107 protein-coding genes, 3 tRNA genes, 1 pseudogene and 1 riboswitch (1 of these 112 only partly in view) are annotated in these 114,024 nt (G+C 66.4%); of the genes and pseudogenes, 55 read left to right on the top strand and 56 right to left on the bottom strand.

Annotated features, from left to right (window positions below):
* The 5 genes in view from paaE to NYP18_RS10440 are tightly spaced (at most 31 nt apart) and all read left to right on the top strand, a layout consistent with a single transcriptional unit that may run on beyond the window.
* A protein-coding gene (gene paaE / locus NYP18_RS10460) for a 1,2-phenylacetyl-CoA epoxidase subunit PaaE (protein ID WP_259428177.1) crosses the window boundary here: on the top strand, positions 1–56 show its end. The gene continues 1,105 nt to the left of window position 1, outside the view; only the last 56 of its 1,161 coding nucleotides appear in the window; its start codon lies beyond the left edge, outside the window; its stop codon occupies positions 54–56.
* A gap of 14 nt (positions 57–70) precedes the next feature.
* Positions 71–841 carry an enoyl-CoA hydratase/isomerase family protein gene (locus NYP18_RS10455; protein WP_259428131.1) on the top strand — a complete coding sequence of 257 codons (771 nt, stop codon included), beginning with the start codon at positions 71–73 and terminating at the stop codon, positions 839–841.
* Positions 842–872: 31 nt separating this feature from the next.
* Positions 873–2,072 carry a thiolase family protein gene (locus NYP18_RS10450; protein ID WP_259428130.1) on the top strand — a complete coding sequence of 400 codons (1,200 nt, stop codon included), beginning with the start codon at positions 873–875 and terminating at the stop codon, positions 2,070–2,072.
* A gap of 1 nt (position 2,073) precedes the next feature.
* Positions 2,074–2,832 carry an enoyl-CoA hydratase/isomerase family protein gene (locus tag NYP18_RS10445; protein ID WP_259428129.1) on the top strand — a complete coding sequence of 253 codons (759 nt, stop codon included), beginning with the start codon at positions 2,074–2,076 and terminating at the stop codon, positions 2,830–2,832.
* Positions 2,833–2,845: 13 nt separating this feature from the next.
* A complete protein-coding gene (locus NYP18_RS10440; protein ID WP_259428128.1) occupies positions 2,846–3,682 on the top strand; it encodes a 3-hydroxyacyl-CoA dehydrogenase family protein in 837 nt (278 codons plus the stop codon).
* Here the strand turns inward: NYP18_RS10440 and NYP18_RS10435 are convergent.
* Complete coding sequence (locus tag NYP18_RS10435; RefSeq protein WP_259428176.1) at positions 3,673–4,029, bottom strand: PaaI family thioesterase; 357 nt, start codon at positions 4,027–4,029, stop codon at positions 3,673–3,675. The two genes, NYP18_RS10440 and NYP18_RS10435, sit on opposite strands and share 10 nt — an antisense overlap.
* 145 nt (positions 4,030–4,174) lie before the next feature.
* Between NYP18_RS10435 and paaZ the strand changes: the two genes are divergently transcribed.
* Together paaZ and NYP18_RS10425 are read left to right on the top strand one after the other, a co-directional pair.
* Positions 4,175–6,259, top strand: a complete 2,085-nt coding sequence (paaZ, locus tag NYP18_RS10430) for a phenylacetic acid degradation bifunctional protein PaaZ (protein WP_259428127.1) — start codon at positions 4,175–4,177, stop codon at positions 6,257–6,259.
* A gap of 240 nt (positions 6,260–6,499) precedes the next feature.
* Positions 6,500–6,919, top strand: coding sequence for a hypothetical protein (locus tag NYP18_RS10425; protein ID WP_259428126.1), 420 nt, complete (start codon positions 6,500–6,502; stop codon positions 6,917–6,919).
* Here the strand turns inward: NYP18_RS10425 and NYP18_RS10420 are convergent.
* Complete coding sequence (locus NYP18_RS10420; protein ID WP_259428125.1) at positions 6,879–7,859, bottom strand: winged helix DNA-binding domain-containing protein; 981 nt, start codon at positions 7,857–7,859, stop codon at positions 6,879–6,881. The genes NYP18_RS10425 and NYP18_RS10420 overlap by 41 nt on opposite strands.
* 101 nt (positions 7,860–7,960) lie before the next feature.
* Here NYP18_RS10420 and NYP18_RS10415 point away from each other — a divergent pair, with 101 nt between their 5' ends.
* Positions 7,961–8,476, top strand: a complete 516-nt coding sequence (locus tag NYP18_RS10415; protein WP_259428124.1) for a hypothetical protein — start codon at positions 7,961–7,963, stop codon at positions 8,474–8,476.
* 1 nt (position 8,477) lies between these two features.
* Here the strand turns inward: NYP18_RS10415 and NYP18_RS10410 are convergent, their stop codons facing one another.
* Both NYP18_RS10410 and NYP18_RS10405 read right to left on the bottom strand, forming a co-directional pair.
* Positions 8,478–8,822 carry a cupin domain-containing protein gene (locus tag NYP18_RS10410; protein ID WP_259428123.1) on the bottom strand — a complete coding sequence of 115 codons (345 nt, stop codon included), beginning with the start codon at positions 8,820–8,822 and terminating at the stop codon, positions 8,478–8,480.
* An 89-nt stretch (positions 8,823–8,911) separates the two neighbouring features.
* Positions 8,912–10,168 carry a TsoY family (seleno)protein gene (locus NYP18_RS10405; RefSeq protein ID WP_259428122.1) on the bottom strand — a complete coding sequence of 419 codons (1,257 nt, stop codon included), beginning with the start codon at positions 10,166–10,168 and terminating at the stop codon, positions 8,912–8,914.
* Between the two features lie 251 nt (positions 10,169–10,419).
* Between NYP18_RS10405 and NYP18_RS10400 the strand changes: the two genes are divergently transcribed.
* Positions 10,420–11,688, top strand: a complete 1,269-nt coding sequence (locus NYP18_RS10400; RefSeq protein ID WP_259428121.1) for an HNH endonuclease — start codon at positions 10,420–10,422, stop codon at positions 11,686–11,688.
* 19 nt (positions 11,689–11,707) lie between these two features.
* Here NYP18_RS10400 and NYP18_RS10395 read toward each other — a convergent pair whose 3' ends face one another.
* From NYP18_RS10395 to NYP18_RS10380, 4 genes are all read right to left on the bottom strand, one after another.
* The gene (locus NYP18_RS10395; protein WP_259428120.1) at positions 11,708–13,204 is read right to left on the bottom strand and encodes a gluconokinase; all 1,497 of its coding nucleotides are present in this window, start codon (positions 13,202–13,204) and stop codon (positions 11,708–11,710) included.
* Between the two features lie 2 nt (positions 13,205–13,206).
* Positions 13,207–14,124: an esterase/lipase family protein gene (locus NYP18_RS10390; RefSeq protein ID WP_259428119.1), complete on the bottom strand. Its 918-nt coding sequence runs from the start codon at positions 14,122–14,124 to the stop codon at positions 13,207–13,209.
* 83 nt (positions 14,125–14,207) lie between these two features.
* Positions 14,208–17,054 carry a leucine--tRNA ligase gene (gene leuS / locus NYP18_RS10385; protein ID WP_259428118.1) on the bottom strand — a complete coding sequence of 949 codons (2,847 nt, stop codon included), beginning with the start codon at positions 17,052–17,054 and terminating at the stop codon, positions 14,208–14,210.
* Between the two features lie 55 nt (positions 17,055–17,109).
* The gene (locus NYP18_RS10380; protein WP_259428117.1) at positions 17,110–17,739 is read right to left on the bottom strand and encodes a DUF998 domain-containing protein; all 630 of its coding nucleotides are present in this window, start codon (positions 17,737–17,739) and stop codon (positions 17,110–17,112) included.
* Positions 17,740–17,821: 82 nt separating this feature from the next.
* Here NYP18_RS10380 and NYP18_RS10375 point away from each other — a divergent pair, with 82 nt between their 5' ends.
* On the top strand, positions 17,822–18,469 hold the full coding sequence (locus NYP18_RS10375; RefSeq protein ID WP_259428115.1) for an MOSC domain-containing protein: 648 nt from the start codon (positions 17,822–17,824) through the stop codon (positions 18,467–18,469).
* Positions 18,466–18,873, top strand: coding sequence for a YbaN family protein (locus NYP18_RS10370; protein WP_259428113.1), 408 nt, complete (start codon positions 18,466–18,468; stop codon positions 18,871–18,873). The genes NYP18_RS10375 and NYP18_RS10370 overlap by 4 nt, the downstream gene beginning before the upstream one ends.
* Here the strand turns inward: NYP18_RS10370 and NYP18_RS10365 are convergent.
* The 3 genes from NYP18_RS10365 to NYP18_RS10355 are packed head-to-tail and all read right to left on the bottom strand — an operon-like array spanning position 18,863 to position 22,925.
* Positions 18,863–20,290, bottom strand: coding sequence for an aldehyde dehydrogenase family protein (locus NYP18_RS10365; protein ID WP_259428112.1), 1,428 nt, complete (start codon positions 20,288–20,290; stop codon positions 18,863–18,865). The genes NYP18_RS10370 and NYP18_RS10365 overlap by 11 nt on opposite strands.
* Positions 20,291–20,340: 50 nt before the next feature.
* Positions 20,341–21,942: an FAD-binding oxidoreductase gene (locus NYP18_RS10360; RefSeq protein ID WP_259428111.1), complete on the bottom strand. Its 1,602-nt coding sequence runs from the start codon at positions 21,940–21,942 to the stop codon at positions 20,341–20,343.
* A gap of 44 nt (positions 21,943–21,986) precedes the next feature.
* Complete coding sequence (locus NYP18_RS10355; RefSeq protein ID WP_259428110.1) at positions 21,987–22,925, bottom strand: oxygenase MpaB family protein; 939 nt, start codon at positions 22,923–22,925, stop codon at positions 21,987–21,989.
* A 130-nt stretch (positions 22,926–23,055) separates the two neighbouring features.
* Between NYP18_RS10355 and NYP18_RS10350 the strand changes: the two genes are divergently transcribed.
* On the top strand, positions 23,056–24,000 hold the full coding sequence (locus NYP18_RS10350; protein WP_259428109.1) for a LysR substrate-binding domain-containing protein: 945 nt from the start codon (positions 23,056–23,058) through the stop codon (positions 23,998–24,000).
* A gap of 42 nt (positions 24,001–24,042) precedes the next feature.
* Here NYP18_RS10350 and NYP18_RS10345 read toward each other — a convergent pair whose 3' ends face one another.
* The 8 genes from NYP18_RS10345 to NYP18_RS10310 all read right to left on the bottom strand — a co-directional run bounded on the left by NYP18_RS10345 (position 24,043) and on the right by NYP18_RS10310 (position 32,789).
* A complete protein-coding gene (locus NYP18_RS10345; RefSeq protein ID WP_259428108.1) occupies positions 24,043–24,600 on the bottom strand; it encodes an LURP-one-related/scramblase family protein in 558 nt (185 codons plus the stop codon).
* Between the two features lie 240 nt (positions 24,601–24,840).
* Entirely contained in the window at positions 24,841–26,313 is a 1,473-nt protein-coding gene (locus NYP18_RS10340) for an NAD-dependent succinate-semialdehyde dehydrogenase (RefSeq protein WP_259428107.1), read from the bottom strand.
* A gap of 7 nt (positions 26,314–26,320) precedes the next feature.
* Complete coding sequence (locus NYP18_RS10335; protein ID WP_259428106.1) at positions 26,321–27,115, bottom strand: HpcH/HpaI aldolase family protein; 795 nt, start codon at positions 27,113–27,115, stop codon at positions 26,321–26,323.
* A complete protein-coding gene (gene hpaH, locus NYP18_RS10330) occupies positions 27,100–27,885 on the bottom strand; it encodes a 2-oxo-hept-4-ene-1,7-dioate hydratase (RefSeq protein ID WP_259428105.1) in 786 nt (261 codons plus the stop codon). Before hpaH ends, NYP18_RS10335 begins: the two co-directional genes overlap by 16 nt.
* 38 nt (positions 27,886–27,923) lie before the next feature.
* A complete protein-coding gene (hpaD, locus tag NYP18_RS10325; protein WP_259428104.1) occupies positions 27,924–29,006 on the bottom strand; it encodes a 3,4-dihydroxyphenylacetate 2,3-dioxygenase in 1,083 nt (360 codons plus the stop codon).
* Between the two features lie 52 nt (positions 29,007–29,058).
* Entirely contained in the window at positions 29,059–30,591 is a 1,533-nt protein-coding gene (gene hpaE, locus NYP18_RS10320) for a 5-carboxymethyl-2-hydroxymuconate semialdehyde dehydrogenase (protein ID WP_259428103.1), read from the bottom strand.
* Between the two features lie 10 nt (positions 30,592–30,601).
* A complete protein-coding gene (locus tag NYP18_RS10315; RefSeq protein ID WP_259428102.1) occupies positions 30,602–31,285 on the bottom strand; it encodes a GntR family transcriptional regulator in 684 nt (227 codons plus the stop codon).
* A complete protein-coding gene (locus NYP18_RS10310; protein ID WP_259428101.1) occupies positions 31,278–32,789 on the bottom strand; it encodes a fumarylacetoacetate hydrolase family protein in 1,512 nt (503 codons plus the stop codon). The genes NYP18_RS10315 and NYP18_RS10310 overlap by 8 nt, the downstream gene beginning before the upstream one ends.
* 142 nt (positions 32,790–32,931) lie before the next feature.
* Between NYP18_RS10310 and NYP18_RS10305 the strand changes: the two genes are divergently transcribed.
* Positions 32,932–34,320, top strand: coding sequence for an MFS transporter (locus NYP18_RS10305; protein ID WP_259428100.1), 1,389 nt, complete (start codon positions 32,932–32,934; stop codon positions 34,318–34,320).
* Between the two features lie 147 nt (positions 34,321–34,467).
* A complete protein-coding gene (locus tag NYP18_RS10300; protein WP_259428099.1) occupies positions 34,468–36,360 on the top strand; it encodes an FAD-dependent monooxygenase in 1,893 nt (630 codons plus the stop codon).
* 64 nt (positions 36,361–36,424) lie between these two features.
* Here NYP18_RS10300 and NYP18_RS10295 read toward each other — a convergent pair whose 3' ends face one another.
* A complete protein-coding gene (locus NYP18_RS10295) occupies positions 36,425–36,739 on the bottom strand; it encodes a Rieske 2Fe-2S domain-containing protein (RefSeq protein ID WP_259428098.1) in 315 nt (104 codons plus the stop codon).
* 66 nt (positions 36,740–36,805) lie between these two features.
* Positions 36,806–36,924, top strand: a riboswitch (SAM riboswitch).
* Between the two features lie 16 nt (positions 36,925–36,940).
* On the opposite strand from NYP18_RS10295, the gene NYP18_RS10290 reads away from it, so the two are divergent.
* Positions 36,941–37,291, top strand: a complete 351-nt coding sequence (locus NYP18_RS10290; protein WP_259428097.1) for a hypothetical protein — start codon at positions 36,941–36,943, stop codon at positions 37,289–37,291.
* A 57-nt stretch (positions 37,292–37,348) separates the two neighbouring features.
* On the opposite strand, the gene NYP18_RS10285 is transcribed toward NYP18_RS10290, so the two are convergent.
* Positions 37,349–38,563, bottom strand: a complete 1,215-nt coding sequence (locus NYP18_RS10285) for a dicarboxylate/amino acid:cation symporter (RefSeq protein WP_259428096.1) — start codon at positions 38,561–38,563, stop codon at positions 37,349–37,351.
* Positions 38,564–38,600: 37 nt separating this feature from the next.
* Here NYP18_RS10285 and NYP18_RS10280 point away from each other — a divergent pair, with 37 nt between their 5' ends.
* The 11 genes from NYP18_RS10280 (at position 38,601) to NYP18_RS10230 (ending at position 50,569) form a co-directional block, all read left to right on the top strand.
* Positions 38,601–39,047 (top strand): SdpI family protein, encoded by a 447-nt coding sequence (locus tag NYP18_RS10280; RefSeq protein WP_259428095.1) that lies wholly within the window; start codon positions 38,601–38,603, stop codon positions 39,045–39,047.
* Between the two features lie 254 nt (positions 39,048–39,301).
* Positions 39,302–40,855 carry an anthranilate synthase component 1 gene (locus NYP18_RS10275; RefSeq protein ID WP_259428094.1) on the top strand — a complete coding sequence of 518 codons (1,554 nt, stop codon included), beginning with the start codon at positions 39,302–39,304 and terminating at the stop codon, positions 40,853–40,855.
* Positions 40,852–41,490, top strand: coding sequence for an anthranilate synthase component II (locus tag NYP18_RS10270; protein ID WP_259428093.1), 639 nt, complete (start codon positions 40,852–40,854; stop codon positions 41,488–41,490). The genes NYP18_RS10275 and NYP18_RS10270 overlap by 4 nt, the downstream gene beginning before the upstream one ends.
* A complete protein-coding gene (gene trpD / locus NYP18_RS10265; protein WP_259428092.1) occupies positions 41,490–42,518 on the top strand; it encodes an anthranilate phosphoribosyltransferase in 1,029 nt (342 codons plus the stop codon). Before NYP18_RS10270 ends, trpD begins: the two co-directional genes overlap by 1 nt.
* Positions 42,508–43,923: a bifunctional indole-3-glycerol-phosphate synthase TrpC/phosphoribosylanthranilate isomerase TrpF gene (trpCF, locus tag NYP18_RS10260; protein ID WP_439648082.1), complete on the top strand. Its 1,416-nt coding sequence runs from the start codon at positions 42,508–42,510 to the stop codon at positions 43,921–43,923. Before trpD ends, trpCF begins: the two co-directional genes overlap by 11 nt.
* Positions 43,924–43,934: 11 nt before the next feature.
* A complete protein-coding gene (gene trpB, locus NYP18_RS10255) occupies positions 43,935–45,194 on the top strand; it encodes a tryptophan synthase subunit beta (RefSeq protein WP_259428091.1) in 1,260 nt (419 codons plus the stop codon).
* 2 nt (positions 45,195–45,196) lie between these two features.
* Positions 45,197–46,039, top strand: a complete 843-nt coding sequence (gene trpA, locus NYP18_RS10250; protein WP_259428090.1) for a tryptophan synthase subunit alpha — start codon at positions 45,197–45,199, stop codon at positions 46,037–46,039.
* 119 nt (positions 46,040–46,158) lie between these two features.
* Positions 46,159–47,433, top strand: coding sequence for an HNH endonuclease signature motif containing protein (locus tag NYP18_RS10245; protein ID WP_259428089.1), 1,275 nt, complete (start codon positions 46,159–46,161; stop codon positions 47,431–47,433).
* A gap of 98 nt (positions 47,434–47,531) precedes the next feature.
* Complete coding sequence (locus tag NYP18_RS10240) at positions 47,532–48,425, top strand: ABC transporter ATP-binding protein (protein ID WP_259428088.1); 894 nt, start codon at positions 47,532–47,534, stop codon at positions 48,423–48,425.
* The gene (locus NYP18_RS10235) at positions 48,422–49,996 is read left to right on the top strand and encodes an efflux permease Rv1217c-related protein (RefSeq protein ID WP_259428087.1); all 1,575 of its coding nucleotides are present in this window, start codon (positions 48,422–48,424) and stop codon (positions 49,994–49,996) included. Before NYP18_RS10240 ends, NYP18_RS10235 begins: the two co-directional genes overlap by 4 nt.
* A 192-nt stretch (positions 49,997–50,188) precedes the next feature.
* Entirely contained in the window at positions 50,189–50,569 is a 381-nt protein-coding gene (locus NYP18_RS10230; protein ID WP_259428086.1) for a Rieske (2Fe-2S) protein, read from the top strand.
* Here NYP18_RS10230 and NYP18_RS10225 read toward each other — a convergent pair.
* Entirely contained in the window at positions 50,566–51,660 is a 1,095-nt protein-coding gene (locus NYP18_RS10225) for an NADH:flavin oxidoreductase/NADH oxidase (RefSeq protein ID WP_259428085.1), read from the bottom strand. The genes NYP18_RS10230 and NYP18_RS10225 overlap by 4 nt on opposite strands.
* Before the next feature lie 36 nt (positions 51,661–51,696).
* On the opposite strand from NYP18_RS10225, the gene NYP18_RS10220 reads away from it, so the two are divergent.
* The gene (locus NYP18_RS10220; RefSeq protein WP_259428083.1) at positions 51,697–52,653 is read left to right on the top strand and encodes a bile acid:sodium symporter family protein; all 957 of its coding nucleotides are present in this window, start codon (positions 51,697–51,699) and stop codon (positions 52,651–52,653) included.
* A gap of 27 nt (positions 52,654–52,680) precedes the next feature.
* Positions 52,681–53,001 (top strand): hypothetical protein, encoded by a 321-nt coding sequence (locus NYP18_RS10215; RefSeq protein ID WP_259428174.1) that lies wholly within the window; start codon positions 52,681–52,683, stop codon positions 52,999–53,001.
* Here the strand turns inward: NYP18_RS10215 and NYP18_RS10210 are convergent.
* From NYP18_RS10210 to NYP18_RS10185, 6 genes are all read right to left on the bottom strand, one after another.
* Positions 52,998–53,603, bottom strand: coding sequence for a YqgE/AlgH family protein (locus NYP18_RS10210; protein WP_259428173.1), 606 nt, complete (start codon positions 53,601–53,603; stop codon positions 52,998–53,000). The genes NYP18_RS10215 and NYP18_RS10210 overlap by 4 nt on opposite strands.
* An 85-nt stretch (positions 53,604–53,688) precedes the next feature.
* Entirely contained in the window at positions 53,689–54,054 is a 366-nt protein-coding gene (locus NYP18_RS10205; protein ID WP_259428082.1) for an META domain-containing protein, read from the bottom strand.
* Positions 54,055–54,065: 11 nt separating this feature from the next.
* Positions 54,066–54,506 carry an META domain-containing protein gene (locus NYP18_RS10200; protein ID WP_259428081.1) on the bottom strand — a complete coding sequence of 147 codons (441 nt, stop codon included), beginning with the start codon at positions 54,504–54,506 and terminating at the stop codon, positions 54,066–54,068.
* 62 nt (positions 54,507–54,568) lie between these two features.
* A complete protein-coding gene (locus NYP18_RS10195) occupies positions 54,569–54,916 on the bottom strand; it encodes a branched-chain amino acid transporter permease (protein WP_259428172.1) in 348 nt (115 codons plus the stop codon).
* A complete protein-coding gene (locus tag NYP18_RS10190; protein ID WP_259428080.1) occupies positions 54,909–55,625 on the bottom strand; it encodes an AzlC family ABC transporter permease in 717 nt (238 codons plus the stop codon). Before NYP18_RS10190 ends, NYP18_RS10195 begins: the two co-directional genes overlap by 8 nt.
* On the bottom strand, positions 55,618–57,075 hold the full coding sequence (locus NYP18_RS10185) for a CCA tRNA nucleotidyltransferase (protein ID WP_259428079.1): 1,458 nt from the start codon (positions 57,073–57,075) through the stop codon (positions 55,618–55,620). Before NYP18_RS10185 ends, NYP18_RS10190 begins: the two co-directional genes overlap by 8 nt.
* A gap of 263 nt (positions 57,076–57,338) precedes the next feature.
* Between NYP18_RS10185 and NYP18_RS10180 the strand changes: the two are divergent.
* The 8 genes and pseudogenes from NYP18_RS10180 to NYP18_RS10145 form a co-directional block, all read left to right on the top strand.
* Positions 57,339–57,917, top strand: a pseudogene (locus NYP18_RS10180) (NUDIX hydrolase); the annotation flags it as partial.
* Positions 57,914–60,385, top strand: coding sequence for a hypothetical protein (locus NYP18_RS15445; RefSeq protein WP_304503773.1), 2,472 nt, complete (start codon positions 57,914–57,916; stop codon positions 60,383–60,385). The pseudogene NYP18_RS10180 and the gene NYP18_RS15445, both read left to right, overlap by 4 nt.
* A gap of 23 nt (positions 60,386–60,408) precedes the next feature.
* Positions 60,409–63,594, top strand: coding sequence for a murein biosynthesis integral membrane protein MurJ (locus tag NYP18_RS10170; RefSeq protein WP_259428077.1), 3,186 nt, complete (start codon positions 60,409–60,411; stop codon positions 63,592–63,594).
* Positions 63,595–63,688: 94 nt separating this feature from the next.
* Positions 63,689–64,621: a GmrSD restriction endonuclease domain-containing protein gene (locus NYP18_RS10165; RefSeq protein WP_439648084.1), complete on the top strand. Its 933-nt coding sequence runs from the start codon at positions 63,689–63,691 to the stop codon at positions 64,619–64,621.
* A 142-nt stretch (positions 64,622–64,763) separates the two neighbouring features.
* On the top strand, positions 64,764–65,327 hold the full coding sequence (locus tag NYP18_RS10160) for an RNA polymerase sigma factor (protein WP_259428075.1): 564 nt from the start codon (positions 64,764–64,766) through the stop codon (positions 65,325–65,327).
* Positions 65,328–65,398: 71 nt separating this feature from the next.
* Entirely contained in the window at positions 65,399–66,346 is a 948-nt protein-coding gene (gene trxB / locus NYP18_RS10155; protein ID WP_259428074.1) for a thioredoxin-disulfide reductase, read from the top strand.
* Positions 66,347–66,377: 31 nt separating this feature from the next.
* Positions 66,378–66,701 carry a thioredoxin gene (gene trxA, locus NYP18_RS10150; protein ID WP_259428073.1) on the top strand — a complete coding sequence of 108 codons (324 nt, stop codon included), beginning with the start codon at positions 66,378–66,380 and terminating at the stop codon, positions 66,699–66,701.
* A gap of 94 nt (positions 66,702–66,795) precedes the next feature.
* Positions 66,796–67,959: an N-acetylmuramoyl-L-alanine amidase gene (locus NYP18_RS10145; RefSeq protein WP_259428072.1), complete on the top strand. Its 1,164-nt coding sequence runs from the start codon at positions 66,796–66,798 to the stop codon at positions 67,957–67,959.
* Positions 67,960–67,991: 32 nt separating this feature from the next.
* On the opposite strand, the gene NYP18_RS10140 is transcribed toward NYP18_RS10145, so the two are convergent.
* The 8 genes from NYP18_RS10140 to rpmH form a co-directional block, all read right to left on the bottom strand.
* Positions 67,992–68,654, bottom strand: coding sequence for a hypothetical protein (locus NYP18_RS10140; RefSeq protein WP_259428071.1), 663 nt, complete (start codon positions 68,652–68,654; stop codon positions 67,992–67,994).
* 12 nt (positions 68,655–68,666) lie between these two features.
* Positions 68,667–69,893 carry a ParB/RepB/Spo0J family partition protein gene (locus tag NYP18_RS10135; protein ID WP_439648083.1) on the bottom strand — a complete coding sequence of 409 codons (1,227 nt, stop codon included), beginning with the start codon at positions 69,891–69,893 and terminating at the stop codon, positions 68,667–68,669.
* A 5-nt stretch (positions 69,894–69,898) separates the two neighbouring features.
* Positions 69,899–70,783 carry a ParA family protein gene (locus NYP18_RS10130; RefSeq protein WP_126121324.1) on the bottom strand — a complete coding sequence of 295 codons (885 nt, stop codon included), beginning with the start codon at positions 70,781–70,783 and terminating at the stop codon, positions 69,899–69,901.
* Positions 70,784–70,840: 57 nt separating this feature from the next.
* Entirely contained in the window at positions 70,841–71,494 is a 654-nt protein-coding gene (gene rsmG, locus NYP18_RS10125) for a 16S rRNA (guanine(527)-N(7))-methyltransferase RsmG (protein ID WP_259428069.1), read from the bottom strand.
* Positions 71,495–71,574: 80 nt separating this feature from the next.
* The gene (gene yidC, locus NYP18_RS10120) at positions 71,575–72,540 is read right to left on the bottom strand and encodes a membrane protein insertase YidC (RefSeq protein WP_259428068.1); all 966 of its coding nucleotides are present in this window, start codon (positions 72,538–72,540) and stop codon (positions 71,575–71,577) included.
* Between the two features lie 6 nt (positions 72,541–72,546).
* Entirely contained in the window at positions 72,547–72,813 is a 267-nt protein-coding gene (yidD, locus tag NYP18_RS10115; RefSeq protein ID WP_126121321.1) for a membrane protein insertion efficiency factor YidD, read from the bottom strand.
* A complete protein-coding gene (rnpA, locus tag NYP18_RS10110; protein ID WP_259428067.1) occupies positions 72,806–73,174 on the bottom strand; it encodes a ribonuclease P protein component in 369 nt (122 codons plus the stop codon). The genes yidD and rnpA overlap by 8 nt, the downstream gene beginning before the upstream one ends.
* A 13-nt stretch (positions 73,175–73,187) precedes the next feature.
* Positions 73,188–73,331 (bottom strand): 50S ribosomal protein L34, encoded by a 144-nt coding sequence (gene rpmH, locus NYP18_RS10105; protein WP_126121319.1) that lies wholly within the window; start codon positions 73,329–73,331, stop codon positions 73,188–73,190.
* An 879-nt stretch (positions 73,332–74,210) separates the two neighbouring features.
* On the opposite strand from rpmH, the gene dnaA reads away from it, so the two are divergent.
* From dnaA to gyrB, 5 genes are all read left to right on the top strand, one after another.
* Positions 74,211–75,818: a chromosomal replication initiator protein DnaA gene (gene dnaA / locus NYP18_RS10100; RefSeq protein WP_259428066.1), complete on the top strand. Its 1,608-nt coding sequence runs from the start codon at positions 74,211–74,213 to the stop codon at positions 75,816–75,818.
* A 599-nt stretch (positions 75,819–76,417) separates the two neighbouring features.
* A complete protein-coding gene (gene dnaN, locus NYP18_RS10095; RefSeq protein ID WP_259428065.1) occupies positions 76,418–77,605 on the top strand; it encodes a DNA polymerase III subunit beta in 1,188 nt (395 codons plus the stop codon).
* Positions 77,606–77,632: 27 nt separating this feature from the next.
* Positions 77,633–78,814, top strand: a complete 1,182-nt coding sequence (gene recF, locus NYP18_RS10090) for a DNA replication/repair protein RecF (RefSeq protein ID WP_259428171.1) — start codon at positions 77,633–77,635, stop codon at positions 78,812–78,814.
* Positions 78,807–79,331, top strand: coding sequence for a DciA family protein (locus NYP18_RS10085; RefSeq protein ID WP_259428064.1), 525 nt, complete (start codon positions 78,807–78,809; stop codon positions 79,329–79,331). The genes recF and NYP18_RS10085 overlap by 8 nt, the downstream gene beginning before the upstream one ends.
* A gap of 159 nt (positions 79,332–79,490) precedes the next feature.
* Complete coding sequence (gyrB, locus tag NYP18_RS10080; RefSeq protein ID WP_259428063.1) at positions 79,491–81,551, top strand: DNA topoisomerase (ATP-hydrolyzing) subunit B; 2,061 nt, start codon at positions 79,491–79,493, stop codon at positions 81,549–81,551.
* Positions 81,552–81,557: 6 nt separating this feature from the next.
* Here gyrB and NYP18_RS10075 read toward each other — a convergent pair whose 3' ends face one another.
* The 7 genes from NYP18_RS10075 to NYP18_RS10045 all read right to left on the bottom strand — a co-directional run bounded on the left by NYP18_RS10075 (position 81,558) and on the right by NYP18_RS10045 (position 86,235).
* Positions 81,558–82,193, bottom strand: coding sequence for a metallophosphoesterase family protein (locus tag NYP18_RS10075; RefSeq protein WP_259428061.1), 636 nt, complete (start codon positions 82,191–82,193; stop codon positions 81,558–81,560).
* 6 nt (positions 82,194–82,199) lie between these two features.
* Positions 82,200–82,640 (bottom strand): DUF6918 family protein, encoded by a 441-nt coding sequence (locus NYP18_RS10070; RefSeq protein WP_259428060.1) that lies wholly within the window; start codon positions 82,638–82,640, stop codon positions 82,200–82,202.
* A gap of 278 nt (positions 82,641–82,918) precedes the next feature.
* A complete protein-coding gene (locus NYP18_RS10065; protein WP_259428059.1) occupies positions 82,919–83,701 on the bottom strand; it encodes an LPXTG cell wall anchor domain-containing protein in 783 nt (260 codons plus the stop codon).
* 309 nt (positions 83,702–84,010) lie between these two features.
* On the bottom strand, positions 84,011–84,277 hold the full coding sequence (locus tag NYP18_RS10060; protein ID WP_259428058.1) for a TetR family transcriptional regulator: 267 nt from the start codon (positions 84,275–84,277) through the stop codon (positions 84,011–84,013).
* Positions 84,274–84,486, bottom strand: coding sequence for a type II toxin -antitoxin system TacA 1-like antitoxin (locus NYP18_RS10055; protein ID WP_259428057.1), 213 nt, complete (start codon positions 84,484–84,486; stop codon positions 84,274–84,276). Before NYP18_RS10055 ends, NYP18_RS10060 begins: the two co-directional genes overlap by 4 nt.
* Before the next feature lie 101 nt (positions 84,487–84,587).
* Positions 84,588–84,953: a hypothetical protein gene (locus NYP18_RS10050; protein ID WP_259428056.1), complete on the bottom strand. Its 366-nt coding sequence runs from the start codon at positions 84,951–84,953 to the stop codon at positions 84,588–84,590.
* 829 nt (positions 84,954–85,782) lie between these two features.
* Positions 85,783–86,235, bottom strand: a complete 453-nt coding sequence (locus tag NYP18_RS10045; protein ID WP_259428055.1) for a hypothetical protein — start codon at positions 86,233–86,235, stop codon at positions 85,783–85,785.
* A gap of 356 nt (positions 86,236–86,591) precedes the next feature.
* Here NYP18_RS10045 and gyrA point away from each other — a divergent pair, with 356 nt between their 5' ends.
* The 6 genes from gyrA (at position 86,592) to NYP18_RS10015 (ending at position 91,722) form a co-directional block, all read left to right on the top strand.
* Positions 86,592–89,138, top strand: a complete 2,547-nt coding sequence (gene gyrA / locus NYP18_RS10040; protein WP_259428054.1) for a DNA gyrase subunit A — start codon at positions 86,592–86,594, stop codon at positions 89,136–89,138.
* A gap of 3 nt (positions 89,139–89,141) precedes the next feature.
* Positions 89,142–89,486 (top strand): DUF3566 domain-containing protein, encoded by a 345-nt coding sequence (locus NYP18_RS10035; RefSeq protein WP_259428053.1) that lies wholly within the window; start codon positions 89,142–89,144, stop codon positions 89,484–89,486.
* A gap of 100 nt (positions 89,487–89,586) precedes the next feature.
* Positions 89,587–89,663: transfer RNA gene (locus tag NYP18_RS10030), tRNA-Ile, on the top strand.
* 7 nt (positions 89,664–89,670) lie between these two features.
* A tRNA-Ala gene (locus NYP18_RS10025) sits at positions 89,671–89,743 on the top strand.
* A 473-nt stretch (positions 89,744–90,216) separates the two neighbouring features.
* Positions 90,217–90,723, top strand: coding sequence for a CAP domain-containing protein (locus tag NYP18_RS10020; protein ID WP_259428052.1), 507 nt, complete (start codon positions 90,217–90,219; stop codon positions 90,721–90,723).
* Positions 90,724–90,786: 63 nt separating this feature from the next.
* Complete coding sequence (locus NYP18_RS10015; RefSeq protein WP_259428051.1) at positions 90,787–91,722, top strand: cation diffusion facilitator family transporter; 936 nt, start codon at positions 90,787–90,789, stop codon at positions 91,720–91,722.
* On the opposite strand, the gene NYP18_RS10010 is transcribed toward NYP18_RS10015, so the two are convergent.
* Complete coding sequence (locus tag NYP18_RS10010; RefSeq protein WP_259428050.1) at positions 91,719–91,955, bottom strand: hypothetical protein; 237 nt, start codon at positions 91,953–91,955, stop codon at positions 91,719–91,721. The genes NYP18_RS10015 and NYP18_RS10010 overlap by 4 nt on opposite strands.
* A gap of 38 nt (positions 91,956–91,993) precedes the next feature.
* Entirely contained in the window at positions 91,994–92,695 is a 702-nt protein-coding gene (locus NYP18_RS10005) for a hypothetical protein (protein WP_259428049.1), read from the bottom strand.
* Positions 92,696–93,001: 306 nt separating this feature from the next.
* Between NYP18_RS10005 and NYP18_RS10000 the strand changes: the two genes are divergently transcribed.
* From NYP18_RS10000 to NYP18_RS09975, 6 genes are all read left to right on the top strand, one after another.
* The gene (locus NYP18_RS10000; protein WP_259428048.1) at positions 93,002–93,976 is read left to right on the top strand and encodes a methylenetetrahydrofolate reductase; all 975 of its coding nucleotides are present in this window, start codon (positions 93,002–93,004) and stop codon (positions 93,974–93,976) included.
* 56 nt (positions 93,977–94,032) lie between these two features.
* Positions 94,033–96,339, top strand: a complete 2,307-nt coding sequence (gene metE / locus NYP18_RS09995; protein WP_259428047.1) for a 5-methyltetrahydropteroyltriglutamate--homocysteine S-methyltransferase — start codon at positions 94,033–94,035, stop codon at positions 96,337–96,339.
* Between the two features lie 102 nt (positions 96,340–96,441).
* On the top strand, positions 96,442–97,164 hold the full coding sequence (locus tag NYP18_RS09990) for a DUF8548 family protein (protein WP_259428046.1): 723 nt from the start codon (positions 96,442–96,444) through the stop codon (positions 97,162–97,164).
* Positions 97,165–97,211: 47 nt separating this feature from the next.
* Positions 97,212–97,733 carry a peptidylprolyl isomerase gene (locus NYP18_RS09985; protein ID WP_259428045.1) on the top strand — a complete coding sequence of 174 codons (522 nt, stop codon included), beginning with the start codon at positions 97,212–97,214 and terminating at the stop codon, positions 97,731–97,733.
* A gap of 77 nt (positions 97,734–97,810) precedes the next feature.
* Positions 97,811–98,458 carry a rhomboid family intramembrane serine protease gene (locus NYP18_RS09980; RefSeq protein ID WP_259428044.1) on the top strand — a complete coding sequence of 216 codons (648 nt, stop codon included), beginning with the start codon at positions 97,811–97,813 and terminating at the stop codon, positions 98,456–98,458.
* A 675-nt stretch (positions 98,459–99,133) separates the two neighbouring features.
* Positions 99,134–99,973, top strand: coding sequence for a DUF2382 domain-containing protein (locus NYP18_RS09975; RefSeq protein WP_259428043.1), 840 nt, complete (start codon positions 99,134–99,136; stop codon positions 99,971–99,973).
* 159 nt (positions 99,974–100,132) lie between these two features.
* On the opposite strand, the gene crgA is transcribed toward NYP18_RS09975, so the two are convergent.
* The 8 genes from crgA to NYP18_RS09935 form a co-directional block, all read right to left on the bottom strand.
* Positions 100,133–100,399: a cell division protein CrgA gene (crgA, locus tag NYP18_RS09970; protein ID WP_259428042.1), complete on the bottom strand. Its 267-nt coding sequence runs from the start codon at positions 100,397–100,399 to the stop codon at positions 100,133–100,135.
* Positions 100,400–100,461: 62 nt separating this feature from the next.
* Positions 100,462–102,375, bottom strand: a complete 1,914-nt coding sequence (gene pknB, locus NYP18_RS09965; protein ID WP_259428041.1) for a Stk1 family PASTA domain-containing Ser/Thr kinase — start codon at positions 102,373–102,375, stop codon at positions 100,462–100,464.
* The gene (locus tag NYP18_RS09960; RefSeq protein WP_259428170.1) at positions 102,375–103,910 is read right to left on the bottom strand and encodes a serine/threonine-protein kinase; all 1,536 of its coding nucleotides are present in this window, start codon (positions 103,908–103,910) and stop codon (positions 102,375–102,377) included. Before NYP18_RS09960 ends, pknB begins: the two co-directional genes overlap by 1 nt.
* Positions 103,910–105,343 carry a penicillin-binding transpeptidase domain-containing protein gene (locus NYP18_RS09955; RefSeq protein WP_259428040.1) on the bottom strand — a complete coding sequence of 478 codons (1,434 nt, stop codon included), beginning with the start codon at positions 105,341–105,343 and terminating at the stop codon, positions 103,910–103,912. The genes NYP18_RS09960 and NYP18_RS09955 overlap by 1 nt, the downstream gene beginning before the upstream one ends.
* Positions 105,340–106,701 carry an FtsW/RodA/SpoVE family cell cycle protein gene (locus tag NYP18_RS09950; protein WP_259428039.1) on the bottom strand — a complete coding sequence of 454 codons (1,362 nt, stop codon included), beginning with the start codon at positions 106,699–106,701 and terminating at the stop codon, positions 105,340–105,342. The genes NYP18_RS09955 and NYP18_RS09950 overlap by 4 nt, the downstream gene beginning before the upstream one ends.
* Positions 106,702–108,111, bottom strand: coding sequence for a PP2C family protein-serine/threonine phosphatase (locus NYP18_RS09945; protein ID WP_259428038.1), 1,410 nt, complete (start codon positions 108,109–108,111; stop codon positions 106,702–106,704). It abuts the gene before it with no gap.
* A complete protein-coding gene (locus NYP18_RS09940) occupies positions 108,108–108,569 on the bottom strand; it encodes an FHA domain-containing protein FhaB/FipA (RefSeq protein ID WP_126121286.1) in 462 nt (153 codons plus the stop codon). The genes NYP18_RS09945 and NYP18_RS09940 overlap by 4 nt, the downstream gene beginning before the upstream one ends.
* Before the next feature lie 2 nt (positions 108,570–108,571).
* Positions 108,572–109,372 (bottom strand): FHA domain-containing protein, encoded by an 801-nt coding sequence (locus tag NYP18_RS09935; protein WP_259428037.1) that lies wholly within the window; start codon positions 109,370–109,372, stop codon positions 108,572–108,574.
* 304 nt (positions 109,373–109,676) lie between these two features.
* Between NYP18_RS09935 and NYP18_RS09930 the strand changes: the two genes are divergently transcribed.
* Positions 109,677–109,760 (top strand) — tRNA-Leu (locus NYP18_RS09930).
* 231 nt (positions 109,761–109,991) lie between these two features.
* The gene (locus tag NYP18_RS09925; RefSeq protein ID WP_168938200.1) at positions 109,992–110,924 is read left to right on the top strand and encodes a serine hydrolase domain-containing protein; all 933 of its coding nucleotides are present in this window, start codon (positions 109,992–109,994) and stop codon (positions 110,922–110,924) included.
* A gap of 45 nt (positions 110,925–110,969) precedes the next feature.
* On the opposite strand, the gene NYP18_RS09920 is transcribed toward NYP18_RS09925, so the two are convergent.
* From NYP18_RS09920 to NYP18_RS09910, 3 genes are read right to left on the bottom strand one after another with little or no spacing between them, the layout of a single operon-like run.
* Positions 110,970–111,785, bottom strand: a complete 816-nt coding sequence (locus NYP18_RS09920; protein WP_042622780.1) for an AAA family ATPase — start codon at positions 111,783–111,785, stop codon at positions 110,970–110,972.
* Positions 111,782–113,203 (bottom strand): TnsB C-terminal domain-containing protein, encoded by a 1,422-nt coding sequence (locus NYP18_RS09915; protein WP_042622786.1) that lies wholly within the window; start codon positions 113,201–113,203, stop codon positions 111,782–111,784. The genes NYP18_RS09920 and NYP18_RS09915 overlap by 4 nt, the downstream gene beginning before the upstream one ends.
* A gap of 35 nt (positions 113,204–113,238) precedes the next feature.
* On the bottom strand, positions 113,239–113,838 hold the full coding sequence (locus tag NYP18_RS09910; protein WP_042622781.1) for a recombinase family protein: 600 nt from the start codon (positions 113,836–113,838) through the stop codon (positions 113,239–113,241).
* Positions 113,839–114,024: the final 186 nt, after the last annotated feature.

The raw sequence follows: 114,024 nt of genomic DNA, 5'->3' as shown, positions 1-114,024 counted from the left end.
TCACCTGCCAGACCCGCGCCACCGGTGACTCCATCACCGTGGACTACGACGCCTGAGAGGAGCACCATCCATGATTGATCTCCACATCGAGGACAATGTCGCCGAGGTTGTGCTCAACAACCCGCGGGCCATGAACTCCCTCACCGAGGAAGACCTGCAGGAACTGGCCGACGCCTACACCGAGGCAGCGGAACGGGGCGTGCGCGCCCTCCTGCTGCGCGGCGAGGGCCGGGGTTTCTCCGCCGGTCGCAACATCAAAGGGCTCGACCCGGCCGAGGACGACGCCACCGACTACCTGGCCAACAAGGTCACCCCGGTGCTGCGTCAGATGAGCACCTTCCCCGCCCCCACCTTCGCCGCCGTCCACGGCGTGTGCCTGGGTGTGGGCCTGGGTCTGGCCATCGCCACCGACATCGCCTACGTGGCGGAGGACGCCACCTTCGGCTCCCCCTTCGCCAACCTCGGCGCCACCCTCGACTCCGGCGGGCACTCCCTGTTCGTCGAGCGGCTGGGCGCGCACCGGGCGATGGACCTCATCATCACCGGTGACATGATCAGCGGCGCCGAGGCGGTGCAGGCGGGACTGTTCTCCCGCGCCCTGCCCGCCGGGGAACTGCTGGACTTCAGCCGCGAGAAGGCCCGGCGCGCCGCCCTCGGGGCGACCCGTGCCTTCCTCACCAGCCGGACCCTGGTCCAGGACATCCGCGATAACCGCCGTGGTCTGTGGGAGTCCGTCACGGAGGAGAACATCGCCCAGGGCGAACTGTGCTCGAGCCGGGACTATGCGGAGGGTTTCGCCGCATTCAACGAAAAGCGTGTCCCTGTCTTCCAGGGCAGCTGACCCACACCCCCAACAGATTAAGGAGCAGCCAGTGACCACTGCGTACCTGGTATCGGGCCGGCGTACCCCGGTCGGCCGTTACGGCGGCGCCCTCTCATCCGTCCGACCCGATGACCTCGCCGCACTGACGATCAGGGCGGTCATCGAGGATGCCGGCATCGACCCGGCGGCCGTCGACGAGGTGATCCTCGGCAACGCCAACGGCGCGGGCGAGGAGAACCGCAACGTCGCCCGCCTGGCATGGCTGCTGGCGGGTTACGCGGACACCGTGCCGGGTATCACCGTCAACCGCCTGTGTGCCTCGGGTATGTCCGCGATCGCCCTGGCCACCGCCATGGTCGAGTCCGGCCAGGCCGATATCGTCGTGGCCGGCGGTGTGGAGTCCATGTCACGTGCCCCGTGGGTGATGGAGAAGCCGTCCTCGGCCTTCGCCCGTCCGGGTGAGGTCTTCGACACCTCCATCGGCTGGCGGTTCGTCAACCCGGTCTTCGCCGCGCAGGAGAAGACGACATTCTCCATGCCGGAGACCGCGGAGGAGGTCGCCCGGGTGTGTGGTGTCTCGCGTGCCGACGCCGACGCCTTCGCCGCCGAGTCCCAGCGCCGGGCCGCGGCCGCCATCGAGGCGGGCAACTTCGAACCGGAGATCGTCCCCGTGGAGATCACCGACCGGAAGGGCAACGTCACCGTTGTCGACACCGATGAGGGCCCGCGTGCGGGCACCACCACGGAGATCCTGGCGAAGCTGCGGCCGGTCGTGGCCGGCGGTGAAGTGGTCACGGCGGGCAACTCCTCCTCGCTCAATGACGGCGCCTCGGCGATCCTGGTGGTCTCGGAGGCGGCCGTCGAGAAGTACGGGTTGAAGGCCCGGGCGAAGGTCGTCGCCAACGCCAACGCCGGCCTGGCGCCCGAGGTCATGGGCCTGGGCCCGGTCCCGGCGACGCAGAAGGTGCTGCAGCGGGCGGGCTGGAACATCGGTGGCGTCGATGCCGTGGAGCTCAACGAGGCCTTCGCCACGCAGTCGCTGGCGTGTATCCGCCAGCTGGACCTGGACCCCACCAAGGTCAACGCGTGGGGCGGGGCGATTGCCCTGGGCCATCCGCTGGGTTCCTCCGGTTCCCGCATCACCATCACCCTGCTCAACCGGCTGGAGCAGGAGGGCGGCCAGCGTGGCATCGCCACCCTGTGCATCGGTGTGGGCCAGGGTTCCGCCATCGCGATCGAGAGGGTCTGAGATGTTCGCTGATTTCCAGGCACTGACCGTCACCGACGCCGGGGACCGCCTGCTGGTGGAACTGACCCGCCCGGAGGTGCGCAACGCGATCGACGACCAGATGGTCGAGGAGCTGCACGCCGTGTGCGCCCACCTCGAGCGTGAGCCGAAAATCCTCATCATCACCGGCTGTGAGGCCGGCGGGAAGGGTATCTTCGCCTCCGGCGCGGACATCGCGCAGCTGCGGGAACGCCGCCGCGAGGATGCCCTGCGCGGCATCAACAACACCATCTTCCACCGCATCGCCCAGCTGCCGATGCCGGTCATCGCCGCTGTGGACGGCTACGCCCTCGGCGGCGGTCTGGAGCTGGCCCTGGCCGCGGACTTCCGTATCGCCACCCCCGGTGCGAAGTTCGGGCAGCCGGAGGCCAACCTCGGCATCATCGCCGCGGCCGGTGGGCTGTGGCGCATCAAGGCGCTGGTCGGGGAGGCGATCGCCAAGGAGATCCTCCTGGCCGGCCGCATCCTCGACGGCGCCGAGGCCCACGACATACACCTGGCCACCGAGCTCGCGGAACCCGCTGAGCTGCTCGACGCCGCCCACGCCTATGCCGACCGCATCGCCGCGCTGGATCCACTGGCGGTGCGCATCAGCAAGCAGGTCATGGCGATGCCGGCGGCGGCCCACCCGGCCGTCGACAACATCGCGCAGGCCATCCTCTTCGAATCGGACGCCAAGTTCGACCGCATGCAGGCCTTCCTCGACCGCAAGAAGAACTAAGGAGCTTCCCACCATGAACATCCCCCAGAAAGTCGGTGTCCTCGGCGGTGGCCGCATGGGTGCCGGAATCGCCCACTCCTTCCTCGCCGCCGGAGCGGAGGTGACGGTCGTCGACGTCACCGATGAGGCCGTTGCTGCCGCCCGTGAGCGCATCGCCGCCGACGTGGAGGGGTCCATCCGCCGCGGCGCGGCAGGCACGGCCGAGGAATGGCTGGCGCGTCTGACCGTCACCACCGACGCCGCCGCCTTCGCCGGTCTGCCGCTGGTGGTGGAGGCTGTGCCGGAGTCGATGGAGCTGAAGGTCTCCTCCTTCCGGAAGATCGCGGAGCACGCCCCGGCGGCCGCCATCGCGACGAACACGTCCTCCCTGTCTGTCTCCGACCTGGCCGTCACCGTGGACAATGACGTCATCGGCCTGCACTTCTTCAACCCGGTGCCGGCCTCGAAACTGGTGGAGATCGTCGTCGCGGACTCCACCCCGGAAGCGCTCGTCCAGGAGGCCCGCGGCTGGGTGGAGGGGCTGGGCAAGACCCCGATCGTGGTCAAGGACGCCCCCGGTTTCGCCTCCTCCCGCCTGGGTGTGGTCATCGCCCTGGAGGCGATCCGCATGGTCGAGGAGGGGGTGGCCAGCCCGGAGGACATCGACAACGCCATGGTGCTGGGCTACAAATTCCCGGTCGGGCCGCTGGCGCTGACGGACATCGTCGGCCTGGATGTCCGCCTGGGCATCGCGGAGTACCTCGAGTCCACCCTCGGGGAGAATTTCACTCCCCCGCAGCTCATGCGCGACATGGTCGCGCGCGGTGAGCTGGGCCGCAAGTCCGGCAAGGGTTTCTACACCTACGCCTGACGCTTGTCCACGATCGCGTTGGTGATCCGCGCCGTGCACAGCCTGCGGCCCTGTTCATCCGTGAGGATCACCTCGTGGCTGGTCAGCGTCCGCCCGAGCCGGATGGCCGTGGCGGTGGCGGTGACCAGGCCCGATAGTCCGGATATGTGGTGGGTGGCGTTGATGTCCACGCCGACGGCCACCTTCCCCATCGTCGAGGCGTGGATGACCGCAGCCCAGGAACCCACCGCCTCGGCGATGGCCACCATGGCTCCCCCGTGCAGAAGTCCCAGCGACTGACGGTTGCCGTCGACCGGCATGGTCGCCACCACCCGTTCCGGGGACTGTTCGAGCACTTCAACCCCCATTTTTCGGTCCAGTTCTCCGAGTTCGATGGTCCAGGGCTCCACAGTTACTCCTTCAGGGGGTGGCGGAAAATGTGATTTTGATTATACTGGCCCCAAATACTGACCGTTCGTTCGGTCACTAATTATCTCAGGAAGGCTCGTTACGATGCCCACTCTCACCGACACCCTCGTCCCCAGCTACCTCTCCGGCACCTGGGTCACACCCCAGAACCCCTCCCGCGTCACCGAGGTCGCCGACGCCTCCACCGGAGAGATCGTCGCCACCGTCTCCACCGACGGCCTCGACCTGGCCGGCGCCATCGACCACGCCCGCACCACCGGCCAGCGCAACCTCCGCGACCTGACCATCCACGAGCGTTCCCTCAAGCTCAAGGAGCTCGCCCTCTACCTCGGTGAACACAAGGACGAGCTTTACGAGCTGGCCTACCGCACCGGTGCAAACCGCCGCGACAACGGCGTCGACATCGACGGCGGCATCTCCACCCTGTTCACCTTCTCCTCCAAGGGCCGCCGCGAACTGCCCAACGGTCACATCATCGTCGACGGCCCCACCGAGATCCTCTCCCGGGACAACAGCTTCCTGGGCACCCACATCTACACCACCCTGCCGGGCGTGGCGGTGCAGATCAACGCCTTTAACTTCCCCGTCTGGGGCATGCTGGAGAAGTTCGCCCCCTCCTTCATCGCGGGTATGCCCACTCTGGTGAAGCCGGCTACCCCCACCGGCTACGTCACCGCCGCCTGCGTGCGCCTCATGGTCGAGTCCGGCATCCTCCCGGAGGGCTCCATCCAGCTCATCTCCGGTTCCGCCCGGGACCTGCTCGACCACCTCGACCACCGTGACCACGTTGCTTTCACCGGTTCCGCAGCCACCGCCGCCACCCTACGTTCCCACGAGAACGTCCAGGTCAACGGCGTGCGGTTCACCGCGGAGGCCGATTCCCTCAACGCCGCGATCCTCGGCGAGGACGTCACCGTCGACTCCCCCGAGTTCGAGGCCTACATCAAGGCCCTGTTCGTGGAGATGACCTCCAAGGCCGGCCAGAAGTGCACCGCCATCCGCCGCGCCATCGTCCCCACCCCGCTCATCGACACCGTCGCCACCGCCCTGACCGAGCGCCTCAACGCGAAGGTTGTCCCCGGTGACCCGCGCGACCCGGATGCCACCATGGGCCCCCTGGTCTCCCAGGAACAGCGTGACGACGTCGCCGCGGCCGTCGAGAAACTCATCGCCGCCGGTGGTCAGCTGGTCACCGGCGGCCCGGATCAGCTGGAGGGCGCCTTCTTCGCCCCCACCATCCTCACCTTCGCGGACGCCGACACCGACGCCGTCCACGATGTCGAGGCTTTCGGCCCGGTCGTGTCCATCATCGGCTACACCGACACCACCGACGCCCTCCGCCTCGCCGAACGGGGCAGGGGCTCCCTGGTCGCCTCCGTGATCACCCACTCTCCCGAGCTCGCCGCCACCTACGCCCACAACATCGGCGCGTTCCACGGCCGCCTGCACTTCCTCGACCGGGACGACGCGAAGACCTCCACCGGCCACGGCTCCCCGCTCCCCCACCTCGTCCACGGCGGCCCGGGCCGCGCCGGCGGCGGCGAGGAGCTCGGCGGCATCCGCGGCGTCAAGCACTACATGCAGCGCACCGCCATCCAGGGCAGCCCGGAGCACCTCACCGCCATCACGGGCGAGTGGGTTCGCGGCGCGAAGGTCAACAAGGTCACCCGCGCGGACGTCGACGCCGGCACCGCCACCCACCCCTTCCGCAAGGACCTGGCCACCCTGCGCATCGGCGACCAGTTCGCTTCCGACCTGCGCCACGTCTCCCTCGAGGAGATCCTTGCCTTCGCGGAGGAAACCGGCGATACCTTCTACGCCCACGTCGACGAGGAGGCCGCCACCGCCAACCCCTTCTTCCCCCGCCGCGTCGCCCACGGCTATCTCCTGGTCTCCTGGGCCGCCGGTCTGTTCGTCGAGCCCGCCCCGGGCCCGGTCCTGGCCAACTACGGCCTGGAGAACCTGCGCTTCATCACTCCGGTCACCTACGACGACTCCGTGCGCATCGAACTGACCGCCAAGCGCATCACCCCGCGCGTCACCGACGACTACGGCGAGGTCTGCTGGGACGCCGCCCTGTTCAACCAGAACGACGAGCTCGTCGCCTCCTATGACGTGCTCACCCTCGTGGAGAAGGTGGACACCACCTACGCCAACTGGAACAAGTAACCCGTCCTGACGGTGCGCCGGGAAAAGCATCTGATGCTTTTCCCGGCGCGTTGTCTTTCTGCCGATTGCCAGCTTAACCACCCCCTTGATCCCACACTTTTCCGGACACGGACATAACCGTGACGGTTTCCGGGATCGCCGACAACTGTCCGGACCGCTGCCTTCCGCGCGATAATCCGACGATCACATAACGCATCAACTATGATTGGGAGCACAGTACCGGCACCCCAGGAGCGCCCTATGGTCTACATTCGAACCGCCGTCGTCATCAGCGCCGCAATGCTCCTGAGCGGCTGCGCCGCCAGCACAGACTCCGCCTCCCCGGCGAGCACCGACACCACGCTCCTCAGCGTCGCGCCCGCAGCCGACACCACCACGACAACCGTGCCCGCCGGCAGCTGTGAGGAGTCGGCCTTCCTCAATGTCTTCGATTCGCCCGTCGTGCTCTTCTGCGACGGCGCCTGGGCAGAGGCCGGCCAGCAGCAGACCGATGCAATCCTGCTCTTCCAGTTCCGGGACGGTGGGTGGCAGATACGCCAGGCCGACGGGACCAGCTGGCCCTCCAACTACCCCTGCCACAACGAGGCGGCCCTGCGCGCCGATGGTGCACCTGAGGCGCTCATCGGGCAGACCCTGCTCTGCGATTCACCGGCCCTGTAACCACACCCTCCGTCATCAGGAAGGGCCAGCTCAGCCCATTCTTCGTCAGTACCTGCGGGCGCAGTTCGTCAGCCAGGACGAGGGATTTATCGCCGTAGCCGAGCAGGATCTCGTCGAAGGCGGGCAGCTCGAAGCTCGCGGCCAGCGCCTCCTGCAGCTCCTGCCCAGTGACATCCGTCTGCCACTGCCCCATCCAGTACTCCTCACCACCAACGGTCAGCGGCACGACATCCCGGGCCAGCGCCACCGCCTTCTTCGCCTGCGCGACGGTCAGGCCCGCCCACCAGACGAGATCCTTCACGGAGGCCGGGCCGTGGGAGTGCAGGTAGCGGGTACCCAGTTCCGCCAGGGCCTCCTCCCCCGCCAGTTCACGCTGGACCACCGGGAGACTGTCCACGTGCACGAAAGTCTCCACGGCCCCGATCCTGGGGCCCTGCACCACATCGCCCTCACCGCCGAAGGCGCGCAACAGGTGCGGGCCCCGGTTGTCCCCCGGATCCACCCCGGCCGCCGCGAAAACCTCGTAGGCCTGCGGCCGCGGCAGCGGGTCCTGCGTTCCCCGGGCCAGGAGTTCGGCGTGAAAGGCCTCGCGGGCAACCGTCACGTCCTCCTCGCGCAGTCCCAGCCCGGGCCGTCTACCCGCCTGGGCACGCGCCACCCGGGGGTTGCACAGGCGCATGAGCCAGCGCGCGTCCTCCGCAGCCAGGAAGTGCAGCGTCCCCCGCTGCGGCCAGGCCCGCACAACCTTGAAGCGGTTGACGGCGCTGAGGACGGCGGCGTCGTCACCCGGGCCGCGCAGCGCCAGTGCCCGGATCCCGGCCGGGTATGTCTGCCCCTGCAGCGCGAGCATCCAGCGGGCGGCCTCGACCGCGCTTCTCGACGCCCCCACCAGCCCCTGGGCGATGATCCTTCGGGCACGCAGCTCCGGCAGTGTGGTCATGACCCCCAGTATGACTGATCGCCGCTAGCTTTCCCTGCCTCCGCCCGGCCTGGACGGGTAGATTCAGTGATGTACATCACCGCCAATCCAGGGAGTCCACCGTGATCCTCCACCACCCCCGGCCGCTGACCGTCCTGCTCACCCTCGGAGCCGCCCTGTTCCTCAGCGCCTGCACCGACGACGGCGATTCGGCCGCAGGTACGGTGACCGAGACGATGACGGTGACACCCGGGGCCACCATGCCGACAACCACAGCCACAACCACCGGAACCCCGGATCCGGGCACGCCCACCCTTGCCACCACCACGACCCAGGTGACCCCACCCACGACCCCGGACCGGCCGGGCAGCTGCGAGCCGGACTTCTTCCTGGATGAGTTCACCAGCCCCGTGGTGATGTTCTGCGACGGGGCCTGGGCCCGGGCAGGGCAGGCCCAGACCGATCACGTCCTGGTCTTCCACTACCGGGACGGGCGCTGGCTGAGCCATCCGCACGACGGGCGTGACGTGTTCACGCAGTACCCCTGCTACGACGAGGAAAACCTCCGGGCCACGGGGGCACCGGAGGAACTCATCAGCCAGGTGTCCCTCTGCGAACCGGAGGATGAGCAGGGGTAGGTCACTCCCCGTCGTGGGAACCCTGCCCCTCCACATTGGTTACGGTGGTCAGCAGGAAGACCGAGTCTTTGATCGCGGAGACCGAGTGGCGCTGGTGGGTCAGCGTCACCAGCTGCCCCTCGCCGATGGTCTCCTCCGCCTGCCCCTTGACGGTCACCTGCCCGCTGAAGAGGAAGATCGAGGCCGCCGGCGGTGAATTATGCTCCTGCAGCATCGTGCCCTCCCGCATGGCGATGACGGTCTGGCGCAGCGGCCCGTCATTGACCAGCATCTTCGCTGCGCGCCCGTGTTCCGAGGCGCAGGCCTCCTCGAGCAGCTGACGGGCCTTATCATCGACGATGGACATGGTGTCCTCCCTTGTTCGTTCGTGGCTGACCCCAGGCTACCCGGAACTTCAGTGACGCGCGTCACTTACACGGCGTCGATAAGCGGGGTTCAGGCCTCGATGAGAGCACCCTCGCGGGCGGCCGCGGCCTGTTCCCGTCCGAAGCGGCTGGCGGTGGACAGCTGGTTGCGGAAGAGGGTCAGCGCGAGCCACAGGGTGACGGTGGCGATGATGGCCGGAATGAGCAGCAGCCCGTAGTAGGTGGCGGAGAACTTCTCGACGAGCCCGTTCTGGATCAGGCCGACGTTGATGAAGAACATCGACAGGACGGCCAGGCCGACGCCCGGGCAGACCAGGGTGAAGGCGACGGGGGAGGTGACCTCACGGCCCAGGACGAATGTCCGGAAGAAGCCGTTGGCGCGCATGACGACGAAGCCGAGGCCCAGGAAGGCGACCTGGGTGAGGATGATGAAGGACAGGAACAGCATCAGCCCGACCGAGGAACCGGGGTGGTCCTGAGGGCCGGCGGGGCCGGCGTCGATGAGCGTCTGCATGCCGTGGCGGTCACGCAGGACGGTGATGGCCCAGAGGGTGAGGACGGGGACCGCGAGCCACAGGGTGGCGGAGTTCGGCAGCGCCAGGCCGTAGCGCATGATGCTCATGATGCCGGCGACGAGGAAGACGCCGAAGAGGATCAGCGAGATGATGCCGAAGAGGATGGAACCCCAGACACCGGTCAGGACGACCAGGGTGTCCGTGCCCATGGCTGCGGGGGCGGCGAAACCGACTGCGACCATGGAGAAGGCGAAGGCGGCGATGAGCTGGTTGAGGCCGCCGTTGGCCTCGAAACTGAAGCCGCCGGCGATGATGCGGCGCAGGTAGTTGGTCATGATGACCAGGGCGACGAGCCCGACGGTGCCGTAGGCGAGCAGCGCGAAGGGCATGAGGGACTGGATGATGCCCCACAGTCCCGGAATCAGCGCCAGGGAGGCGACGAAGGCACCGTTGATGGTCATGCCCAGGGTCAGCGGGATGGCCATGAGGGTGACCTCGGCGTTGGTGGACTTCAGTGCCCGGTAGGTCTCGGTCTGGCGGAAAAGACCGAATTCCCGGAAGTTCCACGCCAGCAGGGCGAGGTGCATGATCAGGGCCGCCATCATGCCGACATAGCCGATGACGATGACTGTCCGCATGAATCCGTCACCGTCGACGTAGGCCGCGGTGATGGACTCGAAGGTCGGCATGGGGGTCTCCGGGTGCGGGGTGATGTGCATGAAGGCCATGAAGAAGAAGACGGACATGCCGCCGAAGCCGAGGGCGGCGAGGAAATAGAGGGGCGAGTACTTCTCGCCGAGGTTGCGGATCATGCGACCACCTTTCAGAGGTTTTATATACCCCAGGGGGTATCTATGTCACACAGGCTAGCAAGTTGGCGCGAGGCGGCCACCGCAATATACCCCCGGGGGTAATTTGCTAGCGTCCGCGAAGGGGTGCCGGACGTGCGCAGCTGCGCACGCTATTTCGTCCTGACCTGCAGTTATTCTTCAGAAAATCTCATGTCGGGGGCGCATGTTATGTTGATCGTGATCGAACTCCAATTCGAGAACTCGGGGACACCATGCTGACAATCGTCAAGGACATGACCGACAAGAAACTCACCAGATCCATCACCGACACCCACCTCTCACTGACCCGACTCAAGGCCGAATTCATCGTCACCCTCGCGGAATTTCACGACCGCGGCCTGGCACGGCGACACGGTGCCACCTCCACCGCCGACTGGGCCGCCCGCACGCAGGACATCGCACGGCGCACTGCCGTGGAATACATCCAGGTGGGCACCCGCCTCCGACCGTTCACGCTGCTCGCGGCAGCTTTCCTCGATGGGCGGATCACCTACTCCAAACTCCGGCTCCTGTTGCGCTACATGACCACCGATAATGAGCCCGAACTCCTGGCACTGGCCCTGGCCCATCCCCTCACCGAGCTGGAGACCCTGCTCGCCGGACGCGACCGCGTCGACGGTGGGAAGAAGAAGGCGAAGAACCGCCTCTCCGTGGCCGTCGACCCGGAAACCGGGGGAGTCCGCTTCTGGGGCAGCCTCGATCCGGAGCGGGGAGCGGAATTCCTCGCGGCGCTGAAGATCGCCGAGCTCTCCCAGAAGGAGGAGAGCGGAGAGGAGGACGCTGACAGGCAGTCTGCCAACACCCGCTTCGGCCCACCCGTGGCAGCCGGCATGAGCAGCGCTTTCGCTGCCATGTGCCATATCGTCCGCAGCAGCCCGCAGAACCGGGTCACCGCCCCCGGGGCGCAGGTCAACGTGCTGATGACGCTGGATAACCGCGCATACATCCCCGGCCACTACGGCGGGCAGACTGGCGATGTGCTGCGCAACGCGCTCAACGGGGAGATGCGGGTGCATCTTCTCGACGCCCGCGGCCTCCACCTCAAACTCAGTCGCCGCGCCCGGGTGGTCACCGCCGCCCAGGAGAAGGCCCTGCTCGCCCGCTGGGGCTGGCGCTGCGCGAGCCCGGGTTGCGGACACAACCGCTGGATCCAGTTCCACCACATCCGGTCCTGGGCCGAGGGCGGGGAGACGAACCTCGATAACCTCATCCCGCTGTGCACAGCCCACCACATCATGCTGGGCAACGACGAGCTGGTCATCGTGCCCGATGCGGTGGACCCCGCACTGCTCCGCTTCCGTTTCGCCGGCGGGGAGAGCTACACCTCCGCGGACCGGCAGCCCCCGATGTTCGACGCCGCGCTGGGCCGCTGGGCCGACGCCTACGACCACGGGCCGGTGCCCGAGGGGGATGAGGATCTGCTGCAGGTCTGGGAGGCCCAGGACAGCTTTGCGGATGTTCCAGCAGGTCAGAGGGGGTGAAGAGTGCGCAGCTGCGCAGCTATTCCGCCACCAGCACGTCGTAGAGCCGCTCGAAATCACGCATGGCCTGCCGGTAGTGGGGGAGATGCTCCCCGACGGGCAGCCACGGTTCCCCGAAGGGAGGGCTCGCCCGCTCCACCTCAGGGGCGAGGGTGTCCAGGGCGATGAGTGCGGTGCCGCGCAGCGTCGCCCGTTTCATGGCGAACGGGACAACGGGGACCTCGAAGGCATCAGCAAGCAGCTGCAGCCAGGTGGGATGGTCGAGGGAGACCCGGCCTGAGGCGACGACACGCTCCGGCTGCGCTCCGGCGAGGTTGAGCTGGTCCCAGACCCGGCGGTAGGACAGCGCCAGCCCCTCGAAGACACCCCGCCACAATTCCTGCGGGCCGGTGGCGGTGGTGATGCCGTGGAAGGTGGCGCGGGCGTCACGCGCCCAGCCGGTGGCGCGCTCGCCGCTGAAGAAGGGGAGGACGGAGGGGACGTCGGCAAGCGGGGGACCGGCGAGCATGCCGGGCAAGCCCTCCCCGGGGGAGACGACCGTCTCCTCGAGCCAGGTGACGGCACGGCCGACATCATTGAGGGCGCCGCCGACGATCCAGCGCTCACGCGAGAGGCGGTAGCACCACAGTCCCGGCGGGATCTCCGCCGGGCAGGCGTCGAGGACGACCCGCATCGCACCCGATGTCGCGGCGGCGACCGCGACAGTCGTGCTGTCGACGGCACCCGGACCGATATTGGACGGCCAGCCGTCGGGGACCGCGTGGAACCAGTCGACCTCGCGCAGCTCCCGCCACAACGACCCTGGGGGCCGGGCAGGCTGGTCGGGGTCCATGATGGGGGAGAACAACGCCGGGGATATTCCACATGCCTGGAGAACCGGCAGGTCAAGCTCCCCGGTGCGCACGTCAATGATCCCCGACCATGCTGCGACGGAGGTCGCCAGACCACGGATGCCGCCCAGGCGGAGGTAGACGTACTCGCCGATCGTCATCACGGAGTCCGCCCGGGTGAAGAGCCCCGGTTCCTCCGTGCGCAGCCAGAGCAACCGGGCCGGGTGGTAGGAGGTGTGCAGGCGGACACCGGTGCGGGAGTGGTAGGCGGCTTCGTCGACAAGCTCGCCCAGTTCGTGGACCTGCCGGCGGGAACGGGAATCCGCATAGGTGTAGCAGGGGGTCAGCGCGTGACCATCCGCGTCGACGAGGATGAGGGAGGACGCGAAGGAGTCCATGGCTACGCCCGCTATCTGAGCGGCCAACCCCTTGTCCTGCGCGAACCACACGATCTCATCGATGATCTCCCGGCACTCCGCAACCACCTGGTCGGCGTCGATGGTGCTCGTGCCGTCACCGGCAGTGGTGAACTCATGCGCGATGCGCTGCCCGGAACCTGCAACCGGACGCCCGGTGGCGTCGTAGAGACCACCCCGCGAGGCGGTCGACCCCACATCGAGCGCCACGACGAACGGGCCGGCGGCCTCCTTCCACTTCACCGACATCGCCGGGAGCCCGGGGCTCATGATCAGGCCCGGCAGTTCTCAGGCGCCGCCGTGGTCTGGCCCGGCGCGCGGGTCAGACCCCAGTGGACCAGGTGGATGACCTCGGTGGTGCGCGGCAACCCCTGGTGGGCGAAACCACGGCCGCAGACCGCCTCGATATCGATGTTGGCCACATCCGCGCCCTCGACCGGTTCCAGCATCGAGGTCTCGTAGGGGGTGGCCACAAGATCCGAGGGCGTGTACAACGCGGTGTAGATGATCCCGGGGGTAGTGTCCGGCAGCGCGGTGATCCGCCCGGTGAAATCGGAATCAGCGAACTGATCCAGGGTGGAGGCACCCACAAGGTGCTCCGAGGAACCCCGGTGGGCGTTGACGGCCGGACTGACCGCCGGCACGACACCGTCGATGGTGGTGCCCCGGAAGGTGGCAGCGATGGAGACCGAACGTCCGACCTTCCCCGCTCCTCGGCCCTGGGTGTAGGCCTTGGTCAGCATCCCGCCCTGGGAATAACCCACCAGGTCCACCTTCTGCGCCCCGGTGGTGGTCCGCACCCCGTCGACGAAGTCGGCCAGCTCCTCCACCGACTGATCGATGGGCCCGAGCCCGCGGTGGCCGGGGGCCAGGTTGCGGATGGTGTCCGATTCGGTTCCGTAGTGGTGGGTCCACAGACAGAAACCCTGCCCACGCAGGAAGTGCGCCCCGTCGACGAAGTCATTCGAGTCCGTGCCGGTCCCGTGGAAGTACACGACCGGATTCGGATGGGCGGGGGAGGGGACACAGGTTGGGTCGTTGAAGACGGGGTCGATACCCGGATGCCCCGGCAGCGAGGACTGGGCAGGCAGCTCAGACGGGACCGGGGCGGCGGTCGCCGTCGCCGTCCCTGCAAGCGCGGCGGCGAGGACAGTGGCGAGGGTGCGGAGTGAGTTGCGGAGGATTGTCACAACTCAAATCTAAAACGCCGCGCCCGGTTATGTGCGGAAATGGGCATGAGTTCTGTGACCCAGCCCACTTATCGACGCCCCGCCTACTTCACCACCAGGTTCACCATGCGCCCCGGTACGACAATCTGCTTGATCAGGTTCTTGCCCTCCAGGTGGGCCGCGATGTTCGGCTCCTCCAGCACGCGGGCGACAACCGCGTCCTGGCTGGCGTCAACCGGCACCTTCACGCGGGCGCGGACCTTGCCGTTGATCTGGACGGGCAGTTCGATCTCGTCGTCCACCAGCCACTTCTCCTCGAAGGTGGGGAAGTTGACGAAGGCGACGGTGCCGGTGTGGCCGAGGCGCTTCCACAGCTCCTCCGCGATGTGCGGGGCGACGGGGGCGGTCATGATGACCAGGGGCTCGACGGCGGCCGCGGGGACGGCATCCGGGTAGGTCTTGGTCAGGTAGTTGACGTACTCGATGAGTTTGGCCACCACGGTGTTCACCCGCAGGTTGGCGTAGTCATCGCTCACACCCGCGATGGTGCGGTGCAGCTGCTTATTGTCCTCGTCGCTGAGCTCGAGGTCGCGGGCGAGCACGTCACCGGTCTCCTCGTCGACGACCAGTCGCCACAGACGCTGCAGGAAACGCTGCGCGCCGACAACGTCCTTCGTCGCCCAGGGGCGGGAGGTGTCGAGCGGCCCCATGGACATCTCGTAGACGCGCAGGGTGTCCGCGCCGTAGTTCTCGCAGATCTCATCCGGGGCGACAGCGTTCTTCAGGGACTTGCCCATCTTGCCGTACTCCTGGGTGACCTCCTCACCGTTGTGGAAGAACTTCCCGTCCCTCTCCTCGACCTCGGCGGCCTCGACGTAGACGCCGCGGGCATCGGTGTAGGCGTAGGCCTGGATGTAGCCCTGGTTGTACAGGCGGCGGTAGGGCTCCACGGAGGTGACATGGCCCAGATCGAAGAGGACCTTGTGCCAGAAACGGGAGTAGAGCAGATGCAGCACGGCGTGCTCGACGCCGCCGACGTAGAGGTCGACGCCGCCGCAGTCACCTTCGAACTGCGGTCCGGTCCAGTAGCGCTCATTCTCCAGGTCCACGAACTTCTCGGAGTTGTTCGGGTCGATGTAGCGCAGCTGGTACCAGGAGGAACCCGCCCACTGCGGCATGACGTTGGTGTCGCGGTAGTAGGTCTGCGGGCCGTCACCGAGGTCGAGTTCGACCTCGACCCACTCCTTCGCCTTGGCCAGCGGGGGCTGGGGCTCGGAATCGGCGTCCTCCGGGTCGAAGGAGACGGGTTTGTAGTCCTCGACCTCGGGCAGCTCGACGGGCAGCATCTCCTCGGGCAGGGCGTGGGCCTGGCCGTCGGCGTCGTAGACGACGGGGAAGGGCTCGCCCCAGTAGCGCTGGCGGGCAAACAGCCAGTCACGCAGCTTGTACTGGATCTTCTCCTCGCCCTTATCCTCGGCGACGAGCCAGGCGATGGTGCGCTCGATGGCCTCGGCCTTGTTCAGGCCGTTGATATCCAGGCCTTCAGTGTTGGCGGAGTTGACCAGGGTGCCGTCACCGGTCCAGGCGCCCTCGGTGACATCGCCGCCGGCGACGACCTCCACGATGGGCAGGCCGAAGGCCGTGGCGAACTCATGGTCGCGCTCATCGTGGGCGGGCACGGCCATGATGGCGCCGGTGCCGTAACCGGTGAGCACGTAGTCGGCGATGAACACCGGGATCTGCGCACCGTTGACCGGGTTGGTTGCGTGGGCGCCGAGGAAGACTCCGGTCTTCTCCTTGTTCTCCTGGCGCTCGATGTCCGATTTCGCGGCGATGGCGGCGCGGTAGGCGGTGACCGCCTCGGCCGGGGTGGCGGCATTGCCGGTCCAGCGCTCATCCACGCCGTCGTAGGAGCCGGTGCCGCCGGCCACGAGGGCGTCGACAAGCTCGTGCTCAGGGGCGAGCACCATGTACGTCGCACCGAAGAGGGTGTCCGGGCGGGTGGTGAACACGCGGAGGGTGTGGCCCTGCGCCGCAAAGTCGACCTCAGCGCCGCGGGAACGGCCGATCCAGTTGCGCTGCATGGACTTGACCTTCTCCGGCCAGTCGAGCAGCTCCAGGTCATCGATGAGACGATCGGAGTACGCGGTGATGCGCATCATCCACTGCGAGAGGTTCTTCCGGAAGACGGGGAAGTTGCCGCGCTCCGAACGGCCGTCCGCGGTGACCTCCTCGTTGGCCAGGACGGTGCCCAGACCGGGACACCAGTTGACCATGGAGTTCGAGCGGTAGACCAGGCGGAACTCATCCAGAGCCTGCTGCTTCCCCGCATCGCTCAGCTCCCGGTAATCCGCACCGTCCTTCGTGGTGCGGGTCCCGGCCTCCAGCTCGGTGATCAGCTCGGCGATGGGGCGGGCCTTCTGCTGGTCCTCGTCAAACCAGGAGTTGTAGATCTGCAGGAAGATCCACTGGGTCCAGCGGTAGTACTCCGGGTCGGTGGTCGCGACGGAACGGCGGCGGTCATGCCCCAGACCCAGGGCATCCAGCTGGCGACGCATGTTCTCGATGTTGGCCATCGTCGTGGTGCGCGGGTGGGTGCCGGTCTGGATGGCGTACTGCTCGGCGGGCAGGCCGAAGGCGTCATAACCCAGGGTGTGCAGGACGTTCTTGCCCAGCATGCGGCTGAAGCGGGCGTAGACGTCCGTGGCGATGTAGCCCAGCGGGTGCCCGACGTGCAGGCCCGCACCGGAGGGGTAGGGGAACATGTCCTGGACGAAGAGCTTGTCCTCCGGCAGGGGACCGTCGGTGGCCAGATCACCGACCGGGTTCGGGGCGTTGAAGGTGCCGTTGTCCACCCAGTACTGCTGCCAGCTGCGCTCGATGCCGTTGGCCAGCTGCGGGGTGTAACGGAACGCGGGGGTCGATGCGGTGCCGTCGTTCGGAGTGCTCATGGTCGACCAGTCTAATCGGTGCCGGAGGCAGTCACCGGGATGGGGCGATGCGACCTCAGACCACTGCCAGCGGTCTACGCTCCCGCAGGCGCCCGAAAGCGGACACGAAGACCGTCCAGACGAAGGCGGGCCAGAGACTCAGCCGCTCCAGGAGGCCGGCGTGGGTGTAGGTGTTCATGTCAAGCAGCATCCAGAGACTGGCCCCCAGCCCCACCGCACCGACCACCCGGCCGGCGCCGCCGATGACACCCCGGTATTTCAGGGAGCCGATGAAGACCGCCAGGGGCAGAGCCACCAGCTGCGGAATCGACACGAAGGCATGCAGCTCCGGGCTGACATCCTGGGGGACCAGTGCCATGGCGAGGGTGCTCCCGCCAGCCACCACCCAGGACAGACCCGCGAAACGGTCGAAACCGGCGGTGCGCACACGGACGGTGGCCAGCCCGATCATCGCCAGCCCGCCAACTGCCATGCTGGCGTTCACCCAGGCATGCGCCGGCGAACACAGTTCGACCGCACCGTAGTAGTTGTGCATCGTGGTGCAGGTGGTCACCCCGAGGTCGCTGATGGTGTTGCGGATCCAGTCGTAGGGGGGTGAGAAAAGTCTCGCGGCGATGATCTCGACGAGGATGCCCAGCACCAGAACGAGCGCGAAACCCGTGAGCGCGGCACGACGGATACTCACCTGCACCGCCACCTCCCCGAAGTAGTTTTCTTCCCGAACCTTCCTGTTCCCCTAAATCTACAAAACAATTAACCTGGTTATTATGGTTTTCCGGGTCCTCTCCACAAATATCGCCGTCCCCCGCCCCGATCCGGGTGGAGCCGAAAGGTTGAGCGGCATCGACAAGCAACCCCGGCCGTTCATCGACGTCGCCGCGCCCGGCCCCAGTTACGGCGACGGTTCGGGTGTTGCCGGGGACCTGATCGGGGACGCCAAACACCACGGGGGAGCGCAGAAGGCGGTCTACGCCTTCGAGCGTGCGGAACTGGACCACTGGGGCGCTGAGCTGGGCCGCACCTTCGACAACGGGGCCTTCGGGGAGAACCTCACCGTCACCGGTTGGGACCTGTCGCGCGTGCTGATCAACCAGCGGGTGCGCATCGGCACCGCCGAACTGGAGGTCTCCGTGGTCCGCCAACCCTGCCGCACCTTCGCGGGCTGGGTGGGCGAACCCGGCTGGGTGAAGAAGTTCAGCCGGCGGGGGTACTGCGGCGCCTATTTCCGGGTCACCGTCCCGGGACGGATCAGTGCGGGCGATGAGATCGTGCTTCTGGGCACCCCCGCCCACGACGTCGACATGCTCACCGCCTTCCGCGCCGCGCAGGGCGATAAGGAGGCGGCCCGGCGTGTGGTCGAGGCCGCGTGCATGCCCGAGATGTACCACCAGCGGATGCTCAGGTTGCTCGCATGATCCGGCTGCTGTTCATCACCGTCGGCGGGATCAGTCTCTTCCTCGGTGTCCTGGGCATCTTTCTCCCCGTACTGCCGACCACCCCCTTCCTGCTGCTCTCCGCCTTCCTCTTCGCCCGCAGTTCGGAGCGCCTGCACGCCCACCTGGTCAACCACCCGGTGCTGGGGGAGTACATCTCGAACTACTACAACAAGGAGATGACCCGCGCGCACAAGCTGCGCACCGTTGGCATGCTGTGGTTCAGCATCGCGCTGACCTGCGCATTCCTGTTCTGGTCCGGCCGCACGATCCCCGCCATCGTGCTGCCGGTCATCGCATCCATGGTCACGGTGCACATCCTCACGCTCCGGCCGAAGGGCGCGCCCGAACCGCAGCCGGAGCATGAGGAGGAGGTCACCCGCTGATGACCTGCGGGACGCCGAGGGCCTTGAGGCCCTCCACGCCGAACTCCAGGCCGTAACCGGAGCCCTTGATCCCGCCGAAGGGGATCCGCGGGTCCACCGCACCGTGCTTGTTGATCCACACCGTGCCCGCCTCCAGGCGCGCCGCGACTGCACGTGCCCGCGCCGTGTCTGCCGACCACACCGAGGCACCCAGGCCCACGTCCAGACTGTTGGCCTGGGCGATGGCCTCCTCGAGGTCGGTGTAGCGGATGATCGGCAGCGCCGGCCCAAACTGTTCCTGGATGACCAGCGGGTTGTCCGGGTCGATATCGGCGACCAGGGTGGTGGGGTAGAAGAACCCGGGCTGGTCCTGGTCGGGGTCACCGCCGGTGACGATGCGTGCGCCTGCCTCGCGGGCGGCGTCGACCAGACCCGCGACGATGTCGTACTGGGCCTTGTTCTGCAGCGGGCCGAGCACATTGTCCTCATCCAGGCCCACGCCCATGGGCATCGCCGCGGCGACCTCCGCCAGGGCGTCGACGACCCGGTCGTAGAGGCTGTCGGGGACGTAGAGGCGTTTGAGGGCCGCGCACGTCTGACCGGTGTTGATGAACGCACCCCAGAACACATCCTCAGCGATGGCGGCCGGATCGGCGTCGTCGAGGATGATGCCGGCGTCGTTGCCGCCCAGTTCCAGGGTCAGACGCTTGACGGTGCCGGCGGAGGCCTCAATGATCCTGCGTCCGGTGGCGGTGGAGCCGGTGAACATGATCTTGGCGACGTCCTTATGCGTGCTCAGGGCGGCCCCCACCTCGCCGTCGCCGGAGATGATGTTCAGCACCCCGTCGGGCAGGACGGTGTTGAGGACATGGACCAGAGCGAGGACGGACAGGGGGGTGTATTCGGAGGGTTTGACCACGACCGTGTTGCCCATGCGCAGGGCCGGGGCGATCTGCCAGATGGTGATCATCATCGGCCAGTTCCACGGCCCGATGGCACCGACGACACCCAGGGGCCGGTAGTTGAGGACGGCGTGGGTCTCACCGTCATCGACAAGGGTCTGCTCGTCCAGGTCGAAGGAGGCGGTGGCGCGCAGCCAGCCGGCACACGCGCCGACCTCGAAGCGGGCTCCTGCGCCGTTGAGGGGTTTGCCCTGTTCACGCGACAGCAGCTGGGCCAGCGGCTCGGCGACGGCCTCGATGGTGTCGGCCAGGCGCAGGAGAAGGTCGCGGCGCTCCTCGTCGGTGAGTGCGGCCCACTGTGCCTTCGCGGTGGTGGCGCGCTGGACGGCGGCGTCGAGGTCAGCGGTGGTGTGTTCGGGGGCGTGGGCGATGAGTTCGCCGGTGGCGGGGTCGTGGATGGGGCGGCCGGCGGGGTCCGCGACGGCGTCGAGAAGCTTCTCGACGGAGGTGATGGCCTCAATCGTTGCCTGGGTCATGTGTGCTCCTTGTTGTGACGGGTCTTACGTAAAGGTAGGCGATCTCGCGCTCAGGCGAAGTATGCGGGGTTGTTGGCGGGGCGGGAGAACTCGCCACCCCAGATGCCCTGGCGCCCCGGGGAGAGGATGCCGGCCGGGTCGAGCGCGTTCTTGATCTTCTCGTTGAGGCGGCGGGAGGCATTGTCGTTGAAGTCGAACTGGTCCCCGATCAGGTCCATGAACTCCAGGTGGCCGCGGTACTCTCCGTAGCCCATGGCCGCGGATTCGCGGATGAGGTCGGCGGTCATGACGTAGGTGCGCTCGAGGTCCTCCTGGTTGGCCGCGTCATAGAGGACGAGGGCGAACATCTGCATGCTGCGCGGGGTCAGCGCGAAGGCCTCACCGAAGTCCCGCCCGATGCGGTCGCAGTGGCGCACCAGCAGCTCATGCATCTGCTTCCCGTCCTCACCCGTCAGCGGCATGATCGGGCCATAGGAGACATGCCCGGTGTGCTCCCAGCCGTACCAGTTGAGGAAGTTGAGCAGGTCCATGTTGGGGATGCCGGCCATGGCCTGGTCCTGCGGCAGGACCTCCTCGGCCTTCACATCACCGCGGTACTCGCGGGAGACGAGGCGGGCCCCGTCGATGTGGGTGATGGCGTCCTGGATCTGCTGCTCCTGGATCTCCATGAGGGCGGGTGCCCCGTAGAGACCGATGCGGGCATTCCAGTTACCCAGGCCGGTGCGCTCGCGCATGAGGGCGCGGACCTCCTCGGTGACCGGTGCGTGGTCCGGCTGCCAGTCGGCCTTGACGGTCTGCGTCGGCACGACGGCCATGAGGCTCATGATGGTGACGCGGTTGCGGATGGTGCCGTCCATGAGCAGGGGGCGCAGGGCGTCGATGAGCTCGTAGCAGGCGTCATCGGTGTCGCAGTGGATCCACACGGCACGCCAGGCCTCCGGACGCGGCATGGCCCACAGGCCCATCCTGGTGACGATGCCGAAATTCGACTGCATGAACATCTCGTCCAGGCGCGGACCGAAGCCGCGCTGGTGGTTGTGGGAGATCCGGCTGTTGGACTGCGCCCCCATGCCGGTGCGAACAAGGTCGCCGTCAGCCAGCACCACCTCCATGCCGCAGACGAAATCGGCGTGCTCGCCGTAGGGGGTGTAACCCACGCCGTGCTCGAGGGTGTTGCCCATGACCGAACCCCAGCTGAGGTCCGGTACATCGGTCCACAGGTTGTAGCCGTTGTCGACGAGGTAGGCGTTGAGCTCGGCGAAGCTCACGTCCGGTTCGACGACGACATAGCCGAATTTCTCATTGACCTCCAGCACCCGGTTCATCCGGCGCAGGTTGAGCACCACGGAGCCGTCGACACGCCCGGCGCTGCCGCCGTAGCCGTTGTTGCGACCCTGGGAACCGGTCCACAGCGGCACGCGGTGGCGGGAGGCGATCTGCACGATCTGCTGGATCTCCTCCGTGGAGCCCGGCTGGATGACGTAACTGGCGGTGAAACGCGGCCGCTGGCGGTTGTCGTAGGGGTCGGTGAATTCCTGCAGGGCGGGCTTCTCGTCGTGGATGTTCTCCGCGCCGACGACGGCCTCGAATTCGGCGCGGGCCTGGGTTGCGCGGGTGCGGACGTCTTCGATGATCTGGGTGGTGACGGTCATGTGTCTGTTTCTCTTCCTGGAGGCGTGCGTGCGGGTGGGGGTGCTCAGAGCTTCGGGAGCGGGTTGTTCTTCTCGGAGGCGAAGATCTTCTTCCGCTCCGCCTCGAATTCGGCGCTGGCCAGGCGGTCCGAGTTGGAGACCCTGTTGTCCGGAGCGAAGTGGTCGATGGCGAAGAACATGAGACGGAAGGCCTTCTTCGTCAGGAACTCGATGGCCCGGTTCGGCCTGGGCAGGCTGTGGCGCTTGCGCACCGTCGGCGGGACGAAGGTGAGAATGAAGCTGCGGCCCGCCCCGTGCAGGGGCTTCGGCAGGAATTTCTCGTTGAACTGGTCCATGAGCAGGTTGGCGACCTTGTTGCCGGTGGGGGTGTAGGGGTGCTCGCGGCTCTCGAAGTCCTCGGCGAAGGCGATCATCGCGTCGTAGCTCCCGGGGAAGTCGGTGAAGTGGCCGTCGGGGCCGGTCATCTGGCGCGAGACCTTCTCCCAGAAGGTGTGCCAGGCGACCTGGACGTTCTCCGGCTGGCGCGGGGCACCGACGATGTCACGCATGCGGTCTGCACCGCAGCCGAGGTTGCACATGGTGAAGATCCACTCGTCGCGGTCGCGGAAGGACTCGGGGAATTTGTCGTAGAGGTGGGCGTGCAGCCGGTTGAGGCGGAGCAGGGAGGCCTGGACATCCGGATGGTCGGGGCCCTTGAAGAACCATTCCCAGAAGTAGTTCATGGTGTCCAGGTAGCGGGTCTGGGGGCGCTGCTGCGCCTTGCCGGTGCCGGCGATGGCGTCGGAGCCGCCGACCGGGACCGTGTTGCTCATGAAACCGGTGGCATAGGTCAGGTTCATGATGAAGTCGTTGAGCTTGTAATTCGCGATGAGGCTGATGATCGCGTCGTAGTCGCGCACGCCGTCAAGCTGGGCGATACGGTCGTCGACCCAGCGCTTCGGCTGCTTCATGGTGGCGGTGGTCGGGCCGGTGGTGATGGACATGGTGTTCGTCTCCCTGTCAGTGATCTGTTCCGCTTGTTGATCTACAAGATGACATGGGACACAATATGGAATCAAACACTTTTCTTCGCTCAACTTCATCGTTAAAATCCATTAAGACAGGTAGCGGCACATGCTCAGCAACTTCACCCTCCGGCAACTGGCCTATTTTGTCACCGCCGCCGAGGAGGGATCCACCTCAAAAGCAGCCGAGGTGCTTCACCTCAACCAGTCCTCGATGTCCTCGGCGCTGACCGAATTGGAGTCCATCATCGGGGTCGCACTGTTCCTGCGCCGCCGCGGGAAGGGGCTGACCCTCACACCGGTGGGGGAGGAGCTGCTGCCCGCAGCCCGCCGCACCCTGCGCAGCGCAAGCGAATTCGAGTGGCTGAGCAGAACCCTGCAGACTGAGGACCGCGGCACCCTCAACATCGGCTGCTTCGACACCATCGCCCCGGCCTACCTGCCCCGGATCATGGCGGCCTACCGGGAACGCTTCCCCGGCGTGCAGGTCAAGATCACCGAATCCAACCAGGACGGGCTGATCAACGCCCTGGAGGGCGGCCGCATCGAGATGGCCATCACCTACAGCGTGGGGCTGCCCCCGACCCTGGAGACCAGCCTCGTGGCCGATCCACTGCCCCACGCCCTGCTGCCCGCCGGCCACCGGTTGGCGAGGGAAAAGTCAGTAGCCCTCAGCCAGCTCAGCAGCGAACAGTTCGTCATGATCAACAACTCCCCGGCCCGGGAACTGATCATCGAGCTCTTCGAACGGCAGGGCCTGCAACCCCGGATCCTGCACCACTCCAGCAATTTCGACCACGTGCGCGCCATGGTCCACCAGGGCATCGGATACACGCTCATCTCGCAGATCCCCGGCACCACCCCACCCCACTGGGGTGACGGCGTGGTTCCCGTGCCCCTGAAGGGGGAACACCCCGGGCACGCCATCGTCATCGCGGTCCCGAAAGACAGCACCCTGACCCGGCGCGCCCGGCACTTCCGCACCGTGGCAGGGGAGTTCCGGGAGCTGACCGGTGGTCATGTGCCTGGGGTCCCTACGCGTCTGCGCGGATAGGGGATTCCCCGCATGCGGTACTTGACGGAAGACCCGGAAGAACTAATTGTTGTTCTCCTTCGCCCGGATCAGGTCGAGGGCGATCATCCCGCCGATGATCGCCTTGCGTACCTCTTCGGGCGCCTCCGGATCGAAGATCAGGGCGTAGGTGCTGCGTCCCAGCAGACCGCGGACGGCACCGGACCACTTGCGGGTGACCCGCGCAGGGACACGGTCCCCCATCATGAACTCGAATTCGAAGCCCAGGAAATTGCCGTGCAGTTCAATCACACCGCCGGAGGCCAGTTCGATGTCCATGCGTTTCTTGAGGAAGGTGAAGCGTTTGCGTACATGGGCGAAGGCGGTGCCGTCCGGATCATCCAGCTCGTAGGTGTCGCGGACGAAGTTCATGGGGTCACGCACCAGGAGTACCGCCTCACCGTCGCCATCGGAAACGGTGAAGGTGCGGTTGCCCTTGAGCAGTCTTGATCCCAGGGATCCTTCGGTCTGGACATGGGCGATCACGGTGCCCTCCGGGTCATAGACATCAAAATTGTTTGACACGAAACCCGTCATCTGTTGGACGATCAGCGTGTCGTGGTGCAGCAGTGTCATCCTCATGTCTCCTTCTCCCGGCCTGACAGTTCATTTTAGTTAGGTTCCGGGGCCTTTTCCGGGTGGAGAGAAAGATGGAAGACAGGATCGCGGTAGCCACCAGTCCGTTGAAGACCAGACTGTCCCGGCACCCGGAGGAGAGGGAGCAGTGAGCCTGCGGGGTGGAAGAGACCACCCGGCAGGACGATGCCGGCAGTGCGGGTTCATCGCACTCGAACCCGAGCTGGCCGGTTTTCCCGGCCGGGGCTACTTCTTGTAGGGGTCGCGGATGCCGATGTACTGGACGGTGGTGTACTCATCCAGACCCTCGGCACCACCCTCCCGGCCCAGACCCGACTGCTTGACGCCACCGAACGGCGCCGCGGCATTGGAGATGACACCCGAGTTGAAGCCCATGAGGCCGAACTCGAGGCCGTCCGACAGGCGCCACATCCGGTTCGGGTCGCCGGTGAAGACGTAGGAGGCCAGGCCGTATTCGGTGGAGTTGGCCAGCCTGATGGCCTCTTCTTCCGTGGAGAAGGTGATCACCGGGGCCACGGGACCGAAGATCTCCTCCTGCACCACACGCGCGTCAGCCGGCACGTCGATCAGGACGGTCGGCTCGTAGAAATAGCCCGGGCCCTCGACCTTCCTGCCGCCTGCCACGGCACGGGCGCCGGCGGCCACGGCGTCGTCGACAAGCGAGGCGACGGAATCCCGGGCCTTCTCCTCGACCAGCGGGCCGACGGTGACCGTCTCGTCGAGGCCGTTGCCCACCGTCAGGCCCGCGATGCGCTCGGCGAACTTCTGCGCGAACTCCTCGGCGACGGACTCGTGGACGATGAACCGGTTCGCGGCGGTGCAGGCCTCGCCGATGTTGCGCATCTTCGCGCCCATCGCGCCCTCGACGGCCTCATCCAGGTCGGCGTCGGCGAAGACCAGGAACGGGGCGTTGCCGCCGAGCTCCATGGAGGTGCGCAGGACGTTGTCGGCCGCGGCCTTCATCAGGGTTTTGCCCACCGGGGTGGAGCCGGTGAAGGAGACCTTGCGCAGGCGCGGATCCGCCATGATCGGTGTGGAGATGCCGGAGGCGCTGGAGGAGGACACCACGTTGAGCACGCCCGCCGGCAGGCCGGCATCGAGCATGGTCTGCGCGAAGTACTGGGAGGTCAAGGGCGTGAGTTTCGCCGGCTTGAGCACCATGGTGCAGCCGGCGGCCACGGCCGGGGCGATCTTGCGGGTGGCCATGGCCAGCGGGAAGTTCCACGGGGTGATCAGCAGGCACGGGCCGACCGGTTTGCGCACGGTGATCATCCGCAGGGTGCCCTCCGGGGTGGGGGCGTAGCGGCCGTAGTCGCGCACCGCCTCCTCGGAGAACCAGCGCAGGTACTCCGCGCCGTAGGTGACCTCGCCGCGGGCCTCGGCGATGGGCTTGCCCATCTCCAGGGTCATCAGCGTGGCGAATTCCTCGGCGCGCTCATGCACCAGGTCAAACGCCCGGCGCAGGATGTCGGAGCGTTCGCGTGCCGACGTCCGCGCCCACTGCTCCTGCACCGCGCAGGCGGCATCGAGTGCGGCCATGGCGTCCTCGGAGGTGGCGGAGGCCAGGGTGGCGATGGTCTCCCCGGTGGCGGGGTTCTCGACGGTGAAGGTCTCATCTGCGCTGGCGTCGCGCCAGCTGTCACCGATCAGCAGACCGGTGGGCACCTTCGCGAGCAGTTCCTCAATGTTGACGGTCATGTGGCGGTCACCCCTTCGTGTTGTAGGCGCCGAACTTCTCGGCGAGTGCGGCGGTGGAGGTGGCCAGCAGCTGGACATCCGCGCCGACGGCGACGAAATCCGCGCCGGCGTCGATGTACTGCTGGGCCTGTTCGTTGTTGAAGGCGTTGACGCCGACCGGCTTGCCGGCCGCGTTCGCCGCCCTGATGGTGTTGAGGACATGGTTGACCACGTCCTCGTGGTTCTGCTGCCCGAGCAGGCCCATGGAGGCGGCCAGGTCGGAGGGGCCGATGAAGACGGCGTCGACACCCTCGACCGCGAGGATGGCCTCGGCGTTGGTCGCGGACTCCGCCGACTCGACCTGGACGGTCAGGCTGACGTGTTCGGAGCCGTTCTGCAGGTACCCTTCGACGCGGTTCCAGCGGGCGGAACGTGCCAGGGCGCTGCCGACACCGCGCACACCGCGCGGCGGGTAGTGCATGGCGGCGGCGGCCTGCTCCGCGTCCTCGACGGTGTGGACCATGGGGACCATGATGTTCTGGGCGCCCAGGTCCAGGAACTGCTTGATCAGGGCGGTGTCGTTGACCGGCACACGCACGACTGGCACCGCCGGGTAAGCGCCCATGGCGCGCAGGATGTCCAGGGTGGACTCCAGGCCGATGGGGGAGTGCTCACCGTCGACCAGCACCCAGTCGCAGCCGGAGGAGGCGACGATCTCAGCGGCGGTGGCGGAACCCGAGCACACCCACAGACCCACCTGGGTGGCTTTGCGCTCGCGGATCAGCTGGTGGAAGGTCGGGGGAAGTTCTAGACGAATCGGCATGTGATGGCTCCGAGATCTCCGTAGTCAGCGTGGACAGTGTCGCCGGGGTGGACCCACATCGGCTTGGTGAAGGATCCGGCGAGGATGACGTCGCCGGCCGAGAGGTGGTCGTCGTGGGCATGCAGCTTATTGGCCAACCATGCCACACCCATCGCCGGGTGGTTGAGGACCGCGGCGGCGACGCCGGTGTCCTCGATGGTCTCGTTGCGGTAGAGCAGCGCGGAGATCCAGCGCAGGTCGACTGCGTCCGGGGCCACGGGGTTGCCGCCGTAGACCATGGCGCCCATCGCGGCGTTGTCGCTGATGGTGTCGACGATGGTGCGGCCGGCCATCTCGATGCGGGAGTCGAGGATCTCCAGCGCCGGGACGACGTACTCGGTGGCGCGCAGGACATCGAAGATCGTGACGTTCGGACCGGTGAGCTCATCCTTGAGCACGAAGGCCAGCTCGACCTCGATGCGCACGCTGGAGAAGCGGTCATGTTCGATGACGGAACCGTTCTCGAAGATCATGTCCTCGAAGATGGCACCGTAATCAGGCTCCGTGATGCCGGTGGCCTCCTGCATGACCTTGGAGGTCAGGCCGATCTTGCGTCCGACGAGCCGGCGGCCGGCGGCCACGCCCCGTCGCATCCACTCATTCTGGACCGCGTAGGAATCCTCCACGGTCATCTCCGGGTAACGCTGCGTGAGCAGCGGGATCATCGTCCGCGTCCGGTCCGCTTCCGCGAGCTCGTCGGCGATGGCGGTGATCTGCGCCTTGTCCAACATATTCCGCTTCTCCTTGGTGTGTGGTGGTCAGGTTCCGCTTAGAGGGAGTGGCCGAGCTTGTACTCGCCCTGCTTCCACTCCGGCATGGACTCTTCGCCCTCATCTGCACGGGTGTAGGAGAAGCCGTCGGCGCCGATGGTCTCCTCCAGTTCGGAGGCGTCGGTGCGCTCGACGAGCGGCACCACATTGCCGTCGAGGTCCAGGACGCGGGAGCCGTCGCGGTACCAGGAGGGGACGACCGGGGTGCCCCACCAGTCGCGGCGCTGGTTGTCGTGGACGTCCCAGCTGACGACCGGGTTGTCCGGGTCACCGGTGTAGTAGTCCTGGGTGTAGATCTCGACGCGGTGGCCGTCCGGGTCACGCAGGTAGAGGTAGTAGGCGTTGGAGACGCCGTGGCGGCCCGGGCCACGCTCGATGCGGTCGGACTCACGCAGGGCACCCAGCTTGTCGCAGATGGCGATGATGTTGTGCTTCTCGTGGGTGGCGAAGGCGATGTGGTGCATGCGCGGGCCGTCGCCACCGGTCATGGCGGTGTCGTGGACGGTCGCCTTGCGGCGCATCCAGGCGGCGTAGACGGTGCCCTCGGCGTCGCGGATGTCCTCCGTGGTGCGGAAACCCAGGTCGGTCATGTAGCCGACGGCGGTGGGCACGTCCGGGGTGATCTGGTTGAAGTGGTCGAGGCGGACCAGGGCGCCCGGGATGTGGATGTCGTAGGCCCAGGCCAGACGCTCGACGTGCTCGACCTCGTGGAAGAACTCGTAGGGGAAGCCCAGCGGGTCCTGGACGCGGACGGAGTCGCCGATGCCGTCGACGTAGCCGTCCCTGTTGCGGCGGACCTCGCAGCCGCGGGCCCTGTAGAACTCCTCGGCGCGGTCGAGGTCCTCGGGGGAGCGGACGCGGTAGCTGAAGGCGGCGACTGCGGCTTCGGGGCCCTTGGTCAGCACCAGGTTGTGGTGGATGAACTCCTCGAAGGTGCGCAGGTAGATGCGGTCCTCGGTCTCCTTGGTGACGACGAGGCCCAGGGTGTCGACGTAGAACCTGCGGGAGGCCGCGAGGTCGGTGACGACGATCTCCATGTAGGCGCAGCGCAGGATGTCGGGGGCGGTGATGTTCTCGGACATGGTGGGGTTCCTTTCGGGGTGTGGGGTGGTGCTTCTCGACGCCGCGGTGGGTTTATCCGTCGATCTTCTCGGCGTCCTCGGCCTTGCCGAAGACCGGGTTGTGGACCTCGCCGAGGTTGATGTGGACGGCCTGCTGGTCGGTGTAGAAGTCGATGGAGCGGTAGCCGCCCTCGTGGCCCAGACCCGAGGCCTTGACGCCGCCGAAGGGGGTACGCAGGTCCCGGACGTTGTTGGAGTTCAGCCAGACCATGCCGGCCTCGACGTTCTGCGCGAAGTTGTGGGCGCGCTTGAGGTCGGAGGTCCAGATGTAGGCGGCCAGGCCGTAGCGGGTGTTGTTCGCCAGCTCGAGTGCCTCCTCCTCGGTGTCGAAGGGGGTGATGGCGACGACGGGGCCGAAGATCTCCTCCTGGAAGATGCGGGCGGAGGGGTCGACGTCGACGAAGACGGTCGGCTGGATGAAGTTGCCCTCCGGGAAGCCCTCCGGGCGTTCGCCGCCGGCGACGAGGCGGCCCTCGGACTTGCCGATCTCGACGTAGGAGACGACCTTGTCGTAGTGCTCCGGGTGGACCAGGGCACCGACCTCGGTGGCCGGGTCGGACGGCAGGCCGACCTTGACGCGCTTGGCCTGGGCGGCGTAACGCTCGACAAACTCGTCGTAGACGCTGCGCTGGACCAGGATGCGGGCGCCGGCGGTGCACCGCTCGCCGTTGAGGGAGAAGACACCGAAGACGGTGGCGTTGATGGCGGCCTCGAGGTCGGCGTCCTCGAAGACGACGGCCGGGGACTTGCCGCCGAGTTCCATGGACAGGCCCTTGAGGTACGGGGCGGCGTTGCCGAAGATGATCTGCCCGGTGCGGGACTCACCGGTGAAGGAGATCAGCGGGACGTCCGGGTGCTTGACCAGCGGGTCGCCGGCGTAACCCTCCTCGCCGAAGCCGTTGACCAGGTTGAACACACCCTTGGGCAGGCCTGCCTCCTCGAAGATGCCGGCCCACAGCTGTGCGGACAGCGGGGTGAACTCGGCAGGCTTGAGGACGACGCTGTTGCCGGTGGCGATCGCCGGAGCGAGCTTCCAGGACTCAAGCATGAACGGGGTGTTCCACGGGGTGATCAGGCCGGCGACGCCGATGGGCTTGCGGTTGACGTAGTTGACCTGGCGGCCGGGCACCTTGTAGGTGTCATCGACCTGGGCGACGATGAGGTCCGCGAAGAAGCGGAAGTTCTCGGCGGCACGACGTGCCTGGCCCTTGGCCTGGGTGATCGGCAGGCCGGAGTCGAAGGACTCCCAGGCTGCGAGGGTGTCTTCCCGGGACTCGACGATGTCGGCGATCCTGTGCAGGACACGGGAGCGCTCGCGGGGGAGCATGTGGCGCCACGGGCCGTTGTCGAAGGCCTCCTTGGCGGCGGCGACGGCGGCGTCGATGTCGGCGGGTTTGCCGGAGGCGGCCCTGATGTAGTTCTCGTTGGTGACCGGGTCCAGGACATCGAACTCGTCACCGTCGACGGAGTCGACGAACTCGCCGTTGATGTAGTGGCGGATCTTCTCGGGCAGGTCGTTGGGCTTGGCGGCGTCGTTGTTCACCATGGGGTGGCTCCTAGTCGTGTGCGGTGGAAGGGGAGTCGGTGGATGCGATGATGTTGCGGTAGGTGGTGCTGGTGGCCAGGCGGTGGTCCCTGGCCTTCTGCTCCACGTAACCGGGGTCCGCCCCGGCCTCGATGAGCCCGACGAGCTGGAAGTGCTCGGCGACCGAGGAGGGGGCCCGCTGGGGGATGAACCGGAAGGTGGAGTCCCGGAAGTAGTCCAGGCGCTCCCACTCCGCGTAGAGCAGTTCCAGCAGTCGTTTGTTCGGGCACGCCCCGAACAGGGTCCGGTGGAATTTGCGGTTGAGTTCGGTGAAGGCCTTCGGGTCGAAATCCTGGAGGGTGGCCTCCATCTTCTCGTTGAGCTCCCGGGCCTTGGCTATCTGCGCCGGCCCGAGGTGGGGGATGGACAGTGCGGTGGCGCGGCCCTCGAGGAGGGCGACGGTCTCCATCGTCTCGAAGTAGGCGTCCTGGTTGAGGGTGGAGACCCGCGCTCCGACGTTGCGCTCGTAGGTGACCAGGCCCTCGGCCTCAAGCTGCCGGATGGCCTCGCGGACGGGGACGGGGCTGACCTCCAGCTCCGCGGCGAGCTGGCTGAGGACCAGCCGGTGGCCGGGTTCATACTCGCGGCTGCGGATGCGGTCGCGCAGCCAGACGTAGGCGTATTCGGCCTTGCTCAACCGGTCAGGCTCAGTCATGACTCCTCCCCTCCTCCGGTGCCGGGAACTCGACCGGGTTCTCGGCGAGATAGGCCTGGTAGGCCTCCTTGTTCGCACCGGTCGGCGGGAACAGGCCGTCGAGGGGTCCGCCCTCGGCGACGCGCTCGGCCACCCAGCCGTCCTCGTGTTCCTTGACCAGGGCGGCATCGGCAACCTCCTCGGCCAGGTCACGCGGGATGACGATGACGCCGTCATCGTCGCCGACGATGATGTCGCCCGGCACCACGGTGGCGTTGCCGCAGGCGATGGCCAGGTCGTGGTCCCACGGCACGTGACGACGGCCGAGAACCGCCGGGTGTGCACCCTGGGTGAAGACCGGCAGGCCGATCTCCTTGACCTCCTCATAGTCCCGGACGCCACCGTCGGTGACCACGCCGGCGGCGCCGCGGAACTTGGCGCGCAGGGCCAGGATGTCACCCATGGTGCCGGACTCGGACTGGCGGCGGGCCTCGATGACGAGGACCTCACCCGGCTGCACCGCGTCGAAGGCCCGCTTCTGGGCGTTGAAGCCACCGCCGTGGGTCTTGAACAGGTCCTCGCGCTCCGGCAGGAAGCGCAGGGTGCGGGCGACGCCGACCATCTTGGTGCCGCGGGTCTGCGGGTAGACGCCCTCGATGACGACCTGGTTCAGGCCGCGGTTGCGCAGCTGGGCGGACAGGCCGGCGGTGGGTGCGGCCTCCAACTTGGCGCGCAGCTGGGGGCTGATGGCTCCTGGATCCGCCGGCAGGCCGGCGGCCGCGCGGTCACCCCAGGCCTCCTCGCGCTGCTTGTCATCGATGCTGGGCAGCATGCCGACGGCCCCGTCGAAGTCGCCGGGGCCGGCGACCACGGGGGTGCGCAGCTTCCCGGAGGTGGGGGCGCCCGGCGCGGTGGGGGCGTCCACCTCAACCTCGATGACGTCACCCGGCTGCACGACGGTGGAGCCGGCCGGGGTACCGGTGAGGATGAGGTCACCGGTCTCCAGGGTCATGTGCTGGGAAAGGTCGGCGACGAACTGGGCGAGCGGGAAGATCAGCTGCTCGTCGCTGGTGCCGTCCTCCTGGACAAGCTCACCGTTGACCCAGGTGCGCAGGCGCAGGGCCTTCGGGTCGATGGCGCGGGCGTCGATCAGCTCGGGGCCGACCGGGGTGTAACCGTCGCGGCTCTTGGAGCGGGTGTTGGAGCCCTTGTCCTGGGCGCGGTAGTCGTAGATGCCCAGATCGTTGGAGGCGGTGACGTGGGAGACATGGTCCCACGCCCGCTCGAGCGGGACGTTGCGGGCGGGCTCACCGATGATGAGCGCGATCTCACCCTCGAAGGCCAGCAGCTCGGTCCCCTCGGGGCGCACGACCTCGGCCCCGGAGGGGGAAAGGGAACTGGTGGCCTTGATGAAGTAGGACGGCTGCTTCGGACGGCGCCCACGCTGTGCGGCTCGCGATTCAAAAGCCAGGTGGACGGCGATGACCTTGCCTGGCTGCACTGGCAACGCGGAAATAGGTGCCACGGGATCCCCTTTTTATCTGATTCGTTGTTAACGCTCTTGCAATTGTGACTAGATCGTATATCATTCCCCTCAAGCCTGCAAGTGCTTCAACTCACATAGCGAAGACACCTATGGCGACACACACAATCAACCGGGAGTCACCTTGTCCAGCACAACCGCACCCCAGAAGACCGCCGCAGCACGGCGGGAACAACGTCGGGTCGTCGCCGCGACCACCATCGGCACCGCCATCGAGTGGTACGACTACTTCCTCTACGCCGCCGCCGCAGGCCTGGTCTTCAACCAGCTCATGTTCAGCCCGCTCGGTACCGGCGGCGCGACCATCGTGGCCTTCCTCACCGTGGGCCTGTCCTTCCTCTTCCGCCCCCTCGGCGCATTCCTCGCCGGCCACTTCGGCGACCGCTACGGCCGCCGCGTGGTCCTCATGGTCACCCTCTTCGCGATGGGTGGCGCGACCGCCCTCATCGGCCTCCTGCCGACCTATGAGACGGTCGGCATCTTCGCCCCCATCCTGCTGATCCTGCTGCGCATCATCCAGGGCATCTCCGCTGGTGGCGAGTGGGGCGGCGCGGTTCTTCTCGCCGTCGAGCACGCACCGGACAACAAGCGTGGACTCTTCGGTTCCGGCCCCCAGGTCGGCGTCCCCGCCGGTCTGCTGCTCTCCTCCGGCATCCTCGCCCTCATGAACGTCGTCGCCCCGGGCGAGGCCTTCCTCGAGTGGGGTTGGCGCGTGCCGTTCCTGCTGTCGATCGTGCTGGTCCTCGTCGGCTACTTCATCCGCATGGGCGTGGACGAGTCCCCGGTGTTCGCGGAGATCGCACAGCGCAAGGGCACCACGGAGAACCCCGTCAAGACGCTGTTCGGCAAGTACACCCCGCTGGTCATCATCGCCGCCCTGCTCTTCGCCGGCCAGAACACCGTGGGCTACATGACCACCGGCGGCTACATCCAGAACTACGCCACCAACCCGGAGGGCCTGGCCATGGAGCGCGGACCGGTGCTGCTGGCCGTCACCTTCTCCGCCGCCACCTGGATGTTCTTCACCCTCCTCGCCGGCTGGGTCTCCGACCATATCGGCCGCCGCAACACCTACCTGATCGGCTACATCTCACTGGGCATCGGAGCTGCAGCCCTGTTCCCGCTGGTCAACACAGGTAGCCTCGCGATCCTGTATGTCGCCCTCATCCTGCTGACCGTCGGCCTCGGACTCACCTACGGCCAGCAGGCCGCCACCTACGCGGAGCTCTTCCCGGCCTCGATCCGCTTCTCCGGGGTCTCCATCACCTACGCGATCGGCTCCATCGTCGGCGGCGCCTTCGCCCCCTCCATCGCCGCGGCCCTGGTTGAGGCCACCGGCACCACCACCTCCGTCACCATCTACCTGCTGGCCATGGTCACCATCGGCCTGATCGCCGCCATCCTGCTGCGTGACCGCACCGGAATCCCGCTGGGGCCGGACCACGAGCAGATCCAGTCGACCGGGCATTTCACCTTCGGCAAGAACCGGGCCGAGAAGATCTCTGCCAAATAGAGCAATTTCATATATGATCCATCTCAACAGATGATCTGGATCATATTTCATTTACACATTGTTCCCCATCACATAAAAGCCGGGACAGCGTCCGTTCAGTGAGCAACGGTTGCCCCTCGTCCCTTCGCCCCACCCCAGGAGGTCACCATGCAGTTCCACCACTACGGATACGTCTCTGAAAACCCCCGCCAGCTCCCTGCCGCAGGCATCGGCCTCAACCGTCCCGAGGAGTTGCCGGACGAGATGGACGTGCTCATCGTCGGCTCCGGTCCGGCCGGCATGATCGCCGCCGCCCAGCTGTCCATGTTCCCCGACGTCCACACCCGCATCATCGAGCGCCGCCCCCGCCGCCTCGAGCTGGGGCAGGCGGACGGCATCCAGTCCCGTTCCGTGGAGACCTTCCAGGCCTTCGGCTTCGCCAACGAGATCATCGACGAGGCCTACCGCATCACCGAGATGTCCTTCTGGAACCAGGACCCGGAGCAACCCGAGAACATCATCCGCACCGACCGTCCCCTCGACGATGAGTTCGGGATCTCCGAGTTCCCCCACCTGATCGTCAACCAGGCCCGCGTGCTGGACTACTTCGCCGAGTTCGCCGAGCGTTCCCCGTCCCGCCTGGTACCGGACTACGGCTGGGAATTCATCGACCTGCAGGTCACCGGTGAAGGCGAGTACCCCGTCGCCGTGCAGCTGAAGCGCGTCGTCCCGGGCCAGCCGGAGGAGATCCGCACCGTCCGCGCCAAGTACGTCGTCGGCAGCGACGGCGGCCGTTCCCGCGTCCGCGACTCCATCGGCCGCCACCTCGAGGGCGACCAGCAGAACCAGGCCTGGGGCGTCATGGACGTACTCGCCGACAGTGACTTCCCGGACATCCGCACCAAGTGCGCCATCCACTCCAAGGCCGGCTCCATCCTCCACATCCCGCGTGAGGGCGGCTACCTCTTCCGCATGTACGTCGACCTCGGCATGGTCCCGGAGGGCGACCACGGCACTGTCCGCAAGACCCCGCTGGAGACGGTGATCAAGAAGGCGAATGACATCCTCCACCCGTACTACGTGGACGTCAAGGATGTCGCCTGGCACTCCATCTACGAGGTCGGCCACCGCCTCGTCGACGCCTTCGATGACGTCGACGGCGACGAGGGCCACCCGCGCGTCTTCCTCACCGGCGACGCCTGCCACACCCACTCCGCCAAGGCCGGCCAGGGCATGAACGTCTCCATGCAGGACGGCTTCAACATCGGCTGGAAGCTCGGCCACGTCGTCGACGGCCGGGCCCCCGTCGACCTGCTGAACACCTACCACGGTGAGCGTCAGCCGGCCGCCGAGAACCTGATCAACTTCGACAAGGAGTGGTCGACCCTCATGGCCACCCCGCTCGACCAGCTGGAGAACCCGGACGACATCGCCAGGTTCTACGTCGAGGCCGAGGAGTTCGCCGCCGGTTTCCTCACCGAGTACTCGGACAACCTCATCACCGGCACCACCAGGTACCAGGACCTGGCCACCGGTTTCCCCGTCGGCCGCCGCTTCAAGTCCTACCGCGCGATGCGCCGCTGCGACGCCCACGACCTCCACATCGGCCACGAGCATATCGCCGACGGCCGCTGGCGCATCTACGCCTTCGCCGACACCCCGGCCGCAGGACAGCCCTCGAAGCTGACCGACTGGGCTGAGTGGCTCAACTCCCCGGAGTCCCCGGTCCGCGCCTACACCCCGGCTGACGGAGACGAGAACGCCTGGTTCGACGTCAAGGTCATCTACCAGCAGCACCACCACGACTTCGAGGTCACCGACGCCCCCGAGGCCTTCCTGCCGAAGGTCGGTCCGCACAGGCTGAAGGACCTCGAGAACGTCTGGTCCGCGCTCCCGGAGGAGGACATCTTCGAGGCACGCGGTATCAGCCGCGACGGCGCCGTGGTCGTGGTCCGCCCCGACCAGTACGTGGCCACGGTCCTGCCGCTGACCGACACCCAGGCACTGGCCGACTTCTTCGCCCCGATCTTCGCGGGTGAAAAGGTGGAGACGAAGAACTAACCCACCCCCGCTGCACGCGCGCCCCGCTGATCCGTTTCCCGGAGCGGCGGGGTGCGTTCCTGTCTCAGGCGGACAACCAGACGCCCCCGTCGCGCACCTCCACGCGGTGGACGGTGGCCGGGACCCGCGCCGGATACTTCCTCGGCTCACCCGTCCGCAGGCACCACAGGCCGTGGTGGAGGGGGCACTCGATGACAGCGTCCTCGTGGATGACACCCCGCACGAGGGAGGCACCGACGTGGGGGCAGGCATCGTCGAGGGCGTGAAAGTCACCACCGAGATCACGGACGAGGGTGACGGGCGGATCGAAATCCACCAGCCGCAGGGTGGAGCCGGGGGAGAGGTCCTCCACGGCTGCGACGCGCACGAAATTCTCCATACCGGTCAGGGTAGCGCCCTCCCCCTTCAGACAGCTTGGTCTAGATCTGTGCTATCGTGTCCCCAGGATCCAGAAGCTCAGCGACAAGCCCCCCGACACGCTGACTGGCAACCGTGGAATCGCCCACCGGTGCCCTCGAGGGAAGATCCGCCCCACCGGAGGAACCGGTGCGGGAAACATGCGATCACGGGGAGAACTCCCATGCACCACCGCTGCACCAACTACCGGCCAGGCCACGCCGTCCACTGGATCCAGGCCGGACTGTCCTGGAAAAAACCCGGCGAGATCAAGCAGATCACCGTCCTCGGACAGGACGGGCACTGGCTCATCTTCGAGATGGACGAGCAGATCCACCGGGTGTGGAACCACGATCCCGAGCGGTTGCGGGAGTTCCACGACGCCGCCGTGAAACTGCAGGCCATCGAGAACACCGCCGACGTACCCGCGCTCTACACCTCGGTCAACCTGCTCCGGGTGCCGGGCCCCGGTGATGTCCAGCCCATCTATCCGAGCTGGGACGGCCCGAGCGGGTGCACGATCCGCGGGGAATAGGGCGAACAAAGAAAAGGACCGCGAGAAACTCGCGGTCCTGGAGGAGTATGGGGAGAGCTACTGTACGGGCTCAGGCTCGACGGTCTCGACCTCACGGACCTTGTTGATCTTGCCCTTGGCGAAGCGGTTGATGATCAGCGCGATCGCGCCGTCACCGGTGACGTTGGCGGCGGTGCCGAAGGAGTCGATGGCGATGTAGGCGGCGATCATCAGCGCCACCTGGGCGTCGGTGAAGCCCAGCATGGAGGAGAGCAGACCGACGGCGGCCATGATGGCCCCACCCGGCACACCGGGGGCCGCGATCATGGTCACGCCGAGCATGAGCAGGAAGCCGATGGCCATGCCCGGGGAGACCTCGATGCCGGCCATCTGGACGATGGCGAAGGCGAAGAGGACGATCTTCATCATCGAGCCGCCGAGATGGATGGTCGCGCACAGCGGGATGACGAAACCGGCGACGTTGGGGTCGACCCGGTTGCGCAGGGTGGACTTGTAGCTGACCGGGATCGTCGCGGCGGAGGAGGAGGTGCCCAGCGCGGTGGCGTAGGCGGGCAGCATGTTCTTGAAGGCCACGAAGGGGTTCACCTTCGCGACGGCACCCGCAACCCCGAAGAGCACGGCAAGGAAGATGAAGGTCATGACCACGGCGACCACGATCACCTTGCCGAAGGCCACCATCGTCGCGCCGAGGTTGCCGTCCATGCCCAGGGAGAGGAACATGCCGAAGATGAACACCGGCAGCAGCGGTATGACGAAGGCGGAGATCACCTTCATGACCACCCGCTCCAGATCCCGGCTGAGCGCGTACATGGTGTCGGACTTGACCACCGTCATGGCCACACCCAGGCAGAAGGCCAGCAGCAGGGCGGTCATGATCTCGAAGGGTGGCGGCATCTCGATGGAGAAGTAGCTGGTGAGGGCCGACTCCGACTCCTCGACGGTGTTCACTGTCTGCCCCGCCAGCAGGCTGGGGAAGAGACCGACCGCGACCGCGTAACCGAGCAGACCCGACAGGATCGTCGAGGCGTAGGCGATGGCGGTGGTGATGGCCAACCACTTCCCGGCCCCCCGGCCCAGGCCCGCGATCGCGGGAGTGATCAGGGCGAAGATGAGTACAGGGACGAAGAATCCGAGGAAACCGCCGAAGAGGCTGTTGAAGGTGATGAAAACCCGGGCCAACCATTCCGGGAAGAAGAGGCTGCAGATGATGCCCAGGATGATCGCGACGACCACCCAGAACAGCAGCGATGAGCTGAGGCGCTTGAGGTCCATACCAGAAAATCTACTGCACCGGATAGACTGAGCCGTTATGACGGTCATCGCTCTGGTTCTGATCATCCTCGCCCTGTGCCTGATCCTGTTCGGGGTGATCTCCTGGACGAAGAAGTTGCCGGGCAACTCCATCATCGGCATGCGGATCCCCGAGGTCCGTAAATCCGAGGAGACCTGGCGGACCGCGCACGCCGCCGCCGGCCCGGTCTGGACCTTCGGTGGCGTGGCCCTGCTCTTCGGTGGCCTCATCGGCCTCGTGTCGGGGGGCTGGATGTGGCTGTTCACCGTCTTCACCATCCTCGTCGCCCTGGTGGCCATGAGCCTGGGCGCCCACGTCGGTGCGCAGAAGGCCTCGCTTCTCGACGCCGGCGAGGACTCCGGGGACGGCTGCGGCGGGAACTGCAACTGCGGTGCCCCCGCTGAGACCCCCGAAGTGGACATCGACGCCCTGCGTCGTGCCGCCAGCCAGGCAGACCAGCAGTAGGTCTCTGCCCCCGGTGGAGTTGCGTCATGCCCGACAGGGCATTAACGTCTGTGACGTGAACAACTCGACTTCTCTCCGAAGCACCCAGTGGTGGTGGCGCGCTTAACCGGCGAGCCACACGTGTTGCACTCCATCCCAGGCCCGCCGTCTTCCCAGGAAGCGCTGCGGGCCCTGTATTTTTCTCGGGTACACCACCTGGCCGGCAGCGGGAAGCACGAATGACCCACCCGCCCCCAGGAAAGTAGAATACCCAGATGACCAGCAGTTCCCCACCAGTGGTGCTAACCCGTCAGGTGCGCTACCACGCAGACGCCTCCGGCCTGTTCGCCCACCTCGGCGGCACCACCGCCGATGATTCCGTTCTCCTGGAATCCGCGGACATCACCACGAAGTCGGGGATCTCCTCCGTCGCGGTGCTGACCTCCTCGGTGCGGCTGACCTGCACCGGCCAGTCGGTGACAGTGACACCGTTGACGGCCTCGGGTGAGGTGATCGTCGGGAAGCTCAACGAGCAGCTGGCCGAATACGGCCGCGACACCTTCACCTTCCCGCGCACCCACGCCGTCGACGAGCGGGAGCGCCTCACCGCCGTCAGCCCCGTCGAACCGCTGCGCGCCCTGACCCGGGACGCCGGCTACGCGGACCCGAGCCACACCCTGCCCATGCTGGCCGGGGGCATCGCCTTCGACTTCCTGGAGACCTTCGAGGAACTGCCGGCGGTGGGGGAGAGCACCAACACCTACCCGGACTACCAGTTCGTGCTCGCCGAGATCGTGCTCACCATCAACCACGGTGACCAGACCGCGCACCTGACCGGTGTCTCCCTGGCCGAGGACGATCTCGCGGACCGCCTCGATGAACTCGCCGCGCTCATCGACGCCGCCGAACACACCTACCAGCCCACGGTCCACCATTCGGACGTCCTCCAGGTCACCGCCGACATCCCCGACGCGGAATTCCGGGGGCAGGTCGAGGGACTCAAGCAGAACATCCACAACGGCGACATCTACCAGGTCGTACCCGCCCGGACCTTCACCGCGCCCTGCCCCGACGCCTTCGCCGCCTACCGGCAGCTGCGGGAGACCAACCCCAGCCCGTACATGTTCTACCAGCGCGGCACCGGTACCAACGGCCGCCCCTTCGAACTGTTCGGCGCCTCACCGGAATCGAACCTCAAATTCGACTCCGCCACCCGCGAGGTCCAGCTCTACCCCATCGCCGGCACCCGCCCCCGCGGCCTGAACCCGGACGGCTCCGTCAACGACGAGCTCGACATCCGCATGGAGCTCGAGCTGCGTACCGACGCCAAGGAGATCGCCGAGCACACCATGCTCGTCGACCTCGCCCGCAACGACCTCGCCCGCGTCGCCGTCCCGGCCACGCGCCGGGTCGCCGACCTGCTGCAGGTCGACCGCTACTCCCGCGTCATGCACCTGGTCTCCCGGGTGACGGCGACGCTGGACCCGGAGCTCGACGCCCTGGACGCCTACCGGGCCTGCATGAACATGGGCACCCTGTCGGGGGCGCCGAAGATCCGCGCGATGGAGCTGCTGCGGGGCGTCGAGAAACGGCGCCGCGGCTCCTACGGCGGTGCCATCGGCTACATCCGGGGTAACGGCGACATGGACAACTGCATCGTCATCCGTTCCGCCTTCGTGCAGGACGGCACCGCCTCCGTCCAGGCCGGCGCCGGCGTGGTCCGCGACTCCAACCCCCAGTCCGAGGCCGACGAGACCCTGCAGAAGGCCTATGCCGTACTCAACGCCATCGCGCTCGCCGCGGATTCCACCCTGGAGGTGATCCGATGACGCACATCGTCCTCATCGACAACCACGACAGCTTCGTCTACAACCTCGTCGACGCCTTCGCCGAGGCCGGGTACCGCTGCACCGTCTTCCGCAACACCGTCACGGTGGCGGAGGTGCTCGCGGCGGAGCCCGACCTGATCTGCCTCTCGCCCGGCCCGGGTTACCCGGCCACCGCCGGCAACCTGCTGCCACTCATCGAACAGGTGATCGGCAATATTCCGGTGCTCGGCATCTGCTTGGGTTTCCAGGCCCTGCTCGAGCACCACGGCGGAAAGGTCGAACCCTGCGGCCCCGTCCACGGTGTCTCCGTGCCGATGACCCTCACCGACGCCGGTGTGGAACACCCCGTCTTCGCCGGGCTGGCCGTCGACGCTGACCTGCCGGGCAAGGTCGGCCGCCTCGTGCCGGTCGCCCGCTACCACTCCCTCGGCTGCCGCGAGGCGGCGGGCATGCATCCGCTGGCCACCACGGAGACGGAGATCGGTGATGTCGTCATGGCCGCCGAGACTCCGGACGGCATGGCCATCGGCCTGCAGTTCCACCCCGAGAGCGTGCTCAGCCCCTCCGGACCGATCATCCTGACGCGTTGCGTCAGCCAGTTGCTCAGTATTTCCCAGAAGGAAGGTTCCCGCTGATGACCCACCCCGACAACCTGCAGGTGCTGATCAGGTACCTGGACAACCCGGCCCCCACCGTCGAGGACGCCGTCGAGGTCTTCACGCCGATGACCATCGGTGAATACGACGACGTCCACATCGCGGCGCTGCTGGCCACCATCCGCACCCGCGGTGAGACCTTCGCCGACATCGCCGGCGCCGCCAAGGCCTTCCTCAACGCCGGCCGCCCCTTCCCGGTCCCGGGAAAGGGGGTCCTGGATACCGCGGGCACCGGAGGTGACGGCGCCAACACCATCAACATCACCACCGGCGCCTCCCTCGTCGCGGCGGCCGGGGGACTGAAGGTGGTCAAACACGGCAACCGTTCCGTGTCCTCCAAGTCCGGTTCCGCCGATGTGCTGGAGGCCCTGAACATCCCCCTGGATCTGGATCCGGAACGTGCCCAACGCTGGTTCGAGGCCTCCAACTTCACCTTCCTCTTCGCCCCGGCCTACAACCCGGCCATCGCGCACGCCCAGCCGGTGCGCAAGGCGTTGAAGGTGCCCACCATCTTCAACGTCCTCGGCCCGCTGCTCTCCCCGGTGCGCCCGGAATTCCAGATCATGGGTGTGGCCAACCCCGCCCACGGCCAGATGCTCGCGGAGGTCTTCGGGGAGCTCGGCCGTTCCCGCGCACTTGTCGTCCACGGCGCCGGCACCGATGAGATCGCCGTCCACGGCACCACCACCGTGTGGGAGCTGCAGGCGGACGGGGAGATCATCACCTACGAGGTGACGCCGGAGGAACTGGGCGTCGAGAAGTGTGCGCTCGAGGACCTCGTCGGCGGTGATGGGGAGGAGAACGCCCGCCACATGCGCGCGATCTTCAACGGCACCGGCCCGACCGCGCACCGCGACGCCGTGGCCGTCAACGCCGGCGCGATGTTCTACCTCAACTCCCGCGTCGACTCCCTGCGGGAGGGCACCGAACTGGCGCTCAAGCTCATCGCGGACGGGACAGTGGGGGAGTGGCTCAACAAGCATGAAGGGACCGATTATGGCGCATAAACTTCCGACCGTTCTGGAGGGTATCGTCGAGGGCCGCCGCGGCCATCTCGAGGAGATCCGGGCGCGCATCGCCCACGTGGACCTGTCCACCCTGACGAAATCCACCCGCTCCCTCTACGACACCCTGCGTGCTGACGGCCGCGGGGGTAACCGCTTCATCATGGAGTGCAAGTCCTCCTCACCCTCCCTCGGCATGATCCGCGAGCACTACGAGCCGGGTGCCATCGCGCGCGTCTACTCGCGCTATGCCTCGGGCATCTCCGTGCTCTGTGAGCCCGACCGCTTCGGCGGCGACTACGACCACCTGGCCACCGTCGCCTCCTCCTCGCACCTGCCGGTGCTGTGCAAGGACTTCATCATCGACGAGGTCCAGGTCCACGCCGCCCGCTATTTCGGTGCCGACGCCATCCTGCTCATGCTCTCCGTGCTCTCCGACGATGAGTACACCGCGCTCGCCGACGTCGCCGCCCGCTACGACCTCGACATCCTCACCGAGGTCATCGACGAGGAGGAGACCGAGCGTGCCGTCCGTCTCGGCGCGAAGATCTTCGGCATCAACCACCGCAACCTCCACGACCTGTCCATCGACCTGGACCGCTCCGCCCGCCTGGCGGCACTGCTCCCGGAGGACGCGGTGGTGGTCTCCGAATCCGGAATCCGTGACAGTGAGACCGTGCGGCGGCTCGGCGGACACTCCAACGGTTTCCTCGTCGGCTCGCAGTTGACCTCCCAGCCGGACATCGATCTGGCCGCCCGCGAGCTCGTCTACGGCCCGAACAAGGTCTGCGGACTCACTTCACCGACGGCCGCCCAGGCCGCCGCGGCAGCCGGTGCCGTCTACGGCGGACTCATCTTCGACGAGACATCGAAGCGCAATGTTTCACGTGAAACCGCGGAGCAGATCATCGGCGCCGAGGGCAGTCTGAAGTACGTCGCCGTCTCACGCCGCACCTCCGGTTTCGCTGCGCTCTGCCTCGACGGTGTCGGCGCGGTCCAGCTCCATGCTCCGTACCAGGGGTCGGTAGCGGCCGAGCGCGCCCTCATCACCACCGCCCGTGCCGAGGTGCCCGAGGGCACCGAGGTCTGGCGCGCGGTCTCCATGACCGCGGAGACCGGGGGAGAGGTGGCCACGGCGATCGCGGGGGACGTCGATAAGCTCGTCCTCGATTCCGGCGGCGGCGGCACCGGCACCACCTTCGACTGGTCGACCATCCCCGCCGAGGTGAAGCAGCACAGCCTGCTCGCCGGCGGACTGAGCCCCGCCAACCTCACTGACGCACTCGCCGTCGGCTGCCTCGGACTCGACCTCAACTCCGGTGTGGAATACCCCGGCCAACCCGGCCGCAAGGACGCCGGTGCCCTCCGCCTGGCCTTCGCCACCATCCGCAGCTTCAGCTACCAATAGGATCAACACTCATGACCACCACCACAGATCGCGAGGGCGGCACCACCGTACTGCCGGCCTACTTCGGTGAATTCGGCGGACAATTCGTCCCCGAGTCCCTCATCCCGGCACTCGACCAACTCGAGCAGGCCTTCGTCGACGCGCAGAACGACCCCTCCTTCCGGGAGGAACTCGCCACCTACCTGCGCGACTACCTCGGCCGCCCCACCCCGCTGACCGAATGCTCCAATCTGCCTCTGCCGGGGGAGGGGAGGGGCCACGCCCGGATCTTCCTCAAGCGTGAGGATCTCGTCCACGGCGGCGCCCATAAAACCAACCAGGTCATCGGCCAGGCGCTGCTGGCCAAGCGCATGGGCAAGACCCGCATCATCGCCGAGACCGGCGCAGGCCAGCACGGCACCGCCACCGCCCTGGCCTGCTCCCTGCTCGGTCTGGAGTGCGTCGTCTACATGGGCGCCAAGGACGTCGAGCGCCAGCAGCCCAACGTCTTCCGCATGAAGCTCATGGGCGCCACGGTCATCCCCGTGGACACCGGCTCCGGCACCCTCAAGGACGCCGTCAACGAGGCCCTGCGCGACTGGACCGCCACCTTCCACGAGTCCCACTACCTGCTGGGCACCGCCGCCGGCCCCCACCCCTTCCCGACGATCGTCCGGGAATTCCACCGCGTCATCTCCCAGGAGGCCAAGGCGCAGATGATCGAGCGCACCGGCGGCCTGCCGGACCTCGTCGTCGCCTGCGTCGGCGGCGGCTCCAACGCCATCGGCATGTTCGCCGACTTCATCGACGAGGAAGGCGTCGAGCTCGTCGGCGCGGAGCCCGGCGGCCTGGGACTCGATTCCGGCAAACACGGCGCGACCATCAACAACGGCCAGATCGGCATCCTCCACGGCGCGCGCAGCTACCTCATGCGCAACTCCGACGGTCAGGTGGAGGAGTCCTACTCCATCTCCGCCGGTCTCGACTATCCGGGTGTGGGCCCGCAGCACGCATATCTCCATGCTTCCGGCCGCGCCACCTACGTCGGCATCACCGACGCGGAGGCCCTCGAGGCCTTCCAGCTGCTCTCCCTGCACGAGGGCATCATCCCCGCCCTCGAGTCCTCCCACGCCATGGCCTACGCCCTCAAGCGCGCGAAGCTGGCCGAGGAGAACGGCGAGAACATCACCATCCTGGTTTCCCTGTCGGGTCGCGGCGACAAGGACGTCGACCACGTCCGCCGTACCCTCGAGGAGAACCCCGAGCTCGTCCTGTCCAAGGAGGCGCAGTAGCCATGACCCGTTACGAGAAGCTTTTCGACGCCCTCGGCAGGCGCAACGAAGGCGCCTTCGTCCCCTTCCTCATGCTCGGTGACCCCACCGGAGAGGACGCCCTGGAGATCGTCCGCGCGGTCGTCGAGGCGGGTGCCGACGCCCTCGAGCTCGGCGTCCCCTTCTCCGATCCGGTGGCCGACGGCCCCACCATCCAGAAGTCACACATCCGCGCCCTCGACGGGGGAGCGACCGTGGACGGTGCCCTGGCCCAGATCCGCACCATCCGCGCGGAGTTCCCCGACCTGCCCATCGGCATGCTCATCTACGGCAACGTCCCCTTCACCCGCGGACTGGAGACCTTCTACCGGGAGTTCGCGGAGGCCGGCGCCGACTCCGTCCTGCTTCCCGACGTCCCCGTCCGCGAGGGGCAGCCCTTCGCCGCCGCCGCCGCGGCCGTCGGCATCGACCCCATCTTCATCGCCCCGGCCCAGGCCGCCGAGAAGACCCTCGCCGGTGTGGCCGCCCAGTCGAAGGGTTACATCTACGCCGTCTCCCGCCACGGTGTGACCGGCACCGAACGCGCATCGGAGATCACCGGCCTCGCCGATGTCGTGGCCAATGTGAAACGTTTCGGCGGTCCCCCGATCCTCCTCGGTTTCGGCATCTCCACCCCGGAGCATGTTGCCGACGCCATCGCCGCGGGTGCCGCGGGAGCCATCTCCGGCTCCGCGATCACCAGGATCATCGACAAATACGTCGTGGGGGACCACCCCGAGCCGGGCCGGATCACCGACCTGGCCGCACTCAAGGCGGAGCTCGCTGAGTTCGTCTCCGCCATGAAGGCAGCGACGAAGCGCGCGTAGCCCGTCCCTCCTGACACCCGCCCACCCGCCAGTGGGCGGGTGTTTTTTCTTTCCAGCCCTTGCGGATGTCGGACAGCTGTTCTAACGTTGGGTTCGAACATACAACCGGGGGGAATGTGATGGACGTACTGGAGTCGGTCGTGGACCGGGCGCTTCGGGATCTGCTGTACCCGAGGAACTACTACTCGGTGTGCTCGCCTCATGATCCCGCCGCCATCCGCGCGACGCGGATCCGACGGGAGGACCACGAGCTGTGGCAGTCCTACGTGCCCGACGACATCGAGGACATCGAGCAGGTGCTGGCGGCGCTGCGGCGCTCCACCGGCTACGGTGAACCCCACATCGAGAAGGCGTTGTTCGCCCACCACCGGTTGCGTGAACTGCCCCGGTTCAGGCAGCTCCAGGAGCGCCTCTTCCACCTGGACCTCAGCCGGCTGAAGGCCATCGACGCCGTGCTGTGCAAGATCGACGCGGACATCACCGAGCACATGCGCATCGTCGATGAGGAGCTCACCACCTACCTCACACCCACCCGACCCAACCAGAACCTGCCTTCTGCCGGCGCGATCCGGCGGAAGTTGAATGCCATCATCCTCACTCTCGACGATTCGGTCTCACCCGACGATTCACCCGCCGGGGGAGTGGGAGAGGCGTTCTCCGTCGGCATTGACGGGGCGCAGGGTTTCATCGATGTGGTCACCGACGCGGTGACGGCCCACGAGATCGATGAGCGGGTGCGGCAGCATGCCGCCAACCGGGAGATCAGTCTCAGCCAGGCCCTCGCGGAGCTCGTCCGCGGGGAGGGCACCACCAACATCGTCCTCAATGTCTACCGGGCACATGATGTCAAGGATGCTCCCGGCTGGATCTCCGGGATCGGCTGGCTCAGCGTCGGGGAGGCCGACAGGCTCGCAGCCCAGGCAGCCACCATCCGGGACATGGACCAGCTCTATGACAAGGTCTCCGGCTCCTACACCACCCCTGCCGACATCCGGGCGGTGGTGATCGGCTGGGACGGCGGCTGCAGTTTCCCCGGCTGCCTCCGCCACGGCATCCGATCCCAGATGGACCACCGGGTTGACTTCGGGGACGGTGGACCCACCACCGCAGCGAACCTGGCCGCCATCTGCCAGCACCACCACAACATCAAGACAGATGGTCGGGTCCGCTACATCATCGACCCCGCCACCCGGGAGAAATTCTGGCTCTTTGAGGACGGGCGATGGGTCTCCGCCGAACCCACCGGCCCCCTGGCGCCGAAGGAGCGTCACTGGCTCCAGACAGTGGCCCAGAGAATCCATAGACGGCGGGAACGGATCCGGGCGGAATCCCAGGAGAGGAAGAGGCAGGGGAGCGCCCCGCTGGCGGATGGTAACGACCCACCACCGGAGTGATCCGAGCAGGCATGCTGGGGGCATGAGAAACAGACTCATAGTTCCACGCGTCCGTCGACGAGCCATGTTTCACGTGAAACTCCGGGGAGGGGACGGGCATGCCTTCAGCCATTGAAGTGCGCAACCTGGTCAAGAACTTCGGCACGTTCCGCGCTCTGGACGGACTCAATCTGAGTGTCCGGCCAGGCACCATCCACGGATTCCTCGGCCCCAACGGATCCGGGAAATCCACCACCATCCGGACCCTCCTGGGGGTCCTCCACGCCAGCTCCGGGACCGCCGAGGTTCTGGGGGAGGACCCGCGCCGCACTCCCTCCGTACTGAAACGCATCGGCTACATCCCCGGCGACGTCGCCCTCTGGCCGGGCCTGACGGGGCGCGAGGTATTCCGCACCCTCGAATCCCTCCGGGGTCGCCCCGTCGACAAAGAGAGGGAGGGGGAACTCATCGACCTCTTCAAACTCGATCCGAACAAGAAGTGCCGCGACTACTCGACCGGCAACCGCCGTAAAGTCAGCCTTGTTGCTGCATTGTCCGCCGCTGCCGAAGTCCTCATCCTCGATGAGCCCACCGCGGGGCTCGACCCTCTGATGGAGCAGGTCTTCGTGGAGGAGCTGCGGCGCGAGCGGGAGCGGGGCGCCACCATCCTGCTCTCCAGCCACATCATGAGTGAAGTTGAGAAGCTCTGCGACGACGTGACCATCATCCGGGACGGCCGCACCGTCGAGACGGGCAGCATGGCCGAATTGAAGCACCTTTCCACCCATGAGATCACCGCCAGGGTTTCACGTGAAACACCTGCCCTCCTCTCACTCACCGACGCCACCTTCGACGGTCCTCTCATCCAGGTCACCGCTGCCCGCGAACAGGTATCTGAGATCCTGCGGATCATTCTCGACGCCGGGGGCGAGGACATTGTTTCGCGACCCGCGAGCATTGAAGAGATGTTCCTCGCGCACTACGGGGACATGGAGAAGCGGGGGCGGGAATGATCCGGCTCAATTTCCGCCTGCGGAGAAACTTCCTCATCATCTGGTCAGTGTGTCTGTGGGCATTTCTGGCGATCTTCCCTCCCGCCTACGAGAACTACTATCCGACCCCGGCAGACCGGACAGCCTTCCTCACCGGCATCCAGCAGAATGCCGGCATGACGGCCGTGTGGGGGCCGCTGGAGACACCCGCCTCCTTGGGACAGATTGTCATGTGGGAGGCCGGGTCACTGCTGAGCATCCTCGCCTCGGTCATGTCCGTGCTCATGATGGTGGGACTGCACCGCAAGGAGGAGCACCAGGGGCAGATGGAGCTGCGGCTGTCCACCGGTATCAACCGGATGGCGCCGGCAGCCGCGGCGCTGTTGACCACCGCTGTCACCTCCCTCGTCGTGGGGGCCGGCAGTGGGGTGGTCCTCGCTGTCTCGGGTCTGTATGTGGATGAGATGCCGCTTCAGGGGGCGGTGGTGGCTGGGGCCACCTTTGCCCTGGTGATGTTCGGGTCCGCGCTTCTGGCCCAGCTGGTGCTGTTGTTCGTCGACAACCCCGCGGCTCTGACCAGAGTAGGGCTGGTGACCATCGCCGCCTCCGTCATCGTGCGGGCCACGGCGGATTCGCAACGGATCGAATGGCTCAACTGGCTGTCCCCACTGGGTTGGAAAACGCTGGTCCGTCCCTTCGTCCATGATGACTGGGCAGCGGTCGCCGCCATAGCGGCCATGTGCCTGCTTGGTTCCGCGGCGGCGCTGTTCGCCGAACGCCACCGTGAATACGGTCAGGCTCTCTTCCGGCTGCCGGTGCTGCCACGGAGACGGGTCCGCCGCGTCCGGGGACCGGTGCACCTGTCGATGGTGCTCAACCGCGGAACGATCGTGGCCTGGACCCTGGTGGTCGCGGCCCTCGCTGCCTTCTTCATCGCGATCACCGGTTCGCTGAGTGAGTGGATGGAAGCGGAGGAGAACATCGGTCAGATCTTCAAGAACATCTTCGACACCGGTGACATGAAGACGGAGTTCATCACCTACGTGGCGAAGCTCTGCGGGATCCTGGTGGCGACGATGGGAATCCAGGCGATCGTCACGTACCGCTCCGGGGAGATCGACAGGACTGTGGATCTCCAGCGCTCCACCGGGATCCGGCGGTGGGTGCCACTCGGATCTGCCGCGCTCATCGGATGGACTGCAGTCCTGTCCGGCACCACGGCCACCATGGTGGGTGGGGTGTACGGCCTCTGGTCCCAGGACTCGACGACGGCGGGGGACTATGACAACCTACTCCTGGCAGCCTGGTCACAACTGGGCCCGGCGCTTCTGCTCACTGCGGTGGCGGTCGCACTTGTGGGATTGTTCCCACGGTTCGCCCACTTCGCGTGGGCACCCGTGATCACGGCGGCGGTGCTCACGTTGTTCGGGCCGATTCTCAATGCCCCCCAGTGGCTCATTGACCTTTCCCCCTTCGAATACGGCGTCACAGTGGAGAGCGGTTCCTGGGCGGTGCATCTGGGCATGGGGGTGGTGGCAGTGGTGCTCACCGGCTGGGGGCTCGTGGGGGCCCGGCAGAGGGAGATCTACTGACACGATCATGACCGGAAGCATAAAGTCACAGTGACTCAACTTCTGGCTCCGGGACGTCGGGAACACCTTCCCCATCAACCAAAGATGGGGAAGTTCTGTCATTGGCCAAGCCAGACAGCCGGTGTGTCCCACCTTGGAACCGCCTGACCATTTACTCCGTCCAGAACTTCCCGGCGGGGCATAATGGTGATCATGCCTGAGTCCCGCTTCACCTGCAGCCGCCGTATGTTCCTGCTGGGCACCGCGAGCACCTTCGCGGGGGTATTTCTCGCGGCCTGCGGCGCCACACCGTCTGTAGAGGTCGCCGCGGCGGACGTGCCGGTGGGCAGCGCCGTCATCTTCGACGGTTTCATCATCGCACAACCCACCGCCGGCACCTACGTCGCCTGGTCCCAGCAGTGCCCGCACCAGCGCAACCCCATCACGGAAGTCGAGGGGGACACCGTGATCTGCACGTACCACAACTCGGTATTCGACATCCGGGACGGTTCCGTCATCTCCGGGATCGCCCGCGACCCGCTCACGCCCGCAGATCTGGAACAGACAGGCGGGACGTTGAACGTCGGCGGTTAGCGCCAGGCGGCACGCCAGTAGGAACCCGGGTAGGGGATCTCCTCGCGGGTCTTCCCCAGCTCGTGGGCGGTGTGCAGGGGCCAGGAGGCGTCGCGGAGGGCGGCGCGGCCGATGAGGACGGCGTCGGCAAGCGAGTCGGTGACGATCTCCTGGGCCTGACCGGACTCGGTGATCATGCCGACGGCCGCGGTGGGGATGCCGGCGCGTGCGCGGATCTCCTCGGCGAAGCGGACCTGGTAGCCCGGCCCGACGGGGATCTGCGCGTGGGCGGCACCACCGGTGGTGACGTCGATGAGGTCGACGCCGTCATCCCTGAGCAGTTGCGCCAGTTTCACGGTCTGGTCGAGGTCCCAGGCGCCGTCGATCCAGTCAGTGGCGGACAGACGCACGAGCAACGGCATGCCCGCGGGGATGACCTCACGGACGGCCTGCACCACGGCCCGGAGCAGACGGGTGCGGTTGTCGAAGGATCCGCCCCAGTCGTCGGTGCGCCGGTTGGCCAGGGGAGTAAGGAACTGATGGAGCAGGTAGCCGTGGGCGCCGTGGAGCTCGATGGTGTCGAAACCGGCACGAACGGCCCGTTCCGCGGAGGCGGCGAACTGTCCGAGCAGGGCCTCGATCTCCTCGACCGTCATCTCGCGGGGGACGGCCAGGCCGTCGTTTGCCACGGCGGAGGGGCCGACGATCTCCCAGCCGCCGTGGCCGACGGGGATGGTGTCGGTGTCGTTCACAGGCTCCTGTCCGGGGCGGGCGGGGACGCTGGAGGCCTTTCGGCCGGCGTGGTTGAGCTGGATGCCCATCTTCGCTCCCTGGGAGTGGGCGAACTGCACGATCCGCGCCCAGGCCTGCTCCTGGCGGTCGTTCCAGAGGCCGGTGCACAGGGGTGAGATCCGGCCCTCCGGAGTGATGCCGGTGGACTCCGCGATGATGAGCCCGAAACCCCCGGCGGCGCGCGCCCCGTAGTGGACGGTGTGCCAGTCCTCGGGCGTGCCGTCGGCGTCGAAGGCGTGGTACTGGCACATGGGCGGTAGCCACATGCGGTTGCGGATTTCCAGGTCGCGGAGCCGGATCGGTTCGAAGAGTGAGGTCATGTGCCCCACTCTAGGGTGGGTCGTACACTGCAAGTCATGCTGTCCCTCCTCAAGCGGACTGACCCGCTGATCCTCCTGATTATTCTGGCGGTGGTGGTGGCACTCATCGCCCCTGCCCGTGGTGGTTTCGCGGAGTGGTTCGCCACCGCGACAAACCTCGCCATCGCCCTGCTCTTCTTCCTCTACGGTGCCCGCCTGTCCACGCGGGAGGCGTTCAAGGGCCTGATGCACTGGCGGCTGCACCTGCTGATCCTGGCCTTCACCTTCCTGGTGTTCCCGCTGGTGGGGCTGGCGCTGCAGCCGTTGACGCTGGTGATCTCGGACGAGCTGTACATGGGCATCCTCTTCATGTGCCTGGTGCCGTCGACGGTGCAGTCCTCGGTGGCCTTCACCTCCATCGCGAAGGGCAACTACGCGGGGGCGATCGTGGCGGCGAGTGCCTCGAACCTGGCGGGTGTGTTCCTCACCCCGCTGCTGGTGATGCTGCTCATGTCGACCGGTGAGGGCATCAACGTGGACACGCAGGTCTTCCTCGACATCGCGGTGCTGCTGCTCCTGCCGTTCGTGCTCGGGCAGCTCCTGCGGAAGTGGGTCAAGGGCATCGCGGCGAACAAGGCCACGAAGATCGTCGACCGGGGTTCCATCACCATGGTGGTGTACTCGGCTTTTTCGGCGGGCATGGTCGCGGGTGTGTGGTCGGAGGTGTCGGTGGGTGAGATCATCTTCCTCATCGTCTTCTCCATCGTCCTGGTGGCGATCATGCTGTGGCTGACGCGTTCCGTGTCGCTGCGTCTGGGTTTCAACCAGAAGGACATGAAGGCCATCCAGTTCTGCGGCACGAAGAAGTCGCTGGCGACGGGCCTGCCGATGGCCTCGGTGATCTTCGGCGGTGCCAGCATCGGTCTGCTGATCCTGCCGCTGATGATCTTCCACCAGATCCAGCTGATGATGTGTTCGTGGCTTGCGGCGCGTTATGCGCGCCAGCCCGCCTGATTGCTTTTCGACGCCCCGCGACGCACCATGTTCGACGTGAAGCAAAACATCCACGTCCGCATTGAACTGTCGATCCCCGGGGCCGGCTCGGTCATCCACGTGGCCGAGCTCGCGGAGATGGATGCGCAGACCTGCGCCCTGGTCCGCATCATCGAGCTCGATCCCACGGAGACCATCCGCGGCTGCGCCACCCAGGAGAAGTCGGCCGGCATGTCCAACGCCCCGAACCCGGTGGTGCCCCACCCCGACACCTACGCCGACTTCCCGGACATCGAGCACCGGGCGCTCAGCGCCGCGGAATTTGAGGGGCTGTGGGCCGAGGCGATGGCCGCCTTCCCTGATTTCTAGTTGTCCACCAGGTCGGAGGGGAAGGTGGAGAACAGCGGCAGGGGCATCTGCTGGCGGCGCATCACGTCGCCCCACAGATCCGCCCGGCCGGGCACAATCACGTCGGTCGGCAGCGCCGGTGTGACGAACCAGTCGCCGCGTTCGATCTCCCCGGCCAACTGCCCGGGTGCCCACTCGGCATAGCCCGCGAACAGGCGCATCCCCTCAACCAGGTCGACGATGTCGCCGGGCTCGGCGCGCAGGTCGACGTGTGCCAGACGGTTGGCCAGGCGGTTGAGCTGGGGGGCCGCATCCATGTCGACGCCCGCCTTGGTCATCGCCAGGCCGACGACGGACTGCTGGTTCAGGGGGCCGCCGATGTAGAGCGCCTGCGGTTTGGACACTGCGGGCAGCCAGTCCGGCATGACGTTGAATACCGCCAGGTCACTGCGGGAGGCGAGGTTGACGCCGAAGGTCAGGTTCTCGTTGTGCTCGATGACGAGCACCACCGAACGGCTGAACTCGTCGGAGAGCATGCCCGGGGCCGCCACCAGCAGCATGCCGGGGGCGGGATCGTTTCGTTCCAGGGCGTTGAAGAGACGGTCGGCGTAGAAATCTGACATCGACACGGCGACTACCTCCTGTAGGGGCTTGACTTATGAGTACCCAGCTTCCCACCACGAGTGAAGTTCTGCAAAGGGATCGGAGCTACTGCCGCTCCAGGGTGCCCAGTTCCTCGCCCTGTCCGTCGAGGACGTGCATGGTGTCGCCTTCGATATCCAGGGTTTCGGCACCGCCGAGCCAGGTCTCGACGCCTTCGCAGGCCATCATGGTGGAGGCGAGGGGGCTGAGTTCGACACGGTCCTCGACCAGTTCCCAGCTGCCGGTCAGCCGGTTGCAGCCGTCGCTGCCGCTGACGCGGCCGTCCTCGGCGAGCACGAGGTGGGCTTCGCCCTGGGCCTCCAGGCCCCAGGTGCCCTCAGGTTCCACGGCGGAGGATTCGGTGGCACAGCCAACGAGCAGCAGGGGGACGAAGGCGAGGGCGCAGAGGCGGCCGAGGGTGGAGGTCCTCATGACGGCATCACCTAGAACTTGAGGATCTCGGAGGAGAGGCCGGCGAAGGGGTCCGGGGCATCGCCCTCACGCTTGAGGGTGCCGATGCGGTGGCCGGCCTTGTCCAGGACACGGAGACGATCGCCGTCGCGCTCGAGTTTGTCGGCCTTCTCGAACCAGACGTCATCGCCGCAGTACTTCTTCGTCTTCACGGCGGGGCCGAGATGGACCCGGCCGCCGACGACGGTGTAGCGGCCGCTCATGGAGTTGCATCCGTCGTTGCCGCTGAAGGATCCGTCGAGGTTGAGGGTCACGCGGGGGGCTTTGGGTCCGTCGGCGGTCCAGGTGCCGGTGAAACCGACGGATTCGACGATGGCGGAACCGGGGGCGGCGGTGGCGGTGGCGACCCCACCGAAGGAGAAGGCGAGGGCCACGGCTACGGCGCCGATCTTGCGGGTGAGGTTCTTGGTCATGGGCCTCATGCTACCGGGCGGAAACGTCCCCCGACAGGGTTCCGGGCGAGAAAATCACGCCTTCAGAAAACCATGTTGACCAGGAACATGTAGGCCAGGGTGCCACCCACGATGGACAGGCCGGCGGAGCGGCGCCACCAGTGCAGGATGACGGTGACGCCGACGGCGAGCAGGGAGGCGGGCAGCCCGCCCGGGGCCTCGACCTGGGAGACGAGGGTGTAGATGACCAGGACCGTCATCACCCCGATGGGCATGGTCGTACCCAGCGCGCCGACGAGGTGGTTGGTGCGCAGCATCTTCAGGGCAGAAAAGGGCAGCTGGCGCAGTACGACGGTGAGGACGGCGACGGGGAGCAGCACGCCGAGGACCTGTGCCAGGGTGACGCCCTCGGGCAGACCGAAGTCACCCACGGCTGCCACCGGTGCGCAGGGTCAGGGCCGCGTCGAGACGCGGCATCCGGAACCGGACGAGCAGGAGGAGGAAGTAGAGGCTCAGGGCGATGATGAGCATCTGGGCCGGCGCGATGACGGCGGAGCCGATGGCCAGTGCCGCGGCGATCAGGGGCAGGGAGAGGTCGCGGCTGTTGGTGAAGGACTCCCAGGCCAGGACCACGAAGAGGGCGGTCAACGCGAATTCCATGCCCTGCACATCGTCGGGGACGGCCTGCCCGGCCACCGCGCCGATGATGCCGGGGATGACCCACAGTAACTGGCAGGTCAGCTGGATCGTCAGCACCCGGGTACCGCTGATCTTGCCCGGTGGTCGGGCGGAGACGATGGCGTAGGACTCATCAGTCAGCGCATAGGTGGAGTACGCCCGGCCGAGCCGGGGGGCGATGGTGTGGCGGGGGAAGGTCAGCCCGTAGAAGATGTGCCGGAAGTTGACCATCAGCCCGGTCAGCGCCGCGGCAAAAGGGCCGACGCCGCCGGCGATCAGCCCGATGGCGAGGAATTCCATGGAACCGGCGTAGATGAGGACGGAGAAGATCGGCGTCCACCACCAGGCGTAACCGGACTGCACCATGAGCAGGCCGAAGGCCAGCCCCAGCGGGATGAGGCCGAGACCCACCGCCCAGGTCTCGGCGATCCCGCCCCGGATCTCTGCGGCGGTCCTACTCACCCTTCCCGGACCACCATTTCTTCAGCTCCGCGATGGCCTCCTCCCGCTCCAGCGGGCCGCGCTCAAGACGCAGTTCCTTGAGGAAGGTCCAGGCCTGACCGATCTGGGGGCCGGAGGGCAGGTTGAGGATCTGCATGATCTCGTTGCCGTCGAGGTCGGGACGCACGCGCGCGAGGTCCTCGCGGGCGGCGATGTCGGCGATGCGTTCCTCGAGGTGGTCGTAGGTGCGCTGGAGGCGGGCGGCTTTGCGCTGGTTGCGGGTGGTGGAATCCGCCCGGACGAGCTTGTGCAGGCGGGGCAGCAGCGGGCCGGCGTCGGTGACGTAGCGGCGCACGGCGGAATCGGTCCACTGGCCCTCGCCGAAGCCGTAGAAACGCATGTGCAGGTACACGAGCTGACTGATGTCGGCGACCATCTGCTTGGAGTATTTCAGGGTGCGCAGGCGGCGGCGGACGAGTTTCGCGCCGACGACCTCGTGGTGGTGGAAGGTGACGCGGCCGTCCTCGTTGAAGGCGCGGGTCTGCGGTTTGCCGCAGTCGTGCAGCAGGGCAGCCCAGCGCAGGACCAGGTCGGGGCCGTCCTCCTCCTGGTCCATGGCCTGGCGCAGCACCTGCATGGAGTGGGCGTAGACGTCCTTGTGCTGGCGGTGTTCGTCCTGCATGTCCCGCATGGCGGGGATCTCGGGGAAGATGTGTGCCGCGATGCCGGTGGCGACCAGCAGGTCCAGTCCGGCCCAGGGTTCCGCACCCTCCATGAGCTTGTTCAGCTCCTGTTGGATGCGTTCGACGGTGATGCGGTTGATCTCCTCGGCCATGTCCACCATGGCCTGCTGCACCCGCCCGGCGACGCCGAAGCCCAGGTGGGAGACGAAACGGGCGGCGCGCAGCATGCGCAGCGGGTCATCGCGGAAGGAGATCTCCGGGGTGTCGGGGGTGTCCAGGCGTCGGTGGACGAGGTCCTCGAGGCCGCCGACCGGATCGTGGAATCGGGCGGTGAGGGAGCCGGTGTCGTCGAGAAGCAGTTCGACGGCCATGGCGTTGATGCGGAAATCACGGCGGACCAGATCACCCTCGAGGGTGTCTCCGAAGACGACCTCGGGGTTGCGGCTCTGCCCGTCGTAGGTGTCGGAGCGGAAGGTGGTGATCTCGATCTGCTGGCCGCGGTGCTGCGCGGAGACGGTGCCGAAGTCGATGCCGGTGTCCCACACCGTGCCGGCCCAGGAACTGAGGATCCCGGTGAGGACCTCGGGGCGGGCGGGGGTGGTGAAGTCGAGGTCGTTGCCGAGACGGCCGAGGAGGGCGTCGCGGACGGAACCACCGACGAGGTAGAGCGGCAGGTCACGGGCGGCGAACTCGGCGACGAGGTCGACGAGCACATCCTCCAGAGACGAGATCGCCTGCTCGGCCTTCGCCAGGAGTGCCAGGGGAGTCAGAGATTCGTCGGGAGTCACACCCGCTGAGTCTAGCGGGACACGCCCCGGCCAGGGAATTTCGAAAGGGGGGCCCAGCGGATACGATCATGGGGATGACTGAGAATGATTCCCAGAGCCCCAAGCGTCGGCGCCGTCGCCGCTCGCGTCGTCGTGGTTCCGGAAATCAGTCGGGCACGGCAACACAGGCACAGCAGACGCAGCAGAAGCAGTCCGGCGAGCAGAAGGCACCCCCGCAGAAGTCGGACGGTGAGCAGAAGCCGCAGCAGGGCCGCCGCCGCAACAGCCGGCGCCGCCCGCAGCGTAACCCGCAGAAGCCGCAGCACCGCTCGCCCAACCGCGCGCAGCAGAACAACAGGATGGTCACCCGCGATGAGACCTCCGCCGGCGGCCTGGTGGTCTCCGGCCTGGCGGAGGCCGTCAACGACGCCGGCGAGGTTGATCTCAGCCGCATCTATGTGGCCCTGATCGGGCGCCTGGACCGCCGGGGCCGCCTGCTGTGGTCGATGCCCAAGGGCCACGTCGAGCCGGGGGAGGACCGCCGCGCCACCGCCGAACGTGAGGTGTGGGAGGAGACCGGTGTCCACGGTGAGACCTTCGCGGATCTCGGTGTGATCGACTACTGGTTCGTCTCGGAGGGGGTGCGCATCCACAAGACGGTGCACCACCACCTGCTGCGCTTCCTCGACGGCGACCTCAATGACGAGGACCCGGAGGTCACTGAGGTGGCGTGGATCCCGGTCTCCGAGCTCATCGAGCATCTGGCCTACGCGGATGAACGCAAGCTGGCGCGCACCGCACATGATCTTCTGCCGGACCTGGCGCGGGAGGAGAAGGCCGCGGGAAGGGCGACCCCGCGGTGATCCGTCGGGTCGGGGGGCTGCTGGTCGCAGCCGCGTTGTGCCTGTCGACGCCCGCCCATGCCCTCCCCACCCCGGTCTCCCCGACGGATGCGGCCGTCGCCGCCCAGTGGGCCAACCCCTTCGCCCGCCCGGACGAACCCACCGACATCGGCGTGGAACTCGTCGAGGCGGATGCCTCACGGGTCGTGCTCTCGGTGTTCAACAACTCCGGGGAGACGGTCTCGGACCTCACGGTCACGCCCCGGCGCGCGGACGCCGCCGCCACGGTGGGTGATGCCCGCCGGATCCTCGCTCTCGACCGGGACGCGTACCCCTATTTCGGCACCGCCCGGCACCTGGGCGGGGAGCTGGCGCCGGGGGAGCGCCGGGAGGTGAGCATCCCGGTGGAGCCGCTGGCGCTGAACCCGGGCGGGACCTATCCGCTGATGTTCGCGCTGACGGGTGCGGTGGGGCAGCAGGGGGTGCGGCAGCTGGGTACGGAACGGATGCTGTTCACCACGACGGCCGGGCAACGGCAGGAGGCCCAGGTCCCGGATGTCAGCCTCATCGTGCCGGTGTCCGCGCCGGTGGACATCGTCCCCGGGGAGACGGGCCGGGCGGCGGAGGATCCCCCGCTGATCCTGGAGTCGGAGCAGCTCGCCGCGCAGCTGGCCCCCGGTGGGCGGCTCAATGACCTGATCAACACCTACGCCACGGCGACAACCACCGGTCCGAACGCGGCGGAGCTGAGCCAGGGCACGTGCCTGGCCATCGACCCGGCCCTGGTGGACACCGTCGCGCGTATGGCGGAGGGTTACACCGTCTCGCCGGAACGACCTTCCATGACGAAGAAGGCGCAGCGGCTGCGCGACAGCTGGGGTTCCGCCGGTGAATCCGATCCGGGGGAGCCGGGCCGGGGTGCGGCGGACGCGCAGGAGTGGCTGGCACGGCTGAGCACGACCGCGGGTGCGGGCTGCACCGTGGCGCTGCCCTGGGCGAACGCGGACCTCAACGCCGTGGCCGCCACGGAGGATGAATGGCTGTTCCGGGAGGCCGTGCAGCGCGGCCCGGCCACCCTGCAGGCGGAGCTGGGTGCCGCCCCCTCCGGCAATGTCGTCATCCCCGCCGCCGGCTACGTCACCGAGCAGACGGCCACGGCCCTGGGCTGGGCGGACCAGACGGGTTCGACGGTGCTGGAGGATGGGATGCAGGCGACGTGGGAGGCTGCGGTGGCGCGCCGGGCACCGCAGCAGGCGGGGGCGGAGCATTCCTCGCTGGAGTCCCCGGTGCTGCCGGAGGAGCCGGGCGCGCCGGTGCCGCAGACCCCGGTGCAGGTGCTCGTGGCCGACAACACGGTCTGGGGAGTGCCGCAGGTGGACAATATCGCCCGCCTGGCCCCGGGCATCAACGCGGTGACCTATCCCGGCGCGTTGGGGGCGCTGCTGGCGGCGACGGGCCCGCAACCGCAGACCGCGGGCTACTCCAACCCGGATTCACGTTTCGACGCCCGCTTCGATTCCCCCCTGGCCCGTGCGCTGACGGCCGGTTCGGCGGTGCGGCTGGCGGTGGCGGAGCAGACGCTGCCCGCCGACTGGGCGCAGTCGCCGGAGCCGGTGCTCATCCTCCCGGCCTCGCTTATCGACGCCCCCACCGCCGCCGCCCTCCTGACCGCCACCGCGGGGGTGCTCGCCGAGGATGCGGCGACTCCGCTGCCGCTGGACCAGGCGGTGACCCCGGCGCGGGAGCAGGCGGAGACGTTGGACGCGCAGCCGTTGTCCCCGCCGACGCTGGGGGTGACGCGTTTCGGTTCGCCCTACGCGGATCCGGCGGTGTTCAGTGACACGGAGGTGCTGCGCGCGAGCCAGCAGGCCCGCTACACGGATGATCTCACGCGGATGATGGTCAACGACCGGGGTATCAACCTCACCCGCTACGGTTTCACGCTGCCGCTGCGCCGCGACGTGCTGATGAGTCTGTCGGCGACGTCGAGAAGCAGCCTCGGGCACCACGAGGCGGCGGTGGCGGCGACGGACCGGCGGTTGGACGGCAACCGGCGGACCCTGCAGGATCTGCGGGGTTCGGTGGCGCTGATCCCGCCGGGCAACGTCTACACCCGGGCCTCGGAGAGTTCACCGCTGCTCATCGTCGCGGAGAACGGCCTGCCGCTGCCGGTGGATACCGAGCTGGTCCATGACGGCCCACCGGGGGCGAGAGTCGACGTGCCCGGGCGGGTGCACATTCCGGCGCACGGATCCATTACGGTGCAGATGACCGCGGACCTGCCCGCCGATCAGGATCAGACGCAGCTGACGCTGTGGCTGGCCACCCGTGACGGTTCGCCCATCTCCACGGCGGTGGACATCACGGTGCAGACACGGACCGGTATCGTCGGCACCTACGGCATCGCCCTGCTCCTGGTGGTGGGGTTGTCCCTGGCGCTGCTCTTCCGCCTCGGCCGCCAACGCCGCGGCAACCGGCAGCGCCCCTGAAAATCTTTAGAACGGCTTTGTGAGTGAATTCCACCGACAACCTCTCATCCGGCCAGCGGTCACGCTTCGTCATCCCGGAACCTCCGTCCCCCGTGCCGGAGCAGCGGGTGCCGGCGCCGCCGCCGGCCCCCGCCCCTGACCGCTCGCGGCTGACGGCCGCACCCGGCGCACCCGTCGAGGACACGCCCACCGGAAGCACTGGGGTGGCCTCCGACGCGGATGTGGTGCGCGCCGGCGGTTCCATGGCGATCGCGACGCTCATCTCCCGGATCACCGGCTTCATCCGCAACCTGCTCATCGGCGCGACGCTGGGACCGGCTGTGGGTTCCGCCTTCAACACGGCGAACACGCTGCCGAACCTGATCACGGAGATCGTGCTCGGCGCGGTGCTCACCTCCCTGGTGGTGCCGGTGCTGGTGCGCGCGGAGAAGGAGGACCCCGACCGGGGTGCCGCCTTCTTCCGCCGCCTGTTCACCCTCTCCGCGACGCTGCTGGTTGCGGTGACGCTGCTCTCGGTGATCGGCGCACCCCTGCTGACGCGGATGCTGCTGAACCCGGACGGTGAGGTCAACATCGTCCAGTCGACGTCGTTCGCCTACCTGCTGCTGCCGCAGATCTTCTTCTACGGCATCTTCGCGCTGTTCATGGCGGTGCTCAACACCCGCGGCATCTTCAAACCCGGCGCGTGGGCACCGGTGGCCAACAACGTCGTGTCCATCACCGTGCTGCTCGCCTACATGACGCTGCCGGGTGCCCTGCTTGACGACGCCCCCGCCGGCATCACCGACCCGCACGTCCTCCTGCTCGGCCTGGGCACCACGCTGGGCGTGGTGGTGCAGGCCCTGATTCTCCTGCCCTACCTGAAGAAGGCGGGCGTCGACCTGCGCCCGCTGTGGGGGATGGACGCCCGCCTGAAGCAGTTCGGCGGCATGGCCCTGGCCATCGTGGTCTACGTGGCCATCTCCCAGGTCGGCTACGCGGTGACCACCCAGATCGCCTCGCTCTCCGACAAGGCGGCCCCGCTGATCTACCAGCAGGCGTGGCTGCTGCTGCAGGTGCCCTACGGCATCATCGGCGTCACCCTGCTCACCGCCATCATGCCGCGCCTGTCGCGCAACGCCGCCGACGGTGATGACCGCGCGGTGGTCGACGACCTCAACCTGTCGACGAAGCTGACGTTCATCGCGCTCATCCCCATCGTCTTCTTCTTCACCGCCTTCGGCCCGGAGATCGGTGTGGCGCTGTTCTCCTACCGGAACTTCGACACCGAATCGGGCACCCTGCTGGGCCTGACGCTCAGCTTCTCCGCCTTCACGCTGCTGCCCTACGCCCTGGTGCTGCTGCACCTGCGTGTCTTCTACGCCCGCGAGGAGGCCTGGACCCCGACCTTCATCATCGCCGGCATCACCGCCACGAAGATCGTCCTCTCCCTGCTGGCCCCGCTGGTGGCCACCTCACCCTCCCGGGTGGTCATCCTGCTGGGTGCGGCCAACGGCTTCGGCTTCGTCGCGGGTGCGGTCATCGGTGCACTGCTGCTGCGCCGCAAGCTCGGCCACCTGGGCACCCGCTCACAGATCCGCACGACGATGTGGGCCGGTGCGGCCTCCCTCACCGGTGTGGCCGTGGCCCTGTTCGCCGACTTCCTCCTGCGCACCTTCGCCGCCGGGCTTCTCGACGGCCTGGGCTCCCTCGGTGTGCTGGTCCGCGTGGGCATCGACGGCATCATCTTCCTCATCGCCACCGGCATCGCCCTGAGCTTCTCCGGCCTGCCGGAGGTGCAGAACCTCGGCCGGGCCTTCGCCCGCATCCCGGGTGCCTCCCGCTTCATCCGGCCGGACACGAGCAAGGAGATCAAGGTCGAGGAGCCGGACCCCCAGGAGATCTCCGCCCAGTACGTGGCGATGGACCCCTTCAACTCTTCTCCGCCGCCGGCCCCCATGTCCGCCGGTATCGTCCGCGGACCCCGGCTGGTGCCCGGCGCGCCGGTCTCTGACGGCCGGTTCCGCCTGCTGGCCGACCACGGTTCGGTGCCGGGGGCCCGCTTCTGGCATGCCCGCGAGCAGGCCACCGGCCGTGAGGTGGCACTGACCTTCGTGGACACCTCCGGCAACGCACCGCTGGCCCCGGCCTCCCCGGCCGCGGCCGCCGGCGCCGCCGCCGAGATCTCCCGCCGCACCCGCAACATCGCCGGCACCCCGGGTGTGGCCGGCAACATCGAGGTCCTGGCCTACCGCAACGGCTGCCTGGTCGTGGCCGACTGGGTGCCGGGTTCCGCGCTGCGGGCGGTGGCCGACGGTGGCCCCCTGGACCCGCACGCCGTCGCCGCGGCGATCGCCCCGCTCGCCGACGCCACCACCGGCACCCGCCCCATCGGCCTGGACAACCGGGCCCGGATCCGCATCTCCACGGAAGGCGAGGCCGTCCTCGCCTTCCCGGCGGTGCTCCCCGACGCCACCGTCGAACGTGACCAGGCCGCCGTCACCTCCGCCCTGAAGCTGCTCTCCGGGGCCTGCTCGGGCCTGGAGGACTTCACCACCGAGACCGACATGGGCAGGCTCGCCACCCGGCTCCGTACCTTCGCCGGCGTGGACGATGAGCAGCCCGAGGCTCTCGTCGTGGAGGCCGATGAGGACCCGCAGCCTGAGGACCAGTCCGGTGGCTTCGGCGCCAAGGCCTACTCACGGAAATCAGCCGCGCTGCTCGCCGTGGGTTCCATCGGCGCGGTCGTCCTCGTCGCCGGTCTGACCACCTACCTGGTCAGCTTCCTCAGCGGCGGCAGGGACGAATCCCCGGTCACCTCCGAGTCGATCCAGGGTTCCGCGACCGAGACCGCACCCCGCCCGCTGGGTCGGATCCAGGAGGTCACCGCCGCGACCGCACCCGAACTCATCGACGGCGACACTGACACCGTCTGGTCCACCACCACCGTCCCGACCGGAGTCACCCTGACGCTCGAGGAGCCCGCCGAGCTGCAGCACCTGGTCATCCACGTCCCGGACGGGGACGTGCCGGTGGCGGTCTACGCGGTTCCGGAGGGCACGGAGATCACGGAGACGCAGGACCCGGAGGGGCTGCCCCTGCTGGCGGAGACCACCCTCCACGAAGGCCGTAACAGCCTGGAGCTGGAACGGCAGACCGGCGGGGGAGTCCTCGTGTGGTTCACCGCCCCGGCGGAGGTGGCCGAGGTGCAGGTCGTCGGCGTGAACTGACGCGGTAGCAAGGTGGCCGCTGACCTCCGTGTTTCCCGCACGTGGAATACTGCAACGGTTATCAGTTTCAGTACCACCCCGGGAAAACATCATGATGCTGCGTCGACCGCACACCGTTGCCGGAGCCGTCCTGGCTCTGGCCCTCACCGTCACCGGCTGCACCTCCGGCGAACCGGCGGCCACGGACTCCACGGCCGTGTCCTCGGTCCAGGCCTCCGCCACCACTGGTGGTGCCGCCGCTGCGCTGGAGGCCCTCGCCGTCAAGGGCCGGGCCCCGAAGACCGGTTATGACCGTGAGGAGTTCGGGCCCGCCTGGTCGGACACCGACCACAACGGCTGCGACACCCGCAACGACATCCTCGCCCGCGACCTGGAGTCCGAGACCTTCCGCCCCGGCACCCACGACTGCGTGGTGCTCACCGGCGTGCTGGACGACCCCTACACCGCCACCGAGATCCACTTCCAACGCGGCCAGGACACCTCCACGGCAGTCCAGATCGACCACGTCGTCGCGCTGTCCGACGCGTGGCAGAAGGGCGCCCAGCAGCTCGACACCGCCGCACGCACCGAGTTCGCCAATGACCCGCTCAACCTGCTGGCCGTCGACGGTCCCGCCAACATGCAGAAGGGCGACGGTGACGCCGCGACCTGGCTGCCGGCCAACCGTTCCTTCCGCTGCGACTACGTCGCCCGGCAGATCGCGGTGAAGGCCCGCTACGACCTGTGGGTGACCGCCGCGGAAAAGGACGCCATGGCCCGGGTGCTCGCGGACTGCCCCGGGCATCCGCTGCCCGACGAACAGACCACCTACCGCATCGGGACCACCGCCACGGCCGAGGTGCCCGTGCTCGAGGACCCGGCCACGCAGCCCATGGCCCTGGCCGCTCCTGTCGGGGCCGGTGGGGACCCCCGCTTCAGCAGCTGCGCGAAGGCGAAAGACGCCGGTTACGGGCCCTATGTCGCAGGGGTCCATGCCGAATACGACTGGTACCGCGACGGGGACAACGACGGCACCGTCTGCGAGTAGGACCCGCGCGGACGCGGCGTCGAGAAGCACCCCCTGAAGGCGGCGGTAGCGCCCACTGCAGTGGGCACCGCCGCCCCCTGCCCAGCGCAGCGGGCGGCGGTGGGGTCCAATGTGGGTGTCAGCGAAATTTCCGGGGGGAAAATTGGCACACACCGACGGACGGCTCGTCGAGAATTTCATCGGCGGGGACCTGCGCGCCTTCACCGAGATCGTGGAGCGCCACCGGGCGCGGCTGCTGTGGGTCGCGCGGAAATACGGCCACAATGAGGACGATGCGCAGGACATCCTGCAGGAGGCGTTGTTCAAGGCCAGCTGCAACCTGCACACCTGGCGCCACGAGTCCTCGCTGAGCACCTGGCTGCACCGCCTGGTCATGAACTCCGGCTGGGACTTCCGCAACCACCGCCGCCAGATCGAGGTGGCCACCCTCGATGATGACGCCCTGCCGCATGACATCAACCCGCACCTGGCGATCGACCCGATCGGGGAGCGCGAGAAGCTGTTGCAGCTGGAGGAGTCGCTGGCCCGCCTGCGCCCCGACCAGCGCACCGCACTGTGGCTCATCGACGTCGAGGGTTACAGCGTCAGCCACGTCGCCGAGCGGGAGGGTGTGCAGCCGGGGACCATCAAGTCGAGGCGTTCCCGCGCACGTGAGATGCTGCGTTCGGAACTGCTGGCGGAATGTTCCCCGCCGGGTGGACGTTGACCATGGAGTGAGCCCGCTGAGCCGGGAAACTAGACTCGGGGTGACACCACCCGAATACCGCAGGAGAATTCATGACCGCCCAGGACACCATCCACGACGTGATCATCATCGGTTCCGGCCCCGCCGGTTACACCGCCGCCGTCTACGCCGCCCGCGCGGAGCTCAAGCCGCTCGTCTTCGAGGGCTACGAGTACGGCGGTGCGCTGATGAACACGACCGACGTGGAGAACTTCCCGGGATTCAAGGACGGCATCATGGGTCCTGACCTCATGATGGAGATGCGTGCCCAGGCCGAGCGTTTCGGCGCCGACATGCGCATGGAGCTGGTCGATTCCGTCGAGCTTGAGGGCGATGTGAAGAAGGTCCACGTGGGTGATGAGGTTCATCTGGCCCGCACCATCATCCTGGCCACCGGTGCCGCTGCCCGCCTGCTGGGCGTACCGGGTGAGGACAAGCTCATGGGCCGCGGCGTGTCCACGTGCGCGACCTGTGACGGCTTCTTCTTCAAGGGCGCCGAGATCGCCGTCGTCGGCGGCGGCGACTCCGCCATGGAGGAGGCCACCTTCCTGACCAAGTTCGCCGACAAGGTCACCCTCGTCCACCGCCGTGAGGGCTTCAGCGCCTCCGCCATCATGCTTGAGCGCGCCCGAGCCAACGAGAAGATCGACTTCGCCCTGAACAAGGTCATCGACCACGTCATCGAGGGCACCGGGGACAACCAGAACAAGGTCGCGGGCGTCATGCTGCGCGACACCGTCACCGGTGAGCTGAGCGAACTGCCGGTTGCCGCCATGTTCGTGGCCATCGGCCATGACCCGCGCTCCGAGTTCCTGGATGGTCAGATCGAACTGAAGGAGGGCGGTTACGTCAAGGTCGACGAGCCCTCCACCGCCACCTCCGTCCCGGGTGTCTTCGCCTGCGGTGACCTGGTCGACGACCACTACCAGCAGGCCATCACCGCCGCTGGTTCCGGCTGCCGCGCCGCCACCGACGCCGAGCACTATCTCGCCGCCCTCTAACCGATCAACACCGACCAGTAAGGAGAATCACATGAGCAAGGTCATTGAGGTCACCCAGGAGAATTTCCGGGAGATCGTCGTCGAGTCCGACAAGCCCGTCATCGTCGATTTCTGGGCCGAGTGGTGTGGCCCGTGCAAGAAGCTCGGCCCCATCATTGAGGAGGTCGCGGAGGAATTGGGCGAGCAGGTCACCGTCGCCAAGGTCAACGTGGACGAGCAGCGCACCCTGGGTGCCATGTTCCAGATCATGTCCATCCCCGCGGTGCTGTTCTTCAAGGACGGCGAGAAGGTCGACGAGTTCGTGGGGGTTCGCCCGCGTTCCCACATCATGGCGAAGCTGGAACCGCTGATGTAGCTGGTACCGTTGGGATCGAGAAAACAGTACCGACCGACTCTCGACGGTTCGGATAAGATCTGGTTTATCTGACCCTGGAAGGAGCGTCGTGACCATGACTTTTCGTGTCGGTGACCGCAGCCCGAGGGTGGCGGAGGCACGCTCCACCCTGGCACGGCTGGGCCTGCTGCCCGGCTACGAGGCCGATCTCTCCGACAAGTACGCCGAGGAGGACAAGCTTTTCGACGCCGCACTCGCCGAGGTTCTCAAGGCCTTCCAGCAGTCCCGCGGCATCGTCCCCTCGGGCCACATCGACGAGATGACCCTGCGGGAACTGCGCCACGCCTCCTACCAGCTCGGTGCCCGCGTGCTGTCCTACCAGCCGAACAACGAACTCGTCGGCGACGATGTCTCCCAGCTCCAGGATCAGCTCCAGGAGCTGGGTTTCTATTCCCACCGCATCGACGGCCACTTCGGCCGCTACACCCACGAGGCGCTGGCGGCCTTCCAGCTGAACTCCGGGCTCCAGGACGACGGGGTCTGCGGCCCCGACACGATCCGTGCCCTGAAGCTGCTGGGCAGGCGCATCACCGGTGGTAGCCCCCTGGCCATCCGGGAACGCGAGCAGGTCCGCAACGCCGGACCCAAGCTCGCCGGCAAACGGGTGGTGATCGACCCCGCCCTGGGTGGCGTGAACAAGGGCCGGACAGTGCGTGGTCTGCATGGGGAGATCACCGAGGAAGAGATCATCTGGGATCTCGCCTCCCGCATCGAGGGGCGCATGATCGCCGCCGGCATGGAGACGATAAAGTCCCGCCCCCGCATGGACGACCCCTCCACCACGGCACGTGCCGAGATCGCCAACGCCTTCGGCGCCGACCTGGTCATCTCCGTCCAGGCGGACAAGTACCCGAACGAGAAGGCCCACGGTGTGGCCACCTTCTACTTCGGCTCGGAGACCGGCAACAGCTCCCTGACCGGGGAATCACTCTCCGGTTACATCCAACGCGAGATCGTCGCCCGCACCGACTTCCAGAACTGCGGCACCCACGCCCGCACCTGGGATCTGCTGCGCCTGACACAGGCCCCCACGGTGGAGCTGATCGCCGGTTACCTCTCCAATCCGGAGGATGTCGCCCGCCTGACCGACCCGGCCGTACGGGACGCCATCGCCGAATCTGTCGTGGTGGCTGTGAAGCGTCTCTACCTCCTCGACCGGGATGACCAGCCGACCGGCACCTACAAGTTCTCGGAGCTGCTGCAGGCCGAACTCGGCTGAAAAAGCTGCGACCTCCGTCTTTTCCATCCCCGTCAGCTGACCACCATGCCTCCGTAGAGCAGTTCCAGGCCCGCGGCACTGAGCAGCGACTGCTGGGGCGGCAGCTCAAGGCGCAGGCGGGGGAGCACCGGGTGGTCCGCGATGATCCTGAAGCCGGCGGACTCGAGGATCGACACGGACATCAGGCCGATCTCGGAGGCCGAGCGCAGGATGCCGCCCACGGGACCCTCCAGGAGTTCATCGACGTCTGCACGGGCGAAGAAGTCGGTGTGCCAACCGAAGGCCTCGACGGCCTGCGCCTCGCGTTCGACGAGCGACATGATGGCGGCGTCGAGAAGCACCGACTCCAGCCCGATGCCCGCGAAGCCCGGATCGATGAACAGGGAGGTGAGCACCTCCGCGTCCTCGGAGACGGGCGCGGTGGGCAGCTGTCCGGCGCCGGGGGCGTTCTCCCGTGAACAGAACAGGACGGTGGCGACGGCGCGTTCCCGGCTGCTGCGTTCCAGGGAGAAGCCGCAGGGGCCGTACTCCAGGAGCGTGGTGGTCAACCACGCCTCCTTCTCAAAGCCCGGATCCCCGGAGGCCTGCACGACCGCCGCGGCATCGGGGGCCAGTTCCCAGAATATGCTGCGCCCGGCCTGCGGATGGATACTGCTGAGCGCATCCGGGCTGAGGGGGTTCACTCGGGCGAACACGGCCGGCGCCTCCTAGTCGTCGCGTCCTTCGATCAGGGAGAGGATACGTTCGAAATCCTCCGGATCGCCGAACTCCACCACCATGCGGCCCTTCCGCTTGCCCATGGTGACGGTCACCTTCGTGTCCCACACGTCGCCGAGGCGGTCAGCCGCGCGGGTGAGCATCTCCGGCTGCGGGGCCGGTTCCACCGGTTTACGCTCCGGGGCACCTTCCCCGCGGTTGAGCAGGGTGACGGCCTCCTCCGTGGCGCGCACGGACAGGCCCTCGGCGATGATGCGTCCCGCCAGCTCCTCCTGCGCCTCTGAGGTGTGCTCACCGAGCTTGAGTCCCAACAGTGCGCGGGCATGGCCGGCGGAGAGCACCCCGGCGGCCACCCGGCGCTGGACCGGCACCGGCAGGGCCAGCAGGCGGATGGTGTTGGTGATCACCGGGCGGGAACGGCCGAGACGTCCGGCGAGTTCGGCCTGGGTGACGTCGAACTCCTCGAGCAGCTGCTGGTAGGCGGCGGCCTCTTCCAGCGGGTTGAGCTGCACCCGGTGGATGTTCTCCAGCAGAGCGTCGCGCAGCATGGCGCCGTCGTCGGTGTCACGGACGATGGCGGGGATGGTCTTCAACCCCGCGCGTCCGGCGGCCCGCCATCGGCGCTCACCCATGATGAGCTCATAGCCCGTCTCCGCCTGGCGGACCACGATCGGCTGCATGAGGCCGAACTCGCGGATGGAGTGGACGAGTTCGGCCAGGGCCTCCTCGTCGAAGGTGTGGCGCGGCTGCTGCGGATTGGGGACGATCTCCGCGATGGGGATCTCCCGGTAGGTGGCGCCGACGTCCACGGGAGGCTTCTCAGCGACCTTCTGGCCCCGCTCACGCACCGTGCCGCGGACGGCCTCCGGGGCGGGGGCGCCCGGTACCGACCGCAGCTTCTCCTGGCCGCGCGCACCCCGGGTGCCACCGAGGATCACATCGGCGGCGCTGTCGCCGAGACGGGGGCCGTCGTCCCGCATCTTCGCGCTGTGACTGCGCTTCGCACCCTCGGCACGGTCCTCATGGGCATCGCGGTCCGGGTGCTTCGGGGTCTCCTCCGCCTTCGCGTCATCCGCCGGCTTCGGGCTGTCCTCAGGCTTGGGGACGGCTCCGAGCTTCGGTCCTTCACCGAACTTCAGGGTGCTGGGGGCGGGACCGGAGGGAATCAGGGCGGCGAGACCGCGACCGAGGCCGCCCTTCCGAATTTCCTGGTTGATGGCACTTACCTTTCTGCTTCTGCGGCAAGCCGCTTGGCCGTCTCCGGACTGACGCCGATGGGACCGGTGGCCTCGACAGGCTGGTAGTCGCCACGGGTGGCGAACTCGATGACCGCATCAAAATAGGCGGCGGCACCCCGGGAGGTGGGGTCGTAGTTCAGGACGGACTGGCCGAAACCGGGGGCCTCGGAGACCTTGATCGACCGGGGGATGATGTTACCCAGAACAACATCCCCGAAGTGCTCACGGACCTCGGTGGCCACCTGCTCCGAGAGCTTAGTGCGTGCATCGTACATAGTCAGCAGGATCGCCGAAATGTGCAGGTTGGGGTTCAGGTGCTGCCGGATCATGGAGATGTTGTTGAGCAGCTGGCCCACACCCTCCAGGGCGTAGTACTCGCACTGGATGGGGATGAGGACCTCATCCACGGCGGTCATCGCGTTGATGGTCAGCAGACCCAGCGACGGCGGGCAGTCAATGAGGACGTAGTCGAAGTCGTTCTTCTCGAGGAAACTGGAGTTCCGGAGGGCGTCGTGGAGGCGGTACTCGCGGCGGACGAGGCTGACCAGCTCGATTTCCGCACCCGCCAGGTCGATGGTCGCCGGGATGCAGAACAGGTTCTCGTGGGCCGTGGACTGCTGGATGGCCTCCTCCGCGGAGGCCTCACCGATGAGCAGTTCATAGCTGGAGGTGGTGCCGGCGCGGTGCTCGACACCCAGGGCGGTGGAGGCGTTGCCCTGCGGGTCCAGGTCGATGACGAGCACCTTCGAGCCCAGCATCGCCAGACCCGACGCCAGGTTGACGGAGCTCGTGGTCTTGCCGACGCCGCCCTTCTGGTTGGCGACGGTGATCAGACGCGGCGCTTCCGGCTTCGGCAGTTGGTCAACCATTGCTTGCGACCTGACCTCTTCCTGAATCACATTCTTCAATTGCTGGTTTCCCCCATGTTAGTGCACCCGCGGGATACGAATAACCGTCGTAGGCTCGGCGAGGTGCTGCGCGCCGACGGTGAGGATCTCCGCCCTGCCACCACCGGCCCGGCGGATGAGGGCGGCATCGCGTTCGAGTTCCTCCGTGACGGAGGAACCCTTCATCGCTACCATGGCCCCGCCCACTCTCACCAACGGCAGGGACCAGCCGACGAGTTTACCCAGCGGGGCCACCGCCCGGGAGGTGACGAGGTCCACACCCGTGCCCAGGGCCTGGCGCACGGACTTCTCCTCGGCCCGGCCCCGGATGACGGTGACGTTGTCCAGGCCGAGCAGCTCGACGACCTCGGCGAGGTAGACGGAACGCTTGAGCAGCGGCTCGATGAGCGTGATACGCAGGTCGGGGCGGGCGATGGCCAGGGGGATGCCCGGCAGGCCTGCCCCGGAGCCGACGTCCGCGATACTGGCGCCGGTCTCCATGACCTCGCCGATGACGGCGCAGTTGAGGATGTGCCGGTCCCACAGACGGGGAACCTCCCGGGGGCCGATGAAGCCGCGGGTGGAGCCGTCGGTGGCAAGGGACCGGTGGTAGGCCTCGGCCAGGGGCAGACGCTCACCGAAGACTTCGGCTGCGGCGGCGGGTGCGGGTGCCAGCTCAGGGGTCTCGCTCATGAGTCATAACGATACAGCCACCGGGTTCCCGGGGCGGGAACGCGGTGGCTGTACAGGTGGTGCTGCGGTGGAGCAGGGGCTCAGTTCTTCTTGCGCTTCTTCTTTGATCCGGCGCGGGCACCGGGTGCGGGAGCGGTGGTGCGCTTGAGTGCCTTGCGCGCCTCCTCCTCGGCCTCCTCTTCCTGGTCCATCTTCTGGAAGAGGTAGCGCTGCTGGAAGAAGGTCCACACGTTGTTGGAGAGCATGTAGAACAGCAGACCGATGTGCCACAGGAAGCCGGTGAACAGGATGGTGGCGGGCATGATCCACAGCATCATCTTGTTCATCATGCCCATCTGCATGGCCATCATGTCGGCGTTGTCGCCGGTCGGGGCGGCCTGCCTGCCGGAGGCGATGCGCTGCTTCTGGCGGTCGATGGACATGCGGGCGTTGAAGTGGGTGGCCACGGCGATGATGATGGCCAGCGGTGCGGCGACCATGATGATGTCGGTGCGGGTGAAGTCGACGTTGGGGAACGCCGAGTACATGTCCGCGGGCATGGAGATGTAGGCGGAGAGCGGGACACCGAAGAACGTGGCGTCCATGAAGGACTGCACGTCCTCGACACCGAAGATGTAGTTCGGGGTGTTGTAGTTCTCCTCGATCGACAGACCGAGCTGGCCCACGCCCTCACCGGTGCGGTTGAAGGAACGCAGGACGTGGAACAGGCCGATGAAGACGGGGATCTGGACGAGCATCGGCAGGCAGCCGAGGACCGGGTTGACGCCCATCTCCTTCTGGAGCTTGCGCGTCTCCTCCATCATTTTGGTCTGGTCGTTCTTGTACTTGCTGCGGATCTCAGCCATCTTCGGCTGCATCTCCTGCATCTTCCTGCCCGAGCGCAGCTGGTTCATGGTCGGCTTGAACATGATGGCCTTGACCGTGAAGGTCAGGAAGATGATCGACAGCACCCAGGTGATGCCGAGGTCAGGATCGAGCACAAAGCTGAAGACCTTGTGCCAGAACCACAGGACGGCCGAGATCGGCCAGTAGATGAAGTTGAGCACTGTGTGTCAGGACTCCTTGGTGTCAGTTGGTGTCAGGTCCGCACCCGGCACGGGGTCATACCCGCCCGGATGCCAGGGGCCGCACTTGCTCAGCCGCGCCAGCGCCATGACAGCACCTTTCAGAGCCCCGTGACCGCGTACGGCGTCGAGAGCATAGGCACTGCACGTTGGTTCGAAACGGCAGGTCGACCCCATCTTAAGGGGCGACAGGTACTTTTGGTAGAACGAAATCGCGGCCTCGAGGCCGCGGGCGGCGGGGGAGGGCTCACGCATCCGCGAGCCCCAGTCTCCTCAACGCCTTCCGGATGTCACGCTCCAGATCCGCCGACGATGCCGCGCCCGACGGGGGTAGCGCCCGGACGACCAGGTCGGTGGAGGCCGGCACCAGATCGAACAGCCCGGCGCAGACATGCCGAAGCCGTCGGGAGGTGCGGTGACGGATCACGGCGTTCCCGACGGCCTTGGAGACGATGAGCCCGACGCGGGGACCGCCCTGCTGGGCGATACCGGCGTCGGGCCCGGCGTTGCGGTCCAGCATGTGGACCACGACGGTGCGGGTACCTGCGCGGCGTCCACGTTTGATCGTCCGGCCGAAATCGGCGGGCGACGTGAACTTGTGCCGCTTCGGTAGCACCGCTGAAGCTGCTTTAAGCGGTCAGCTTGGCGCGGCCCCGGCGACGACGTGCCGAGACGATGGCGCGACCTGCACGGGTGCGCATACGGATACGGAAGCCGTGCACGCGTGCGCGACGACGGTTGTTCGGCTGGAACGTCCGCTTGCCCTTTGCCACGGTGTTCTCCTCTGTGTGAGGCGGCGGGCCGGACGGGACCGGTCAGCCGCTGAATTATGTTTTGACGGTGTGAGTGCCTCTGTGGACGGAACCGGAATGGATCATGTCCTGCCCCAGGTGGCGCGCAGGCCGGCACAGACGCGCGACTGGTGTGCCGCGGCCCGAAGATTCGGTGCTGACGCTGCTCTCACGCACATCCGTCGGCGCGTCCCTGGAATAAGGGTGCATCCGGCGGTGTGACAGACCATCACAGACTACGCGATTCCGGCGTGGTCGAACAAATTGACCCGCCGGTGCGTCTCGGGTAGTTCCGCGGGGGCACCTGAAATAACAACAGTGGGATTTTTGCGGTGGCCACCGGGGTCTTTGCCGGGTGGTGCTGCAGGACAGCCCGGATCCACCCCGGCGGGATGGGCCAGGCTGGTCCGCAGTGACACCGAACTGCAATCTCGGAGATGGACATGCGGCAGCGGCGTTGGGTAACAATGGAGGGACTCACACAGAATCACATAGCTCCATCAACACCCCTGTGGATAACGGTCGGTTTAAAGTTGAGAGTTTTCCGGAGGGGTCCCATCATCGCAGGTGGGAGAGCTTTTTCCGGCGAATCGAACTATCCACAGGCAATGCAGTAAGCTGTGGAAAGATTCGTCGGCCGAAGTTGTCCACACCTGTGGATAACTCTGTGGATGACGAGGTTGTGGCCATGATCCCCTGGGGACAAGGCCTGTGAAAAGATGCGGTGCGCAACCTCCATGCCCGGCCCGACCCCACCGATACCGCGTCCTCCTGTGAGCGACTGGCAGAGCACCGACTCCTCCCCGGGGAGTCCGGCCGCGCCTGAGCGAACCGGACAAACCATGTAAGGAGCAACACCAGGTGACCGATGAGCAACAGTCACTCGCCCAGACCTGGCAGGCGATCAAGGCGGAACTACTCGATCAGTCGGAGCGTCCCGATTCCGACATCCCCGCCTTCACCCACCAGCAACGGGCCTTCCTCGGTCTGGTGAAACCGATTGTGCTTGTCGACGGCTACGCGGTCCTGGCCACCCCGCATGCCATGGCCAAGCAGGTCATCGAGGACGACCTCGGTCCGCACATCGTCAAGGTGCTCTCCGAGCGCACCGGCCGCCCCTGCAGTCTGGCTGTCTCCATCCAGCCGGAAGCCGCCCAGCCGACCCCGCCTCCGCCACCGCCGATCCAGCCCCCTGCCAGGGGAATCCAGCAGCGGATCGCGGACCATCAGCTCGGTTGGGAGGCCACCCACACCAACCCGCCGGCCCCGCCGGTGTATCCCATGCAGCAGCAGGTCCAGAACCCGGTTCCGCACTCCTACGCGCAGTACCCGACGAATGCGCCGGCTGTGCCGCAGCACCGGGATCCCTCCGGTCCCGTCTATCAGCAGGGGCAGCGGCTACCGCGTGAGACGCCGGCGCATGACCCCAACCGCGAGCGTTCGCTGAACCCGAAGTACACCTTCGAGAATTTCGTCATCGGTTCCTCGAATCGTTTCGCCAACGGCGCGGCGGTCGCGGTGGCGGAGAATCCCGCCCGTGCCTACAACCCGCTGTTCATCTGGGGTGGTTCCGGGCTGGGCAAGACCCACCTGCTGCACGCCGCCGGGAACTACGCCCAGGTGCTGCAGCCGGGGTTGCGTGTGAAGTACGTCTCCAGTGAGGAATTCACAAACGACTACATCAACTCCGTGCGTGATGACAGGCAGGAATCCTTCAAGCGTCGCTACCGGAATCTGGACATCCTCATGGTGGATGACATCCAGTTCCTGGAGGGCAAGGAGGGTACCCAGGAGGAGTTCTTCCACACCTTCAACGCCCTGCACCAGGCGGACAAGCAGATCATCCTGTCCTCGGACCGGCCGCCGAAACAGCTGACGACGCTGGAGGACCGGCTGCGCACGCGTTTCGAGGGCGGGCTGATCACCGATGTCCAGCCGCCGGATCTGGAGACCCGCATCGCCATCCTGGAGAAGAAGGCCCAGGCGGACGGCACGCATGTCGACCGCAGTGTGCTGGAGCTGATCGCCTCACGGTTCGAGTCCTCGATCCGTGAGCTCGAGGGCGCGCTCATCCGTGTCTCCGCCTACTCCTCGCTGATCAACGAGCCGATCAACCAGGAGATGGCGGAGATCGCCCTCCGCGACATCCTCCCTGACGCCGCGGATGTGGAGATCACTGCCTCCACAATCATGGAGGTCACCTCCGATTATTTCGGGATCACGATGGAGACCCTCACCGGTGCCGGCAAGACGCGTGCGGTTGCACACGCCCGCCAGCTGGCGATGTACCTGTGCCGTGAACTGACGGATCTCTCACTGCCGAAGATCGGCAATGAGTTCGGTGGCAAGGACCACACGACGGTGATGTACGCGGACCGCAAGATCCGTAAGGAGATGACGGAGAAGCGTGACGTCTACGACGAGATCCAGCAGTTGACGCAGTTGATCAAGAATCGCGGTCGCGGCTGACGGTCCGCCGCTTCTCGACGCCCACCCCTGGTGACGTTGGTGCATAGCACCGGCGCCACCAGGGGTTTCTGTCATTTATCCGGGGCACCTCCGGAAATCCACAGCCTTTTCCACACCTGTGTAATTACATCTTTGTACTTCAGAGATATTTGTCACAGGGTGACCGGGATCACTCTGGCCATGAAGCCTGTGGATAACCACGTTTCCGCTGTTGAGAAGCAGTGGTCCGCGTGTGGAGCAATTGTGGACAAGTCCACCTGTGGATAAGTTATCCACAATCACCCAGAGTTGTCCACAGGTTATCCACACCCTGGATCACAAGCTCGATTCAAGCGGCTACCTTGGGATTCACGGTGCCATCCACAGGTTGCACAGGACCTATTGTTCTTACTCTCTTTGAAACTTGTAATTACTAGAGAAGAAAGGGGAGGTGGGGAGAACGGTCCGGATCTGCGCTCGGCGAGCGCGGTGCGGAAGGAATCCCTGGAATTACAGGATTTCGACTCTCCGGACCGTGGGGTACGTTGGAGTCTGTTGTTTCCGGTCCGCCCGTTCCTTCCGTGTCGGGGGACCACAAGTATTTCGAGGAGCCCGAAAGCATGGAGTCACAAGCAGTGTCGTTCCGGGTGGCCAGGGATGACCTGGCCCACGCCGTCGCGTGGGTGGCCAGGAGCCTGCCAACCAAGGTGACCCAACCGGTGCTGCGCGCCATGCTCATCACCGCAGATGACAGCGGCCTGGAGTTCGCCGGTTTCGACTACGAGGTCTCCACCCGGGTGCGCATCGCCGCGGAGATCGGGGAGCCCGGACGCATCGCGGTGGCCGGCAAACTCATCGCGGAGATCGTCAACACCCTGCCCAACAAGCCCGTCGAGCTGCGCGTCGACGGCAGCAAGGCGCTGCTTTCCTGTGGTTCCTCGCGTTTCGAGCTGCCGCTGATCCCGTTGGACGACTACCCGCAGATCCCGAACCTCCCCGAGGTCACCGGCACCATCGACCCGGCGTTGTTCTCCGAGGCAGTCACCCAGGTGGCCACCGCCGCAGGCAAGGATGACACCCTGCCCATGCTCACCGGTGTACACATGGAGATCTCCGGTGCGCAGGTCAAGCTCGCGGCCACGGATCGTTTCCGTCTGGCGTTGCGCACCTTCGAGTGGAACCCGGTGGCACCGGACGTGGAGACCAAACTGCTCATCCCGGCCAAGACACTGCTCGATAACGCCCGGACCCTGGACACCCACGTCTCCGATCCGGTGGAGATCGCGGTGGGTACCGGTGAGCAGCTTGCTGCTGCCGGCCTGTTCGGCATCCACACCGAGAGCCGGGAGACCACCGCCCGCATGCTCGACGCTGATTTCCCGAACATCCAGCCGCTGCTGCCGAAGACGCACACGTCGATGGCCACCGTGGAGATCGCCCCACTGCAGGAGGCCATCCGCCGCGTCAGCCTGGTCACCGAACGCAACGCGCAGATCCGCATGCAGTTCAACGAGGGGGAGCTCATCCTCACCGCAGGCGGCATGGAGTCCGGCCACGCCGAGGAGCGTCTGCCCTGCGGGTTCACGGGCCGCGATGAGCTGGTCATCGCCTTCAACCCGACCTACCTGCGTGACGGACTGTCCGTGATCAGCACTGACCGGGTGGTCTTCGGTTTCACCGAGCCCTCCCGTCCTGCGATCCTCATTCCGGAGCCGTCTGAGCTGCCCGAGGCGGATGCCGACGGCGTCTTCCCGACGCCCGAGACGGACTTCACCTACCTGCTCATGCCTGTCCGTCTGCCGGGATAGACGGGCTCGTCCGGGAGGTGAGGGCACATCTACATCAGGACGCTTGACCTGCGGGATTTCCGCAGCTGGTCGCAGCTGAACCTCAGCCTCGGGCCGGGGATCACGCTGTTCGTGGGGCGCAACGGCTTCGGCAAGACCAACATCGTCGAGGCCGTGGGCTACACAGCCCACCTCGCCTCCCACCGTGTCTCACACGATGCGCCGCTGGTGCGTGCCGGGGCTCAGAACGCCCGGATCTCCGTGACGGCCGTGAACCAGGGGCGGGAGCTGACCGCCCACCTGCTGATCAAACCGCACGCGGCAAACCAGGCGCAGATCAACCGGGCCCGGCTGAATTCGCCCCGTGAGCTGCTGGGTGTGGTCCGTTCCGTGTTGTTCGCCCCCGAGGACCTCGCGCTGATCAAGGGGGAGCCGGCGGAGCGCCGCCGCTACCTGGATGACATCATCGCCACCCGCAGCACCCGGCTGGCCGGCGTCAAGGCCGACTACGACAAGGTGCTGCGCCAGCGCAACGCCCTGTTGAAGACCGCCGGTGGTTCGTTGCGCCGCGGCTACCGCGACAGCGACGGGGCGAGCGCGCTGGCCACCCTCGACGTGTGGGACGGCCAGCTCGCCGCCCTCGGTGCCCAGGTGCTGGCGGCGCGCCTGAATCTGGTCGATGAACTGGGGGAACTGATCGCCGGGGCCTATGCCGACATCGCCCCGGAGTCCCGTCCCGCCCGGGTGGGTTACCGCTCGACAGTGACGGCGGAGGGCCGGGATGCGGAGGTGCTCGAGGCGGAGATGCTCGCCGAACTGGGGCGCACCCGCCAGCGGGAGATCGACCGCGGCATGTCGCTGGTGGGCCCACACCGCGATGACCTGCTGCTGGACCTGGGGGAGCAGCCCGCCAAGGGTTTCGCCTCCCACGGTGAGACCTGGTCGTACGCCATCTCCCTGCGGCTGGCGGAGTTCACACTGCTGCGCCGGGACGGATCGGACCCGGTGCTCATCCTCGATGACGTGTTCGCCGAGCTGGATGCCCGCCGCCGGGAGAAACTCGTGGAGTTGGCCGCGGATGCGGAGCAGGTGCTCATCACCGCCGCGGTGGACGGGGATCTTCCGGGGAATCTCACGGAGCTTATCGACGCGCCCGTCACCCGCTACACCGTCGCGGTACAGGATGCCGGGGAGGAACGCGTCAGCGTCCTGGAGCAGGCCGATGAGTGAGCAGCCGGACCCGGTGCAGGCCGCCTTCGAGGCCATGCAGGACGCGGCGAAGAAGCGTGGCAGTACACCGCTGCCGCCACGGAAGGCGGCGTCGAGAAGCAGGGGGCTGCCGCCCCGGATCGGCCGACCCACGGGGCGCGACGGACGACGCCGGCGCCGCCCCCTCGACGTCGATTCGATCGGTGCGGTACTCGGTGATGAGTTCTCGAAACGCGGCTGGGAGAAGGACATCGCCGGCGGCTGGGTCTTCGGGCACTGGGATGAGCTGGTGGGGGAGAAGATCGCGCAGCACACGCGCGTGGAGATGATCAAGGACAAGAAGTTGTTCATCACCTGTGACTCCACGGCCTGGGCCACGAACCTGCGGATGATGCAGCGGCAGATCCTGCAGGTCATCGCCGAAAAAGTAGGGCCGAACATCATCGTGGAACTGAAGATCTTCGGGCCGCGGGCGCCGAGCTGGCGCAAGGGACCGCTGCACGTGAAGGGCCGCGGCCCGCGGGACACCTACGGATAGGGCTCAAAAATGGGCGGGCGCAGTTTTCCTGACACAGCAACCGTCCGAAAACGCACGAGAACGCCCCTCCGCCGCGAGTGACCCCTTCCCTGGTGTCTCCCCATTAGGTGTAGACTGGAAAGGTCTAAATTATCTTCTAGCGAGGAGAGCTCGTTTCACGTGGCAAACGCTGAAAACAATTACGGCGCGTCATCGATCACGATCCTCGAGGGCCTCGAGGCCGTGCGCAAGCGGCCCGGTATGTACATCGGATCCACCGGCCCCCGCGGCCTGCACCACCTGGTGTGGGAGGTCGTCGACAACTCCGTCGATGAGGCGATGGCCGGTCACGCCACCAAGGTGGAGGTGACGCTGCTGGCAGACGGTGGTGTCCAGGTCGTCGACGATGGCCGCGGCATTCCCGTCGAAATGCACCCCTCCGGTGCGCCGACAGTCCAGGTGGTCATGACGCAGCTGCACGCCGGCGGCAAATTCGACTCGGATTCCTACGCGGTCTCCGGTGGTCTGCATGGCGTGGGCATCTCCGTGGTCAACGCGCTGTCGACCCGTGTCGAGGCCGACATCAAACGCGACGGCAAGCACTGGCACCAGTACTTCAACAACTCGGTCCCTGATGACCTGATCCAGGGCGGCAATGCCCGTGGTGCAGGTACGACGATCCGGTTCTGGCCGGACGCCGAGATCTTCGAGACGACCCATTTCGACTACGACACGATCTCGCGTCGTCTGCAGGAGATGGCCTTCCTCAACAAGGGTCTGACCATCACGCTCAAGGATGAGCGGGTCACCGACGCGGAGCTCGAGCTGGAGGCGCTCGCCGAGGCCGGGGACACCGCCGAGGCCATCGACGGTTCCTCCTTCGACGACACCGACACCGAGGTGGAGGAGGCCCCGGCAGGGGAAGCCCCCAAGCCGGCGAAGAAGCGTGAGAAGAAGGTCGTCTACCACTACCCGGACGGCCTGGTCGACTACGTCAACCATCTGAACAAGACCCGCACGCCGATCCACCCCTCGATCGTCGGCTTCGAGGCGAAGGCCACCGAGCACGAGGTCGAGATCGCCATGCAGTGGAACTCCGGCTACAAGGAGTCGGTGCACACCTTCGCCAACACCATCAACACGCATGAGGGTGGCACCCACGAGGAGGGTTTCCGTTCGGCGCTGACCTCCCTGATGAACAAGTACGCCCTGGCGCACAAGCTCATCAAGGAGAAGGATCCCAAGCTCACCGGTGAGGACTGCCGTGAGGGCCTCGCCGCGGTCGTGTCCGTCCGCGTGGCGGACCCGCAGTTCGAGGGCCAGACGAAGACCAAGCTGGGCAACACGGAGATCCGTTCCTTCGTGCAGCGCATGGTCAACGAGCACGTGGCCTTCTGGTTCGACGCCAACCCGGCGGAGGCCAAGACCATCGTGAACAAGGCCGTCGCCTCCTCCCAGGCGCGCATCGCGGCCCGTAAGGCGCGTGAGCTGGTGCGCCGGAAGTCCGCCACGGATCTCGGCGGCCTGCCGGGCAAGCTGGCTGACTGCCGTTCCAAGGACCCGGCCCTGTCCGAGCTCTACATCGTGGAGGGTGACTCGGCCGGCGGCTCCGCCAAGGCCGGCCGGGACTCCATGTACCAGGCGATCCTGCCGCTGCGCGGCAAGATCCTCAACGTGGAGAAGGCACGCCTTGACCGTGTGCTGAAGAACGCCGAGGTCCAGGCCATCATCACCGCGTTGGGTACGGGCATCAACGAGGAATTCGACATCTCGAAGCTGCGCTACCACAAGATCGTGCTCATGGCCGACGCCGACGTCGACGGCCAGCACATCGCCACGTTGCTGCTGACCCTGCTGTTCCGCTTCATGCCCGACCTCATCGCCGAAGGTCATGTGTACCTGGCCAACCCGCCGCTGTACAAGCTCAAGTGGTCCAAGGGTGAGCCGGGCTTCGCCTACTCCGATGAGGAGCGGGACCGGGTCCTCGAGGAGGGCCTGGCCGCCGGCCGCAAGATCAACAAGGATGACGGCATCCAGCGTTACAAGGGTCTCGGTGAGATGAACCCGAACGAGCTGTGGGAGACCACCCTCGACCCGACGATGCGCATCCTGCGCCGGGTGGACATCGAGGACGCCCAGCGTGCCGACGAGCTCTTCTCCATCCTCATGGGTGATGATGTCGCGGCCCGTCGCTCCTTCATCACCCGTAAGGCGAAGGACGTCCGTTTCCTCGACGTCTAGGCAGGTTCAGGGCAGGGCCGGGACCTCGATTTCGAGCATCCGGCCCATGCCCGGCCAGCCGATGAAGGGGGAGGCGTTGAGTACGACGGGGGCGTGCACATGCCCCAGCAGGCATGCCCCGTAGCCCCGGGAGAGCAGGTGCCCCATGGTGGTGGGCAGACACGGATTGTTGGTGTACTGTCCTTCGACCTCCGTGTGCAGGACACCGATGTGCCCGGGCTCCTGCACCTGCGGCAGGTCCTTGAGCACGTCGCGTGGATCCGGGTCCTGCACGACATTGACCGCGTGGAAGACCAGCGGCACGCCGGGCACCCGGATCTCCTCGATTCCCGCGCCCCGGGGGCGGTGGACGCCGGGCATCTCGGGGAAGTAGGGGAGTAACCCGGAGCCGACGTCGTGGTTTCCCCACACATGGACCAGGGGGAGCTTCAGCTCCTGCGTGATGTGGCGGAACAATTCCACGCCCTCGTCCAGGTCCGCGCGTGTGGCCTTCTTCTTGTCCACCAGGTCCCCGGTGAAGACGACGACATCCGGTTGCCTGGCCAGGGTGCCCGCCAGTGCTTCACGGGCCCACCGCACCCCGGGGGCGGAGGGCCTGCCCAGGTGGAGGTCAGCGAAGACCGCGAGCCGGACCGGGGACATGGAGTCCTAGGACATATGTTTCTGCAGGATGCGGCCGAATTCGGGGATCTCCGGGCTGATGACCTTCGCGCCCTTGCCGCGCAGGGAGTTGTAGGCCTTGGCCAGGGGCGCGACGGTGATGGATTCGGCGTTGCGGTCCGCGACGGCCATGAGCGAATCGACGACCGCGTCATTCCGACCGGCCAGGAAGGTACCGAAGTCCTGCTCCGCATCCTCCTGGAAGGCCTGCCAGTGCGGCTGGAGGTCACCCAGGACGTCGGGGAGCATCCGGTTGACGCCCTTGGCGACGATGTCCGCGTCGATCTTCTTGGCGGCCGCCACAGCGGCCTTGATGGCGGTTCCGGAGATGCCCGACTGCCTGCCGACGGCCGCGTCCGCCAGCGCAGCGAGGTCAGCCACGACAGCGTCGCGTTTGTTGTCGGTCAGAAGCGAGGAAAGATCAGTCATGTCTGCCAGCCTACTGCGGAAAAGCAGAGCGATCACCATGGTTGAACTCATCCGGTTTTCTGCCGGGTGGGGACAACGACGGTGATCGCTCCGGTGTTGTGGCTCTTCCGCCACAGCCACCGCAGTCACATAAGTAACTTTGATTGACTGTAGCCACAACGTTATCGACTCTACACATGGTCGAAGTCTCCTGCCAACGGAACACGCACGAAAAAACCGCCCCGCACCGGAAGGTGCAGAGCGGTTTGGTCCGGGTGGGCCCCGGGTGTGTTACTGGCTTAGGCAGCGCGGCGGCGCAGGACCAGCAGGGCGGCACCTGCAGCGGCGGCCAGCAGGCCGGTGGCCAGGGCAGCCAGGGTGCCCTCAACGCCGGTGTTGGCCAGCTGCTGCGGCTGAGCAACCGGTGCCGGAGCAGTGTGTGCCGGAGCAGTGTGTGCCGGAGCGGTGTGTGCCGGAGCAGTGTGCTGGACCGGTGCCGGAGCAGTGTGTGCCGGAGCGGGGGCAGCGTGCTCAGCCTGGGCCTGGGCAATGGCCTTGTGGTCCTCGACGTGGACAGCCTCCTGCTCAGGCGCAACCTGTGCAGCCTCGGCCTCAGCCTGAGCGACAGCCTTCGCGTCCTCGACCGGGGCAGCCTCAGCCGGCTGCTCCGGGGCGGCCGGCTGGGCCGGAGCCGGGGCCTGGTCGTCCGGGAGAGCCGAAGCGCCGGAGCTCAGCAGAGCGGAGCCGGCGAGGGCGGACAGGCCAAGGCCGAGGCCGGAGCCGCCGCCGACCGGGATGCCGGCGCCACAGTCGTCGTCGTGCTTACCCTTACCCTTGTGATCGTCGCACTCGTCGAGGGAGGAGCCTTCGTCGTGCTTGTCCTTGCCCTTACCGTGGTGGCCGCCGCCGTGGTGACGATCACCGCCGCGGTTGCCACCGCGCTCACGGTCGTTGTGGTTGCCGAAGGTCTGGATTTCAGCGGTCAGGTCCGCGCCCTCTTCAGCAGCAGCCTGGGGAGCGAGAACGACGGATGCGGCAAGTGCCGCGCCCGCGACGAGAGCGGAGAAACGCTTCTTGGTCATTTTAGTTCCTTCGAAAGTAGGATTCGGTCGGTCGGCATGTTTCGCGTCGATCACGTAATGCACGCTGTGACGGCGGAAGCGAGCTGTAATACAACCGAGACTCTTCCGCCTGAATCACGTTATTCAACGACACAAGAACTTGCCATGGGAATGGCAGAGATTCTTTAAGAAAAGCCGCATATAAGGCCCTATGTGACCCCTATCGGGGGTGTCTCGGAGGCGTCTGGGGTTTTACTGATGTGACAGCACTGTATGTAATGAGCCTTATATAATTTCTTTTGGCTGAATCAGGCTGGGAGATGCCGGTGGTTACAGCGTCAGACGGTGATAGATCCCTTGGCACACCGCCCCGAATTCCTTGTTGAGATTGTTCAGTGGTTCCAGACGCGTGATCACCATCGCCAGGGCCTCCCCTGCCTTGCCGGCATCCGCATGCACCCGAATTCCGTCGATCCGTGCGCCCGGAACAGCGGCCGCAGCGACGAGAGCGCTGAAATCCCGGATCTGCACCCGGTGGATCTCACAGAATTTATCGGCGATCAGCAGCAGTTGTTCCGGACTCAGGGGGGGAGTCATCCCCGCGCCTGTCGAATCCGGGCCTCCATTGCTGCATGGCCAGGAATAACGTCCCTGGCCAGCTGGGCAACCGTGGCATCGTTGATCAGCCGGTTCGCGGCGGTCACGATCGCCCGGATCACGGCCTCATGCTTGCTGGAACCCTGGGCCTCGGCAAGAAGAGTAAGAGCGCGATCTTGATCTGGGGTGAGACGAAGTGTCATGGCCATGACTCTTTGATAGCAGACTGCAACAAGAAAAACTGCCCTACGATTAATCGCGGGGCAGTTTTTGCAAACGTTCAGTTCGGAGCTTTGAAAACTTGCTCTGCTTAGCGGGGACCGTGGCCGTGGCCGTGGCCCGGCTTACCCGGCTTCTTGTTGTCGTCCTTCTTGGAGGATGCGTTGAAGCCCTTGAGGTTGTAGGAGGACTTCTTGTTGTCGTCCTTGCCCGGCTTGCCCGGCTTGGTGGGCTTGCCCGGACGCTTCAGGGAAGAGGCCTCGTGCTTGTCGTTGCCCTTCTTCTTGCCACCCTTCTTCTTGTCATCCTTCTTGAAGGAGGAGAGCTTGAAGATGGCCGGCTTGTCGTCCTTCTTCGGCGGGCCCTTGTGGCCGCGGGCGTCTGCCTGCGGGGCGAGGACGGAGGTGGCGGCCAGGGATGCGCCGATTGCGAGGGCGGCGATGCGCTTCTTCATCATGATGAGAGTTTCCCTTCGGGATTGTCAGTACTGGACTCGGATACCACCGGGTTTCCGTGTTCAGAGTGTGTCTCCGGCAGTGATTGACATGTTAATCAGTTCAGAATGACGCCGTCTCGGGAGTTGAAAAGATAATATCTGTGGGCACCCCTTGTTAGGGGGATACTTGGCCATGTTTGCAAGTGACTTTAAAGTTAAATCGCCAGCTTAAAGGCAAATAACGAGACTGCCACCATGCTGATACCAAGGACTACCTTAATAGAGGCGAAACAGCCTTATTTGACCGTTGGGAGGGGCTGTAATTGATGCGTATAGGGAACGTTATGGAAGTGAGTTTTAACCTGATGTGGGCAAATTTTTCTTCGCTTTTTAAAACATCAGGGGGATTGTGACTGCGACAGAGAGCACTTTCTGATGTTCGTTCTATTCCAAGGGACGGCTCAAGTCCTTCTGTCGGCTACGTGTTGAGCCCTTTTTTGTCTGACTCTTCCTTGCACTGCATCATGGCCAGTGGTCCCGGTGGTTGAAAAATGGGCCCTTCAAGCGCGTTGACCGGGAATGTCTTAGTCATATTTTTGGACTGCCCGGCACGGAGAATTCTGATTGCTCAGTTCTCTGCTGGGGCCAATCCACATTTATTCAAGCACTCTTTGAGTCTCTGGTGAGGGTAATTGGTCTGGATTCCGCTGTCTCATACGTTCCGCAAAATATGGGAGTTTCCTGGAGGCGAGGTGTTACTGATGGCCAATGCAAAACCGCCCCACGCACGATTGCGCAGAGCGGTTCTGTGAAGCTGTAAGAGGTGGCCCTTACGGGCGCGCTCAGTCCTCTACTTCTTGGAGGAGAGGGAGAGGGACTTGTGGTCCACGGAGGACTTCTGCGGCTGCTTCTTGTCGGAGCCCTTCTTCTCGCACTTGCCCAGCTTGAACTCGGCGTTGACGTGCTTGTAGTCGGTGACCCACTTACCACCCTTCTTGTACTTCTTGGCGAAGGTCACCTTCACGGTGTTCTTGCCCTTCTCGCCCCGGACGATCTTGAAGACGGTCTCGCCACGCTTCTCGTCGACCTTCAGCAGGGAGGTGGCCGGGGTGTGGGACTCGTACTTGTAGCCCTTGGGGGTGTCGACGGTGAGCTTGTCGCCGACCTGGTGGGTGCCGGCGACGTACTCGTAGCCCTTATCGCACTTGTGGTCGTGGGTGCCAGCGGTAGCCTGCGGGGCGAGGAAAGCGGAGGTGGCCAGGGCGGCGCCCATGGTGAGGGCGGCGATACGCTTCTTCAGCATGAAAATTTCCTTTCGGAACGGGGTCGGTCCGGACTTGGGTTCTGGGGTACCACCGGGTCCGGTTCTCGAATTGTTTTCCGGCAGTGACTGGGACGTTAGATGACGCGGAAAATAAATGCCGAACAATGAGGGATTGGTATCACCTGCGGGGCCCCATATTAGGGGTGAAGCATTGGACATGGAAGCCGTTCCTCGGGTGAGGAGCCCCAGTAAGTGTCGAGGGAATCACCCTGGTATCAGTTTGATACCGGGGTTGCCTTGCGCGGCGTCGAGAAGCGACAGAAAGGTGGCGGAGACGCTTTTCGCCTGCTTAGGGATAGACTGAGAGGAACTGAATTCCCTACAAGAAGGTGATCATGAGCGACGACACCACCAGCGGTGGAGGAGACCTCTTCGACCGCATCCTGCCCATTGACATCAATGAGGAGATGCAGACCAGCTACATCGACTACGCGATGTCCGTCATCGTCGGTCGTGCGCTGCCGGAGGTCCGCGACGGCATGAAGCCCGTCCACCGCCGCATCCTGTACGCGATGTTCGACAACGGCTACCGCCCGGAGCGGGGTTTCGTGAAGTCGGCACGCCCGGTCGCGGAGACCATGGGTAACTACCACCCGCATGGTGACTCGGCCATCTATGACACCCTCGTGCGGTTGGCCCAGCCGTGGAACATGCGTTATCCCCTCATCGACGGCCAGGGCAACTTCGGCTCCCGCGGTAATGACGGCCCGGCCGCCATGCGTTACACGGAGTGCAGGATGAGCCCGCTGGCCATGGAGATGGTCCGTGACATCCGGGAGAACACCGTCGACTTCTCCCCGAACTACGACGGCAAGACCCGGGAACCGGATGTCCTGCCTTCCCGTGTGCCCAACCTGTTGATGAACGGTTCCGGCGGCATCGCCGTGGGCATGGCCACCAACATCCCCTCACACAACCTCAACGAACTTGCTGACGCCATCTACTGGCTGCTGGAGAACCCCGACGCGGATGAGAAGGAGGCCCTCGAGGCGTGCATGGGCTTCGTCAAGGGGCCGGACTTCCCGACCGCCGGCCTCATCGTCGGTGACCAGGGCATCAAGGACGCCTACACCACCGGCCGTGGTTCGGTCCGCATGCGCGGTGTCACGGAGATCGAGGAGGTGGGCAACCGCCAGACCATCGTCATCACCGAGCTGCCCTACCAGGTCAACCCGGACAACCTCATCGCCAACATCGCGGACCAGGTCTCCAACGGCAAGCTGGCCGGCATCTCCAAGATCGAGGACGAGTCCTCCGACCGCGTGGGCCTGCGCATCGTGATCACCCTGAAGCGGGACGCTGTTCCGCGGGTGGTGCTCAACAACCTGTACAAGCACTCCCAGCTGCAGTCGAACTTCGGCGTGAACATGCTCTCCATCGTCGATGGCGTGCCGCGCACCCTGCGTCTGGACCAGATGCTGCGCTACTACGTGGCCCACCAGATCCAGGTCATCATCCGGCGCACCCAGTTCCGTCTCGATGAGAAGGAGGAACGTGCCCATATCCTCCGCGGCCTGGTCAAGGCTCTCGACATGCTCGACGAGGTCATTGCCCTGATCCGCCGCTCGCCCACCGTCGACGAGGCCCGCACCGGCCTCATGGGGCTTCTCGACGTCGATGAGCTCCAGGCCGATCACGTCCTCGCCATGCAGCTGCGCCGTCTGGCCGCACTGGAGCGGCAGAAGATCATCGACGAGCTGGCCGAGGTCGAGCTCATCATCGAGGATCTCAAGGACATCCTGGCCAAGCCGGAGCGCCAGCGCGCCATCGTCCGCGACGAGCTCGCTGAGATCGTCGAGCGTTACGGCGATGAGCGTCTCACCAGGATCGTCGCCGCCACCGGTGACGTCTCCGAGGAGGACCTCATCGCCCGGGAGAACGTGGTGGTCACCATCACCTCCACCGGTTACGCCAAGCGCACCAAGGTCGACGCCTATAAATCGCAGAAGCGCGGCGGAAAGGGTGTGCGCGGTGCGGAGCTGAAGCAGGACGACATCGTCCGCCACTTCTTCGTCTCCTCCACCCACGACTGGATCCTCTTCTTCACCAACTTCGGCCGGGTCTACCGCCTCAAGGCCTACGAGCTGCCGGAGGCCTCCCGTACCGCCCGCGGCCAGCACGTGGCCAACCTGCTGGAGTTCCAGCCGGAGGAGCGTATCGCCCAGGTCATCCAGATCCAGACCTACGAGGATGCCCCCTATCTGGTCCTGGCCACCGCCCAGGGTCGGGTGAAGAAGTCCCGCCTCACCGACTATGAGTCCGCCCGCTCCGCCGGCCTCATCGCCATCAACCTCAACGAGGGTGACCGCCTCATCGGCGCCGCGCTTGTCGACGAAGGCGACGACATCCTGCTGGTCTCCCAGCTCGGCCAGTCCATCCGTTTCACCGCCGATGACGAGCAGCTGCGCCCCATGGGCCGCGCGACCGCCGGCGTGAAGGGCATGCGCTTCCGGGGTGAGGACCAGCTGCTGGCCATGACCGTGGTCCGTGACGGCGAGTACCTCCTCGTGGCCACTTCCGGGGGCTACGGCAAGCGCACCGCGATCAACGAGTACGCCACCCAGGGGCGCGGCGGCCTCGGCGTGGTCACCTTCAAGTACACCCCGAAGCGCGGTCACCTCATCGGTGCCGTTGCCGTGGAGGAGGATGACGAGATCTTCGCCATCACCTCCGCCGGCGGCGTCATCCGTACCGAGGTCAACCAGATCCGCCCCTCCTCCCGGGCGACCATGGGCGTGCGCCTGGTCAACCTCCAGGACGATGTGGAGCTGCTGGCCATCGACAAGAATGTCGAGGAAGAGGGTGAAGAGGAGGCCGAGGCAGTCGCCAAGGGCGACGTCGCCGGTCCGACCGAGCGCGCGCAGCAGAAGGGGCAGGAATAAGACATGGCAACACGTGTCGTCTCCGTGACCCGGGTGTCACCGCTGTCCGCCTTCCGGGTCGGGCTGGCCATGTCACTGGTCGGGCTCGCCGCCTGGCTGATCGCCGTCGCCGTCCTCTACGTCGGGATGGGTGCGGCCGGCATCTGGGATCAGCTCAACTCCCTGCTCGGTGACATCGGTGGGGACCAGGCCGTGACCTTCGGCCTCGTCATGTCGGTTGCGGCGCTGCTGGGAGCCATCAGCGCCATCCTCACCACCGTCCTCGCTCCGCTGGGGGCGGTGGTCTACAACGCGATCGTCGACCTCTTCGGCGGTTTCCAGGTCACCCACCAGGAGGAGGCCGCTTAAAGGCCTGATTCGGCAGCGCCTGCCCGGAGGGAATCATCCCCTCTGAGCAGGCGATTTGTCTTATGGGCGAACCACTGGGTAATGTTACTTTTCGTTCCCAGGGCCTATAGCTCAGTCGGTTAGAGCGCATCGCTGATAACGATGAGGTCGCAAGTTCGATTCTTGCTAGGCCCACCAGGAACATGGGGCATTAGCTCAATTGGTAGAGCACCTGCTTTGCAAGCAGGAGGTCAGGAGTTCGATTCTCCTATGCTCCACAGTAGAAAACCCATGTCAGAGCCACTTTCCGAGAAAATAGGAAAGTGGCTCTTTTCTTTTCGGCTTAAGGGCAAAGATGTGTGCTTTTACGGCGTGCCAGATTAAGGGAAATTCCGTGTGACCCCGGCCCCGGCCAGCGGCACCCGAGTCAGGGGTGTGAGCAGCTCCTGCTTCGCGTCGGGGTGGGGCCGGTGGGGCCTGTGGGTCCGGAGGGGAGAGCGGTCCCGCGGCATTCAAATACCCTCCGGAACGACACACAAAAAGGGGCCTGAATACCGTCCCGCCGGCCTTTGGTGACGGTATGGTCACAGATAAAGATCGGGGGAGTGTCAGGGATCACTGCCCATCGGGCCCCCATCTGAGAATGCTCTGTGAGTCAGCCACGTACACGGGATATCAGATCGCGTTTATGTAACGGATCAGTTACGATATCATTTCGTTACAATCTATCGTCGTACCAAAGGTGGAAAACATGAAGAACCTGAAGCGGACCGCTATTGTCCTGGCATCTGCTACGGCCATGTCCGTCGGGATCATCTCCCCGGCCAGTGCACAGTCCTCCCTCCCCCAGCTTCCGGCACTGCCGGCGCTTCCGTCCATCCCGGGTCTGTCGACCCTGCCGGGTGGCCCGGTTTCCAAGGATGCCGCTCACCTTGAGGGCGAGACCATCCGCCTGCTCAACGACTACCGCTCTTCTCGTGGTCTCAGCCGCCTGGCCGTCGATCCTGGGCTGACCGCCCAGGCCCGCGGTTGGTCGCAGCAGCTTGCGGCCGGCGCACCGTTCCGTCACAGCCACCACAACGTGTTCGAGAACATCGCCATGAACAGCCAGGCGGGTCCGGCGACCTTCTTCAACCAGTGGAAGAATTCCCCGGGCCACAACCGCAACATGCTTGAGGCAGGTGCCACCAAGGTCGGCGTCGGCGTCGCCTTCGATGCTGCCGGCAGGGCGTACAGCACCATGCAGCTGTCCTGGTAGGCGCTGCCCGCCCCCATTTTCATTAAGGTTTCAATAGTGGGGGAGCGGGATTAGGCTGGGGTCATGAGCACTCACGCCCACCCCCATGATGCGCACGAACACGGCCTCGGCGGCACGCACGCCACATCCGCCCCGCTGCGTGCGCTCGCGGTGGCCTTCGGCATCACCGCGACGGTGTTCCTCGCGGAACTGGCGGGTGGCCTCGTCTCGGGTTCGCTGGCGCTGCTCTCCGACGCCATGCACATGCTCTCCGACGCCGCGGGGCTGATCATCGCGCTGCTGGCGGCGATGGTGGGGAAGAGGGCGGCGTCGAGAAGCGCAACCTTCGGCTACCGCCGCGTCGAGGTGCTCGCGGCGCTGGTCAACGCCCTGGCGGTCACGGGCGTGGTGGTGTGGATCCTCATCCGCGCAGTGGGGCGCTTCGGCCATGACCACGAGATCGACACCACGCTGATGCTGGGCGTCGCGGTGATCGGCCTGGTGGCCAACGCGCTGTCGGCCTGGGTGCTCTCCCGGCACACCTCGGACAACCTCAACATCCGCGGGGCGTTCCTGCACGTGCTGGCGGACATGCTCGGCTCGGTGGCGGTCATCATCGCCGCCCTGGTCATCCGCTTCACCGGCTGGACCATGGCCGACACCATCGCCTCACTGGCGATCGTGGCCTTCGTGCTGCCGCGCTCGCTGACGCTGCTGTGGCAGACGGTGGAGGTCCTGCTGGAACGTGTGCCCCGGGGCATGGACGCCCGCGAGGTGGCGGAGGCGCTCCGGGGGGTCGGGGGAGTGGTGGCGGTGCATGACATGCACCTGTGGTCCACCGACGGGGTGACACCGCTGGCCACCTGCCACCTGGTTGTCGACGAATCGTGTGTGCCGGCCTCAGGGTGCGGTGTGCTCGGCGAGGCGCAGGATGTGCTGCGCGGTTTCGGCATCGAGCACTCCACGATCCAGCTGGAGCATCCGGGCCACGTGGACAGCGAGGAGGTCTGCGGACCCTAGGTCCCCAGCCCCACGCTGAACTTGGCGACCTCCGCGGCCCGCACCGCCCGGGGATGACCCTCCAGGTCATCGCACTCGAAGACGGCGTCGGGGCTCTCCGATTCGACGACGGCGCGGAGGCGCTCGAAGTTGTTGACCTCCGGCAGGCCGTTCTCATCCTTCTCCTCGGACTGGGCCCGGAAGTGGTAGGTCTGGTCGTTGATCGTGGTGACGGTGAGCACGTTGGTCGTCATGGCGATGACTTTACCTGTGCCCACCGTCACATGCAGCCCTATTTCTTCGAACCGTCCTCGTCCGGGTTCGGGGCGAACTCCTCGGTGCCGGCAACCGGGGCGTCTGAGGCGTGCTCTTCCTCGGCTTCGTCGATTTCTTCGGCACCCTCCCCGGCCTCGTCCATGGCGGCGGAGCGGTGCTTCTCCAGCTGCTCACCGAGGGACTGCATCAGCTCCTCGTCGACCTCCTCGGGCACACCCTCCTCCGGGTCCCCGGTGGTGGTGGAGTAGACCAGGGTCGCGTCGGCCTCTGCCGCCTTCTCGTCGGCCTTGCCGGCACCGGAGAAGTCCTCGACGCGCGGCGGCGTGTCGCCCGGCTCCGGCTGCTGGCGCAGGTACCAGTAGACCGCGCCGGCCACGGCGGAGAGGGTGAGGGTGCCGAGGCCCACCAGGGTGAAGGTGCGGCGGCGCTTCGCGGTACGGGCGCGCTGCTTCGAGGGGCGGTTGTCGGCCGCCTTCTCCAGGCGCTTCTTCGCCGCATCGAGGCGGGCGTGGGCGGCCTGCGTGACCTGGCCCGCTTCACGACGCCCCTCGTCGATGAGCGACTCGCCCCGGGAACGGAGGTCATCGAGGTCGACGCGCGAGGCGGCGTCGGAAAGCAGCTCGTAGGCCTCCCGGCTCTTCTTCTCGTTGTACTCCTTGACGCGCGCGCTGATCGCGCTCGCAGCGCTGAGCGCCATCTTCAGTGTTGCGGTGTTCATGGCCACGCTCCTTCAGGTCGGAATTCTTCTCCCTCAAGCGTAGCCAGATTGGCTCGTGCCTGCCCTCCGTCCGGGGCTGTGAATCCGGTACGAAAACAAACTGGACAGCTTGGTTCATTCCGGGCCGGAAAAGCGGCTTTTGAGCTGATTTATATTCATCTTACCATTGGCCCATACATGCAGGTCAAGAGATTAATAATACGTGATATCTTTAAAAAAGCTACCCCGTTTCTTCCGATCCGTTGCTACATTCACAGCCATTCGCCCCACCGGGGACAGGCACCACACCAGCAGGGAGGATCGGACATGAACACAACTGCAGCACACGACAGCACGAAGCGCCGCTTCTCCGCCTCTGCCCCCCTGGACACCTTTGATCCCGCCGAGGCGCACCAGCCGCATGTGCCCGTCCGCACCTCCCTCTCTTTCGAGGTGATGCCCCCGCGCCACGACGTGGACGAGGCGAAGATCGAGGAGCTCCTGACCACCCTCGAGTCCTATAACCCGGACTACATCTCCGTCACCAGCTCCCGGAACTCCGGCTGGCTGGACGGCACCGCGGAGTTCATCGTGAAGATCTCCGCCCGCACCCGGATCCCCACGCTCGCCCACCTGGCGTGCACCGCCGGGAACCGGGAGGAGCTCACCGGCTGGATCAACCGGCTCATGGACTCCGGCGTGCGCGGCCTACTGGCCCTGCGCGGCGACTACGCCGAGGGCCAGACCGCCATGCCGGAGGGCCACCTCCCGCACGCCACCGACCTGATCAGCCTCATCCGCTCGATGGAGAACGAGCAGCGCGCCCGCTTCGGCGCCGGCCGGCTCGCCATCGGCGTGGCCGCCTACCCGAGCGGCCACGAGGAATCCGCCAGCCGGGACGAGGACATCGACGTCCTCCTGGCCAAGCAGCGTCTCGGCGCGGACTTCGCCATCACGCAGCTCTTCTTCGACGCGGAGGACTATCTCCGCTTCGCGGAGAGAGCCCGCCTGGCGGGGGTACGTATCCCCCTCATACCGGGGATCATGCCCATGACGAGCGTCGCGAGACTGCGCCGAATGGGCCAGCTCTCCGGACTCAACGTCCCCGACCGGCTGATCCGCCGGCTGGAGACCGCGGGACCGGAGGGCGAGTACCAGACGGGCCTCGACCTCACGGCTGAGCTCGCGCAGACCATCCTGGCCGCCGGTGCCGGTGGGATGCACGTGTACACATTCAACCGGCCAGACACCACCACAGAACTGCTGGACCGTATCGGTATCGCCCCCCGGGCCACCGCCTGAAACAGTTCCGCTTCTTTCTGCTTACCCGCGAAAACCCCTGAAAGGTCTACTTTTTCATGTCCTCTTTCCCCACCTTCACCATCGAGGGTTACCCCCGTGTCGGCGCCAACCGTGAGCTGAAGAAGGCCCTCGAGTCCTTCTGGGCCGGGCGCATCGACGAGGAGACCTTCACCTCCTCCGCGCACTCCATCCGTCTGGAGAACTACGCCCGGCTGCGTGACCTGGGCCTCGACGCCGACTACGCCATCCCGGCCGACGTCGCCCTCTACGACCACGTGCTCGAAACCGCCCTGACCGTCGGCCTCATCGGCGGCGCGGCCGAGGAGATCGACCTCACCGAGTACTTCGCCCTGGCCCGCGGCAACGCCGAGCGTTCCCCCCTTGAGATGACCAAGTGGTTCGACACCAACTACCATTACCTGGTCCCGGAGGTGGCTGACACCGACGCCATCACCCCGCGCCCGCAGCGCATCCTCGACATCGTCGCCGAGGCGAAGGCCGCCGGTCACCTCGTCCGTCCCTTCCTCGTGGGCCCGGTCACCCTGCTGGCCAAGTCCAAGCCGGCCGAGGGCGCGGGCAACCCCCTTGACCGCCTGGCTGAGCTCACCGAGTCCTACAAGACCGTCCTCGCCGCCTTGAAGGAGGCCGGTGTGGAGTGGGTCCAGCTGACCGAGCCGGCCCTGGTCTCCGACCTGACCATCGCCACTGATGAGGAGCTGGCGCAGCACGCAGCCACCACCTACGCCGCCCTCCTGGGCGAGACCAACCGCCCGCAGGTCTTCCTCTCCACCCCCTACGGCTCCCTGCGCGCCGGCCTGCAGGCCCTGGCGCAGGCCGGCCCGGAGGCCCTGCAGGTCGACCTGGCCCCGGCCACCCTCGCCGCCGATACCGGTTACGCCACCCGCGTCGCCGAGGCCGTGACGGCCGCGGACAAGGGCACCACCCTGGTTGCCGGTGTCATCGACGGCCGCAACGTCTGGGCTGCTGACCTGCGTGAGCGCCTGTCGGTGCTGGAGGAGCTGAAGGGCGCGGGCGTCGAGAAGCTCGCCGTCTCCTCCTCCGTCTCCCTGCTGCACGTGCCGCACACCGTCGCCGCCGAGACCTCCCTGCCCGTCGACGTCGCCGGCTGGCTCTCCTTCGCCGACGAGAAGATCGGCGAGGCCAGGGCCCTGGCTGCGGCACTGGCCGGCGGCACCGTCACCGCCGCCGAGGACTTCGCCCGCTCCGACCGCGCGGTGCGCACCCGCCGCGAGTCCGCACGCACCCACAACGAGGCTGTCCAGACCCGTGTCGCCGCACTTCCGGAGGGCCAGGTCGCCCGCCAGCCGGAGTTCGCCGCCCGCATCGAGGCCCAGAAGGCCCTCAACCTGCCGAAGCTGCCGACCACCACCATCGGTTCCTTCCCGCAGACCGCCGAGATCCGCAAGGCACGCGCCGACCACCGCACCGGCGCCCTCAACGACGAGCAGTACACCGAGGCCCTGAGAACCGAGGTCAAGTCCGTCATCGAGCTGCAGGAACGCCTGGGCATCGACGTCCTCGTCCACGGGGAGCCCGAGCGCAACGACATGGTCCAGTACTTCGCCGAGCTTCTCGACGGCTTCGTGGTCACCGAGAACGGCTGGGTCCAGTCCTACGGCTCCCGCTGCACCCGTCCGCCGATCGTCATCGGTGATGTCTCCCGCCCGGAGGCCATGACCGTCGCGTGGGCGCAGTACGCCCAGTCCCTGTCCGACAAGCACGTCAAGGGCATGCTCACCGGACCGGTGACCATCCTGGCGTGGTCGTTCGTGCGTGATGACGTCCCGCTGTCCGTCTCCGCCGACCAGATCGGCGTGGCGCTGGCTGACGAGGTCTCCGATCTCGAGGAGGCCGGCATCCAGATCATCCAGATCGACGAGCCCGCCCTGCGCGAGCTGCTGCCCCTGCGTGCGGACGCCCGCCCCGAGTACCTCGACTGGGCCGTGCGCTCCTTCCGCCTGGTTTCCCTGGACGCGGCACCGACCACCCAGATCCACACCCACCTGTGCTACTCGGAGTTCGGCCAGATCATCGACGCCGTCGCTGCCCTCGACGCCGACGTCACCTCCATCGAGGCCGCCCGCTCCCGCATGGAGCTCCTGGAGGACCTGGAGGACTCCTTCCACTCCGAGATCGGCCCCGGCATCTGGGACATCCACTCCCCGCGCGTGCCGTCCGTCGGTGAGCTCACCGAACTGATCAAGGCCGCCCTGGTCAACGTGCCCACCGAGCGACTCTGGGTCAACCCGGACTGCGGCCTGAAGACCCGCGGTTACACCGAGACCGAGCAGTCCCTGCGCAACATGGTCCTCGCCCGTGACCTCGTGGTCGAGACCCTCTGAAACGCTGTCTTCTTCCGGGTGCCGTTCCCACCTGATTCCGGCGACTCATAAGGGTATGATTGTGCTTCAGATCACGTGCCGGCTGTCGAATCGAGAACCATTGTGAACACCGTCCTCCCTGAGACCCAGACTCTGATCGACTACTGCGAGAAGCAGTTGGGGGACCCCATCCTGTGGCGGACCCCGGCAGGCTACCCCGACAGCCTGGCGATGTGCCTCATCGATGCGCTCTATTCGCCCGGGTCCCACTACAAATCGGTGGTCGGTGTCATGCTCCGTTACCGGGTCCGACACCCCTACGGGGGCCAGCATGGGCCGGAGAACCTGCTCCAGTCGATCACGGCGGCCAACGGTCCGCGTCTGTGGGCGGAGTCCGTGATGCGCAACGTCGATCCTGCCCAGACCAGGTCGGGCGTGCAGCTGAAGAGCGAACTCATCCAGCAGGGGGCACGGTTGATGATCGATCTGGGCCTGGGCACCGTCAAGGACCTGCACCGGGTGGTGGAGGACAATCCGCGGGATAATCCGGTGCGCACCGGATGGTTGGGGTTGAAGAGCCAGAGCGCCGAGATCACCTACGACTATCTGCTGTTGCTCGCCGGGTTGCCCGCACCCACCCCCGACTGGATGGTGCTGCGCTTCCTGGCGGAACCGCTGGGGCAGGACAATGGTCTCTCCCTGCCCGCCGCGCACGATCTGCTCCGGCGGACAGCCGACCATCTGGAGATCGACCCCGGATGCCTGCACCACATCATCTGGCGGACCGTGTCCGGCCTGGAACTGCGCGACCTGCCTGAGGACATGCCTACGGCGGTCGGGAACTAGCCTGCCGCCTCCCGCACGCGCACGCTGGTTTCGCTACGATGTTCCACATGACCAACAAGACCGCTACCGCGACGCTGCACACCAACCGCGGCGACATCGCCATCGAGCTCTTCGGCAACCACGCACCGGTGACCGTCGACAACTTCGTCGGCCTGGCACAGGGCACGAAGGACTACTCCACCGAGAACGCCAAGGGCGAGAAGACCGGCCCCTTCTACGACGACGCTGTCTTCCACCGCGTCATCAACGGCTTCATGATCCAGGGCGGCGACCCGACCGGCACCGGTCGCGGCGGCCCCGGCTTCAACTTCGCGGACGAGTTCCACCCGGAACTGCGTTTCGACCGTCCCTACCTGCTGGCCATGGCCAACGCCGGCCCGGGCACCAACGGTTCCCAGTTCTTCATCACCGTCGGCCCGACCCCGCACCTGAACAACCACCACACCATCTTCGGTGAGGTCACTGACGCAGAGTCCCAGAAGGTCGTCGACGCGATCGCCACCACCGCGACCGACCGCATGGACCGCCCGGTCGAGCCCGTCGTCATCGAATCCATCACCATCGCCTGACCCAGCCCTCCCGCAGGCCCGCCCCCGTTGTCCAGCAACGGCGGCGGGCCTTGCTCTTTCCCCAGGAGTCCCTCCCCGTGATCACCCTGCGCCGGTGGTGGCATGACGTCCCCGCCACCACCCTGTTCACCCTCATGGCCGTCGTGGTCTACGCGATCACCGCGCTGCAGTCCCGCTCCCTGATGTACAACCTCTCCGGCTCCTCCCTCGGCGACAGCTGGCTCCTCTACGGTCCGGAGGTCTCCGAGGGCGGTCTCGACCGGTTCCGGGCCCTGGGCGCGGTCTTCCTCCACATCGACCTGGGGCATGTGGCCATCAACGGTTTCCTGCTGCTGCTCATCGGGCGGGAGATCGAACGCTTCGCCGGGACCGCGTTATACGCCGCGGCCTTCCTCGCCGGCGGGATCGGCGCCTCCGCGACGGTGCTGTGGCTGGACTGGCCCACCCCCACCGCCGGGGCCTCCGGGGCAATCTTCGCGCTCATGGTCCTGCTCGTTGGCATCACCCGTGTCCGGGGAGGTGACCTGCGTGCCCCACTGGTCCTCATCGGGGTGAATGTGGTCTACACCTTCATTGCCCCGAGTGTGTCCCTGTGGGGTCACCTCGGTGGGTTGTTCGCTGGACTGCTGATGGTCTTCTTCTTCGTACACCCCGATACCCGGGTGCGGTGGGGTGGAGTCATCGGCGTGCTCGCCCTCGCCTGCGCGCTCGTGTTGCTTGTGTAAATTGTGGGGGAAAAGTTATCCACAGGTTGGGGATCAATCTGTGGATATTGTCAGCGTCACACCTGGGCCCGGGTTGTCCCCAGCCTGTGGATAACTTTGTGGAGAGTTTTCCCCACCTGCGCAGATGTTCGATAAATTCCCCGATATGGCAGGTCAGTACCCTGTGGAAGAGGCAGGATCGGCGCATATCCGAAAAATTACAACAGTGTAACTATCCACAGTGTGGATAACTGCTGTGGATGAATAGTGCTGCTGTGGGGCCCCGGATAATGTCGTTAAATTATTCACCCCCCTGGGGATAACTGACGGGTTATCCACATTCGGGTGGTTTTCGGGAGAGGCGGGCAGGGCAGCACACCCGTCATCCAGCCGCGCCGAGAGGCCCCTAAATGACGGGGAGGGACTATTCCCGGTGGGTGGCCGCGGCATTTTTCTGCCGCCCATCCGCACAGGAAACTCTGTTCAGCCTGGTGAGGTTGCCAGGTTCCTGAATATTTCATGGAGGGAAAATTACAGTTCCCTAACCGTTCGGTCACATAAGTGCATATGCATGTGTTCGTTCCTACACTGGGCCATGCACAACCAAGAACGAATATGAAGCATCCACCGGCTACCGGCGACCGCTCAAGGTCAGGGTCCCGGACGGATGGATCACCGAACGAAGGAGTGCAACAAATGGTCAACCGCAATATTCAGGATCTCACCCACGCTACCGCCTACGACAAGAACGGCGACAAGCTGGGCTCCGTCAAGCAGGTGTACATCAATGACGCCACCGGTCAGCCTGACTTCGTGGAGGTGGGTCACGGCCTCTTCGGCATGAGTTCCAGCCTGGTACCTCTCCGCGGCCACCAGCTCACCGGCGAGGAACTGCGCCTGAGCTTTACCAAGGACCGTATTCAGGACGCCCCCGGCATCAACGATGACGCCCATCTCACCGATGAGGACCAGTCTGTCATCTACCGCCATTACGGCCTGGAGGGCACGGACAACGTCGAGAACTACGACGCCGACCTCCGCGATTACGACCGCGACCGTCTGGCGGGCCGCGAGGCCGCAGGCTTCGCCGGCGGTACCGATGTCACCCCAGACGTCACGACCGACCGACGCGACGATGTGGATGCCGATTCCTCCCTGACGCTCTCCGAGGAGCGTGTCAACGTGGACAAGGAGCGCGTCCAGACCGGCGCAGTCCGACTGCGCAAGTACGTCGTCCACGACACCGAGACCGTCGAAGTTCCTGTGGAGCGCGAGGAGGTCCGCATCGAGCGCACCCCGGTCGACGGTGACCGGGCCGTCCGCGGCGGCGACCTCGGCGAGGATGAGGCTTCCGTGACCCTCAGCGAGGAGCGCGTGAACGTCACCAAGGAGACCGTCCCGGTGGAGGAGGTCAGCCTGCACAAGGAGACCGTCCGCGACACCGAGACGGTCCGCGAGGACGTCGCCCGCGAGGAGCTCGACGTCGATGGCGCCGTTGACGGCGATGTCGAGGGTGACCCCACTCTCCGCCGCTGACCCGTCCCGGTTCAACCGATGAAGACAGGGCCCTGCCCGACCATTCCGGTCGGGCAGGGCCCTGTCGCATGCGGGGCCGATGACAATGCAGCCGGGCGTAGACCGGTGAGCTCGTTCAGGACCACCCGAGCCGACATCAATAAGGACTTGCGATGAACCCTAACGCCAGCCCATGGTCATGAGCAGGCCGAGGACGAAGAGTCCGAAGCCGATGCCGTAGTTCCAGGCGCCGAGGTCGACCATGAAGGGGACCTGGGGGCCGACGAGGTAGTTGATGATCAGCCACGCGAGTCCCGCGAGCATCAGGCCGAACATGACGATCTTGTACCAGAGCGGGGTGCCGCCGGTGTTGATCTTCACCGGTGCGCGGTTGGTGGAGGAGGTCGCGTGGGCGAGGGGGCTCTTGGTGATCTTTGCCTTGGGCATCGTGTCGGCCTTTCCGTGGAGTGTCAGGTTCAGGTTAGCAGCAGGTCAGGGTCCGCAGAGGACTATGCGCCGGGGACGAGGGCACCGACATCGAACTCCCAGTAACGGACGGTGATGTCCTGGTTGCTGCGGATGCGGGTACCTTCGGCGGGTTCGGAGACGGCGATGAGGCCGGCGTCGAGAAGCGCGCCCGTGGCCACGGGCTGCCCGGTGATCAACCGGCCGGTCCAGCCCTGCTCGCGGAGGTAGTCCTCGGCGTCAGGCCCGTCGAGACGGGTGATGTCGGGCATGGTCAGCGCCAGGCCGGTGGAGACCTGCAGGGTGATGGTGGTGCCGCGGGGGACCTCGGCGCCTTCGTCACTGACGGAGACGACGCTGCCCTCGGGTTCCGCGGAGTCGACCATGCTCACCCGGGAGGTCAGGCCCAGGCTGCTGAGGGTGGCCTCGGCCTGGCTGATCTGCATGCCCGTCAGCGCGGGGACGCGGATGAGGGCGGGCCCGGTGGAGACGGTGATGGTCACCCGCGAACCCTTGGAGATCTGCGAGCCGGCCGGCGGGTTCTGGTCCGTGATCTGTCCGGTGGGGACGGTCTCGGAAACCTCCTCCTCGACGTGCTGCTCCAGCAGGAGATCCGCCTCGGACAGGGCGTCGGCGGCCTCCTGCGGGGTCAGGCCGATGAGGTCGGGCACATCGGTGATCTCGAGGCCGCTGGACACGGTCAGCGTGACGGTGGTGCCCTGCTGCAGCTGGGAACCGGCGGTGGGGTTGGTGCGGATGACATCCCCGCGGGGGACGTCGGGGGAGGGTTCCTCGTTGATGTCGACGCGCAGCTCCACCGCCTCCAGCTGCGCGACCGCCTCCTGGCGGGGCAGGCCGGTGACATCGGGGAGGGCGACGGTCTGCGAGGTCGTACCGAAACCCCCGTTGCGCTGCGTGTCCCACACGAAGGCACCGCCCACACCGACGGCGATGAGCGTGAGCAGTGCGGCGAGCCACACCATCCAGCGGTTGCTTCTCTGTGCCGCCTTCTCCCGGCGTGCGGGCACTGCGGCGGTCAGGGTGGTGGGCGTGTCATCGGACTCCTCGGCCGGCTCCACGGTGGTGATGTGGTGGCGGGCGGCGTCGGTGACCGCGTTACGTGCCAGTTTGCGCAGGTCATCGCCCATGGCTGAGGCTGACTGGTAGCGGTCGGCGGGGTGTTTGGCCATGGCGGTGAGCACCACGGCGTCGACGTTGACGGCTGCGGTGGGGGACAGGGGCGTGTTGATGAGTGAGGAGGGGGCGTCCGGTTCCTCCTGGACATGCTGGTAGGCGACGGCGAAGGGGGTCTCCCCCTCGAAGGGCGGTCGGCTGGTCAGCAGTTCGTAGAGGACACAACCCAGGGCGTAGACATCGGAACGGCCGTCAGCGGCCTTGCCCCGCGCCTGCTCCGGGGACAGGTACTGGGCGGTGCCGATGACCGCGGAGGTCTGCGTCATCGCGGAGGTGGAGTCGTCGAGCGCGCGGGCGATGCCGAAGTCCATCACCTTCACCTCACCGGTGTTGGTGATCATGATGTTCGCGGGCTTGACATCGCGGTGGATGATGCCCGCGTCGTGGCTGACCTGCAGCGCCTCGGAGACGGGGATGAGGACCTCCGCCGCCCGGGCCGGCTCGAGGGGGCCCTCCTCCCGGATGATGTCGCGCAGGGTGCGGCCGTGGACGCGTTCCATGACGATGTAGGGCACGTCGGTGCCGTCCATGTCCGTCTCACCCGTGTCGTAGACGGCGACGATCGCCGGGTGGTTCAGCCGGCCGGAATTCTGCGCTTCCCGGCGGAAACGCTCCCGGAAGCTGATGTCGCGGGCGAGTTCGGGGCGGAGCATCTTCACGGCCACGTCACGGCCGATGAGGGTGTCCTGGGCGGCGTACACCTCGGACATGCCGCCGGAACCGATGACCTCGGCGAGCTGGTAGCGGTTGCTGAGCAGGGTCACTACGTTTCTCCGTTGGTCAGGAACGCCGGGCTGCCTGCGGACTCATCGTCCTCGGCCGGGGATGCGTCGGCTGTCGTGGGTGGCGCCTGGGTGGGCGTGGGAACTGCGGTCGGGGCGGGCGTGGGCGTCGGGGTCGGTGCAACCGTCGGCGTGGGCGTCGGGGTTACGGTCGGGGTGGGCCTCGCTGTGCCGGTCGGGTCCGGCGAGGAGGTCGGGGTCGGGGCCGCTGTGGTGGGCGGGATTCCCTCGGTGACCGTCGGCTGCGGGCGGGGCGCCGGCTGCGGGGCAGGAGCAGGCACGGTGGGGGTCACCCACTCGGTGACGATCTCCTGGGTGGTGGTCGCCGGAGTCGTCGGATCCGGGTCGGTCCCCTCATTCCCGCCGAAGAGACCGGCCTGCCAGGCGAGGAAGGCCGCGCCCCCGCCCAGAGCTGCGAGGAGCAGGGCGATGATGAGCCCGGTGCGGAAACCCCCGCCCCCGGCACCGGTTCCGCCGGCCGGGGTGGAACGGACAGCCGGGTGCGGCGGGATGGTCTGCGGGGCGGCGGCTGCCCCCGTGCCCGGGGCTGCCGCCGCGGGGCGCAGGGTCGTCGGGTGGGCGGTGGCCCCCAGCATGCGGGTTGACTCGGTGGGCGTGGGCTCAGGGGCCTGCCGGGTCATCGCCGCGGACTTCGGTTGCGGCGGGCGCTGGCCCAGACGCACCGCGGAGACGGCCAGGGCCATCTCGTTGCCGTCGGCGAAGCGCTGGCCGGGGTCCTTGCGCAGGGCGATGCCGATGAGCTCCCGGGTCTGGGCACTGACGGTCGTCGATAAGGGCGGCGGGGCCTGGCTGATGTGGGCCAGTGCCACGGAGACGGAGGAGTCACCGGTGAAGGGGCGGCGGCCGGCGAGCATCTCGTAACCGACGACGCCGAGCGAGTAGATGTCGCTGGTGGCGGTGACCTCCCGGCCCTGGGCCTGCTCCGGGGAGACGTACTGGGCGGTGCCCACGACCATGCCGGTGCGCGTGAGCGGCACCGCGGCGGCGGCCTTGGCGATGCCGAAGTCCGTGATCTTGACCTGCCCGTTCTGGGTGATCATGAGGTTGCCGGGTTTGATGTCGCGGTGGACCAGATCCATGCGGTGGATGACGGACAGCCCGTGGGCTGACTGCTCGAGGACGTCGAGGGCCAGCTCCTCATCGAGGGTCTCCTCGCGGGCGAGCATGTCGGCCAGTGATTCACCGCGGATGTACTCCATGACGATGAAGCAGAAGGTGTGGCCTGCCGGGTCGGGGACCTCGCGGTAGTCGTAGGTGCGTACGACGTTGTCGGAGTCGATCTGTTCGGCGGTCTCCGCCTCGTTGCGGAACCGGTCGAGGAATTCCCGGTTGTCGGAGAACTCCGGGCGCAGGACCTTGACTGCCACCTCCCGGTCGTTGCGGACGTCATCGGCCAGCCACACGGTGGACATGCCGCCGTGGCCGATGATCCACTGCAGGAGGTAGTCCTCGCCGACGAGTTCCTGGAGCCGCTCGCGGCCTGCCGTGTCAGTCATCATGCACCCCCGGCGGCGTCGAGAACAGCACGACCAACCGGGGAGGCCACCTGGCCTCCGGTGGCGCCCCGGCCGTAACCGCCGCCGTCCTTGACCACCACGGCCACGGCCACATCCTGGTCGGGCAGGTAGGCCACGTACCAGGTGTGCGGCGGGGTGCCGTCGGCGCCGTGCTCGGCGGTGCCCGTCTTGGAGGCGATGCCCGCCCGGCCCCCGGAGGTGTTGCGCTCGGAGGCGAGCATGAGCTGCTCGAGCTGGTCGGCGACCTCCGGGGAGATGGCCTGGGTGATCTCGTTCGGTTCGCTGCTGCGCAGCTCCTCCAGATCGCTGCCGGTGATCCGGTCAACCACGTAGGGCTCCATCCGACGCCCGTCATTGGCGACGGTCGCGGCCATCACCGCGGCCTGCAGCGCCGACATGGTCACGTCGCGCTGGCCGATGGAGGTCTGGCCGAGGGCGGCAGCATCGGGGATGTCACCGAGGCTGCCCGGGGAGGTGGGCAGGCCGAGATCATAGTCCTCGCCGATGCCGAAGGCCTCGGCAGCCGAACGCATCTCGTCGGTGCCGACGTCGATGGCCATCTCCACGAAGGCGGTGTTGCAGGACAGCTCGAAGGCGGTCTCCAGGGTGACGGATCCGCCGCCGGCGCAGGCCTGGCCCGCGTAGTTGGTCAGGGAGGTGTTCGTGCCCGGCAGGGTGATCGACGGCGCACCGGTCAGCGACGAGCCGGCGGAGTAGCCGTTGTTCAGTCCCGCGGCGGTGGTGATGATCTTGAAGATCGATCCCGGCGGCAGCGTCTCCTGGCTGGCGTGGTTGATCAGGGGGTTGCCGGGATCCGAGTTCAGTGCCTCCCAGGTGGCGTCAGCGGTGGACGGGTTGACCAGCGGGTTCGGATCGAAACCGGGGGAGGAGGCCAGGGCCAGGACCGCGCCGCTGGAGGGGCGCATGGCGACGACCGCGCCCTCGTAGTTGTTGGCCGTCAGCTGCTGGTGGGCGACCTCCTGCATCCGCGGGTCGATGGTGAGCTCCAGGTTCGCGCCGGCGGTGTCGCGGCCGGTCAGCACATCCATCCAGCGGGAGGCGAACAGCGAGGAGTCGGTGCCGTTGAGCACCCCGTTGTAGGAGGACTCCAGTCCGGAGGCGCCGTAGCGGTCGGAGAGGAAGCCGGTCACCGAGCCGAAGGCGGCAGGGTTCTCGGAGGGGTAGGAACGCTGGTAGAGGCCTTCCTCATCGGCCGCCGAGGAGGCCAGCACCATGCCGCCGGCCGAGATCTGCCCGCGCGGGGTGGACTTGAGCTCGTAGAAACCACGCTGGTTGAGCGGGTTGCTGGCGTACTCCTCCTCGCGGAAGGTGTGGATGATGGTGAGGTTGACCAGCAGGACCAGGGTGAGGAGGAGGGCGAAGACGGAGGCGAAACGGATGGAACGGTTCATCGCGTGACTCCCGGCTCAGGCTGGGAGGGGAACAGACCGGTGCCGGAGGACAGCTCGATGCCCGGGGCCTGCTCGGCCGGGCGGCGGGCGGAGTGGGATATCCGCAGCAGCAGGCCCAACAGGATGTAGTTGGCCATGAGCGAGGAACCGCCGGCCGACATGAAGGGGGTGGTCAGACCGGTCATGGGCATGAGCGCGGAGATGCCGGCGGTGACCACGAAGACCTGGATGGCGATGGTCAGCGACAGACCGCCGGCGACGAGCTTGCCGTAGGAGTCGCGCACCTGCAGGGAGGCGCGGAAACCGCGGGCCACCAGCAGCGCGAAGAGGACGAGGACGGCGGCCAGGCCGATCAGGCCGAGCTCCTCGCCGACGGCCGCGAGGATGAAGTCGGAGTGCGCGACCGGCACGATCTCCGGGTTGCCCTGGCCGATGCCGGTGCCGGTGATTCCACCCCAGGACATGCCGAACAGGGCCTGCGAGAGCTGGTAGCCGGTGGAGTCGTAGTTGGCCACGGGATCGAGGAAGTTGGTCACGCGCTCCTGGATCTTGGCGGAGACCTGGTACACGGCGGCACCGCCGGCGGCGACCAGCGCCAGGCCGATGAGCAGCCAGGAACCCCGGCCGGTGGCCAGGTACATCATGCCCAGGACCGTGGTGAACAGCAGCAGCGCCGGGCCGAAGTCGTTGGAGACGGCCATGATGAGGATCGCGATGGCCCACACCGCCAGGATCGGCGCGAGGTCCCGCAGACGCGGGAAGTCGATGCCGAGGAAGCGGTAGCCGGCGACGGTGAACAGGGCGCGCTTGGTCACCAGCAGCTGCGCGAAGAAGAGCAGCAGCAGGATCTTGGAGAACTCACCCGGCTGCACGGAGAACGGACCGATGGAGATCCAGATGCGGGCGTCGGCGTTGATCGATGTCGGCCACACCAGGGGCAGGGCCAGCAGCACCAGGCCCACCACTCCCAGGAGATAGGAGTACTTGGTCAGGACCTTGTGGTCACGGATGGTCACCAGCACGCCGATGAGCAGCACGATGCCCACCAGCGTCCACATGACCTGGCGGCCGGCCATGGAGGTGCCGGTGGCCAGGTCCAGGCGGTGGATGGTCACCAGGCCTATGCCGTTGAGCAGGGCCGCGACCGGCAGCATGAGCTGGTCCGCCTGCGGGGCGAAGATGAGCAGCGCGATGTGCGCGACGGCGAAGACCACGATGAAACCGCCGATGAGCCACAGCATGTCGGTGCTCAGGACGTTGCCCTGGCTCAGCTCGAGGCCGGCCAGCATGATGGTGAGGACGATCGCCGCGAGGATGAGCAGACTCAGCTCAGTGCGGCGGGATAGGAAGCGGGACATCTAGGACACCTCCCGGCAGTTGATGCCCGGGCGGGAGAGATCCCCGCCGGTGGTTGCAGGATCTTCGCCTTCCGGCGGGTTCTCCCGGTCGATGCACACGGGCAGGGCCTGGTCGGCCAGGCGGCGCAGCTGCTGGGTGACCTCGTCGTAGGAACCCGTGGCCAGCCCCGCGACGGAGGTGCGGGCTGATTCGGGCAGGGCCTGCAGGGTGAAAGGTGAACAGGTCTCGGTGCTGCCCACGTCGACCAGGCGGAGTGCGCCTGCCTCGTTGAGGCAGGTCTCCTGGTAGGGGGAGTGCAGGTCACGGCCGAAGACGGAGAAGTTGACTCCACTCTCGATGACCAGACGGTCCTCCTCGTTCGTGGTGATGAAATAGGAGTTGTTGACGGCAGAGTACACCCACCAGCCACCACCGACGAGGGCGATGAGCACCAGCAGGGTGATGATCAGTGCGGGGAGACGAAATCCGCCCCGGGGGGCGGCATCATCCGCCGTGCCGGCAGTCACCTCCTGGGCCCCGGAGGGCACCGCTTTCACTTCCCCCTCGGGGGTGATGGTCTTCGGTTGGCGCGACAGCAGTGCCGCGCGGCCGGCGGCGGTGTCCGGGTGGGACTGCTCCTCCGGCTCCCCCATCAGTGCGCCCACGGTGACGGGCGTGGCGGGGAGTTCGGCCAGGGCCGCCTCGTCCAGCCCGTCGGTCTCCACGACGTCGGCGACGACGACGGTGATGTTGTCCGGGCCGCCGGAGCGCAGCGCCAGCTCGATGAGCCGTTGCGCGGCGACGGTGGGCGTGCCCTCAACCAGCGTCTGGGCGATGGTGGAGGCCGTCACCGGGTCGGAGAGTCCGTCGCTGCACAGCAGGATGCGGTCGCCGGGGCGGGCGTCGATGTTCGCCAGCGTCGGCTGCACCGGCCGGCCTGTGTAGGCCTTGAGGATCAGGGACTTCTGCGGGTGGGAGGACACATCCTCCGGGTCGAGACGGCCCTCGTCGACTAGCGACTGCACGAAGGTGTCGTCGACGGTGATCTGGTGGAGTTCACCGTCGCGCAGCCGGTAGCCGCGGGAATCACCGACGTGGATCAGGCCGAAGCCACGGCCGTTGAACATCAGGGCGGTCAGGGTGGTGCCCATGCCGTCGTGCTCCGGCTGCTGGTGGATCGCCTCGGCGATCTCCCGGTTCGCGTCATCGGCCACGCTGCCCAGCAGGGCGAGCATGTCGTTGTCATCGGGGTCGGCGTCGAGGCGCTCGAGATGGGTGACCATCATCTGGCTGGCGATCTCGCCGGCTGCGTGGCCGCCCATGCCGTCGGCGATAATCAGCATGTTGGGGCCCGCATAGGCGGAGTCCTCGTTGTTGCCGCGGACCAGGCCGCGGTCGGAGAGCGCCGCATAATTCAGTCTCAGACTCACGGAACCAACCTCACTGTCGTCCGGCCGACCTTGATGTCGGAGCCAACGCCCACCTGTTCGGGCTGATCAATACGTGCGCCGTTGACGAAGGTGCCGTTACGGGAGTCCAGGTCCTCCACGAACCAGTCGGAGCCCCGCCGGAACAACCGCGCGTGGCGTGCCGAGGCGAAGTCATCACCCAGCTGGAAATCGCTGTCGGGGGAACGTCCCATCACCACCTCCTCCAGAGTGCCCACGGCCATGTGTGAGCCCTTCAGGGGCCCCTCCACCACGGCCAGCTGCTTCGCTGCTTCTCGACGCCCCGGGACCACCGTCCGGCGCGGAGCCGCCGGCGCGCTGGTCTGCACACCGCCGGCGAGTTTGACGTCCCGGTACATGGCGCGCACCGCCATGAAGATGAAGAACCACAGGAGCAGCAGCAGGCCGATCCTGAAGATCTGCAGGACAATCGAATCCACTGTTACCTCCTGGCCGATGCACGGGTCGGATCCACGATCCGAACCTCAATATGCGAATGGCCGATCGTGATGACATCACCGTCGGCGAGCAGCCAGTTGTCCACCGGGGTGTCATTCACGGTGGTGCCGTTCGTCGACTGCAGGTCCACCAGCACAGCGTCCTGCCCGTCCCACGTGATCTCCGCGTGCTGACGGGACACACCCGTGTCGGGCAACCGGAAATCGGCGTCGTTGGAACGGCCGATGATGTTGGACCCGTCCTTCACCAGGAAGGTCCGGCTTGACCCGTCCTGCAGCAGCAGGGTGACCACCGGCTGTGTCGGTGCCTCGGTCACTTCGGTGGGGGCATCGTGCTCGGTCATGTTCTCCTCCTGAGGTGCGGGCTGGTCAGTACTGATGGCATCGAAACCGCTGTCATCCGACGGTGCGTCATCCCGGTAGGAGGACACCCGCAGCTGGCCCGTGTGCAGACCGGACTCCTCCGCGATGCGGACGAGCACCGGGCCGGTCACGTGCCAGCTGCGGTTACGGCAGTAGCGGGTCATCTGGTCGGCGAAGGCGCGCGGCAGATCCAGGTTCGCCTGCGAGAGGTTCTCCAAATCCTTCGAGGACACACCGACCAGATAGATGTTCGGGGCGGTGACCACCCCGTCTTCATCAACGAGGTTGTCCTCTGCCTCCTGTTTCAGCAACTCCTCGATCTCCGCGGGAACAACCTTCCCGCCGAAGATCAGCGCGAATCCGTTATCGAGACCGCGCTGCAGAGCACTGTCGAGCCTGGCAAAACGAGCCATGAGGGACATGACACGCGGCCTCCTTTCCAACAGACGGCAAACCAGCAAATGGCGCGGAGGACCACCCCCGCGCGCATGATGTGCACCATTATAGGGTCCGGATGGGTGGGAAACGTAGGCGTGGAAGCCGACAAGGTGGTCCGAAACATCGGTTTTGGTGGGGTTTCCACCTTGTCTGACGGGTGTCTCCGTCCGCCTGTCGTACACGGAAATATGAGATGCGCTGCGGATTTGTCCTTTCTGCCCACCCCCTGTTATCTTAATTAAGTCCGCACAGCAGGACGGCACACGCCGTACAGTTGTAGTACCACCCGCCCGGGTGGCGGAATTGGCAGACGCGCTGGCTTCAGGTGCCAGTGTTCGCAAGAACGTGGGGGTTCAAGTCCCCCCCCGGGCACAATGAGCGGTTCTCGAACTGCGACAGCCGGAGATCACAAACTCGAAAGAGGGTGTGGCTGTGACTTTGTCCGCTAAATGGCGTGACATCTTGATCGCTGTGTGGCGCCCTCAGAGTGTCCACTCGTGAGACGCGTCGCCGGTAGGGTGAACAGGTATGAAACCCGCTTGTCTCACAAACGCATCAACGACAGACGGTGACACCGCTCTGGCAGGCCTTCTACTCAACTCCTTGCCGCTCAACCGCCCCGTCTATGCTGCCTGTCTCGCCACAGTCGGCCCGGCAGGCACTCGCATCGCCACGATCGGGTGCGACCTGCAGAAAACGTTCCACATCGGTTCAATCAGCAAAGCCCTCAACGGCTTGATCTACACCGACATGGTGCAGACCAGGCTGATCTCACCGCACGACCGGCTCGAAGAGCACCTCCCCCTGGCCGGAACAGCTGCCGGTGAAGCAACCTTGGAGTCCTGTCTGACCCACACCTCAGGACTGCCTGCCACTGGTGGGGGAATCCGCTCAGCAGCCCGAGCGCTCGGCGCTGTACTGACAGGTGGTGATCCACAACCAGAGAACCTCGACGATCTGATGAAACAACTTCGCCGATCACGTATCCGTCATCCGGGGCGCTTCAGCTATTCCAACCTCGCTGCCTCAGCATTGGGCCACGCGTTAGCGGCCGCCGACGGGGCGGACTATCCGACCCTGGTGCGAAACAGGCTGACGATACCGCTGGGATGCCCCCGGCTGCGCGCTCAGCAACCTGCACAGCGAAACCTCCCGCATGACCTCAACGCTCTCACCGTGTGGGGCACTGACCAACTGCCCTGGACCGGGCAAGGCTATGGACCGGCCGGAGTGATCAGGGGAAGCGCCCATGATTTCGCCACGGTCATGTCAACCCTTCTCGCCGATGACTGTGTCTACGAGGACGCTTTCCGAGTGCGCTTCACTGATGACACTGAATCTGTCGCGGCGGGGTGGTTTGTTGAAGACAAATCCGATCGAACCCTGGTGTGGCACAACGGTTACGCCTCCGGATTCGGCGCTCACATGGTGCTGGATCGCCAGCGCCGACGAGGGGCGTTCATCTCGGTGGTCAGCCCGTATCCCGACCCGGACATCGAGCCCGTCGCGATGACAATGCTGGATGCGGCGGTGTAAGCGACATCCTCTGTACGAGGCCACGACGACAGCAGGACGTTCTCGTCAGTGCCCGAGGACCAGGGTGCTGGCAGCAGCCTCAATGACATCGTCGGTGATGGTCTCCAACTCGTTGATCTTCAACACCCGCTTGATCTGGGGGAACAATCGCTCCACTACGCGGAAGTTGCCGCGGGTCAGTCGCTCGATCGCGGCGATGGCCTGCGCATCCGTGAAATCCTCCGGGTCCAGTTCTCTACCTAGGCGCTTGTAGTGCCGGTTCAGCACGAACAGCAGCTCGTCTTTGCCCAGGGCACGGTAGCGATGAGAGAAGCCCAACCGGCTGAACAACTGGGGGTAGTGCCGGAAGCGCTGGTCAATGCCGGGCATGCCGATGAACATGATCGCCACACCGTCACGATCATGGATGTCGCGCAGCATCTCCAGGGCGGTGGGAGGCAGACGTTCTGCTTCATCAATGATAATCAGTTGGGTGAGCTTCTCACCACTGGATCTGCGCATGTGGAGCCTGTCTCGCTGCCCGGTGGCCATCAGATGCTCCATGATGCAGACATCGAGTTTGCCCCGGTAAAACTCGATATCCTTGATCAACGTCCGGTACTTCGGTTGGACCTCAGGGGTGTAGAACACCGTGCGGGCCCGGTGGGCTGCCGCGTAGATGGCCAGGTCTGATTCACTGCGCGGTCCCCATTCATCGATGAACGTGCCCAGGGTGTCCCAGTGGGCGTACCGTCTGGCGGACTGTGTTTTGCCGACTCCTGCCTCGCCGTGGCAGATGCCGATGGTGGTGTCTTTTCGGATGGCGTTGGCGAACTCGACGAAGCGACGGTGCTCTTTGGTGACAATGAAATCGCGGCTCATGGTGACAGGTCCTCTTCATAGGTCCGCAGGCGAGACGTACGACCACGCGGCCGTGGCGCTTCGGCGCTCACATCGGGGTTCACAGGGGAAAGGTCTGTTGGGTGTGACTCGTGAATGGGGATACGCTCGTTGATCCCGGCACGTAGTTGACGTCGTCGGCGTCGACGAGCGGCCTGGATATCTGCCAGGCTGTAGCGCTGGTTGGGGTGGTCTTCATCCACGGCGACACACAACAACGTGTCGTGGTCGTAGACCCGGATCTCGGAGAGATCCCTCGGGTCGTAGCGGATGGTGACGTCATGGCCGACAAAAGGTGCCAGGGTCGGACTGAGGTAGCGCTGTCCTTGGAAGTGGATGCCGTCTCGCTGCACCCGGCGGTGGGTGGAGACCCGCAGCAGGAGCCCGTCGAGTTCTTCCAGGTTCTCTGGCATCCTGGGAATCCATCCCCGTCCGATCCACGCGGCCTTCGGGCTGGTGTTGATTGAAGAATGCGTGCGTTGGTTATAGCTGCTGATGAACTCGCCGACAGCGGTATCCAGGCTTGTCAGGTCCAGTACGGGGTGTGGGTTTCGGACGCCAGGGGCGAGGTGGCCGGGCAGGGTGGTGAGCAGTTCGGTGTTGACGGTGCTGAAGAACCGCTCGATCTTGCCGCGCCCCTGCGGACGGGCAATAGTTGAATGGATGATCCGGATCTTTAGCGCTGTCGTGGTGTATGTGATGTGGCCACTGGTGAAGTCGGAGCCGTGATCGACATAGAGGACGTCGGGAATACCGCACATCGCCCAAGTGGGGTCTGTTTTCCGCCAGATAGCTTGGCGTAGTGCCAGGGCGGTGTTCATCGCTGAGGGCGCGGTGGTGGTGACCATGTAGCCGCACACTGCCCGGGAGTAGTCGTCGATGATGATGGTGAGCCAGGGGCGAGTCGGCGTGCCGTCCGGGTTCTGGATGAGAATGTCGAGTTGGGTGTGATCGGCCTGCCAGATGGCGTTGGGGCGTTCAGCCCGGTGCCGGTAGACGAGTTCGTGTCGATCCCGGTAGGACGCCGGGCCCTCCAAGGCGAGGGTGACCATCGCCGGGTCAAGCGCTTGGATGATGCCACGCACCGTGGCGTAGCTGGGTGGTTTCACCGATAGTTGCTGTGCTCGGGAGTTCACCAGGCGGTGCAGGGCGGCCATCGATGGCCGTGGCCTGGTGAGCCCGAGGTGTTCTATGTAGGCGACCAGTTCCGCGGATATGCGATGTGCCCCGGCATCGGATCGTGTGGTGGTGCGCAGACCGTGGATTCCGTCGGCCCGGTAGCGGGCAGCCCACCGGGATAGAGTGCGGGTGCTGATGCCGGTGGACCGTGCCAGGTCGGTCAGGGTGATGCCGTCTTCGATGTGCAGGCGAAGGATCTCCCAGCGCTGCATCTCGTCCATCACCATCACCTCACGACCTGGTCATTGTGCCCGCATCAGGCGGGCAGTGCTGACTGTCGTCGTTTAGCACCCTGCAGATGCCGGTACAGTGTTGCCCTCGACCAGCCGACCATGCTCGCGGCGTCTTCGGCACTACGGCCTTTGGCTCTCTCCTCGGCGACGATAGCGAGCTTGCGGTCGACCACCTCTGGATCCACAGGTGGTCGGCCGAAGCGGGTGCCCTGGGCTTTCGCTGCGGCGATGCCGGCGTTGACGCGTTCGGTGATCAGTTCTCGTTCGTACTCAGCCAGAGTCCCCAGCATCCCGAGCATCAGCCGACCCGAGGACGTCTCCGGGTCGATGCCGTCAGAGACCGACTTAATCTTCACCTCTCGTTCGCGCAGCAGGTTCACCGTGTTGAGTACGTCGAGCAGGGATCGGCCCAGCCGGTCGATGCGCCACACCACCACCGTGTCACCGGGTTGGGCATAGGCGAGAAGTTTCTTCATTCCGGGACGCTCGATCGCATTCTTCGCCCCGGAGGTGACATCGCTGAAGACATCACGGTCCTGGACCCCGGCGGTGACCAAGGCGTCGTGTTGAAGTGTCGGATCCTGACCGACGGTGGATACCCGGGTGTAGCCCAACAGTCTCATACCCACCATCATGCCTCACTAAATCCCAGCATGGAAGAAGGCGGGACACTTTTCGGTGAGACAGGTTGGTAAGACATTTTTCGTGTTGGTTTCCGCAGGAGCCCCGGTTCTCGACATGCTCGCCGCAGGTGTCTTTTAAACCTTTAGTATTTCAAGACAAGAAAGAACGGGCAGTACAGTTTTGCA

The organism is Corynebacterium lemuris, from assembly GCF_024919295.1.
GTDB classification, from domain to species: domain Bacteria; phylum Actinomycetota; class Actinomycetes; order Mycobacteriales; family Mycobacteriaceae; genus Corynebacterium; species Corynebacterium lemuris.
This window is presented reverse-complemented; position numbering and strand designations above follow the sequence as displayed.

Excerpts from the sequence above, each read along its gene's own strand:
- NYP18_RS10360 (WP_259428111.1), bottom strand. The coding sequence starts at position 21,942 with ATGACCGTCACCACCCAGATCATCGAAGACGTCCGCACCCGCGCAACC.
- NYP18_RS10340 (WP_259428107.1), bottom strand. The coding sequence starts at position 26,313 with ATGACCGTCAACATTGAGGAACTGCTCGCGAAGGTGCCCACCGGTCTG.
- leuS (WP_259428118.1), bottom strand. The coding sequence starts at position 17,054 with ATGAGCACTCCGAACGACGGCACCGCATCGACCCCCGCGTTCCGTTAC.
- NYP18_RS09955 (WP_259428040.1), bottom strand. The coding sequence starts at position 105,343 with ATGAACCGTTCCATCCGTTTCGCCTCCGTCTTCGCCCTCCTCCTCACC.
- dnaN (WP_259428065.1), top strand. The coding sequence starts at position 76,418 with ATGGAGTCACAAGCAGTGTCGTTCCGGGTGGCCAGGGATGACCTGGCC.
- NYP18_RS10270 (WP_259428093.1), top strand. The coding sequence starts at position 40,852 with ATGACGCACATCGTCCTCATCGACAACCACGACAGCTTCGTCTACAAC.
- NYP18_RS10010 (WP_259428050.1), bottom strand. The coding sequence starts at position 91,955 with ATGACGACCAACGTGCTCACCGTCACCACGATCAACGACCAGACCTAC.
- NYP18_RS10130 (WP_126121324.1), bottom strand. The coding sequence starts at position 70,783 with ATGGTTGACCAACTGCCGAAGCCGGAAGCGCCGCGTCTGATCACCGTC.
- NYP18_RS10070 (WP_259428060.1), bottom strand. The coding sequence starts at position 82,640 with ATGACTGATCTTTCCTCGCTTCTGACCGACAACAAACGCGACGCTGTC.
- NYP18_RS09915 (WP_042622786.1), bottom strand. The coding sequence starts at position 113,203 with ATGGACGAGATGCAGCGCTGGGAGATCCTTCGCCTGCACATCGAAGAC.
- NYP18_RS10085 (WP_259428064.1), top strand. The coding sequence starts at position 78,807 with ATGAGTGAGCAGCCGGACCCGGTGCAGGCCGCCTTCGAGGCCATGCAG.
- NYP18_RS10290 (WP_259428097.1), top strand. The coding sequence starts at position 36,941 with ATGCACCACCGCTGCACCAACTACCGGCCAGGCCACGCCGTCCACTGG.
- yidD (WP_126121321.1), bottom strand. The coding sequence starts at position 72,813 with ATGCGTGAGCCCTCCCCCGCCGCCCGCGGCCTCGAGGCCGCGATTTCG.
- hpaE (WP_259428103.1), bottom strand. The coding sequence starts at position 30,591 with ATGGTGAACAACGACGCCGCCAAGCCCAACGACCTGCCCGAGAAGATC.
- rsmG (WP_259428069.1), bottom strand. The coding sequence starts at position 71,494 with ATGAGCGAGACCCCTGAGCTGGCACCCGCACCCGCCGCCGCAGCCGAA.
- NYP18_RS10300 (WP_259428099.1), top strand. The coding sequence starts at position 34,468 with ATGCAGTTCCACCACTACGGATACGTCTCTGAAAACCCCCGCCAGCTC.
- NYP18_RS10275 (WP_259428094.1), top strand. The coding sequence starts at position 39,302 with ATGACCAGCAGTTCCCCACCAGTGGTGCTAACCCGTCAGGTGCGCTAC.
- NYP18_RS10350 (WP_259428109.1), top strand. The coding sequence starts at position 23,056 with ATGCTCAGCAACTTCACCCTCCGGCAACTGGCCTATTTTGTCACCGCC.
- NYP18_RS10045 (WP_259428055.1), bottom strand. The coding sequence starts at position 86,235 with ATGCTGAAGAAGCGTATCGCCGCCCTCACCATGGGCGCCGCCCTGGCC.
- NYP18_RS10225 (WP_259428085.1), bottom strand. The coding sequence starts at position 51,660 with ATGACCTCACTCTTCGAACCGATCCGGCTCCGCGACCTGGAAATCCGC.
- hpaD (WP_259428104.1), bottom strand. The coding sequence starts at position 29,006 with ATGTCCGAGAACATCACCGCCCCCGACATCCTGCGCTGCGCCTACATG.
- NYP18_RS10200 (WP_259428081.1), bottom strand. The coding sequence starts at position 54,506 with ATGACCAAGAACCTCACCCGCAAGATCGGCGCCGTAGCCGTGGCCCTC.
- NYP18_RS09920 (WP_042622780.1), bottom strand. The coding sequence starts at position 111,785 with ATGAGCCGCGATTTCATTGTCACCAAAGAGCACCGTCGCTTCGTCGAG.
- NYP18_RS10205 (WP_259428082.1), bottom strand. The coding sequence starts at position 54,054 with ATGAGGACCTCCACCCTCGGCCGCCTCTGCGCCCTCGCCTTCGTCCCC.
- NYP18_RS10370 (WP_259428113.1), top strand. The coding sequence starts at position 18,466 with ATGATCCGGCTGCTGTTCATCACCGTCGGCGGGATCAGTCTCTTCCTC.
- NYP18_RS10035 (WP_259428053.1), top strand. The coding sequence starts at position 89,142 with ATGGCAACACGTGTCGTCTCCGTGACCCGGGTGTCACCGCTGTCCGCC.
- NYP18_RS09950 (WP_259428039.1), bottom strand. The coding sequence starts at position 106,701 with ATGTCCCGCTTCCTATCCCGCCGCACTGAGCTGAGTCTGCTCATCCTC.
- trpA (WP_259428090.1), top strand. The coding sequence starts at position 45,197 with ATGACCCGTTACGAGAAGCTTTTCGACGCCCTCGGCAGGCGCAACGAA.
- NYP18_RS09935 (WP_259428037.1), bottom strand. The coding sequence starts at position 109,372 with ATGTCCCTCATGGCTCGTTTTGCCAGGCTCGACAGTGCTCTGCAGCGC.
- NYP18_RS10000 (WP_259428048.1), top strand. The coding sequence starts at position 93,002 with ATGAACACAACTGCAGCACACGACAGCACGAAGCGCCGCTTCTCCGCC.
- NYP18_RS10410 (WP_259428123.1), bottom strand. The coding sequence starts at position 8,822 with ATGTCCATCGTCGATGATAAGGCCCGTCAGCTGCTCGAGGAGGCCTGC.
- NYP18_RS10020 (WP_259428052.1), top strand. The coding sequence starts at position 90,217 with ATGAAGAACCTGAAGCGGACCGCTATTGTCCTGGCATCTGCTACGGCC.
- crgA (WP_259428042.1), bottom strand. The coding sequence starts at position 100,399 with ATGCCCAAGGCAAAGATCACCAAGAGCCCCCTCGCCCACGCGACCTCC.
- NYP18_RS10295 (WP_259428098.1), bottom strand. The coding sequence starts at position 36,739 with ATGGAGAATTTCGTGCGCGTCGCAGCCGTGGAGGACCTCTCCCCCGGC.
- NYP18_RS10365 (WP_259428112.1), bottom strand. The coding sequence starts at position 20,290 with ATGACCCAGGCAACGATTGAGGCCATCACCTCCGTCGAGAAGCTTCTC.
- NYP18_RS10065 (WP_259428059.1), bottom strand. The coding sequence starts at position 83,701 with ATGACCAAGAAGCGTTTCTCCGCTCTCGTCGCGGGCGCGGCACTTGCC.
- NYP18_RS10455 (WP_259428131.1), top strand. The coding sequence starts at position 71 with ATGATTGATCTCCACATCGAGGACAATGTCGCCGAGGTTGTGCTCAAC.
- NYP18_RS10395 (WP_259428120.1), bottom strand. The coding sequence starts at position 13,204 with ATGAGCCCCGGGCTCCCGGCGATGTCGGTGAAGTGGAAGGAGGCCGCC.
- NYP18_RS10050 (WP_259428056.1), bottom strand. The coding sequence starts at position 84,953 with ATGATGAAGAAGCGCATCGCCGCCCTCGCAATCGGCGCATCCCTGGCC.
- hpaH (WP_259428105.1), bottom strand. The coding sequence starts at position 27,885 with ATGTTGGACAAGGCGCAGATCACCGCCATCGCCGACGAGCTCGCGGAA.
- NYP18_RS10315 (WP_259428102.1), bottom strand. The coding sequence starts at position 31,285 with ATGACTGAGCCTGACCGGTTGAGCAAGGCCGAATACGCCTACGTCTGG.
- NYP18_RS10060 (WP_259428058.1), bottom strand. The coding sequence starts at position 84,277 with ATGACTCCCCCCCTGAGTCCGGAACAACTGCTGCTGATCGCCGATAAA.
- NYP18_RS09960 (WP_259428170.1), bottom strand. The coding sequence starts at position 103,910 with ATGACTGACACGGCAGGCCGCGAGCGGCTCCAGGAACTCGTCGGCGAG.
- metE (WP_259428047.1), top strand. The coding sequence starts at position 94,033 with ATGTCCTCTTTCCCCACCTTCACCATCGAGGGTTACCCCCGTGTCGGC.
- NYP18_RS10445 (WP_259428129.1), top strand. The coding sequence starts at position 2,074 with ATGTTCGCTGATTTCCAGGCACTGACCGTCACCGACGCCGGGGACCGC.
- NYP18_RS10345 (WP_259428108.1), bottom strand. The coding sequence starts at position 24,600 with ATGAGGATGACACTGCTGCACCACGACACGCTGATCGTCCAACAGATG.
- NYP18_RS10015 (WP_259428051.1), top strand. The coding sequence starts at position 90,787 with ATGAGCACTCACGCCCACCCCCATGATGCGCACGAACACGGCCTCGGC.
- NYP18_RS10435 (WP_259428176.1), bottom strand. The coding sequence starts at position 4,029 with ATGGGGGTTGAAGTGCTCGAACAGTCCCCGGAACGGGTGGTGGCGACC.
- NYP18_RS10375 (WP_259428115.1), top strand. The coding sequence starts at position 17,822 with ATGGTTTTCCGGGTCCTCTCCACAAATATCGCCGTCCCCCGCCCCGAT.
- NYP18_RS10240 (WP_259428088.1), top strand. The coding sequence starts at position 47,532 with ATGCCTTCAGCCATTGAAGTGCGCAACCTGGTCAAGAACTTCGGCACG.
- NYP18_RS10420 (WP_259428125.1), bottom strand. The coding sequence starts at position 7,859 with ATGACCACACTGCCGGAGCTGCGTGCCCGAAGGATCATCGCCCAGGGG.
- NYP18_RS09975 (WP_259428043.1), top strand. The coding sequence starts at position 99,134 with ATGGTCAACCGCAATATTCAGGATCTCACCCACGCTACCGCCTACGAC.
- NYP18_RS10425 (WP_259428126.1), top strand. The coding sequence starts at position 6,500 with ATGGTCTACATTCGAACCGCCGTCGTCATCAGCGCCGCAATGCTCCTG.
- paaZ (WP_259428127.1), top strand. The coding sequence starts at position 4,175 with ATGCCCACTCTCACCGACACCCTCGTCCCCAGCTACCTCTCCGGCACC.
- NYP18_RS10005 (WP_259428049.1), bottom strand. The coding sequence starts at position 92,695 with ATGAACACCGCAACACTGAAGATGGCGCTCAGCGCTGCGAGCGCGATC.
- trpB (WP_259428091.1), top strand. The coding sequence starts at position 43,935 with ATGACCACCACCACAGATCGCGAGGGCGGCACCACCGTACTGCCGGCC.
- NYP18_RS10230 (WP_259428086.1), top strand. The coding sequence starts at position 50,189 with ATGCCTGAGTCCCGCTTCACCTGCAGCCGCCGTATGTTCCTGCTGGGC.
- NYP18_RS10400 (WP_259428121.1), top strand. The coding sequence starts at position 10,420 with ATGCTGACAATCGTCAAGGACATGACCGACAAGAAACTCACCAGATCC.
- NYP18_RS10215 (WP_259428174.1), top strand. The coding sequence starts at position 52,681 with ATGTTCGACGTGAAGCAAAACATCCACGTCCGCATTGAACTGTCGATC.
- NYP18_RS10245 (WP_259428089.1), top strand. The coding sequence starts at position 46,159 with ATGGACGTACTGGAGTCGGTCGTGGACCGGGCGCTTCGGGATCTGCTG.
- NYP18_RS10335 (WP_259428106.1), bottom strand. The coding sequence starts at position 27,115 with ATGCCGATTCGTCTAGAACTTCCCCCGACCTTCCACCAGCTGATCCGC.
- trxA (WP_259428073.1), top strand. The coding sequence starts at position 66,378 with ATGAGCAAGGTCATTGAGGTCACCCAGGAGAATTTCCGGGAGATCGTC.
- NYP18_RS10210 (WP_259428173.1), bottom strand. The coding sequence starts at position 53,603 with ATGTCAGATTTCTACGCCGACCGTCTCTTCAACGCCCTGGAACGAAAC.
- NYP18_RS10075 (WP_259428061.1), bottom strand. The coding sequence starts at position 82,193 with ATGTCCCCGGTCCGGCTCGCGGTCTTCGCTGACCTCCACCTGGGCAGG.
- NYP18_RS10145 (WP_259428072.1), top strand. The coding sequence starts at position 66,796 with ATGACTTTTCGTGTCGGTGACCGCAGCCCGAGGGTGGCGGAGGCACGC.
- NYP18_RS10055 (WP_259428057.1), bottom strand. The coding sequence starts at position 84,486 with ATGGCCATGACACTTCGTCTCACCCCAGATCAAGATCGCGCTCTTACT.
- NYP18_RS10440 (WP_259428128.1), top strand. The coding sequence starts at position 2,846 with ATGAACATCCCCCAGAAAGTCGGTGTCCTCGGCGGTGGCCGCATGGGT.
- NYP18_RS10280 (WP_259428095.1), top strand. The coding sequence starts at position 38,601 with ATGACGGTCATCGCTCTGGTTCTGATCATCCTCGCCCTGTGCCTGATC.
- NYP18_RS10405 (WP_259428122.1), bottom strand. The coding sequence starts at position 10,168 with ATGATCCGCAACCTCGGCGAGAAGTACTCGCCCCTCTATTTCCTCGCC.
- trpCF (WP_439648082.1), top strand. The coding sequence starts at position 42,508 with ATGGCGCATAAACTTCCGACCGTTCTGGAGGGTATCGTCGAGGGCCGC.
- NYP18_RS10220 (WP_259428083.1), top strand. The coding sequence starts at position 51,697 with ATGCTGTCCCTCCTCAAGCGGACTGACCCGCTGATCCTCCTGATTATT.
- NYP18_RS09910 (WP_042622781.1), bottom strand. The coding sequence starts at position 113,838 with ATGAGACTGTTGGGCTACACCCGGGTATCCACCGTCGGTCAGGATCCG.
- NYP18_RS09985 (WP_259428045.1), top strand. The coding sequence starts at position 97,212 with ATGACCAACAAGACCGCTACCGCGACGCTGCACACCAACCGCGGCGAC.
- trpD (WP_259428092.1), top strand. The coding sequence starts at position 41,490 with ATGACCCACCCCGACAACCTGCAGGTGCTGATCAGGTACCTGGACAAC.
- NYP18_RS10165 (WP_439648084.1), top strand. The coding sequence starts at position 63,689 with ATGCTGCGTCGACCGCACACCGTTGCCGGAGCCGTCCTGGCTCTGGCC.
- NYP18_RS10285 (WP_259428096.1), bottom strand. The coding sequence starts at position 38,563 with ATGGACCTCAAGCGCCTCAGCTCATCGCTGCTGTTCTGGGTGGTCGTC.
- NYP18_RS10235 (WP_259428087.1), top strand. The coding sequence starts at position 48,422 with ATGATCCGGCTCAATTTCCGCCTGCGGAGAAACTTCCTCATCATCTGG.
- trxB (WP_259428074.1), top strand. The coding sequence starts at position 65,399 with ATGACCGCCCAGGACACCATCCACGACGTGATCATCATCGGTTCCGGC.
- NYP18_RS10355 (WP_259428110.1), bottom strand. The coding sequence starts at position 22,925 with ATGTCCATCACCACCGGCCCGACCACCGCCACCATGAAGCAGCCGAAG.
- gyrA (WP_259428054.1), top strand. The coding sequence starts at position 86,592 with ATGAGCGACGACACCACCAGCGGTGGAGGAGACCTCTTCGACCGCATC.